Genomic DNA, 82,400 nt, shown 5'->3' on the forward strand with positions numbered 1-82,400 from the left:
GTTGGCCGAAGCCTTGTGTCGCGCGCTCGGCAGAGCGGGGTGGTCGATGGACGAGATGGGGGACGACTACGTCCGCGTGACCTACGAACGCACGGGCGACGTGGTGGGCGTGCACGAGGTGGCGTTCGATACGGGTTGCGAACGAATAGTCTTGATGCACGAGGCGAAAGACAGGCGCGTATTCGCCAAAGGCGCGTTGTTGGCGGCGCGTTTCGTCCTGCGGCAGTCGAACGGCTTGTACGGCGTAGAGGCGTTGGGGGAGGCGTATGCGATTCGTCAAGATTGAGGCCGCCGGCAACGATTATATATATGTCGATTTGACCGAAAGTTCTGCGTGTGCGTTCGTGCCGCCCGCCTGCGCTTGGGTGCGCGGCATTTGCGACAGGCACTTCGGCGTGGGCGCGGACGGCGTGGTGTACGTTCTACGCGAAAATAACGCGTATCGTATGATCATTTATAACGCCGACGGATCGCGCGCGCGGATTTGCGGCAACGCGTTGCGCAGTATAGCGTACTATCTGGACGTGCGGTACCGTGTGGGTTTTCCGCTATCCGTGAATACGGATAGCGGCGTTTCGCGATTGGAGAAGACGAACGATGGGTACGCCGTGGATTTGGGCGTCGCCGCGTTGGTCGGTATGGGCAGCGTGGACGAACTTGCGTACAGCATTATTGACGTCGGCAATCTGCACGCCGTGTGTATGACGGACGAAGAGCGTTTGACCGTATGCGCGGAAAAAATACGCACCGCGTTGCCCGACAAAGCGCTCAACGTGGAGACCTACCGAGTGGGCGCGGACGGCGAGATTTCAATGGCGGTCGATGAGTACGGCACGGGTAGGACGTTGGCTTGCGGGAGCGGCGCTTGCGCCGTGTGCTACGACGCGTGTCTGCGCGGATTGCGCACCTACGGATTGGAGACTGTCGTGCGCATGGCGGGCGGCACGGTGCGCGTGTCGTGCGGCAAAGAAGGCGGGGTGCGCTTGATGGGGAGTGCGCGTATCGTGTTTTTGGGGGATTACGATGATTGACAATGAGTATCTATTGGACGACCGAAGGTATCTGTTTCGGCAAATGGCGGACACTTTGCGTGCGTTCGTGCGCGAAAACCCCGATGCGGATTTGCTCAATATGGGCGTGGGCGACGTCGTGATGCCCGTCGCGCCCGTCGTAGCGTACGCTATCCGGCAGGCGAGTTACGATTTGCAGTCGCAACTGTCCTTTCGCGGCTATCCGCCCACGGAAGGTTACGACTTCGCACGAGAGGCCGTGCGCCGGTATTATGCCGATATGGGTGCGGCCGTACGGACGGAAGATATTTGCATCGGCGCGGGCGCAAAGGACGAATTGAGCGTATGGAATAGGGTGATCGACGCGGATATACCCGCCCTGATCGTTGCGCCCGCCTATCCCGTGTACGTGGATAACGCGCGGTTGGTCGGCAGACGGGTGCGCTTCGTGCAGGCGGCGGCGGACGACTATCCCGTGCCCGATGGGGTGGATCGTAGACCTTATCTCATCTATTTGTGCTCGCCCAACAACCCGATGGGGCAGACCTATCCCGCGGACGTTTTGCGACGGTGGGTGCAATATGCGCGCGAGAGCAATTCGATAATCCTATTCGACGCCGCTTATGCGGCGTTTGCTTACCCGTATACGATAACGTCGATAGAGGGTGCGGCCGAAACCTGCGTGGAAATAGGTACCTTGTCCAAGTGCGCTTCGTTCAGCGGTTTGCGCTTCGGGTGGAGTATTATCGGGGAAAAACTGCTCGGCGGAACGGCCCGCAAAGCGTATTTGAAATATAAATCGACCGCCACCAACGGCGTGTCCTACGTGGTGCAACGCGCCGCGGAAAGCGCCTTGTCGGGGGAGGGCGTGCGATATGCGAAGGGGTTGATAGGCGGGTATAAGTATTCGGCGAAAATCATCGCGCAAGCCTTGCAACGCGAGGGGTACGACTGCCGAACGGGGGCGTATCTGTGGTTGAAGTTGCCCGAAAAAACAGAAAATCCGTTCGAGTATTTTCTGCAAAAATCGCGTGTCGTCGTGACGGACGGCGCGGGATTCGGCAAAGGGGGCGACGGGTACGTCAGATTGAGCGTGTTTTCGGTGGGCGGGCGCGAAGAGGAAGCCGCCGCCAGGCTGCTGACGGCACTACGCGGGATTCAGCCGAGATAGGCGAAGTAGAGGATGAGAACGGCGGCGGCGGTCGTCAACAAATTGGTGAGCAAGTTGACGTTGCCGTTGGTAAAAATCTTCGCGCCGCTATGGCGTACGGTGGGGCGCGAACAATGCGCCGTGCATTCGCAGACGGCGCCGCATACCGTGCATCGTTGCTTGTACTGAACGGTCGCGCCGAAGACGCTGTCGAGTAGCATACCCAAGAAGGGCAGTAGCGCGACGGGAATGAGGTAGTAGTGCCAACCGAACACGAAGCCGCAGGGGAGGGCGCCGAGCATACTGACGGCGAGCGCGCCGAGGGTGCCCACAAGGCTGACGCCGCCCGACAATCCTTTTTCGATGGGTGTGTGGCGGACGATATCGTACACCTTGACGGCGTAGGCGTTGCCCAATACGCCCGCGAAACTATCGGTCAGCCCCTGCGTGATCGACACCGCGTAGGCGATCAAAAGGAAGTCGCGTCGGGTGAAGTAGTAGGCGAGGATAAGACCGAACGCCCACAAACCGTTCTGGACGATTTGCACGACCTTGCGCGTTTCTTTGAAACGCGAGCATTTGATCAGGTGTTCGGCGAGGTAGATAACGCCGTAGGCCGCGATGACGAAAACAAAGGCGAACCAGCCGCCGAGAATGCCGCATAAGGCGAGCATACAGCCCGCCGCGATGGACGCGGGCAGGGAAAAAGAGCGGGTGTTGACCGTGACGCCGCCCAAGACGAACCCGACGTAGCACATCAGTATGATTTGTATAGTTTCGGGCGCGAGGTATAAAGCGAAACTCCATAGGAAACACCACAGACACACGAAGAGATTGTCCGTGCCTTTGTTGGAGACGACTTCGGTGAGGGCGGTGACGACCGAGAGCGCCACGATATATTCCAAGTGATAGGGCAAGCCGAGCAGGGGGAAAAGCGCAAGTTGCGCCAAAAGGGAGAACAAAAAGCAACCCGTCACGCCCCAAAGCGTCTTGCGGAAAACGGCGATTTTCGGCTTGAGATATTGCCCCATCAAAGCGGCTGCCGCGTCGCCGAAGGAAAGACAAAATACCGCAATGCCGAAGGGGAGCATAAATCGACTGTCGCAAGCGACCGCTACGCTCATGGCGGTCATGGCGATAGCGTAGAATATCGTGCCCAAGTGGTTGCCGCTGTCGCGCTCGATGCTCTTGAAAATCTTGAACCGATAGGATAGGGCGTTGACGAGGACGAAACTCGCGGGAATGACGACGATTTGCCAAGTGTCCGCGAAGCAGTAATACAAAACGAGCCATTCCAGCCCGATAAGACAATGCAAAACTTTGCGCAACACTTCGCGCGAAATGCGGGTGAGCCTTGATAATAATTCGGCGATGCCGATGAGCATCGCCAAATATCCGTAACCTATCAAATAGCCCCAATAATTCATAGGTCAAATATTGCCCGCGAAGAAATCATTCATGAAGGATATGATTTTGGCGTTAGCCTCTTGGGCGGCCTGACTCTTCCAGGTGAGGGAGAAGGTGTGATTGTCATTGAATTCGGTAGAGCCGTACATATCGTGGTAGACGCCGTATTCGGTCAGTTTTTCGCTGAGACGGTCGTGCTGTCCGCCGCAGAAGAAATCCTGCCCCGCGTACACGATGAGACACTTGGGGAAGCGCTCGTCCACGTAATCCACGGGCGCAACCTTGTCCAAATAGGGATATTCGTTGATTTTCTTGACAGGAACGCCCGTAAAGTCGATGCACACGCCGTTGGTGAGGTTGAAGAGCACTTTTTGTTGCAAGGCGCTCATCACGTCGTAGATGCCGCAGTTGAATACGGCGGCCGAAATGCGGCCTTTCATTTGACCGACCACTTCTTGCAAAGCGTCGCTGTTTTGGACGACGGAGAGATAGGCCGAGTAGTAGCCGCCCGCCGAGTCGCCCGTGACGAGGATGCGGTCGGTGTCGAGATTGTATTTGTCGGCGTTGTCGATAATCCAATTGAACGCCGACACCAAGTGCTTGGCAGGCTCGGGGAAGACGTACTTTTGACCGAGGCCGTAGTTGGTGTTGACGACGAACGCGCCCGTTTCTTTGGCGAACCATTCGCTGAGAACGCGACGATATTTTTTGTCGCCCGCCGAAAAACCGCCGCCGTGAATCTCCATAATGACGGGGTATTTGGCGCCGTCTTCTTTGGGAACGACGTACGTGTCCAATTTCATGTCGGGATAGCGCTCGTCAAAGACGATATCCTTGGTGGCTACCACGGTATCGCCGTATAACTTGTGTAATTTGCCGGGATTTTGCTGGGGATTGAAGACGTAGTCGATGATTTTGAAGACGAATTTGGCGAAAGTCATGGTTGTTCTCCTCGCGTAATGAATTTTGCGTATTAATTATATACCAACGCAAAAGTCGTAGTCAATACAAAATCGCAGATACGCGATAACATTTTGTTAAGGAAAAAAATTGGGCTTGGGCGACGAAAATCTTTCGCTTTTTATAGACATTGTTCGGCGTTATTTGATATAATAAAAAAGCGGTGTATTTTCGTTGCGCTTTGCGCGCAAGGCGCACCGCGGAGTCCAATCGAGTATTGCGCCGTATTCGATTGAAAACGAGGCGTTTCGACAAGGTAATTCCCGAGGTGGACCATGCTGCAACTCAAAAATATCGTCAAAGATTATAGCGTATCGGGTGGCACCGTGCACGCGCTGCGCGACCTGTCCGTGACGTTTCGCCCCAACGAATTCGTCTCTATTCTCGGCCCGTCCGGTTGCGGCAAAACCACTTTGTTGAATATCATCGGCGGACTCGACAAGGCTACGGGCGGCGACCTCGTCATCAATGGTATCCACACCGCGCATTTCGATGACAAAGATTGGGACAGTTATCGCAACCATACCATCGGTTTCGTCTTCCAAAGTTACAATCTCATATCCCACCTCAACGTGGTAGGCAACGTCGAATTGGCGCTCACCTTGTCGGGATACGGCAAAAAAGAGCGCAAAGAAAAGGCGTTGGCGGCTTTGGCCAAAGTGGGACTTTCGGGCGAGGCGTACAAGCGCCCCAACCAACTGTCGGGCGGTCAGCAACAGCGCGTCGCCATCGCGCGCGCCATCGTCAACGATCCTTCCATCATTCTCGCGGACGAGCCGACGGGCGCGTTGGACAGCGAGACGAGCGTATCGGTGATGGAATTGTTGAAGGAAATCGCTCAAGATCGGTTGGTCGTGATGGTCACGCACAACCCCGACCTCGCCGAAAAATACAGCACGCGTATCATCAATTTGTTCGACGGGCAAAAGGTGGGCGATACCAATCCGTACGAGCCAACGGCGGAGGAACTCGACGCCGAACGCGAAGCGGCGGGCGAGCGCGCGTTGATGCGCCAAACGGGCAAGCGTAAACGCAAAAACCGCCGCGTGATGGGGCGTACCAATATGTCCATCTGGACGGCAATGACTTTGTCATTGCGCAACTTGTTTTCCAAACGCGGGCGCACGACTATGGTGTCGGTGGCCGGCAGTATCGGCATCATCGGCATCGCGCTTATTTTGAGTTTGTCGCAGGGATTGACCGATTTTATCAAAATCTTCGAGGAGAATACGCTGTCGAGTTATCCCATATCCCTCACCATGCAGACGGCCAATATGACCGATATCATGTCGACGTATATGGGCACGGGCACCGAGGGCGCGGAACGCTATCCCGAAGTGGACTTGGAGAACGACGTCAACACCAACGTGGGCGTGACGCCTATGATGTTCCAAATGATCGACAGCATTTCGAAGGGCGTATATTACAACGACCTCGCCGCGTTCAAAAAGCACCTCGACGCCAATCGGGACGTCGACCCGAAAGAGGGGGGCATCAAGGGACTGTATCAGGCTATACAATATACGTTCGGCGTCAACGTCAATATCTACGGCAGCGACGAAACGAGTCAAGGCTATACGCAACTCAACCCCATAAGCGGATTGAGCCTGGATTGGGACTTTTGGAGCGTGATGAATAGCCTGCAAAACGACGAGAACGGCACGTTCAACTCGGATGGTATCCGCGAGGCTACGCCCCAACTGTTGCAGATGATGAGCGCCGTCGATTCGCTGCAAGGCTACGGCTCGGTGCTGAGCGGTATGCTGTCCTTCAATATGTGGCAGGAGATGATAGACAATCCCGAGTATATCCTTTCGCAATACGACGTGATCTGCGGCGAATTGAACGAGGATCCTTACGGCGTGGTGTTGGTGACCGACCGTTACGACAATATCCCCGACGTAACGCTGTTTAGCCTGAACTATCTCGACCAATCTCACCTTATCAAGTATTTCCTTTCGACGATGAAGGACTCCAACGGCAATCCGCTGTACGAGGCCACCAAACCCATCGTGCCCGAAAAGGTGGATTTTAACGAGTTGATGACCAAGGAATACAAGTTGACCATCGACCCCGATTATTACGGCAAGACCTACGAGGAAGGGACGGTGTACGCCAACCATCACGACGACAAAGACTATATGCTGGAGTTGCTGTCCACCGCACAAACGCTGCATATACAAGCCATATTGCGCCCCAAAAAAGGCGCGACGGGCGGTATGCTCACGGCGGGCGGCGTGTACTATAAGCACGCGTTGGTGCAAACGGTCTGCAACCAAGTGGACGCGCACCCGTTGGTGACGGCCCAAAAGGCCAACCCCACCGTCAACGTGCTCAACGGCGGCGCCGAGTTCGACGCGTCGCAGGGCGAGTCGTATCAAGATAACCTGAGCAAGTTGGGCGTGGCGAACGAAGAACAACCTTCGGCCATCTTTATCTATCCCGCTGGATTCAAGGAGAAAGAGAAGTTGACGGCCTTTATCGAGGCTTACAACCAAGATAAGGCGGACAAGGTGAAGGCGTTGCGCACCTTGGCGGACGAGGCCGAGGCAGAGGGCGACCTCGTGGCGGCCGCGGATTATCGCCAAAAAGCGGACAAACAGGAAGCGATGATCGTGCGCTACACCGACGTGATCGGCAGCATCATCTCCACCATGTCCACCATCATCGACAGTATCACCTACGTGTTGATCGCCTTCGTGTCCATTTCGTTGCTCGTTTCGTCCATTATGATCGGTATCATCACGACCATCAGCGTGCTCGAACGCACCAAGGAAATCGGCGTTTTGCGCGCCATCGGCGCGTCCAAGACGGACGTAATGAGCATCTTTATCGCCGAAACCGTGCTTATCGGTCTGTTCGCGGGCTTATTGGGCGTCATATTTACGGCCATCATCAACTTCCCCATATCGGCCATCGTTGGCGTGTTGACCGGCCCGATGGTCAAGATCGTGGCGCGCTTGCCCTTGTGGGGCGGCTTGGCGTTGGTGGGCGTGAGCGTGGTGCTGACCTTGATCGCCGGTCTTATCCCCGCGGGAAGCGCCGCGAAGAAAGACCCCGTGGTCGCATTGCGAAGCGAGTAGCGGCGAATCATTGCGGAAAAGCGTCGAGTGTTGTCGTAAAACGCGCCCGACGCTTTTTTGGTTGCATTGCGGAGAGATATGTGGTACACTATCGTCGTACGCCTCGGCTTAGTCGACGGTATCTTTCGGAGTAACGTATGTTTGGATATGATAGAGTTTGGTATTACGGATTGACCGTATTTTTGATTTTCATAGCGCTCAACTTGCTGACATGGGCGTTGCGCAACAAGCCTCGGACGAGTTATGCCGCCGCGTGGCTCATCGCCGCCTATCTGTTTGTGGACAAAGTGATGGTGTACGTGCAGGCGCAAGCCCTCGGAGAGCACATGAACTTTCCCGTCGAGTTTTCCACGCTCAGTTATTTCGTCTATGCCGTGTCCGTCTTGTTTTTCGGCAAAAAAGGCTCGCAATACGGCGTGTTTACCGCCATTTTGGCGGGGCTCGTGTATTCGGCGGCGTCTTGGTTTTCTCCCTCGAACTTCGCGGGAGAGGAAGGTATGCGCTATATTTTCAACTCCGCCGTTATCAATCATCATTTGATGTATTTGGGCGGTATGCTCATGGCGGCGAATTGTCGCTATTATCCCGTGCGCAAGTGCTGGTGGCAGTTGCCGTTGGGGGTAGGTATTTTCGTCGCGTATTCTTGGACGATACACACCTGCACCCCGTATTCCGGCGTGATGGGCAAGCCCTTGATTATTCGCATAACGGACGGGGATATATTGCTCAAAGTCTTCCCTGCCGAAAAGATCAACGTGGGTTATACCATCGTGTATTATATCTTCGCGGTTGGGGTGTTGCTCGCCATCATGGCGGGGTTTTATTGGCTGAATTATCTCTCGATGAAGCGCCGTGCCAAAAAGGGGCTGCCGCTCGATTATTACGCGTCCGATTGGCATATCCTGACCGACGTGCCGTCCGAATGGCGCAGAAAATCCGCGCAATAAAAAATACCGCCTTAGGCGGTATTTATTTTTATATAATCCGTATTATTTATTCATCGCGTCGTCGAACATTTGGACGAGGGCTGTGATGGAGAGGTTGATGTCGTAGTCCTTGCCAAGGCCGACGTATTTGGCCGCTTCCCGTTGGCGTTCTTCGTCGTGCGTGAGCCAATAGTCCAAGCACTTGGCCAAGGCGCGGGCGTCGTGCGCGGGATAGGTGCAACTGTTGCTCAAGGCGAATTGGGACGTGGCGGTCAGTTTGCCTCGGGCGATGATGGGCATGAGCCCCGTTTGGATGGCTTCCATACAACTAAGCCCCTCCACCTCGATAGACGCGCAATGTACGTACACATCCGAGCCGACCGACAAGGCCTGCAATTCGGGCAGGTTGAAGAAGCCGAATCGCGGCATATAGGTAAGCCTACGGCTGTGAATGAGCTTGCACGCTTTCTCGAACAACTGCGACTCCTTGGGGCCGCGCCCCGCGAAGACGAGTTGGATATCCTTGGCCGTCTTGGCGTATTTCATGGCGCGGAGCAGGGTGATATAGTCCTTTTCCGCCGAAAGGCGACCGATGGCGAGCACTTGGTATTTGGCGTCCGATATGCGCTTGCCCTTGTCGGTTGTGCGGTCGGGGTGATAGAGTTCCTCGAGCACGAGGCCGTTGGATATGACGCGTAGTTCGGATTTGAAACGCCATCTGGTGAGGCGGTCTTTGACGTTTTGGGTGGGGCACTGTACGATGGCGCATTTGTCGTATATCATCTCTTTCCATATACGCAGGGTGCTGTCGTTGAAAGAGTGGCTCTTCTCCAGCCCGCCCGAGGCAAAGAGGTTTTCGGGGTGCAGGTGGTAGGTCGCGGTCAGCGCAACGCCCTGTTTAAGGGCCTCGCACGCCGCGAGATATTGGATCTCGAACGGCTCTTCGAGGTGCACCACGTCCGCCCATTGCACGGCTTCGCGAATGACCTTGCGGTCGGCCTCGGCGAATTGGTAGCCTTGTTTTTTGCAAAACCAGTCGATGATGAGAATGTTTTGGTTGCGCAAGGCAAATTTGGGCTGTTCGCCGTTGGGGTCGGGATTCTCGCCCGACAGCGCTTCCACTTCCAACCCCGCTTCGCGCAGTTTTTTGATGGTGCGGCGTGCGCTGGCGCAAAGTCCGTTGCCTTGGGTGTAGAGGTTGTTGATAACGAATAAAACTTTCATAGTATCTCCAATGTTAGTATTATTAGCCGCAGATATTGTATCACATTTTTACCGCGCAGTAAATCATTTTGACAAAGATAGGGGATTTTTGCCGCGTTTGCCCGTTCGGTTCGGTCGATTTGTGCAAATTGTTGCAATATTATACAAATATGCACTGTATATGCAATACATAGCGAAAAATATTCGATATTTTGTATAAATCGTTTGACGGAAAGAGGGTAGGGCGCGTATAATGAAAACACCATCTAAAGGGAGAAGACAATAATGAAGAAAGAAAACGTCAAAAAAGTAGTGCTCGCCTATTCGGGCGGATTGGATACCTCGATCATCATTCCTTGGCTCAAGGAAAACTATAACGGCTGTGAAGTGATTGCCGTCGCCGCCAACGTCGGGCAGGCCGACGAGTTGGACGGGTTGGAGGCAAAGGCCATCAAAACGGGTGCTTCCAAATTGTATATACTCGATCTGACGGACGACTACGTCGACAATTATATTATGCCTTGTTTGAAAGCGGGCGCCGAGTACGAAGGCTATCTGTTGGGCACGTCGCACGCGAGACCGTGCATCGCTAAGGCTTTGGTGGAGATTGCCCAAAAAGAGGGCGCGGACGCCATTTGCCACGGGTGCACGGGCAAGGGCAACGACCAAGTGCGCTTTGAGTTGTCTATCAAGCACTTCGCGCCTATGATGCCCATTATTGCGCCCTGGCGCGAGTGGAGTATCAAGTCGAGAGAGGAAGAAATCGAGTACGCCGAAGCGCACGATATTCCCCTCAAAATCAGCAGGGAGACCAATTACAGCAAGGATAAGAACTTGTGGCACTTGTCGCACGAGGGGTTGGATCTGGAATATCCATCGCTCGAGCCGCAATACGAGAAGAAGGGCTTTTTGGAAATGAGCGTTTCGCCGATCGACGCGCCCGACGCGCCTACCTATATCGAATTATCCTTTGAGAAGGGCGTTCCCGTGGCGTTGAACGGGCAGAAATCGAGCGCGAAAGAGATCATTCTCCAACTCAACGAGTTGGGCGGCAAGAACGGCATCGGTCTGTTGGATTTGGTGGAGAACCGCTTGGTCGGCATGAAGTCGCGCGGTGTGTACGAGACGCCCGCAGGCACCATACTGTACAAGGCGCACCAAGCGTTGGAGACCATTTGTTTGGACAAAATGACTATGCACGAAAAGCAGAAAATCGCCATCACCTACGGTGAATTGGTGTACAACGGGCAATGGTTTACTCCGTTGCGCGAGGCGTTGGCCGCGTTCGTGGATAAGACGCAGGAGACAGTGACGGGCACGGTGAAACTCAAATTGTACAAAGGCAACGTGATTTTGGCGGGGTTGACGAGCCCCTATTCGCTGTATAGCGAAGATATCGCCACCTTTGGCGAAAGCGACTACAATCAAAAGGATTCGGAAGGCTTCATCAATTTGTTCGGTTTGCCTATCAAGGTGGCCGCGATGGTGAAGAAAGCCGCGGAGTAGGTCATGGCAAAGTTGTGGGAAGGCCGCACGGACGGTCATATAGACCAAGCGGCAGAGCGTTTCAACGCGTCTATTTCGTTCGATTGCCGTCTGTATCGGGAAGATATCACGGGTAGCATCGCGCACGCGGAGATGCTCGCGAAGGTCGGCATTTTGGAGAAGGGCGAGGCCGAGACCATTTGCGAAGCCTTGCGGCAAATTCTTCGCGAGTTGGACGGCGGCATTTTGGTCGTCGACGCGTCGGCGGAAGATGTCCATACGTTCGTCGAGGAGACCTTGACCGCCCGCATAGGCGATCTCGGCAAAAAACTGCACACGGCGAGAAGCCGCAACGATCAAGTGGCTCTCGATATGCGCTTGTACGCGCGTAAAGCGTGCGGTGACCTACAAAACGGGCTGAAAAAATTGATAGAAGCCGTGGTCGATCAAGCGGAGCGATGCAAGGGGGCTATCGTCAGCGGCTATACGCATTTGCAACGCGCTCAACCCATTACGTTCGGGCACCAACTGATGGCCTACGCGATGATGTTTTTGCGCGACGTAGACCGCATAGGCGATTGCGCCGAGCGGCTGGATTGTTCGCCCATCGGCGCTTGTGCCTTGGCGGGTACCACCTATCCCATCGATCGCGGGTACGAGGCGGGGCTGTTGGGTTTCGGCGCTGTGGCCGCCAATAGCATTGACGCGGTCTCGGACAGGGATTATTTGGTGGAATTGTTGGCCGATTTGTCCCTCGTGATGACGCATTTGTCGCGCTTTGCCGAGGAAATCATACTTTGGTCGAGTTGGGAATTCGGCTATATCAAATTGTCCGACGCATACACGACCGGCTCGTCGATCATGCCCCAAAAGAAAAACGCGGATATAGCCGAATTGACACGCGGCAAGACGGGCAGAGTGTACGGGGATCTGGTGAGTATGCTCACCGTGCTCAAAGGCTTGCCCTTGGCGTACAACAAGGATATGCAAGAGGACAAAGAATGCGTCTTCGACGCCGTGGATACCGTAGAGGCGTGCCTCGAGGTATTCGCGCCCATGGTCGCCACGTTCGAGGCCGATACGGACGCTATGCTCAAGGCCGCCAAGCGCGGCTTTATCAACGCGACGGACGTGGCCGATTATCTGACAAAGAAGGGCGTTCCTTTCCGCGCGGCGTACCACGTCGTCGGACAAATCGTCAATTTGTGCGTCAAGGAAAACAAGACGCTGGAAGATTTGCCACTCGAGATTTATAAATCTTTCGACAAATTGTTCGAGGCAGATATTTACGAGGAGATTGCGTTGGAGAATTGCGTCAACAGGCGCATATCCGAGGGCGGCACGAGTGTGGCCTCTGTCGAAAAACAAATCGCTTACGTCAAAGAAAGACTGAATACACTTTGATAGTGATAAACACGCTGTTTGCGAATTATGTACAAAATATACAGTACATAACGTATGGCGTGTTATTTCGTTAGTTTTTCCAGATGAAATTGGATTTGAGCATTTCGCCGTTGTCGACGACGACGTCTTGGCCCGTCATGCTTTTGTTGATGACGGCGATGAAGTACACCCATTCGGCGATTTCGCGTTCGGACGCCCACTTGCCGAGCAAACTCTCGGCCAAGGCCGCCTCGAAGAGGGCGGGATCGTCTATGACGGGGGCGTTGCTTTGCGTCAGTACGCCGCCCGGCGAGAGGCTGTTGGCGGTGGCGCCGTATTTTGCCAACCGAAGCGCCGCGTTTTTGGTGTAGGTGACCACGCCTCCTTTGGAGGCGGAGTATTGCGGAAACTCGGATCCGTTGGTGGCGGAGGCCGAGGCTATGGTGACGAGCGCTTTGATATGGGGCTGTACGGCGTAGGTCTCGATGGCGTTGATGGTGCCCTTGAGGTTGACGTCGATCGCGTCCTCGTCGGGGAGTTGCACGCCGGCGGCCGTGACGAGAATCTCCACGCCGTCTACGGCGGGTAGGGGATCGCGTACGTCGGCGAGAATATGCGAATAATCGGCGTCGCGAATGGCGGCGGGCAGTATATCCAACCCGACGACTTCGTGCCCTTTTTCGAGGAATAGAATTGCGGTCGCTTTGCCGATGCCGCTACTTGCACCCGTGATTAAGACTTTCATTTGTAGTTCTCCTTGCACCAATCGATATATGCCTGCCCGACGCTTTCGTCTTCCATCTTCTTGACGATGCGGTAGCCGATGGGAGAGAAAACGACCTCAAACAGCAATTCGGCCACGGCGCCCGTGACGGCGCACGTCAGACATTGCACGATGCTCCAGCCGAAGAAATGCAGGCTGACGATGAGCGCGAAGAGCAGATTGTCGACGAATTGCGCGATGAACGTAGATACGTAACTGCTCACCGAAAACGCCACGAAATTGTGGTTTTTGAAGGCGCGATTGATGACGAAATGCAGAATATTGTTGAGGATCGCCGAGGAAATGAACGCAACCGAACTGCCCAATATGACGAACCAAGAGGAAGCGATGGTGGCGTCTATTGAAGCGTTGATGACGCCTTCCGACCCTTCGACGTAACTTTGCGACCAAGTGCCGGGGATATAGGAGATGGCAAACAGAAGCAACGCGACGGTCAAATTGATGATCAACGCCCCGACGGACAGCATATTGCCCGCGCGTACGCCGAAGCGGCGCGTGACGATGTCCATCACCAAGAAGCAGATCCAAGAGAAGAGAATGCCGCAGTCCAAGGCAAGCCAGTCGACGCCCAAATCGATGCTCTTGTTGGCGAGCAAATTCATGCAGACGACGGATACGGCAAGCAGGGCAAACAAATAGGCGGGTACGTTGCGTAGTAAAAGGGAAAAATCCGTAAATAAGCGCTTGATTTTAGTCAAAATATTGACCTCCTTGTTTTTTATTAAAGATGGTTAGGCAAGGAACATCTTTATTGTATTGTAACACGGCGAGGACGTAAAGGCAATTGATTTTTAGCATATAAAAATGTAAAAGTGGCAAGTATACGTTATGTACTGTACATTTTGTATCGTGATAACGAGTAAAACAGTAGAAGATATACGTAACGTATAGTATTGACAAAATATATACGTTTTGTATAGGAGTTCCTATGTATATACGTTTTGTGAAGAAAACCGCGTTTGTTGTATATACGTTTTGTATAGAAACGATGCTTATAGTATGGTTTTAGACTTTTGGAAAATGGAAAAGAGTATAAATTGTATAGTTTGCTATGAAATTATACAAAACGTATAGTCGTAGACTGCTGTACGTTTTGCATGTAATCCCCGCGGACGATTAACTGTCCTCGTACGCGCACGCGCTAAAAGCGTCTTGACTTTTTTGCAAAATATACTATAATAATATCAGGTATACCGTTATGAGCAAGATTATCGTAGTTGGATTGGGGCACGGCGGGTTGATTGCCGCCGCGAAATTGGCCGAATCGGGCCACGAAGTCGTTATCTTCGAGAAGCGTTTGCCGCACGAGATTGGGCACGAATGGGAAGATAGATTCGACTTCGACCTCTTGGCGCGGATAATCGGCAAGGATATCGCGGACTTCCCCGAGGGGAGTTGGCGGTATAGGGGAGATTGCACCTTCGTCAGCCCCGACAAGCGTACCGTGATAGACGTGCATTTTGCGAAAGACAAGCGGCAAAAAATCATGTGGCGCAAGCCGCTGATCGGGATGCTCGTCGACTACGCCCGCAGCAAAGGCGTGGAGATACGCTACCAAACGGAAGTCTCCGCGCCCGTTGTCAAGGACGGCAAGGTGGTCGGCGTCATCGTCGAGGGCGAAAAGGCGTATGCCGACCTCGTCGTTGACGCGTCGGGCGTATTCTCCGTCCTGCGCAAACAACTCCCCGACGATTGGGGAATAGAGAAAGAGCCGACGCGCGGCGACGTGTTCTACGCCAACCGCGCCTATTACGCTCGAGTCGACGGATACCCCACCCCCGTCGTTCCTTTCGAGATCTACTTGATACACGAGGGCGAGCAGGGGCTGTCGTGGCTATGCACCAACGAGGACTCGGTGGACGTGTTGATCGGTCGCGTTTATCCCATAGACGAGGCCAAAGTAGAGGAACAACTGCGCATTTTCCGCGCGTCGCACCCGTGGCTCGGCGAGAAAGTACGGTGCGGCGGCAACTTTGCCGTCATTCCCGTGCGCAGGCCCTTGACGCGCATGGTGGGCGAGGGGTATGCCGCCGTGGGTGATTCGGCTTTTATGACCACGCCGATGAACGGTATGGGCATCGACTTGTCCCTACGAGCGGGGGAGATATTGGCCGAGAGCATAGGCGAAAAGGGCGTGACGATAGACGCCTTGTGGGCGTATAACCGCAAGTACCTCGCCACGGTGGGTGCCGCGGCCGCCAAGAACGAGGGGCTCAAAAACGCCTTGCTCAATCTACCGCCCGAGGGCGTGGATTTCTTGTACGAAAGCGGCGTCGTCGAGGCGGAAGACCTATCGGGCGGCGGCAAAAATATGACCTTTCGGCGGCTTATGCGCAAGTTGATACACGGTATGAAACGCCCCAAATACTTCTTCGCCATCGTCAAAGGGCTGATGAAAGGCGGCAAAATGACCAAATTGTATGCAAATCCGCCGCAAAACTTCGACTGCGAGGCCATCGCCGAATGGTCGCGTAAGATCGAGCAAAACGTCGTGAAAGTGGAGGAAAGATGAATCAAATAGATATTTTGGAGCGGTTGTGGGAAGGCAACCGCGAATACGTCAAGAGCGGTAGGTACAAAGGGAACGTGGGCGAAAGTTTGCGCTCGTCGCTGGCCGCCAAACAAAGCCCGTTGGCCGTGGTCGTGACTTGCTCGGACTCTCGCGTGGTGCCCGAGGTGATTTTCGGCGCGGATTTGGGCGAGTTGTTCGTCGTTCGCGTGGCGGGCAACGTGCTGGGCGACGTTGAGTTGGCTAGTATCGAATACGCCACGGCGCATTTGGGCGTCAAAGTCGTCGTCGTGCTTGGGCATACCGCGTGCGGGGCAATCGCCGCCGCCATAGCGGGGGAGGAAGAAGGCCTCGTGGGGACGATAACCGCGCCCATTCGCAAAATCATCGCAGGCGAGCAAAACGCCTACAAAGCCGCCGTTAAAAACGTCGTCTATCAGGTAGGCGTTGTCGAAGAGACCTTTGGCGAAGCGAACGTGGAAGCGGTCGGCGCCATATACGACGTGTCCAAGGGCACGATTGAGTTTTTGTAAATTATAACCTTGTTAAAAGGAGGATTTATCTATGAAAAAAATAGGCATAGTTACGCTAATTGCCATCACGCTGTGCCTCGTGCTGGCGTTCACGGCTTGTACGCCTACGCCTGCGTCCAAAGTGTTCGATGCAAAGAAGTTCGACACTTCGGTGAATACGAAAGTGTTGACGCAGGCCGTCAAAGTGACCGAATTGGACGGGTATTCGTTGAATAATCGCGCCAACGGATTGATGTTGTTCAGCAAAATCAACGGCACCAAAAACGAGTATATTGTGTACGACGCCGTAGCCGAACGCGTCGTAAAGGCCTATTCGGAGGATACCAACGTTAAATACGCAATTACGCTGCAGTCGGTCAATTTCGTCGACGGTGTGTTCTATGTATTGCGCACGCGTACCGGTGCGACGGAAGCCGAATATTCGTATAAATACGAGTTGATCGAGGCAAACGGCGAGACCGTCGCCGAGCAAACGACAGACTATGTGATTGACAACGTAATAAACGTTCGTGCGGACGTCATCCTGTTTGATAATACGCTGTATCGCATCGGCGGCGATAATAAAATCGACAAAATCAAAGAGTTGAACGATTTGACCGGCGTTATTCCCAATTTCGACAGCAAGCGGAACGGCTGTTACTACGACTTCGATGGCGATAAATTTACCGTTTACGACGAGGATTTCGACGTGATCTACTATTATGAGGCACCCAACTACGCCACGAATCCCAACTTCAACGTGTTGGATAACGGCAATGTGCTGACTACCTATTCGATACCGAAAATGGATACGGACAACAAGTACGTTTATATCCAAGTGCAAAACAACGCCGCCAAGAAATACGACCTGCGTCAGTTGGTCATCAACCCCAAAAAGGGCAAAATATCTCAGTTGGAGAATAAATATTATATCGCGTTTGCCTCGTCGCGCTACGAGGACGACGGCGAAGACGTTTTCAATGGGCTCAACAAAAAATACGTCAACGTGGCCTGCATCTATCCCATCGAAGACGGGTATCTCAAAAACAACAATTCGGACTCTATAATCGTGAGCATAGGCAACGACGGCTTGCCGGGGGATATCCTCAACGCGACCATCGAGGGCGAGCAAGGCTTTGAGTGCATCTCCAAGGATAGAGTCATCATCAACGACTGGTTCGGCAATAGTTATTTGTGCAACTACAAGGGAAAGGTCATCGGCAAAGTGACGAACAAAATCGGCTATAACGAAACCTTCGTCATCGGTGCCGAAAACGTGTACGATATGGACCTCAAAGTGGTGTGCGCCTATGCGAAAGCGGGGTACGACTACGAGTTCTGCTTGGGCAACAGCGTTGTGCTGAGTAAGGAAGTAGACGGCAAGGTGCAGTATAAACGCTTGACTGCCGATAGCGTTTTGCACGATCTTTGCGACGATAGCGCGAACTTTACCAGACAAAGCGCGTATTATTCGGTGCGTAAGAACATCGGCAAATACGAACTGTATAACTGCGACAGCGATTTGATCTGGACGGCGGAAAGCCCGATTTCCGTGTATGCGGATACGTGGGGCGCAAGACAATACGGTCTTGTCAAGGTAAACGAGAGTGGCAGCAACGTATATTATATCTTGCATTAAGCCGTAGCAACCGATACCCCCTAGCGGTATGCACAAAAAAAACGCTTCTTCTCTTGGCGGAAGAAGCGTTTTTTATGCGCTGCAAAATCAGTTGAGTTTGGCTGAGAAGTCCGCGATGCCCGCGTTGACGGCCTGCATCACCTTGGCCACCGTGCCCTCGCGGAAGGGGTTGTCGAGGTGCGCCAAATCGAGAAGGGCAAAGTAGCCGCGACTGCCGCCCGCGCGGCACAGGGCGAGATAGTCCGTCCACGCCGTTTGGTGGTCGGCGCGGTCTTTGGCGAAGAATTGGAACGCGCACACTTGCGCCAAGGCGTAGTCCACGTAGTAGAATGGGTAGAGGAAGATATGCTGTTTTTGCATCCAGAAGCCGCCCTCTGCGAGGAACTCGTTGCCGTCGTAGTCACGCCAAGGCAGGTATTTTTGCTCTATCTCGTGCCATACGGCGCGGCGCTCTTTGGCGGTCATTGCGGGCTTCTCGAATACGCGGTGCTGGAACTCGTCCACCGACACCAGGTAGGGAATGCAGGTGAGGGCGCCGACGAGGTGCGCGTAGCGGTATTTGTCCGCCGCTTCTTTTCCGAAGAACTTGTCCGCATAGGGGTAGGCGAAGTGCTCCATCGACATGGAGTGTATCTCGTCCACTTCGCTGGTTGACCACACCATTTCGCTGAGGGGTTGCGTTTTGGCGGCCGTATAGGCCTCGAACGCGTGCCCCGCTTCGTGCGTCAAAACGTCCACGTCGGCCGAGGTGCCGTTGAAGTTGGAGAAGATGAAGGGCGCGCCCAACGAGCCGAGGAAGGTGCAGTAGCCGCCCATATGTTTGTTGGGGCGAGTCTCCAGATCGAACAATTCGTAGTCGCACATAAACTTGAAAAACTCCGCCGTTTCGGGGGAGAGCGCTTGATAGAACTCGAGCGCTTTGCCTACCAAAACGTCCTTGCCGCCGATGGGATTTGCGTTGCCGTCGGGGAAGAGGAGTTCTTCGTCGTAGTAGCGCAATTTGTCTACGCCCAGCCGTTTGGCTTGTTCGGCGTGCAGACGGGCGCACACGGGCACGATCTCGTCGCGCACTTGGTCGCGGAAGGCGGCCACGTCTTTGGCGGTGTAGTCGTAGCGCTCGCGTTGCAGATAGATATAGTCGATATAACTGTCAAAGCCCAACGCTTGCGCTTTTTTGACGCGCAGCGCCACCAACTTGTCGTAGATGGCGTCCAACTTGTCCGAAATGCTCTCGTACAAGGCCGCCCATTTCTCAAAGGCCTCTTTGCGCTCGGCGCGGTCGGTCGAATTCATGTGTTTGAGTAGACCGTAGAAGTTGCACGTTTCGCCGCGGAAATCGCACGACGCCATGGCCGCCGTCTTGGAATACTCTCGCCCGAGTTTTTCCTCGCGGATCATCATGGGGACGATTTTGGCGTTCATCAGTTTGAGTGAGGTCTCGAGGTTTTTGACCACCAAGTCGCTGTAACGCTCGGCAAGCGCGCCGACGTAGGGGGAGGCCACGACGGCTTTGTTGAACTTCTTCATTTTGAGTTGCAGTTTGGCGGCGAAGCCGTCCAAAAACTCCATCTCGCCCTCGTAGAACTTGTCGCTCATATCCATCGTGTTGCGGATAGAGGCCACGGTGAACATGGTTTCGATTTCTTTACCTTGGCGATCCACGTCGGCGTAGATGCGGCACAATTCGTTGCCCGATTTGACTTTTTTGACTTGCTTGATGGCTTCGTCGAGTTGGGCGTAGAGAGCCGCTTCGTCGGGGCGCACGTATTTGATTTCGCTGAATTTTTGCATAGTTATCTCCTTATAGTTGTATATGAAAACCATATCATATTTTGACGAATTAGTCAACAATGGCGGCGCATCTTTTTGCTCGTATAGCGCGAACTGCCGCTTACGCTTCGGCTTGACCTGACGATCACGGACGAATGCGCGGTTTACAGACGAATTGAAAGAGTAAAGCACAAAAAAACGCGTCTCCCGTGTGGCGAGAGACGCGTTGTTTTTGATCGTCAACTGAACAAATTGGCAAACCACCGCGTGAGGGCTTCTATGCCGCCCGTGGCGACTTTGACGATAATAAGGACGCCGAAGACGATGAGGGTAAGTATCAACCCGCAGAAGAAAGAGCGCGAGAAGTTGCGTACGTTGACGTTGTTGGACCTGCTCAACGAGTTGATCAGCAGTACGATGAAGCCGACGATGGGCACGGCGTACAATATGCTCAACCCGAAATAATGCCAAGGGCTGATGGGTGATTTGTCACCGGGTGCGTTGGAATAGTCTTTGCTCATAGATATCTCCTTTTTGATGCGGCTATGCCGCGTATGGATTTATTATTGCACGATAGTGCGGCGAAGTCAAGCGCGCGGAGCATCTCACGGAAATGCTATTTTTGCAAGGACTTGAGATAATTCTTGCATTCGTACATTCGGTTGTCGGCGCGGTTGTCGTAATCTTCGCCTTCCGGCAAGACGACGAATTCGTCGCCGCCGTTGCGATAGACGGGACTATGCTTGAATTGATTGCAGATGAGCGTGCACGCGTTGCGGAGCAGTTTTTCGACTTCGAGAAGACCTCGTTGTTGACGATAAACAGCAAGGCAATGGCAAGTATCGGCACGATCGAATACATTTATTTCTCCCAATATCTCTTTGTTGTAAGTAAAATATTGTAGCACAGATAGACTGTGTATTCAATTAAAACTGAATAATAATCCGCATTTAGTCGACGAATACCGACAAATAAGTTCCGACACGAGGCATATTGTAATGTTTTTCAAAATAATTTGCAAAAAGTAATTGCTTTTTGGGACGATGTGGTTTATAATCTATAATGCAAACGCGTGGGGGCATGGCTCAGTTGGTAGAGCGATACGTTCGCAACGTATAGGCCAGGGGTTCGAATCCCCTTGTCTCCACCACTTCAAAGCGACCGAGATTCGGTCGCTTTTTTCGTGGTGGAGAGAAGGGGCTCCTCACCCCGACCTACGGCCAGGCTGCACCCCTCGCTACGCTCGTGTGGAAGGCTCCTCATGAGCGGTCGCTTTTTTCAATCGTTTGACAGCGGCTGGTTTGGATGGTAAAATCAAAAATAAGGCGGTGAGTATATGGTAAGGCATCTATTATATTCGCAGGATAACATTACACTGATATTTAGTCTTGCATTTATTATTTGGTTTGTCATTCTTTTGATCGTGCGTAAACCGGTCGGAGATAACGCCGTAAAAGCAAAGGTATGGATAGGTCTGTGCTTCGTTCCGCTTGCGGCGGCAATAATTCATTTCTTCTTGTATTCGTTCGGCGACGCGGTGCTGCCCTTGTTGGCGAAATATGCGTTTATTTATGCGTCGGCCATTCTTACGGCGTTTTTCCCGCTGGTTTTTATGAAAAAGAGCAATAAACCCGTAAAAATAGTCGGTGCTACGGTTATCGGCGCAGTATGTCTCGTTTCGCTTTTTTTCTATATCGATTCGCCGGCGTCGGTCAATTACTCGAACGGAGATTTGAAGAGCGCATACGTTTCGTTGTGCGATTATTTTGAAGAAAACTACATATTGAACGAATGGAAAAAGCCCGATTACGAAAAAATCAAAGCGGACGGCTTGCTGTTGATCGACGAAGCCGAAAAGACGGGCGATATAACGAAATACTACGAAGCGATCGACACATTCACGTACGGCTTTTATGACGGACATATGGGTATGTCCTTCTATGACGAAAACGATTATTTGATGACGAAGTTAAAGCAATTCAACGACTACGGACTGTCTCTCGTTACGCTGGACGACGGAACCACGATAGCCGTTGACGTGGAAGACGGGCTTGCCATAAAAAACGGCGACACGGTTACGAAATGGAACGGCGTTCCCATAGACCAAGCCGTTGAAAGCGTGCAGGTGCCGACGCCCGAGGCGGTAGCCGAAAACGAGAGGATAGAGAAGGCGTTCTGGCTGGCCGGTACGGGCGGCGAGCGCGTTGAGGTGTGCTATATCAACTCGGATAGCGAAGAAAAAACGATTACGCTCGATAGGCTTGATTCCGCGTTGCCGAGAGCCTTGCGGGCGAGACGGCTGTTTTGGCACAATACGGATGGGGCATATTCGTATAAAATGCTCAACGACGATACGGGATATATGAAAATCAAGACGGAAGAAACCGACCGTTTTCACGATTATTTCGCCTACGTCAGCGGCAACCATATATACGCGAGAGAGACGTTCAGACGCGACCTGCGAACGCTGAAAAAGCAGGGAATGATGAAGTTGATCGTTGACCTGAGAAACAACGGCGGCGGTTATGACGAGGTCGCAACCGCTTTTGCAAGTCTGTTTGCAAAAGAAAAAACGTACGCCTTTTCGCTCGGCATCAGAAAGAACGGCGAGTACGTCAAAACCGCCGACAGATATATTATGGCCGACGGCGAATTCGGCGACGTTGAGATACTCGTGCTTACCAATATGCGCTGTGCGTCCGCGGGTGACGGAATGGTGCTGTATATGTCAAAGCTCGACAACGTGACGATTGCGGGCTTGTCCTGCCCCTCGGGCTGCAATCAGGAATCGGGCGGCTCGATATATATGCCGAAAGGAGTGGTCGTTAATTTTCCCGTTGGCCTTGTGCTGGACGAAGAAGGAAATCCGAATATCGACGTTGATGATTCAAGGCAAAGCCGAACGCCGCTCGACGTAAAGATCCCTTTGACGAAAGAGGCGGCTCTTGCGATCTTTAACGAGGAAAACTTTGACAACGGGGAGGATTACGAACTCGAATGGGCGATCAATTATCTCAATTAACGCACTCGGTGACTTCCTTGACCGATAATTAAAATTGCCGCCGCAAGCGTTCTTTCGAACCGCGGCGACAGGGGGAAATGCATACCGTGCATTGAGCGCAAGGTTTGGGGTGCTAATATCCTTTGGTGCAGTCTACGACGTTCTGCGGGGCGCGCCCCTGGATATAGTCGATGACGTTTTGGGTGACGTCCTGCACGTAGCGGTCGTGACCGTCCATGACGAACATGGCGCGATGGGGAGAAAGGACTACGTTGTCGAACTCTTGCAAATTGTATTTGCTGGGCATGAGTAGGTCGGATTTGTTTTTGGGTTTTTCCTTCCATACGTCGTTGGCGATGCCGGCGATAACGTTGTTTTTGAGCGCGTCGTAGAGATCTTTTTCGTTGAGTACGTTGCTACGGCCCACGTTGACGATGAATTTATCGCGCAACCACTCGAAACTCTCCTTGTTGAAAATATCGTCCGTGTCGGGCGTTTTCGGCAGGGAAGAGATGATGAGATCGCAAGTTTGGCACAGCTCTTTGAAATCCTTGACGAGACGAACGTTGTGGTAGGGTTTGCCTCTGTCTATGGTGTATGTCTCAATATCGTTGGCCATGAGTATTTTGTGTATCTGCTTGCCGATGTCGCCATAGCCCAATAGACCTATCTTCATATCGAAAATGCTTTTCCAATACCGATAGTTTTCGTCGTTCCATTCGCCTTTTCGGAGTTTTTTGTCGAAAATGCAGATTTGATTGACCAGCGTGATAGCCAACCCGAACGCATACTCGGCAATGTAGTCCGAATTGACGTGCGAATTGCACAATAATACGTCCTTTTGGGCCAGCTCTTTGAGGGGGAAATCGTCTACGCCCGTCTTGTAGGCGAAGATCGCTTTGAGACGATTGGCCGTAGCGAGCGTGGCCGCGGAGAGTTTCTTGCCGATGAAGACGTCAACGTCGGATAGGTCTACGTCGTTCAATCCGCATACGCGGACGGTGGCGAAATTGGACAGCACGCTACGCATTCTTTCGAAGGAAGCGTCCATTTCACCCACGCTCAGCAATATGGTGGGATCTTTCAATATCCGATTGAAATCGTAGTAGGAAGCCACCGTTTCGTAGGGTGCGTTGAGAATGTCGCCCGCCACTTGGTGTTTGAGTATATAAGACGATATGCCCAATTCGAGCGCTTCCGAGAGGTCGTCGTGCGTGAATAGTCCGTATATAACGCCTGCGTCGAAAGCGTCGCCCCCGCCGATGCGTTCTTTGACGCGCAATTTGATGCCGTCCAACGCGATGGTTTCCTTGTGAGAGGCCGCCACCACGCGCATCAAGCCGACTTCGCCTTTTTTGTCGTCGAGTCTATCCCGCAAAAACAGGTATTTGGCGTCGGGATAGAGCGAAAAAAAGCCGTTGACGAAATCGTCTTGCAGATCTAAAAAGACCTGCATATCCTTGGTGGACGCCGAGATCACGTCGACGTAGCGAAGCAGTTTGCGAAACGTCGCGCCCGCTTGGTCGGTAGTCCACAAAGCGGGGCGGTAATTGAAATCGAAACTTGTGGGAATGCCCCGTTCCCGTGCGCTTCGGAGAAGGCGAAACGCCACTCGCTCGGCGGAAGGGGACACGGCGAACGAAATGCCCGACACGTGGAACCATCCTACGTCGTCGAAAATATGCTCGAAATCAACGTCGCTCTCGTCGATATGCGCGAATGCGGAATTGCGCCTGTTGTAAACGGTCGCTTTGGCGCGGTCTTTCTCTTGGGCGAAGAGATAGTATTCGCCCATATTGCCGTCTTTGACAATGACCGAAGACGTGTCGACGCGGTATTCGTTGAGTTTGGCGAGGGCGAACGCGCCGATCTTGTCTTTGGGCAGTACGCTGAGATACTTCGCGTCGAGCCCCATTCCCGAAAGACAGCATAATACGTTCGCTTCCGTGCCGCCGCAGCAATAGTCGAAAGACGAATTGGTATCTATATCGTCTGCGGATAATCTGAGTAATATTTCACCGAATGCAAGTACTTTCATCGCGTTACCTCATCAAATCTTCGGCTGACCGTTGGAGTCGAAAATACGCTCGTGCGCGAGTTCCATATACGCTATGCAGGCAAGTAGAGCGTCGCCGCTTTCACGATAGTAGCGGATAGGGCAGTATTTATGGGACTTTTGCAGGCAATTCTGTGCGCCGAAGCGGACGCGCGGGGATAGTTTGCGATAGACGCGTAGCGTTTCGTCGCGCTTGCGTAAGGTAAATCCGTATTTGAAATCCACGGCGAGCTTGTCGTGTCTGACCAGGAAATATTTGCTGTCGAGTTTTTCTTTTTTGAGAGGATTGCCGCTTACGTCGGCGGAGAAATCCTCGATTTGCCGTTTGAGCGCTTCCGCCCCGATGTTGAGTACGACGTAGAAATACAGATTGGGTTTGCCTCCTTCCACCAGGTCGCGCGCCAGCCCCAGGAAGTTGGTGCGTAGATCGAAGGCATACTGATCTTTGGTGATGCCGAAGTTTTCTTTGAGCGTTTTGGCGATCACCGTGGCGAACAATTCGTTCTCGACGCCCTCGATGATCACTTTCGCCTGTCGGTCGTAGTAACTATCGAACTTGTCCGGTTTGAAGGCAAGCGATATTGGTTGGGCGAACTTGTTTTTCCAAGTCGTCTTTTTGCGACTGCGTTTTTCGATCAAAAGATATCCGTCCGACGTGATGACCAACCCGTTGATGCCGATTTGGTTGCACAGAAGACTGTCTTTGAGATCGTTCAGGCGGGGATTATACTCGTACAGATCGCGCACGGTCACGCCTTGCTCGATGCAGTAGTCCATACATCTGTTGGTCAGCAGCATCTGATAATAGGTGGATTTTTGCGTTTCGAGCGTCAACTCGTCGGTCTCATCGGTTTGGCGGAAGGATACATCCCTAAGGCGAATGGACGTCGCGTTGCGCACGATAGAGTGTTTGTGCGCGCTGATGAGATTGGTGGCGCAGTTGATGAGAAAGTCGGGCAGTTGGTATTGCTCTGGCGAATCGTGTATCGTGATGGTTGCGTTGCCTTCAACGTTGGCATACACGTTGACGTTCGGCAAGGTAAGCACGTGCTTTTGCGTGAATTGCCCGACGTCCATACAATAGTTTATGCGCTCGTCCGAATATTTGTCGTAAATGTAGGGATAGAGGTATCGACGGGGGCGACGGTCGGCAATATGCGCGGTGATCTGCAGATCGTGGCCAACGCTATCGTAGCGGTTTTGGATGATTTCGGCCGTGCAGTCGTCTTCGCTGAAATGGCTCTTGTATCGGTGAATGATGGCGCGTTTTTCGTCGTTCAATTTGGTGTATTCTTCGCTTCTGTTGCGGAAAACGTCAACGAAAAAGACCACCGTCGCGCTGGCAAGCGCCGTCAGACAAACGGATATGAAACTCATATCCGTGATCAACTTGCGCAGGGCCTCTTGGGGGGATAAGCCATGTAATTCGTGGAAGGGCAACTTCGGCAGGACGAGTATGGAGATCAAAATGACAGCCACGCACAGAATGACGAAGATGATCGCTCTGAAAAGGCCCCGTTCCCAACTTTTGTGTATTTCTTTGAAAGTTGCGTGTTTTCGCATGTGTAACTCCTTTGTGACAGACGATCGATCATTCGTTCGAGCCGTCGGGATGGTCGGGCGTGTTGTCGATCGACTCAGCCGTTTCTTCGCCGCCCGAAGGCGTCAATTCCGCAGGTACGAGCGCGTCGTCTACGGGCAGAGGCCTGTTGTTGTTGAGACCTACTGTGTTGTCTACGGGCAGGGCAAAGGCGATGCCGTGGCAGTTGGTATTGATGCCCACCTTGCTGTACAAAGCGTGCAGTATGGTGTCGCGTATGGGCGTGGGCACCAATATCATCACCATCTCTTTGTTGGGCTGTATGGCGATGTTGAAGTAGCGCTCGGCCTCTTTGTTGGCCGTGCCTCTCGCGTGGACGACCGTACCGCCGCGTGCGCCGCATTCCTTGGCCGCGTCCATGACGTTGTCGATATATCCTTCGTCTACGATACAAATGATCAGTTGATGCCTATATTCCATACGATGCTCCTATAACTTGCGCGTGTCGCTCAAAAAACTGTACGCCGAAACGCCGATGAGGGCGGACATGGGCACGGTGTAGGCGATGCCCTTGCCACCTTTGATGGTGTTGAATTTCTCTTCCAATTCTTCCAAAACGCCCTGTACGCAGTCCTCGCGAATGACGCTGACGATGACCGTGCGCTCGGTGTTGGCAAAGCCCATATACGCCAAAGCCGCTTTGGGCGCGGTGCCGTTGGCAAGAAGTTGCAACTGCATATTGACGTGGTAGGACTGTATCAAATCCATATAAAAATCCGCCTTGTTACGGTTGACCACCGTAAACAGGACGCTCAACTTGTCGCTTTTGAGTTTTTGATTGGTATTGGTGTTGACGATGCGTTTCTTTTTCATAGGCTACATAAATTCGATGATCTGCTCGTCGTCCGCGTCGTAGATATGACGCAACGCGATGCGCTTGCGTATAAGGTGCGCCGCTACGGCTCTGAAGCCCAATACCTGTATGGTGATGAGGGGCGTCATAGCCACCAAAGCGACCACGCCGAAGCCGTACTCGAGGACGGATTGCTCCCCGCGCAGGGCGAAGGACGCGCCGATGACCATGGGTAGGATAAAGCCCGAAGTCAAGGGACCGGACGCCACGCCGCCCGCGTCGAACGCGATGGCCGTGTAGATTTTGGGTACGAAGAAACTCAAACCGAGGCTGACGATGTAGCCGGGAATGAGATAGTAGAGAATGGAGAAGCCGTAGATAAGGCGAATGATGCTCAACCCGATGGAGATGCCCACGCCCAAGGAGAGGGCAATCATCATACTGCGTTTGGACACCGTGCCGCCCGTGGTGGTCTCGACCTCTTTGTTGAGCACGTGGACGGCAGGCTCGGCCAAAACGACCACCATGCCGATAACGACGCCGAATATGGTCAAGAGCAATTTGTTGTCGGACAGGCTGACGCCGATCTTGTACCCGACGGGCATAAAGCCGATTTCGACCGCGCCCAAGAAGAGCACCATACCGATAAAGGTATAGATGAGGCCGAATACGATTTGTTTGACCTTGCTTTTGGGCAGGTGCATCAACGTCAGTTGCAGTAATACGAAGAAGACGACGATGAGGGACAGCGCGCGGACGACGTTGAGCACGACGTTGAGCACGGTGCCGCCGAAGAACGCGCCGAGGTGGGCGCTCACCGAATAGTCGGAAAGGGTATAGGCCATGTCGCCCTTGGCGACAAGCGCCAAGATGAGTACGGCGGCCACGGGGCCGATGGAGCAGAGCGAGATGAGGCCGAAACTGTTTTCGCCGCTGTTTTTACCGCCTACGGTGGCGGCAACGCCTATGCCCAAGGCCATGATGAAGGGCACGGTGATGGGGCCTGTCGTCACGCCGCCCGAATCGAACGAGAGGGGCAGAAAGGCCTTTTTTTGCGTTTCGATAAGCACCGCCGCGACGGCAAACAGCAGGAAATAGAAGAAAATAAGTATCGACGACAAGTCCTTTTTGAATAGGATCTTCACCATGCCGATGAGCAGGAAAATGCCGACGCCCGCGCCCACGCCGAAGAGGAGCGCGTATGGATTGATGACCGATTTGACTTGGTTGGCCAGGACGGATAGGTCGGGTTCGGCGACCGTGACCAATACGCCCATGATCAAGGTGACCGTCAACAAAAGGGGTATGTTCTTGCGCTTTGTCAGGCTGGTGCCCATGGATTCGCCGATGGTCATCATGGCGAGTTCCGCGCCCATATTGAAGAGCGCGATGCCCGCTATCAGCACGACAACGCATATGGAAAACGTGACGATCTCCAAGGTCGACAGGTGAACGAACGGCGTAAAATAGACGGCTATAACGACGATTGCCACGGGCAATACGGCGCACAACGCTTCTATGAACTTTTTGTTGAGGTTTTTGAACATTGACTTTGATTCTCTATTCTACAGTAAGATCGACGGCGACGACGTATGTATGAAACTTGGGCAGTTTGTACGGTTTTTTCGTGCAAGCCATGGCGGGCAGGTCGCCGCCCACGCCCCGTTGCGCTCCGTCCACGTTGACGGTGAGGTAGGGTAGTCTGCCCAACTCGTGCAAGTGCTTGGCTTCGTCCAGCATATCCACCGTGTAGGGGTGCACCCCGAGTTGGAAGTTGTGGCTGACCGCGCTCAGTTTCACCTTGCGCTTGTCGCCGATCTCGGCCCATCTGACGTCCATACGGTTGCCGTTTTCCTGCGGGCTGAGGTAGTCGTGCGTCATTTCTTCGCCCGATTTGCGGTAGACGCCCAAGACGCAGTTGCGCGCGCGATCCGAATAGGCCTCGTGCTCGCCGTTGCCGTAGTAGGTGACGCCGTCTATCCCCTCGGAAAGCCCGAATTCGAAGCCGTAGCGCACCATATTGGCCATCGGCGTCAAATTCATCGCCAGCCGCACCGTGCCGTCGGGATAGAAGGTGTAATCGATATCGAAACCCACGATATAACGAGCGTGCATATCGAAGTGTAGCAAGATTCCGTCCTCAGACTCGGTCATGGACGAGGCCACGCATTTGGCGCGTTTGGCCACGTTGCGGAATTTGCTGAGGCCCAACAGTTTGTTGAGGTCAACGACCGAGTTGGACTCGTATTTGTCGTTGTTGGTGATGGCGCGCCAGAATTGCGGTTTGACGGGCGTTTGGAGATACTCCAGCCCGCCGCGCCGTATGCTCTCCAGGGCGCCCGTGGCGAGATTGACGCGATAGGTGGTCGCGCCCGCAAATACCGTGAATGCGTCCCCGTCGCGTTGATAGTTGACCTTGCCTTTGCTGTGGGCGGTATTGCGCACGACGCGATTGAGCAAGAAGTCGTCGTAGGCGACGACGTGCCCCGCCGCCGCGTAGGGCAGGTCGGCTTTTTGACGGAACTCCACCAAAAGGCTGTACTCGGCGTCGTCCTTTGCGCGTAATTCGCGCGGCAAATCGAAATACGCCGTGGAGTTGGGCTTACAGTCGGGGAACAACTGCGCGCAGTCGTAACTCTTGCGTAGAGCGTCTACGCCGTCGCGGCGCAGCGTAAGGTCCATCGTATAGCCGTCGAGGGTGCTAAAAGATTGTTTGTTGTGAACGCAAAGGGTGTGCTTGTCGAGCGTGCATTGAATGCGCTCGTACACCTTGAAAACCTCGTAGAAAGCGGGGTTGGGCGAGCGGTCGGCACGCAGTATGCCGTTGAAAGCAAACACGCCGTCGTTGGGCTTGTCGCCCCAATCTCCGCCCATCGTCCATTGTGTTACGCCGTCTACGATGCGTTTGATGGATTGGTCGGCGAAGTCCCATATATAACCGCCTGTAAGGCGCGGGTTTTTCTCGAATACGTCCCAATAGTCGCCGAAGTTGCCGAGGCTGTTGCCCATACAATGCGCGTACTCGCATTGTATAAAGGGCTTATGCTTGTATTGCGCGGGCGTCAAAAGGTTGCCCATACCCAAATTCCACAAGGCTCTGCTGTGGATATACGGCTTGTTGTCGGCTATCTTCTGCATGGATGTCTGTTTGGCGTACATCGAGCTGACCATATCGCTGACTTGATGATATGGCTCGTAGTGGATGAGGCGGGTGCCGTCCAATTCCAAGGCGACGCGTTTGAGGGCGGGGAAGACCTTTCCTTTGCCCGATTCGTTGCCCAAAGACCAGAAGAGAATGCACGGATGGTTGCGGAAAGCGCGTACCATATTGCGCATACGATACTCGGTGTGGCGTAGCCACAGGGGATTGCCACGCGGTATGAGATGGGCCAATCCGTGCGTTTCGAGATTGTTCTCACACATGACCAAGATGCCCAATTCGTCGCACATTTCGTAGAAAAAGGCGGGGTTGGGGTAGTGGCAGGTGCGGATAGAGGTCACGTTGTTGGCGCGTAATAGGCACAAATCCCGATAGGTCAACTCTCGCGGTACGGCGTGGCCGTATTCGGGATGAAAATCGTGACGGTTGACGCCGCATATTTTGACGAGCCGACCGTTGAGGGCAATATAGGGTTGTCCCGACGGATCGTCCTCGCGCACGTCTACTTTGCGGAAGCCGTAGCGGAAGAGCCGCTTGTCCGTGACGACGCCGTTCTTTTCCAATCGTAATTCGAGGTTGTAGAGGTGCGGCGTTTCGTGGCTCCACAGCAAGAAGTCGCGCAGTTGCTTGGTCTGGAATTGCATGGTAGCCTTGGCTTCGAGTTTCATTTTGACCTTCAAAGCGGGGATCTCCAGGTGGCAAACGGTGCCTTCGGGATGGTCGACCGACACGTCGGCGATGATGGTCGCTTGGGACAATCCGTCCGTGAATTCCGTATGGAAGTACGCGTCCGTAAAATGGCTATCCGACACATATTGCAGGGTGACGTCGCGGAAAATGCCCGCCAAACGCCACATATCTTGATCCTCGAGATAGGAGCCGGTGCAGAACTGCACCACCAAAACGGACAGGCGGTTTTCGCCCGTCGTCACGAAATCGGTCACGTCGTACGCCGCGTAGTCGAAGGTATCCTCGGAGTAGCCGACGAAACGTCCGTTGACGTAAACGACCCCGCAACTGTTGATGCCGTCGAAGCGCAAGATCACCTTTTCTCTGTCCGCCTTGACTTCGAACGTGCGCGTATAGAAGCCGCACGGATTGATGGCGTCGTCGATATAAGGCAGTTTGCCCGCCCGCATACTGATGGGGTAGGGGTACCGGACGTTGGTGTAGATGGGGGTGCCGTAGCCTTTGATTTGCCATTCGGAAGGGACGGAAATGACGTCCAAGCCGTCGCAGTCCACGTCCGCGGCGAACAACTTTTCGTCGAAATCGTTGACCGAGTCGTAAAAGCGAAAATACCACTCTCCGTTGAGATCGAGTACGGCGGGATGGCCGCCTTCGTCCAAGGGGGCGGTCAACGCGTTGCGCTCGAGCGTGTTGACGCTGAATATATCTTTGTTTTGCCAATATTTTTCCATGTGTGCGCTCACTTTTCGGTATGATGGTTATATTATATAATATAAAATCGAATATTTCAAGCCCTAAAGCGGTTAATTTAATCGAAGCGCAAACAATCTATTTACTTTTTGCGGTTGGTGTCGTATAATAAAAGCATGGCATACACGTCTTTATATCGCAAATACAGACCGTCCACCTTTGACGAGGTGATCGGACAGGATACGGTCGTGCGCATTTTGCGCAATATGGTGAGCGCGGGCTCTATCGCGCACGCCTATTTGTTTACGGGTACACGCGGTACGGGCAAGACTTCCGTCGCGCGTATTTTCGCCAAGGCCGTGAATTGCCTTAGCCCCGTCGACGGCTCGCCGTGCGGACAATGTGCCGCGTGCAAGAGCATCGAGTCGGGCACGATGGATTTCATTGAGTTGGACGCCGCCAGCAACAACGGCGTGGACGATATCCGCGCCCTTAGGGAGAGCGTCAAATATCCGCCGTCGGACGAGCGTTTGCGCTACAAGGTCTATATCATCGACGAAGTGCATCAGTTGTCGCCACAGGCGTTCAACGCCTTTCTCAAGACCTTGGAAGAGCCGCCCGCCTATTGCATTTTCATCTTGGCTACGACCGAAGTGCAAAAGTTGCCGCAGACCATTTTGTCCCGCTGTTTGCGCTTCGATTTTCGCACCGTTTCGCAAGAGGACTTGGCCGCGCATATCGAACGCATATTCGACAAAGAGGGCGTAAAGTACGAAAAAGAGGCGGTTTGGTGCATTGCGCAAGCGGGGGCGGGCAGCGTACGCGATACCATGTCGGTGGCCGATACCTGTATGTCCGCTTCGGACGGCTTCGTCACCTACCAAAAGGTGTTGGGCGTGCTGGGCGCCAGCGATCCCACGTTGATCGCCGACGTGGCGGAGTGCATTCTCAAAGGGGATTTGGCACGGTCGCTTTCGCTGGTGGAACGCAACGTTTCGATGGGCAAAAACGTCAACGTGCTTACCAAGGATATCACCAAATACATTCGCGATTTGCTCATCGTCAAAGCGGACCCCAAGGCCAACGATTATCTCAAAATGCCCGAGGACAGCTATCGCCGAGCGAAAGGGATAGCCGACGACCTGGACGCCGTGACTTTGGTGCGTGCCTTGGATATTTTTTCGGGACTGGACGGCAATATGCGTATCGCGGCGTCGCCGCGCACGGTGTTGGAGAACGCCATCGCGCGTACCGCGACTATCAGCGGCGTCAACCTGACCGATTTGTCCGCCCGCGTGAGCGGCGTGGAACGCAAAATCGACGAGGTCGACAAGAAGATCGAGGAGGGCGTCAAAGTGGTCGCCGTGGCCGCCTCTGCGCCCGTGACGGAGAGTAAAACCGTCGAAACCAACGAGAACACCGCCGCTGTCGCGACGGACAATCTGACGGCGGTCGACAATCCCTTCGACGAAGATGCAGGTGCGGCCGCGCCCATTAGCACGACGCCGGACGACTATATGTCCGTCAAAGCTGTGTCGCTCAAATATCGCGGCAATCTTATCACCTTGCTACGCGAGAAAAAGATGCTTATGATGGGCACGATTATCGACAACGCCTTCATCACAGTGAAGGATAACGTCGTGACTTTTAGCGTCGGGGACGAAAACGACGTGGACTATCTCGAAAAGAAACGCGAACTGTTGGAAAAGTTGACCGCGGAAATAATGAAAGGAAACTACAAATTAGCTTTCAAGTTCTCGCCGCCCAAGAAAAAGGACGAAGACTTCGTTTCGGCTTTGGCACAGATCGTCGGCGAGGACAAAATAACCAAAAAATAGGAGGTAATTATGGGTAGAGGAGGATACGGCGGCTTTGGCGGCGGCAATATGCAAAACATGATTCGCCAAGCGCAGAAGATTCAGGAAGAAATGCAACAGGCGCAGGAGAATTTGCGCAATACCGAGTTCGAAGGCAACGGCGGCGGCGAGTTGGTCAAAGTGGTCATGACGGGGGATAAAGACGTCGTGTCCGTTTCCATCAAGCCCGAAGCGGTGGATTCCGACGATATCGAAATGCTCGAAGATTTGATCACGGCCGCTTTGCAGGACGCCACCGAAAAAGTGGACGCCGAGACGCAACGCGTGATGGGTCCCTATACTTCCATGTTGGGCGGCGGTATGTTTTGATGAATCAATCCGAAACGATTGACGCGTTGGTCGCGCAGTTTACCAAGTTGCCGGGCGTGGGCAAAAAGAGCGCCATACGCTATGCGTATGCCGTTATCGATATGCCCGAAGCGGACGTCGAGCGATTTGCCGACGCGATGGTGGCCGTCAAAAAAACCGTGCATTTTTGCAAGATTTGCGGCAACTATACGGACGGCGAAACCTGTGAAATTTGCGCCAACAGGCAGAGCAAAGTCATTTGCGTGGTCGCCGAGCCGAAGGATATCGTTGCGTTCGAAAAACTCAACGAGTTTCACGGGCTCTACCACGTCCTGCACGGGCTGTTGCAACCCATGAAAGGCGTGGGGGCGGACGACCTCAATATATCTTCGCTGTTGACTCGTTTGGACGGGGTGGAAGAGGTGATTGTCGCCACCAATCCCAGCGTGGAAGGCAACGCCACGGCGCTCTATCTCAGCCGCCTTATCAAGCCGCTCGGCGTAAAAGTGACGCGCATTGCCATGGGGATTCCGGCGGGTAGCGAGATCGAATATATCGACGAAACCACGCTGTCGCACGCGCTGTGGAATAGAAAGGAAATATAAATATCGATTGAGAATATAAAAGAAACGGGCGCCTATCGGCGTCCGTTTTCGCTTAGATGACATAGAACTTTCTCGTTCGATAGAGTAGGGCGTACACGATTACCCATACTGGCAGCAACAGTAGCATGGCCGCGGGGTAGAACACGGGGGCGATAAGGGTGTTGATCTCGCTGATATTGGCGCCCGATTTCGGATTGAAGAAGGCGATCAGTAAGAAGATCATCATCAATATCAACGCCACCATGAACGAGGTTGCGAACGATAGTTTGAAGGAGAAGGTCGCCGGCGCGTGTCGGTCTTTGTACGCCAGATAGCGTACGCCGCAGTAGCAGGGGATAAGGAACAGCACGATGCCCGTGCATAGGTAGGGCATAAAGCCGAGCCCCGCGTATTTGTCACACACGAAGTAGCCGATGAGAATGAGCGCGACCGCCACCAGATAGACTAAGCACGAGGTGGCAAAGCGAATGCTGTTGACGTTGATATATTTCTGCGAATAGTACTGCACGGTATGCTGGACGACGTATTGGCGCACATCGTAGCCTTTTTTGCGCATCTCTTCGCGGAATTCGGACAGACTGCCGCATTCCTTCATCGTGATTTTGCTGTCCACGTCTTCTTGCTGTTTGGGCGCGTTGGACGAATTGAACAAGTTGTGCAAAATCGTCTTGTACGACAGGTGTTTTTCCGTTTCTTCCTGTTGCAGGTAGATTTCCAATTCGGTTTGGGGCGTGAAGATGGCGGAGTAGGACTCTCTCTTTGGCGAGATTTCTTCCTCTTTGACCTCGGGCACTTCCTCTTCTGGCTCTTGCGGCTCCTCGGTTTTATCGTCCTCGATCAAGCCCAAAAGGCGCATAGAAGCAAGCCTTTTCTCGTGCATTTCGGGGTTTTCTTCCAATTCTTGCCGAATGTCGGCACGACTGAACGCCGTCCTGCGTTTGATTGGTTCAGGCTCGGCTTGGGCGGCCTCTTGCGATTGCTCGTACAAGGCAAAGGTGTCGGCTTCTTCCTCTTCGGCAATGACGCGTTCCTCGTTTTTGCGGCCTTTACGCCCTTTCTGCCGCGCCTTTTTGTCTTCTTTGACGGGCGCAACGGGCTCGTTCGATTCTTCCTCGGGCAAGGAACTATTCGCCTCTACGACGGCTTCGTCATAGGTGGATTCGGGCTGTGCTTCCGCTTGTTCCGAGGGGAGAGTAGCCTCGACGTCGGACGGAGTTTCGTCGGTTTGCGCTTCTTCTTGCGTTTCGCTATCGGCGTCGTCGGCACGAGATTCTTGTTCGGCGGGTTCTTCCGTTCGTTCGCTTGCGACCACAGGCTCTTTATAGGTTCGTTCTGCTTCGGGCACTACGGGATATTCCTCGTCGGTCGTCTCTTGTGCGGGTTCTTCCGTTGTGTCTTGGGATGGCTCGCCGAAGAGGACGTATTCGTCCATCACGGTCGAAGTCGGTTCGTAGGCGGATTCGGTCTCGACCGCGGTGGGCGTTTCGTCGTCCTCGACAACTGCTTCGAGCTCGTCGGTTTCGTTATATTCTTCGGTTATGTCTTCTTCTGCCGCTTCGTCTCGTTCGTCGACGGGTTGCTCGGCGCTTTCGGTTTCGATCGATTCGTCTTCAACGTCGGCGTTTTCGTCAACTATTTCCGCGCATATCTCGTCTTCGTCCGTATCGTCGGTATTTTCGACGACAAAGGGCGGTTCATCGCCGTCTTCTTCGTGTTCTTCGCTATTCTCTGCGGCGATAACTTGTTCGTCTTCCGATTCTTCTTCGACTGCTTCCGTTTGGTCGCTTTCGACAGCATACGCGGCCTCGTCCGCCGTATCGTCGAATTGCTCGTCGAGCACTTCCTCGGCAACTTCGGCAGGTTCTTCCTCGTCGTTATCGTCCGATTCTCGTTCGTCTTCGCAGACGGTTTCAGCTTGTTTGAACGGCTCGTAAGAGTAGGGCGGCTCGTATTCGCTTGCCGCTTCATCGTCTGCGCTTTCGTCTTCGTCCGTCACCTGCGCCTCTTCCGCCGTATCGTCTTCGGCGGCGTAAAGCGCTTCGTGCGCAGGCTCGTATTCTTCGTCCGATATTGCTTCCTCGTCCGTTTCTTCTTGCACGACCTCTTCTTGCTCGTCGTCGGAGGGTAGGGCGGGTTGTTCTTCGTCTTGGGCGGCTTCTTTTATTTCAGTCTCGTCTTCGTTTATATCGTCGGCAGCTTCTTCGAAGGGCTCTTCCTTGATTTCTTCCTCGTCCGACTCGGCGAAAACTTCCTCGACTTGTTCGGCTTCTGCGGGGAGTTCGTCGGAAATTTCTTCGCATTCGACGTTGGAATCTTCCTCAGACTCGGACGAATCGTCTTCGTCAACGTCCTCGGCAGCGTCTTTCGCCGCTATTGAATCTTCTTCCGTTTCGGCGGGCTCTTCGACTTCTACGGGGCATTCTTCTTCGATTTGCGCGGAATCATCCTCGTTTTCTTGGTCATCAGCTGCGTTTTCGGTCGAATATTGCGCATCGGTATCCGTTTCCTGTTCGGTTAGAGATTCGTCAATGGCGATATCCGTTTCACTTTCGACTTCACTTTCGTCGGTATCGGCGGCGTCCGCTTCCGCTGCAAGTTCGGTGAACTCCTCGGCATCTTCGATTTCGAAAATCTCGAGGTTGTCTTCAAAAATGTGCAGGGTAGGCTTGCCGTCACCGAAATCATCGGTGAGATATATCTTCTCGTTCGAAGCGCTCACCGGAGAGAGCGCCAGCGCGTCGCACAATTTGTCGATCATTTGGTCGTCCAGATTGAACATAGGCAGGTCATCGACCGAAATGCGCAGGGCAAAAAACGAGCGGTTGGGATCGGATTCTTGACAAATGCAGGCAATCAGGCAATCCAACTGCAATTCGTTGACTCTATTGGCGACGCTCAAAGGGGAAATATGATAACGGTCCAAAAAACCGTCCAAAGACGACGTAATCTCGTAAACTGTCAACGAGGAATGCGCCAATGCGTTGAGTATGTAGGAATCCATTTGTTCCAGCAATTCATCGTATATATTATTTCCCATATAATAGTATTTTAGTACAAACGACCATAAAAGTCAATAAGAACGCAAATATTATAGGTGAGCGACCGCTAAAATGAAACGGCGGCGAAGCACAATACATTATGTACGGTATGAAACGTATAGTATAATCGGCATACAAAACGTATAGTTTTATAACCATACAAAATGTATAGCAATACATACAAAATGTACAATAGCGGCAGTAATGGCGTATATGTACATTTTGTATAGTATACTGTACATTATGTATAGTTGCAAATAAAACATCAGCCATGGAAGACGGGGAGTTGGTGCGCGTGTACGTTTTGTATAGTGCGCTATACGTTATGTATAGATACACAAGTTGCTCGGTAATGACTATATGTTTTGTATATCTACGACAAATATTCATGTACAAGGATACTGTCGATCGGCTTGCCGTGTTCGCTCCGGATTGTCTGTATGTCTTCGATGAATGCCTTGTTTTTGTTTGGCGGCTATTTATTCTGTACAAAACGTACGATTTTGGCCAAATTTTGCCTATATCTTTTCGCAAAAGGCGTCTTTTGCGAAAAGATATAGGCAAAGCGCAAATTTCCCTCGTCAGAGCCCGTATATACAAAAGATAATTGCCGCCCGACACCACCGAACGGAATGGGTTGGCGTGCGTGCGCTTTCGTTCGGCCAAACTGACGGATCGCCCCTGCCCTATCGACGCAAATTTGCAAAAATCGTCAAAATTCTCCTCGGGGGAAAATACTTGCATTCGCCAAAAAACGCGCGATATGTACATAATGTATAGTCAAATAAACGCCTGGTGATGGCCTATATATAATGTATACAAAATGTACAGTCAACTGTATAAAACGTATAGATAAGAATTATTGGGACCAACATTGCATTCTGTAGATTTTATACAGCAAACTATACTAAACGTATAGATGGCAATTAAGAATGAATAGCGCGACCTCACTCCCCCGCCCTGACCGTCCTTCAATAATCGAACTATACAAAATATATATATAACTATACATATTGTATACTATACATTTCATACAGCGTACTATACATTATGTATATGTATATTTCGTATAGTAAATATGTCCTTACGGCTGCTTCCCGTTTTGAGCCGTCAATATTGTCCATTGTGTATGTACAAATTGTATAGATACAAAACGTATAGGCCTATACAAAGCGTACAGTCATTCGTTTCATCGGCACGCTGTACAAAACGTATATGGTGTGTTTGAGACTATGCTATACGTTATGTATATATACAAATTGTATAGTTTGAAACGTCGCTATACATATCGTATACATACATTTTGTATACTTGGCGTTCGTCTTGCTGAGATACGATTCTTCCGCCCGCATATTGTTACTGTATAAAACGTATATTATCGGTATTTTTTGTATATTCAATCATTTTAGAAAAATATGTTTTTTTATCGAAAAAGTCTTGCAAAAATAACCTGTTTATGGTAGAATGAAACTACCATTTATGAGGTGCAGTAATGAACAATTTTAAGTACAATCTCATAATCACCCGCAAGCGTTGCAAGTATACCCAAAAGGAGATGGCGGATATGCTTGGCGTGACCGAGGGTTGCTACGCGCACTGGGAACAAGGGCGGAATGAGCCGAGCATCGCTTATATCATTCAGCTTTGCAAACTGTTACACGTTACGTCGGACGAGCTGCTGGGTGTCAACAATGACGAGAACTAAGTCGCAAACAGCGACTTTTTTCTTTGCTTAAAATCTTTTCGCAAAAATTATTGCATTTCCGCTCAATCCGTCTTATCATAATAGTATGGACAATTACTTTCAAAACCGCGATATCGAAAACACGAAGAAGCTGAGCGCGCTACGCAAGCAACTGCCGCCCTACTGCGGCAAGTATTTCGTCGCCATTTCTTCGGTCACGACGGCTTTGACGAGATTGGGCTACGCACGCGATTTGCTCATATTCTTCAACTACCTCTGCTCTACCGGTCAATTCGGCATGTGCACACCCCCCGAGTTCGATATCGACCGTCTCAACGCCGTAACGCAATCGGACATCGAGGCCTATCTCGATTATCTGTCCAATTACGAGGTGGACGGCAAAATATACGTCAATAAATTGAGCGCCATGTCGCGCAAACTGTCCGCCGTGCGCTCTCTCTTCAAATATCTGTATAACAAGGACTTGTTGCACGAAAACGTTTCCGCCAAGGTGCTGACGCCCAAACTGCACGAAAAGGAAATCATTAGGCTGGAGTCGGACGAAATGCAGCGCTTTATGGACGTGGTGGAACGCGGCGACAATCTGGGCGAGGGGCATCAATCGGCCTACCACAAAAACGTCGCCCTGCGCGATATGGCCATCACTACCCTACTGCTCGGCACGGGCATTCGTATCAGCGAATGCGTCGGCCTCAACGTGGACGACCTGGACTTCGACAACCGCAAATTCGTCGTGACGAGGAAAGGCGGCAGTCGCTCCATATTGTATATGCCCCAAGAGGTGATCGACGCGTTGCAGGCCTACCTCAGCGTACGTTTGGCCATTCCCACAGATACCGACGCCTTGTTTTTGTCCCTGCAAAACAGGCGTATCAACGTGCGTACCGTGCAGATTATGGTGCGAAAATACGCCGCGGCCGCCGTGCCGACGAAGCATATCACGCCGCACAAATTGCGCTCTACGTTCGGTACCAATCTATATAGAGAAACCAAAGATATTTATGTCGTGGCCACCGTACTCGGCCATAGCGACGTGAATACGACCAAAAAACACTACGCCGCCATCAGCGAAGATATCAAAAAGCAGGCGGCAGAGGTCGTGCGCTTGCGCCCCTCGGACGGCGACGATACGCACGAATAACGCAGTCTATTTTTTCGATTTATTGTTGGGAACAACGACGCTGTCGATCAAAACGCCGTTGTAGTCCGCCATATCCAAGCATTTCATGCAGTTATCACAGCGCTTCGTGGGATCCAGATCGCACATATCGCAAGCGCCGCAATCGTCGCAAATAACGCCTTTGACCAAAATACATTCCTTGCCGACGTTGGGATTAGTCATGCTTTGCCTCCAATACCGCTCGTAAACATTGTTTGACGGCCAAATACGCGTGTTCGTAAGTCAATGCGCCCTGTAAATAGGCGATATAGGGCTTTTTGATGGGCGCGTCCGCGCTCAATTCGATGCTGGCGCCGCCTACGAACGTGCCCGCCGCCATGATGACTTGATCTTGGTAGCCGGGCATATCCCACGGATACGGCACCACGTTGCTGTCGATGGGCGAAACCTTTTGGATCTCGCGGATAAAGGCTATCAATTCGCTCTCGCTGTCGAATACGATACTGCGGATAATATCGTAGCAATCGGCGTTGGCCTTTGGGATAGTGGTGTAGCCCGCTATCGTGAACGCGTGCCCGAAGAGAATGCTGCCTTTCAACGCCCCCGCGACCACGTGCGGCGCCATAAACAGGCCTTGATAGTAGTATTGATAGCCGTAGGCGTAGGAACCAACTTCCATGCCGATACCCGGTGCGGTCAGGCGATAGGCGGCGGCGTCTACGTAGCGTTTTTTGCCCGCCAAATAGCCGCCCGTGGGTGCCAATCCGCCCCCGATATTTTTGATAAGACTGCCTGCGATGAGGTCTGCGCCGACGTCCGTCGGCTCGGAATCCTGGACGAATTCGCCGTAGCAATTATCCACGAATATGACGGCCTCACTATCTATGGACTTGACGAAGGAAATGCACTCGCCGATGGCTTGGACGGACAAGGCGTTGCGATCGGAATAGCCGCGTGAGCGCGTGATGAAGACCACTTTCGGGCGTTCGGCGAGGGCGCGGCGTATGGCGTCGAAATCGAACGCGTCGCCTATCAAATCCACTTGTCGATAGGCAATGCCGTATTCGCGCATACCGCCCGCCTCTTCCCCGTTGATGATGCTGTCGAGGGTATCGTAGGGCTTGCCCGTCACCGAAAGAAGGGTGTCGCCCGGACGCAACAAGCCGAATAAGCCGATGGCCAAGGCGTGCGTGCCGCCCGTAATAAGCGGGGAAACGATAGCCGCCTCCGCGTGGAAGACGTCGGCGTAAACCGCGCACAGTGTGTCGCGGCCTATATCGCCGTAGCCGTACCCCGTGGAGCCTTTGAGGTGGCGTTCGGAGACGTTGTTGCGGCGAAAAGCGTCCAGCACTTTGGCTTGATTGGCGAGCGCGACGCGGTCTATTGTGGCAAATTGCGCACCGGCCGCTATCACTGCGTCCGTTAGTATTCGTTGAATTTTGTCGTCGATATCAGTCATTTTCGATTACCTTATTTAGGTTGGAATTGAATTCTTTGTAGTCCAGCCATACCGCGTTTTCGTATTGGCGGAACCAGGTCAACTGCCGCTTGGCGTAGTTGCGCGAGCGTTTTTTGATGAGTTCTATCGTGCCCGAATAGGAATTTTCACCCCGCAGATATTCGGCCATTTCTTTGTAGGCGATGGCTTGGAAGGACTGCGCCGAATACGGCACGCCGCTTGCCAGTAACGCGATTACTTCGTCCACTAAGCCCTTGGCTTCCATCACGTCCACGCGAAGATTGATGCGCTCGTATAAGTCCGCTCTGTCGCCCGACAGCACGAACATACGGTAGTCGTAGCGTGGCTCTTTGTGCATATCGCCCAGGCTGTGCTCCTCTCCGTTGAGGGCTAATTCCAGCGCACGCCCTACCCTTTTTACGTCGTTGGGAAAGAGTTTTGCGGCGCGTTCGGGCGCTTTTTGGCGAAGCAGTTCGTACATATATTCGTTGCCTTTTTCGGCGTACATCGCTTCGATTTGCGCTCGAATTTGGGGATTATACTCGCGAAAAGTCATGGGATACAATAGCGAATTGATGTATAACCCCGTGCCGCCCACGAGTATGGGCGTCTTGCCGCGGGATAGTATATCGTCCACGCAAGCGGAAGCCATGCGTTGATACTCCGCCACCGAAAAAGGCGCGTCCGGCTCTACCACGTCAATCATATAATGCGGCACGCCCTGCATCTCCTCGGGGGTGACTTTGGCCGTGCCGATATTCATGCGACGGTAGATTTGCATACTGTCCGCGCTGACGACTTCGCCGTCCAAAGCCTTGGCGGCGGCTACGCTCAGCGCCGTTTTGCCGGTGGCCGTGGGGCCACCTATCACGATAATTCTACCCTTCATACGATACGTTTGAACATCTTGTCGAGTTGATATTTGCTGAGTTTGATATAGGCGGGTCTACCGTGCGGACAATGCGCGGGCAAGGCCTCGCCGAATAGGTTTTGACACAGCAATTTGATGGCGTCCACGTCCATATAGGTATTGCCTTTGACGGCGGCTCTACACGCGGTGTACGCCAATTTTTCGTGCAAAATGCGCGCGTTGGTGCCGTCGAATCCTTCGCTCAACAACAGATGGACGAACGCTTGTACGTCCATATCGACGAGCAAAGCGGGCATGGCTTCGAGGGAAAACGAGGTCTCGCCCGTCCGTTTGATGTCGATACCCAAAGCGCAAATATCCGCAAGGCGGTCGGAAAGCAACGCGCTCTCCTCTTCCGCAAGGTCGAAGTCGTACGGCACGAGCAAGGGTTGCACGACTAAGTTTTTGTCGGCGTATTGGCGTATAATGCGGTTGTACAGCACGCGTTCGGCCGCGGCGTGCTGGTCGACGAGCAATAGTTCGCCCTTGTACTCCGCCACGATATAGGTGCCGAGCACCTGCCCCACTACGCGTAGCGCGGACGAGTCAAAAGGCTCCTCGGCGGGCGGTGTATCGGTAGATTTCGGCTCCTCTTGGGCGTAACCGCCAAGCAAGTCGACGCCTACGTCTTCGGTCGGAAAGTCCTTTCGCTCGGTCGAACGGGGCGCGACGGCGGGACTGTCGAAATCGAAGGGAAGATCCGATTTGGCGTTGACCGCGTCGAACAAGTTGTCCCGATAGGCCGTATAGGCTTGCGCATAAGCGTCATTTTCGGCGAAACGAGACGTGTTTTGGGGCGCGTCGACATCGAGTTCGACGTGCGACGGGACTTCGTCTCCCACTGGTTTTTGCGGCGAAACGGCTTCGATGGGTTGGTTGAACAGGATATCGCGCGAGCGCAAGTATTCTTCGAGTGCCTGCCGCACCACGCGATAGGCAAAGCCGAACAATTTGTTGGCGTAGACGAAACGCACGTCCGCTTTGGTGGGGTGCACGTTGACGTCTATCTCGTCGTTGGGCATACGGATATGCAAGGCGAACAACGCGTAGTTGCGTTTCATCAGGTAGTCGCGATATGCGTTGTTGACCGAGGCGGACAAAGTGGCGTTGGAGACGACTCTGCCGTTGACCACGGTGATTTGATTGGCGCGTGTGCCCGCCGTGTAGTCCACGTCCGAGACGTACCCCTCGACGGTATAGCCGTATTCGCTTTTGGCGACGTGCAGCATGTGCCCGAACGCCTCTTCGCCGAAGACCGCGCACACGGCGGACTCGAGCCCGTCGCCCGTCGTCTGCAAGAGGGTTTTGCCCTCGCCCGTCAAGGTGAAACGGATATGCGGATTGGCGATGATCAACCGTTCGCACAACGCGACGATATCCCGCCCTTCCTGCTTGGCTGACCGCAAAAACTTGAGACGCGCGGGGGTATGATAGAACAAATTGCGCACCTCGACGGTCGTGCCCACGGCACCAGAAGATAGCATAGCCTTGCCGATTTCGTTGCCGCTCGCTGTGATTGCGTATGCCTCGCCGCCCGCTTGGCGCGAGGTCAATTTGACCATAGCCACCGCGGCAATAGAAGCCATCGCTTCGCCGCGGAATCCAAGCGTGCCGACGTGGAAAAGGTCTTCGGCCGTGGTGATTTTGCTGGTGGCGTGGGGCAAAAACACTTTGTCGAGGTCGTCTGCTGAAATACCTTTGCCGTTGTCCGAAACACATATTTCGTCCAAGCCGCCCCCCGTAAAGCGCACGAAAACCTCGGTAGCGCCCGCATCCAATGCGTTTTCTACCAATTCTTTGACGACGGACGAAGGTTTTTCGACCACTTCACCCGCCGATATTTTGTTGTAGACGGACGCGTCAAGTACGTGGATATCAGCCATGGTTTGCCCTCTCGATAAGGTCGGCCAACACCAGCATAGCCTGCACGGGCGTCAGCCGTTCGACGTTGGTCTCCTTGAGTATTTTGCGTATTTCTTCGGCGGTTTCGTCGTGCTCTGCAAACATACTCATTTGCGATTGATTTACACCGCCTAACGTGTCCAACATAATGGAATTGGTGTCGCTCGCTTCGCGGCGTTCGAGCTTCTTGGCAATCTCTTTGGCGCGTACCAAGACGGGTTTTGGTACGCCCGCCATGCCCGCGACCTCGATGCCGAAACTCTTGTTGGTGCCACCGCGTGCGATGCGGTGCAAAAACACCACGTTGTCGCCCTTCTCGTCCACCAATACGCGGTAGTTCTTGACCGCAGCCAACTTGCCCTCCAACTCGGTCAATTCGTGGTAGTGCGTGGCGAACAAGGTCTTGGCGCCTACGACGTTGGTGACGTATTCCATCACGCTCCAGGCGATGGACAGGCCGTCCACCGACGAGGTGCCGCGCCCGATTTCGTCCATAATAAGCAGGGAATCCTTGGTAGCGTTGTGCAGAATGTTGGCCACCTCGATCATCTCCACCATGAATGTACTCTGCGCGTTGGCGAGGTCATCCGAAGCGCCCACCCGCGTGAAAATGCGGTCGACGAGGCATATCTCCGCCTTTTCGGCGGGGACGAAACAGCCCACGTGCGCCATCAAAACGATGATGGCCACCTGCCGCATATAGGTACTTTTGCCCGCCATATTGGGGCCGGTGATGACCATGGTGCGGCAATCCTTGTCCAAGGTGGTGTCGTTGGGCGTGAACTTGTTTTTGCCGAGCAATTTCTCGATGACGGGATGGCGCCCGCCCACGATATTGATGGCCTTGATCTTGGCGCCGATGGTGGGCTTGACGTAGTTGTTTTCGATGCTCACCAAAGCGAAGGACAGCAAGGTGTCCGCCTCGGCGATGGCGCCCGCCGTGACGATGAGGTCCTTGACGATGGCGTTGAGCATACTGCGCAACTGCGCGAAAATGGCCTGCTCCAAAGCGACCGCTTTGTCGTGTGCGCCCAGCACCTTGCTTTCCAACTCGATGAGTTCGTCCGTCTTGTAGCGTTCGCCGTTGGTCAAGGTCTGCTTGCGTTGGTAGCGCTCGGGCACCAAGTCAATATTAAGCTTAGTCACCTCGATATAGTAGCCGAATACGTGGTTGAAACCTATTTTGAGGTTTTTGATGCCCGTCTCGGCCTTTTCTTTGTTTTCCAAATCCTTGATCCATTGCTTGCCGTTGGCCTCGGCCGAGCGGTATTCGTCCAAATCGCGGTTGAAACCGTCGGCAATGTAGCCGCCGTCGCTGACGAGCATGGGCGGATTGTCGCAAATGGCCTTGCTGACCACCTCGGTCTCGCGCTCGAAGAGGGAGATATCGGCGGCGAGGGATTGCAACAACTCGCACTTGGCCTTGTCGAGTATGCCTTTGACGACGGGCAGCACGACCAGCGAATTGCCGATGGCGAGAACGTCGCGGGGGTTGACCGAATTGTACGACACCTTGCCGGCCAAACGCTCCAAATCGCGCACACAGCCCAAAACACGCGTCAAATCCGTGCGTAGGCGCACGTTTTTGATGAGTTCGGCTACGGCTGCAAGCCGCTCGTTGATGGCCTTCTCGTTGCGCAAAGGCGCGTCTATCCATCGGCGCAAATTCCTTGCGCCCATCGCCGTCTGCGTCTTATCCATCAGCCAAAGCAAAGTGCCCTCTTTGCGGCGGTCGCGAATGGTCTCGGTGAGTTCGAGATTGCGCCTGGTGGCCGCGTCGAAGAACATAATGGACGATTGATTGACCTTTTGCACCTTGTTGAAATGGGACAAAGCGCGCTTTTGCGTCTCCAACAAATAGGACATAAGAGCGCCTGCCGCCGATATGCCCAAGGGACAATCCTCGCACTCGTAGGCCTCCAAGGTGCGCACGCCGAATTGTTGGCACAATACGCCGTACGCGTCCGTATATTTGAAGGCGTAGTCGTAGTATATGGTGGGATTGACGCGGTACACGGCGTCGGGATTGAGCCTATTCTTGCCGTCCGCGTTGAGGATTATCTCGCTGGCGTGTACGCCGTTGAGAATGTTCTCGGCCATCTTTAGAGCGTCCTCTCCCTCGGTCTGCGTCAACTTAAATTCGCCCGTCGAAAGGTCGGCGTAGGCGACGCCGCAGCCCTTGGCGGTGTAATAAAACGCGGCGAGATAGTTGTTTTGCTTCTCGTCGAGAATGGTGTCCTCGACCACCGTGCCCGCCGTGATGACACGAACGACGTCACGTTCGAGCATACCCTTGCTCTCGCCCGGCGAGGTAAGTTGCTCGCAAATAGCCACCTTGTAGCCCTTGTTGATGAGACGGCTGACGTAGGTGTCGACCGCGTGGTAGGGAACGCCGCACATGGGCGCACGCTCGGGAAGACCGCAATCGCGGCCCGTGAGCGTCAACTCCAACTCGCGCGAGACCGTAACGGCGTCGTCGAAAAACATTTCGTAGAAGTCGCCCAGACGGTACATCAATATGACGTCGGGATATTGCTCCTTGACGTCCATATAGTGTTGCATCATAGGGGATAATTTGGATTTGTCCGGCAAGCTCATAGTATCTCTCCAAACAATGAAGCGGACTGTGACCGCGTGATTTTGACCGTAACGAATTGCCCGATAAGGTCGGCGCCGCCCTCGAAAGTGACCAATCGACCGCTCTCCGTCCTGCCGCACACGCACCCTGCCCGCTTGGGCGCGACGTCCTCGACCAGCACTTCATACGAATGCCCCGTGTAGGTGTCGCTGATCTCTTTGGTGATGCGGTTTTGTTCGGCAACCAAAGCGGTGATACGCGCTTTTTTGACGCCGGGCGGTATCTGCTCCATCGTGGCGGCGGGCGTGCCTTTGCGCGGCGAATAGACGAAGGTGAACGCGTTGGAGAAGCGCACCTTGCGTACCAGATCCAAGGTGTCCTCGAAGTCCTCATCCGTCTCGCCGGGGAAGCCGATCATTATGTCCGACGTAATGCCGACGTCGGGCAATTTGGCCTTGAGTTCCTCGATGATGGCGAGGTAGCGGGCGCGATCGTAGTGGCGATTCATCGCTTTGAGAATCCTGTCCGAACCCGATTGCACGGGCAAGTGCACGTTGTTGCATATATTGGGATAGCGCGCTATGACGTCGATGACTTTGCTCGAAAAGTCCTTGGGGTGCGAGGTCATAAAGCGTATGCGGTATTTGCCTTCGATTTGGGCGATGCGCTCTAGGAGGTCTGCGAAGTTTTCGCCGTCCGCAAGGTCGCTGCCGTAACTGTCTACGTTCTGCCCGAGCAAGGTGATCTCCTTGTACCCTTCGGCGATAAGCGCGCGCACCTCGGCGACCACGTCCTCGATTTTGCGCGAACGCTCACGCCCGCGCACGTAGGGCACGATGCAGTAGGTGCAAAAATTGTTGCAACCGTACATAATATTGACCCAAGCGTTGGGATAGGAGGTACGGGTAACGGGCAATTTGGCGTCCGCGTCGACGGTGCTGTCGGCGAGCGAAACGCTCTTTTTTCCGCGCCGTCTGGCTACGACTGCGGCGGGTAATTCGGCCAAATTGGACGTGCCCAAAACGATATCCACGTAGGGGAATTTCTTTTTGAGCAACTCGGCGGCGCCTTTTTGCTGGGTCATACAGCCCACGACGGCGATAATCATGTCTTTCTTTTGGCGTTTGAGCCCTTTCAAAACCCCGATATTGCCCTGAATCTTCTTCTCGGCGGTGTCGCGGATACAGCAAGTATTGAAGACCACGATATCCGCGTCTTCTTCGCTATTGCACGCCGAATAGCCGATGGCTTCGAGCATACCGGCGATCTTTTCGGACTCATGCACGTTCATTTGGCAACCGTACGTCTTGATAAGGTAATTCATAACCCCCTCCGCTTTGACAAATTATACAACCATACGAACGCCCATTCTAACGAATGGTATCTAACTGCGTATAGATTGGTCGCTGCGCTCCCTGCGTTCGGCTGCAAGGCGGCGCGAACGACGTGCAAATACTACGTGCTTGCGCGTTCGCTTCTATTATAGCATATTGCGCTCTATTTCGCAAGGATTTGGGCGACAAATATGCGCGTATATAGTATTCTCAATAAAAAATGGACGAGGCAAGCCTCGTCCAAGATTGGTTTCTATGTGCGTTTAGCCGATGATATACTTCTCGCTCTTGGCCTTGGCAGACTGCAACTCTTTCTTCTTTTCTTCGAATCCCTTGCGGTCGAACAAAGCGAAGGTGGCTTTCTTGCCCTCTTCCACGCCGGGTTGGTTGAAGGTGTTGATATTGAGCAAAGCGCCGCAGTAGGCGGTCTCGAGCATGAAGAGCATCAACAGTTGCCCCAAAGTAAACTCGTTGACTTGGGGAACGTAGATGGTGTGATTGAGACGGTTGGCCTTGGTGAGCGCGTACTCGGTGGCGATGCGCTCGTTGTTGAGCAAAGTGCCCATATCGTTGCCGCACAGGAAGTTGACGTCGGGGAAATCGGGCAAGCCCTGCGGTATGAGATATTCCTTGCGGAAATTGTCCACGGCGATGAACGTGACCACCTTGTCGAAGGGGCCTTCGGTGTACAGTTGGATTTGGCTGTGCTGGTCGGTGACGCCCAACGCTTTGACGGGCGTTTGCCCCGCGTATACGGTCTTGCCGTCGTAGTCGACGGCCTTGCCCAAACTCTCGCCCCACAGTTGGCAATACCAATCCGCGATATATTTGAGGCTGTCGGCATAGGGCATCATAACCGAAATGTTCTTGCCCTTGCGCATGGCGATATATTGCAAGACGGCGCACATCAAGGGCGCGTTCTCGGCGGGGTCGGCGGATTTGGAGCGCTCCTGCATATCTTTGGCACCCGCGAGGAATGCCTTGATATCAATGTCCAATACGGCCGCGGGCAACAAGCCCACGGGGCACAACTCGGAGAAGCGACCGCCCACCGAATCGGGAATGTAGAAGGTCTTGAAGCCCTCTTTTTGGGCCAATTTGATGAGGTTGCCTTTGCAGGTGTCCGTGGTGGCGATGACGTTCTTCGCCCAATCCGCACCGATCTGCTTTTGGAGAATATCGCTGATGATGAGGTATTGGCTCATGGTCTCGCTGGTGGCGCCCGATTTGGTGATGACGTTGAAGCAGGTCTCCTTGGGGTCGATGATATCCATCAAAGCGTTCATACGCTCGGGGTCCACGTTGTCTTCCACGTAGAACTTGGGGCCGCCGCGCTTGTCGTCGGGCAACTCGTTGTAGTGCAGGTGTTTGAGCGCCTGAAATACGGCGATGGGGCCCAAAGCCGAGCCGCCGATGCCCAGCACGACGAAGGCCTTGAACTGCTTGCGCACCGCCTTGGCGGTGGCGATGATATCCTCGACGATGGCGTCTTGGTTGTAGGCCAATTCCGCCCAGCCGAGCATCCCTTTGCCGCTGTTGTCGCGCACGTACTCGAAAGCCTTGGCCGCTTGGGGCTTGATGGCCTCGATCTCTTGGTCGGTGAAGCCCTCTTTGCCGATATAATCGGCCATCATATTGTTGTAATCCAATCTGATACGTTCCATATTCTTCTCCTTACTTGACGTTTTGTCTTAGTGATTTCAGATATTGCAAACTGTCTTGCAACTCATATACTTCCTTGAAATTGTTCTGGTAGGCTTCGATGAGCACCGCGCCCTCGAACCCCATATCGGCAAGGCGTTGGAAAAACGCCTTGAAGTCGAAACTGCCCCTGCCCGGCAAGCACAAAGTCTTGTCGTCGTCGTAGTCAACGACGTGCACGGTGGCCAAGCGGCTGCCCATGGCGTCCAGATAGGCGTAGACGTCCACCTCGGACTGCATGGCCTGCTTGATATCCAAAGTGGTGCGCAAATCCGCGTCGTAGGGCGACAAAGAGGTGATGAATTCGGGATAGTTGTAGTAGGCCCAATGCACGTTTTCGTAACACAAAGTGACGCCGTATTCGTGGCATATCTCGTCCACGTGCTTGACCTTGGGGCCGAAAGTGGCGAAGTCGATATGGTAGGGCTTGCGTTTGAGCCGCGCCGGCCCGTGAAAGGTGTAGAACTTCGCGCCCATCATCCGTCCGTTGCCCAACGCCAACCGAAGCCACTCTTCCGCGTCCTCTACCGTCCTGGGGCTGATATTGAACAACTCGGGCTCGAAATGCTGGTTGAGCGTGTGAATGCTGTGAATGGGCAAATCGCCCTTGTTGCGCACGTACAGCCTGCCGAACTCGGGCTTGTACTCGCGGAAGGTGCTCATAAAAACCTCAGCCGTCTCCGCGCCCAAATCGCGCACGACGGGTAAGGCGTCTTCGGTGTGGTACCGCGTAAACAAGGACGCGGTGGATATTCCCAACTTGAACTGTGCACTCATAGTCGTATTATACAATACAAAAGCATATTTTGCAATCCTCACCGCAAAAAACTTTTATTTATTTGTTATTTATCGCGGTCTGACGGCTCCCCCCCCAAAAAAAAGAAAAGCGGCTAGCGAAGTAGCCGCCGATTGGTGATCGAGCGTTAATTCGCCTCGTCCGGCATTTTGAGATATACGTCGTACAATTCCCGTACCAATTCCATATCGTCTTCGACAAAGAGGCTATTGCCGCCATCGTCGTCGACGTCGACCTTAAATAGGATGGTTTCGTCTGTCTCTACGCCGCAATAGGGCCGCATGGGACGCAGGAATACGTATAAGTCTTCTTCGTGCGGAATAATGGCAATTTGCTCGAACTCACAGGTAGTGCCGTTCTCTTCGCATAGGGTGATGGGGTCGGTGTTGTCTTGGTCCAAGAGGACGTCCAGAATGTCAAAGTTCTCTTCTTTATTCATAATTGCCTCCTTCCGAGGGTATGACCTCGTGGTATATTGTCCGTAAGGACGTATTCGGTATAGTACGCCCCGCGGGCGTTCGTCAACGGTCGGGGACGAAATTTTATAAAAAAAAAAGGCTCGATCGCTCGAGCCTTTTGGATGATAGATACGCTTAGAATTCGCCTTCGATCATACCGACGTTGCCGTCCTGGCGCTTGTACACCAAACTGACCAAGCCCGTCTCGGCGTTGAGGAAGAGATAGAAATTGTTGTCCAACATTTCCATTTGGAACAAGGCCTCCTCGACCGACATACTTTGCAGTTTGTAGTGTTTGGTACGCACCAAGGTGGGCATCACTTCGGGCTCGGCCTCGGCGGGTACTTCGATCTTCTCGCGCAGATTCTTGTTGAGTTTGGTGCGATATTTGCGCATTTGGCGCTCGACTTTGGGTACGACGACGTCCACGTTGTTGTACATATTGTCCGAAGTTTCTTCGGCGCGCAAGGTGGTGGAGCCCAACGAAATGGTCAACTCCATTTTGCACTTGCCGTGTTCCTCTTTGCAGACGACACGCGCAACGTCCTCATCCGAGAAGTAATGCCCGAGTTGTTTGTCGATCTTGTGACGAATAACGTCTTCGAGATGAGCGCTGACGTCGTATTTCCTTCCGACTATTTCGATACGCATAGTTGTTGCCTCCTTATGTTGATTTGAAACGCGAGGTTTCTTGTCTACATTATACCGTATCTTTCCCCCCGTTTCAAGGGGGTATTTTCAAATTTTACGCATTTTCGGGCTTTTTTGTGGAAAAAGTGAGTTGCCCGTTCGCCATATCCACCCATACCGTATTGCCGCGCTTGACCTCGCCCGCCAATATCTTCTCGCTCAAAACGTCCTCGACGAGATTGCGAATGGTGCGGCGCAACGGTCTGGCGCCGTACTCCACGTCCGTGCCCTTGGACACGATGTAGGCCTTGGCCGATCTGGACACTTTGAGGGCGATATCGCGCTCGCCGAGTTTTTTGGCCAAGTTGGCAAGCATAATGTCGCAAATGCGGTCGATATCCTCTGCGCCCAGCCTTGCGAACATGACCACTTCGTCCAAACGGTTGATAAATTCGGGCTTCATCGTGCGCTTCAACGCCTCGATCTGCCTCTCCTTCAACTCCTCGAGTTTGGCCTCGTTGTTGGCGAATCCCACGGCCGAGCGACCGATTTCGCCGGCGCCTATGTTGCTGGTCATAATGATGATGCAGTTCTTGAAACTGACCGTCCTGCCGTGGCTGTCGGTCAAGCGACCGTCGTCCATGATTTGCAGTAGGATATTGAAGATATCGGGGTGCGCCTTTTCGATCTCGTCGAACAGTACGACGCTATAGGGTTTGCGGCGCACTTTTTCGGTGAGTTGACCGCCCTCTTCGTAGCCCACGTAGCCGGGCGCGCTACCCGTCAGACGACTGACGTTGATCTTCTCCATATATTCGCTCATATCGAAGCGAATCATCATATTTTCGTCGCCGAACATGGCCTCGGCCAACGCCTTGCACAGTTCGGTCTTGCCCACGCCCGTGGGGCCGAGGAACATAAAACTGCCGATAGGACGATTGGTGTCTTTGAGCCCCGCTCTGGCGCGGCGCACGGCCTGCGCCACGGTCTTGACGGCCTGTTCCTGCCCGATAACGCGTTTGTGCAACAACTCTTCCAGATGCAAGAGTTTTTCCGACTCGGCCTCGTTCAACTTGGTGATGGGTATCTTGGTCCAATCGCTGACGATCTCGGCAATGTCCTCTTCGGTGACCTCGCTCGTATCGCCGTGCATTTGGTTGTTCCAATTCAATTTGCGCTCGGCGAGTTGGGCGTTAAGGGCGTCGCGCTGTTTTTTGAGTTCGTAACAGCGTTCGTAATCCTCTTGATCGGTGGCGCGTTCGATTTGCTTCTGCATATCCGCTATTTGCTCCTCGAGGCGGGTTACCTCGTCGGGTTGGGTGTAGCAGCGCATACGTTTGCGCGAGCAAGCCTCGTCGATAAGGTCGATGGCTTTGTCGGGCAAATAACGGTCGGTGATATAACGGTCGGACAAGATGGCGGCGGCCGATACGGCGGCGTCGGATATGCGCACTTTGTGGTGCGTTTCGTATTTGTCGCGCAACCCGTACAATATCAATATGGTATTCTCGACCGAAGGGGGGTCCACCATGACGGGTTGGAATCTGCGCTCCAGAGCCGAATCTTTCTCGATATACTTGCGGTATTCGTCAATGGTGGTGGCGCCGATGGTGTGCAGTTCGCCGCGGGCAAGCATGGGCTTGAGAATGTTGGCCGCGTCCATGCCGCTCGATTCGGTGCTACCCGCCGAGATAATGTTGTGGATCTCGTCGATGAACAAGATGATATTGCCCGAATTTTTGATTTCGTCGATGGCGTTTTTGAGCCTTTCCTCGAAGTCGCCGCGGTATTTGGTGCCGGCAAGCAAACTGCCCATATCCAAGGAGAAAATACGCATATCCTTGAGGTTTTCGGGCACTTTACCCTCCACGATGGCTTGCGCCAACCCCTCGACGACGGCGGTTTTGCCTACGCCCGGCTCACCGATAAGCACGGGATTGTTCTTGGTGCGGCGGGATAGTATCTGTATGACGCGCTCGATTTCCTGCGCGCGGCCGATAACGGGATCGAGTTGACCTCTGCGCGCTTTTTCGGTGAGGTCGTAGCCGATTTTGCCCAACTTGGGGTTCTTGTCCAAATCGCCCGAGCCGCCATGGTATTCCTTGCGGTCTGCTTCGTAGCCCTCGTCTTCGTCCTCATCCTCGTCTTCGGTCTCTTGGTAATCGGATTGGTTCTGCATGACGCCGGGGATATTGAAGCGGAAAGTGAAGCCGCCGCCCATTCTGCCGAGCGTATCGAGCAAATCGTTCTTTTGGCGCGTTTGCTGTACGTTGTTGAGGTTGTCCAACAGCATCTTGTAGGTTTCGTCCACGTTCATACCGCACTCTTCGATGATGCGCGTAGCGCGGCTGGGAACGTGCAGGAGTCCCAAGAAAAGATAGAGTTCGTTGACGGAGCCGCCGTTGAACTTGGCGGCCAACTTGTCCGCGTGCTCGAACACCTGCTTGGCGGCGTCCGAAACCTTGACCGAGGATGATGCGGCGGCGGGCGTGAAGTTCTGCTCCACTCTGACGCGCGTCACGCCGTACTCCGCCAATATATTCTGCACTTTGTTTTGATAGTGCACCAAACCCGCCAAAATATGTTCGGGGCGCAATTCGCCGCCCGTGCGCATAGCCTTGCTGATGGCGTAATTGATGCCGAATTTTGTCGTATAATCGTAATTGTCGAAATTCATAATGTCCTCCTTATTCCAAACCCTCCACGTACTTGCGGAAGGCGTCTTTGTTGCCCTCGTCCACCGCGAGGTGGTTGAAGGCGTGTATGTAGCCGAATTTATTGCCCACGTCGTAGCGCTCGCCCGAGAACTTGCAGTATTGCACGTGTGCTTTTCCGGCCTCGATATTGAGAGCGTCCGTGAGCCACAATTCGCCCGCACGGACGTCCGTGTTGCGCAGTATTTCAAATCCCTTTTTGTCCAATACGAAGCGCCCGAGGCTGGTCAAATTGCCCGACAGTTCGCCCTGCGGCTTCTCTACGATGCGGCTGACTCTGCCGTTGCGGTCGGTCTCGGCCTTGCCCTCTACGAGGGCACAGGTGCGGATGATCTCCTCTTTTTGCGCCTGTACGCCGATGACCGAGCAATAGTCGTGCGTGGTAGATACGTCGATGAGTTGCTTGGTGGCGGCGGGATCGCCCACGATGATATCGTCGCCGAACAAGACGGCTACCGTCTGTCCGTCGGCGAATTCCATGCCGCGAAGAACGGCGGCGCCCGAGCCGTACAGATTGCCTTGATAGTTGAAGGCTACGCTGACCATCTTGCCCAAACAGTTGTATTCGTAGGTGCCGCCTTTGTCGAAGGTGCGCGGATCCTCGGTGCCCGCGAAATATTTGGCAACCATCCCTTTTTCGTGATTGATGACGAACAAAATCTCGGTGACGCCGCTCGCCACGGCCTCTTCCACGATGTATTGCAACGTGGGTTTGACGCCGATGGGCAGCATCTCCTTGGCGATGATGTTGGTGATGGGTTGCATCCGTGTACCGCGACCTGCTACGGGGATAATGGCTTTTTTGATCATATTGCTCTCCTTTATGATTTGCCTATTGGCAATTTGCGTTTTTCGGTGTATAATAATGGTATGCTTACACCCGATTTTTCTCGTATCATCCTGCATATCGACGCCAACAACTTCTACGCGTCCTGCGAATGCGCCCGCAACCCCGAACTCAGGGGACACCCCTTGGTGGTGTGCGGCAATCCGCAAAAACGCAAAGGTATCGTGTTGGCCAAGTCCTACGAAGCCAAACGCTACGGCATTCAAACGGGGGATACGGTGTTTACCGCCCAAAAGAAGTGCCCTAACGTTATTTTGATTCAACCGGACTTTTCTATTTATTCCTATTACAGCAAGCGGCTGTTTGCGCTCTACACGCAGTACACCGACCGCGTGGAAAGTTTCGGTATGGACGAGTGCTGGCTGGACGTCACGGGCTCCAAGCGCCTCTTCGGCGACGGCAAGCAAATCGCGGACGCCATACGCGAGAAGGTCAAGGAAGACCTACGACTCACCGTATCCGTCGGCGTGTCCTTTACCAAGGTCTTCGCCAAACTCGGCTCGGACTACAAGAAGCCCGACGCTACCACGGTCATCGACCGCGACAACTACCGCACCCTCGCCTGGGGCCTGCCCGTCGGCGATATGATCATGGTCGGGCACCAGACCGAGAAAGCCTTGCGCAACATCGGCATACTCACCATAGGTGAGTTGGCCAACGCGCCCGAGAATATCCTGCGGGACAAGTTCGGCGTCAACGGCGTCAAACTAATGCACGCGGCGCAGGGTATCGAGGACGGCGAAGTGATGCACTACTACGACCACGTGATACCCGAAAGCATTTCCAACGGCACCACCACCTCGGTGGATATCGAACGCGTCGAAGAAGCGCTCGCTCTCGTTACCACATTATCCGATATGGTGACCACGCGCCTGAGGGGGTACGGCCTACGCGCCATGGGTTGCTTCATCTACTGCAAATCGCACGATTTCGCGGGATTCGGCGGCACCATGCGGCTGGACTACCCCATCGGCTCGGCGAGCGAACTCATTGACAACTGTATGGAGATGCTGCGCTCTTTGTGGAGCGAACGCTCGTTCGTACCCTTGCGCTCCATCACCTTGGGCGTGTCGCGCCTCATCGGCGGCGACGTCTATTGGCAGACCTCTATATTTGACACGGTGGACCACCAACGCAACACGCAGGCCGACCAAGCCGTGGACGGCATACGCGCCAAGTTCGGCAAAGGCGTCATTTCCAGAGCCGCCACCCTCACCTACACCTATACGACGGACGAAATACTCGACGACAGCACCTACAAACCCTTCAAAAAGAACTGATTTTCGCAAAAAAACGTTTGACTTTTCGAGGATTCTATAATATAGTATTACCATCAATCGGTTAGCGAAAGGTAGGTGAAAAGGAATGTCAGTCGTCAAAGTACGTGATGGTGAGTCGTTGGACAGCGCTATCAAACGCTTCAAGCGTCAATGTACCAAGGAAGGTATCATCGGCGATATCAAGCGCAAAGAGGCTTATGAAAAACCCTCCGTTAAGCGTAAGAAGAAGCAAGAAGCCGCCAGAAAGCGCAAGAACAACCGTGACTAATCCTTAGTCCCTACCGCACCTTCGGGTGCGGTTTTTCTTTTCAGCACATTTTGTCGCCCAACTGCTCGCCGCCCAAAATATGGACGTGCAGATGCTCCACGCTTTGACAACCGAATTGTCCCTTGTTGCTGACCAAACGGAAGCCGTCGGTCAAGCCCAACTCGTCCACCATCGTCGAAACCTTTTTGACGCACTTGGCGAGAGTGCCCGCCTGTCTGTCCGTCATCTCAACTATGTTGGCGTAGTGCTCCTTGGGCAAAAGAAGCAAATGCACCTTGGCCTGCGGATTGAGATCTTTGATGATCATCATATCCTCGTCCTGGTAGACGCAATTCGTGGGGATTTTACCCGAGATAATGTCGCAAAATACACACATATTTTCTCCTTATACGATTTCTGCCAACACGCCGTCCATATAGGGCGACAGGCAACGTACCGTATACACGCTGTTGGGTTTGCACGCATGGTGCAACGGAATGTAGACTTTAATATAATTGGAAGTATGCCCCTGCATATACATATCGTCCGCACGCTCGGTAGCCGCTTCCAACGTATATCCTATAAAACTATGTACGAACGCCGTGGCAAGTTCGTTCTTGAGCGCGCTCATCTGCCCCACGCGGCGCTGCATTTCTTCGGGCGCGACGGGCGGCAAGACGTAGGCTTTGGTGCCCTTTCTGCGACTGTACGGGAAGACGTGCAGATTGGCGAATTCCATCTCCCGAACGAACGCGAGGCTTCGGTCGAACTGCTCCGCCGTCTCGGTGGGGAAGCCCACGATGACGTCCGTCGTAACGGCCGCCAAGGGGAAATACGCGCGTATGAGCGCCACTTTGCGGGCGAATTCGGCCGTGGTGTAGTGGCGATTCATCGCCCTGAGCGTCTCGTCGTCCCCCGATTGAAGGGAGAGATGGAAGTGATCGCAGAAGTTGCCCGCCTCTTTCATGGCGGCGAGCAATTCGTCTGTGATGACGTTCGCTTCGAGCGAGCCGAAGCGGAACCTGGCGGGAATGACGCTTAGCGCTTTGACCAGATCCACCAAAGACAAGCCCAAATCCAACCCGTAGGCGGCCGTATTGATGCCGGTCAGCACCAATTCGGCGTGCGTATTCGCTTTGACGGCGCACTCGGCGACCACGTCTTCCAACGCCCTCGAACGCGCCCTACCGCGCAGATAGGGCACCAGACAATAACTGCAAAAATTGTTGCACCCGTCCTGCACTTTGACGTTGCCGCGGGCACGCTCGCCCTCGCCTATTATCAACGGCTCGAACGAGGCGGGAATCTCTTTGACGTTTTGCCCCGTAGGCAAGCCGCACACGTCCATTTTGTCGGCGGTGCCGCCCACGAAATCCACGTTTTTGTCCGCAAATTGCGCGGGATTGTTTTGGGACGCGCAGCCTACGACGTATATCTTGGCGTCGGGATTGTATTTGCGCACCCGCGCCACGCATTGACGACTCTTTTTCTCCGCTTCTGCGGTGACGGCGCAGGTGTTGATGACGTAGATATCCGCCACGCTCAACTCCTCGGACACCTCGTAGCCGAGCCGTTGAAAAGCGGCGGCGATGCTGTCGCATTCACATTGATTGACCTTGCAGCCCAGATTGACGACCGCGACTTTCATCACAATACCTCCAACGTCGAACATACCACGCCCAGCGCCACGATGGCCGCCGTTTCGGCACGCATAATCCGCTTGCCGAGACTGAACGTCACCGCGCCTTTTTGACGGGCAAAATCGGCCTCTTCGTCGGTAAAACCGCCTTCGCTACCGATAATAACCGCCATATCTTCGGGCGTTTTGCCCGCCAACGCGTCGCGCAGCAGGCGTTTATCTTCCTTTTCGTAGGCCATATAGACGGGTTTGTCCGTATCGAACAATGCCTCGAACGGCACCGCGTCTCGTACCGTGGGCAATTTGGCGCGGCCGCATTGCTTGCAGGCTTCCAACACGATGCGCTCCAACCGCTCTTTGCGTACAGAGCGCTCGGCCGTGTTGCGACTGACGAAAGGCCGAATGACGTTGGCGCCGATCTCCACGGCTTTTTGCACCTCGATCTCCAACTTCTCGGGTTTGATAAGCCCGCAACACAGGGTAAGGTCGAATGGAAGTTCCGCGTCGTTGGGGACTCTGTCGTCTATCCGCAAGGTGGCTTTGACCTTGTCAATGGCCGTCACGGTGCAGTAGTAGTCGTAGCCCGAATTGTCGCACACGATGGCCTTGTAACCCACCTTGAAACGCAAAACGCCCGTCATGTGACGGTACTCGTCGCCGACCACCGTTACGGCGTCGCCGTCGATATATTCGGGGGTTACGTAAAACCTGCGCAATTCCATATTACACCCGCATAAGGTAGGCGCGCCAATCTTTGAGCGCGACCTCTTCCTCTACCGCGAAGCCTTTTTGCCGATAGACGGCCAGCACTTCGTCTTTGCGTTCGGCGATGATGCCGGACACGATTAGATAGCCGTTCTTGCGGATATGCCGTCCGACCGTGTCGGCGAGCGTGATGAGGATATCCGCCGTTATGTTGGCAAGCACCACGTCGGCGGTATGGGAACACCCGTCCAATAGACTTGCCGTCCGCGCCTCGTAGTTCGTCACGCCGTTCAAAGCGGCGTTTTCGCGCATATTCTTCATCGCGTTGTCGTCTATGTCGGCGAAGTAGCAATGCGCGGCGCCCATCTTCATGGCGGCGATGCCCAATATGCCCGAGCCGCAGCCAACGTCGATGATTTGCTTGCCCTTGACGTCAAGTTGTTGGAGCAATTTCAAGCACATCTGCGTGCTCTCGTGCTCGCCCGTGCCGAACGCCATGCACGGATTGATTTTGACGGTGATTTTGCCTTCCGTCTCGGTCTCCCAAGCGGGCAACACGGTGACGTCGCCCACCCGTATGGGCTTGTAAAAAGCCTTCCAATTGTCGTACCAACTGTCGTCGTCGGTCGTTTCGCCCAACGCGATATCCAATAACCCCATATCCACGGGCATTGCTTCTCGGGCGAAGTCCAACTGCTCGCGCAACGCTTTGAGGGAAAGGTCGGAGGGCTTGTCCCCGTAGAAAGCCGTCACTTTGACGACGTCGTCCTGCGCGAAAAGGCTGTCGTCTATGTAGTCCCAAAAGAGTTCGGACTTCCCTTTGACAAGGTCGGCGAGGTCGTTTTTATCCTGAATACTCACGCCCTCGGCGCCCATCTCGAAGAGATAGCACGACACGATGTCCGAGCCTAAGGTCGTGGTCGATACGGTAACGGTATAACTCATATTACTTGTTTTGGTCGTTGAACTTCTTGAGGCTCTCCTCTTGCGAGGCGGAGAGGCTGTTGCCGAACGCGGTCAGCGCGTCGCGCTGTGCCTTGGACAGTTTGGTGGGTGTGACCACCTTGACGGTGAAGTACAAATCGCCGTATACGTCGCGCATGGCGGACTTCATACCCTTGCCCTTCAATTTGAACACCGCGCCCGTTTGGGTGCCCTCGGGTATCTTGTACTTGACGTTGCCGTAGGGCGTGGGCACGTTGATCTCGCCGCCCAACGCGGCGACGATATAACTAAGGGGCATCTCGTACTGCAAATCGTTGTTGCGACGCGTGTACAAGGGGTGGGGTTTGACGCTGACGGCGATGATGAGGTTGCCGTTGGGGCCGCCGTTCATGCCGCACTCGCCGTCGCCCTGATAGACGATGGTCTGCCCGTCGGCGATGCCGGCGGGTATGTTGGCGTGCACCGTGCGCATATTGACCACGAAGCCCTTGCCCGAGCAATCGGGACACGGATCGGTGATGATCTTGCCTTTGCCCTTACAATCGGGGCACACCGACTCCTGCACCACCTGTCCGAACAGGCTGTTGGTGCGAATGCGCACCACGCCCGTGCCCCCGCAACGGGTACACGAACGCGTGGCGTTGGCGGATTTGGCACCCGAACCCTTGCAGGTGGGGCACACCTCGCGGCGTCTGAACTTCAAATCCTTTTTGACGCCCTTGACGCTCTCCATAAACTCGATGCTGACGTGAATCTGCACGTCGTCGCCACGACGGGGGGCGTTGGGGTTTTGGCGACGGGCGCCGCCCCCGAACGAGCTGAAGATATTGCTGAAGAAATCGCCGAAAGGATCGCCGCCTTCGCCGCCGCCGAATCCGCTACCCGAAAATTGCGGGCCGTCCTCGCTACCGTATTGGTCGTAGGCCGCTTTCTTTTGGGGATCGGACAGCACCTGATAGGCGTGATTGATCTTCTTGAACATCTCCTCGGCTTCCTTGCGCTCGGCCTCGGGTTTGGTCGAATAGAGGTCGGGGTGATATTTCTTGGCCAAGCGCCTATAGGCGCTCTTGATTTCTTCGTCGGACGCGTCCTTGGATACGCCCAATATTTCGTAATAATTGTAGTCTGCCACGATGAACTCCTTTTGTTAAAGGGTTGGGAGTGCAAAGATTTTGCACTCCCCTATAGCCGTTGTTCGCTTATTCGACGGTGCCGTCGCCGCCGATATCGCCGTTGTCATCGGTCGAGGTCTGTTGACCTTGCGCCTGCTGCGCTTGCTGGTACAACTTGGTGAAGATGGGCTGTACGGTGTTGTTGAACTCGTCCATGGCCTTCTTAATCTCTTCGATATCGCTGCTGTCCAGCTTCTCACGCGCTTTCTTGGCGGCCTCTTCGACGGTCTTTTTGTCTTCCTCGCTGATGGCTTCGCCACCCTCTCGCACCGTCTTTTCGGCGGCGTACAAGGTGTTTTCGGAAGTGTTCTTGAGGTCTACCAATTCGCGGCGCTTCTTGTCCTCTTCGGCGTATTGCTCGGCCTCTTTGACGGCCTTGTCGATATCGCTTTCGGAGAGATTGGTGCTGGCGGTGATGGTGACCGACTGCTCTTTGTTGGTGCCCTTATCGCGCGCTTTGACGTTGACGATGCCGTTGGCGTCGATATCGAAGGTCACCTCGATCTGAGGTACGCCGCGGGGAGCGGGGGGAATGCCGTCCAAGGTGAAGCGGCCCAAGGTCTTGTTGTCTTTGGCGAACTCACGCTCGCCCTGCAAGACGTGAATGTCCACGGCGGGTTGATTGTCCGCGGCGGTGGAGAACACCTGCGTTTTGCTGGTGGGAATGGTGGTGTTGCGGTCGATAAGCCGCGTGAACACACCGCCCATGGTCTCGATGCCGAGGCTCAACGGCGTGACGTCCAGCAAGAGGACGTCTTTGACGTCGCCCGCCAACACGCCCGCTTGAATGGCCGCGCCGATGGCGACGCACTCGTCGGGGTTGATGCCTTTGTAGGGCTCTTTGCCGCTGACTTTGCGCACCGCGTCCACCACGGCGGGGATACGGGTGCTGCCGCCGACCAAGATAACTTTGCTGATGTCGTTGAAGGTGAGACCCGCGTCGCTCATCGCCTTCTTGGTGGGCACGATGGTCGCTTCGACCAAGTGCGCGGTCAGGCTGTCGAATTTGGCCTTGGTGATATCCATATCAATGTGCAGAGGACCGTCGGCGTTGGCGCTGATATAGGGCAGGTTGATGCTGGTCTTGGTGACGCCGGACAACTCGATCTTGGCCTTTTCGGCGGCCTCTTTGATACGTTGCAGGGCCACTTTGTCGCCCGAAAGGTCTACGCCCGACTCCTTTTTGAATTCGCCGACCACGTAGTCGATAAGGCATTGGTCGAAGTCGTCGCCGCCCAAGTGCGTGTTGCCGTTGGTGGCCAACACTTCGAAGACGCCGTCGCCGATTTCCAGAATGGACACATCGAACGTACCGCCGCCCAAGTCGTAGATCAATACCTTTTGATTCTTGTTTTCGCCTTTATCCAAGCCGTAGGCCAATGCGGCGGCCGTGGGCTCGTTGATGATACGCAGCACTTCGAGTCCCGCGATACGGCCCGCGTCCTTGGTGGCTTGACGTTGGCTGTCCGAGAAGTAGGCGGGCACGGTGATGACGGCTTGCGTCACTTTCTGCCCGAGGTAGGCCTCTGCGTCCGCTTTGAGTTTGCTGAGGATCATGGCGCTGATCTCTTGGGGGCTGTACTTCTTGTCGTCGATGGTGACGGTCTCGGCAGTGCCCATCTTGCGCTTGATGCTGGTGACCGTGCGCAGGGGGTTGGCTACCGCCTGACGTTTGGCCACTTGGCCTACTCTTCTCTCGCCCTCTTTGGTGAAGCCGACCACGCTGGGGGTGGTGCGGTTGCCTTCGGGATTGGGAATAACGGTGGGTTCGCCGCCTTCCATAACGGCGACGCAACTATTGGTTGTACCTAAATCTATACCGATAATTTTGCTCATAGTTCTATCTCCTTTTCAGTTTATTTATTAGACCGCCACTTTGACCATCGCGGGTCTGATGACGTAATCTTTGTATTTGTAGCCCTCTTGGAACACGGCGACCACTTTGCCCGCTTCGTCCGCGTTCTCCTCTTGCATCACGGCGTTGTGCACTTCGGGATCGAAGGCTTCGCCGAGGGCGGGTATCTGCTCCACGCCTATCTTCTGCATGGCCAAATCGAATTGCTTTTTGATCTGTACGATGCCGGCCATGGCCTTGTCGTCTTCTTTGAGCACTTCCAAGGCGCGGTTGATGCTGTCGATGACGGGGAAGACGGCGGTCAAGGTTTGGGTGATGCCCACCAATTTCTGCCGCTCGTTGTCGGCGGCCGAACGCTTGCGGTAATTGTCGTACTCGGCGAGCATACGCAGATACTTTTCGTTCTGCTCCTTATTCTCCTTTTCGAGCCGTTTTACCTCGTCCGCGAGTTTCTGCTTCTCCGTCGGGCCGTTCTTCTTGGGGGCTTTGGGCTTTTCGACGGTTTCTTTGCCCGCGTCGCTCGCTTGCTCTACCGTTTGCTCGGCCTTTTCTTCTTGATTGATGTCCTGTTGCTTGTCGTTCATTTCGTCTCCTTATCGTCCAATATGGACTTGATGGTCATTTCCAAGTATTGCAGTACGCCGATGACTTTTTTGTAATCCATGCGCTCGGGGCCTATGACGCCGGCGTGCACCTCGCGGTTGCCGCTCACTTTGTAGGTGGCGGACACCAACGAGCCGTGTTCGATGCCGTCCTCTTTGCCGATGCGGAAGCTGAATTCGACGTCCGAATCGCCTACCATATCCGTCAGTTCCTCTTTGTGCTCCAGTAGGGACAGCACGCCGCGCATATTGTCCACTTCGTCCGTGTACTCGGGATAGTCCAGCAGTTTGCTGGTGCCCTCGACGAACACCGAGGCGTCGCCCCCGCCGAAACGCTCCAAGGAAGAGATGATTTGGTCCAAAATGTCCTTGTAGGCCTGTATCTCGCCCTCAACCGAATTCATCTTGTCGCGTATCTCGTCCACGGTCATGCCGCCGAACATACGATTGAGCAGATCCGAACTGGTCTTGAGATAACTATCGCCCATATCGGCGGGAATGTCGATGATGCAATCCTTGAGGACGCCCGAGTCCGTGATAATGACCACCAACGCCTTATCGCCGCCCAAGTCCACCAATTTGATGTCCTTGACGCGCACGGTGCCCACGTTTTTGACCACGATGACCGAGGTGTAGTTGGTGGTATCCGACAGCACCTGCGCCGTGGAACGAATGACGTCGGCCACGTCGTCCATCTTGTCGTCGAGGTAGGTCTTGAGGTCGGTAATCTGCGGCACCATCGGCCCTTCGGTGGGAATGGTCTCCACGAACAATTTGTACGCCTTGGCGGTGGGGATGCGGCCGGCGGATACGTGCGGTTGCACCAGATAGCCCATCTTCTCCAAAGCGGCCAACTCCGCACGAATGGTGGCCGAACTGATCTCTTCGCCATAATCCTCTTTGATGTCCGCGCTCGACACGGGCTCGGCCGTCTCGATATAACGCGCCACCAATAGGCACAGTATCTTTTGTTTGCGAATGGTCAGCGTACTCATTTGGCTCTCCTCGGTTAGTATGCCCGACTTTGGCACTCGTAACCCTTGACTGCTAACATTATATGCCCAATTTTTAGCAATGTCAAGCGATGACTGCTAAATTATTTGCGAATTATTGCACTATTTTTGTAAAATACTATACAAATTGTATATTTTTGACCAATTTCTATACGCTTCGTATAGTTAATTATCCGTATTGCCTACGTTATGATAGTCGCACGGTCTTTCCGTTTGCGCCGCTTCGTCGTATATCGGCGCGCACGCCTTATATCTCGCGCGACCTTATAAATCTCGTTGCGCACGCACTCATACGAAAAAGGGCGCCCGACGGACGCCCTCGTTGGCTATCAAAAGCCGTTAGTATAATTTGCTGTACACCACGCGGGACGAAGTGAATTCGCCTTGGAAGACGAAAGGCTCGGTGCAATCCGCGTCCAAATAGACGTTGTTGCCTTCCTCGTATTCGATCCACGTGCCAGCAGCAATATAATTCTTGGTCTTGCCGACCACCGCGCCTTCGTACACGAAACGCGTTTCGAGCACCGGCAATCTCGTATATTTGGTCACTTCCACGCCATTGACGTCGGCTTTGGTGACGTCTGCGAAGTCGATGCTGTAACCGTAGTCCTCTGCCGAATAGATGAGCGTTTCGGTAGAGTCGTTGCGATAGAATAACTCATTGAACAAAAACTCACCGTTCATGGTGAAAGGAACGACCGCGTACATCTTGTCAATAAGGTACGCATACACGTGCGTGCGGGTATTGTCCTCTTCGTCGAAATAGACGTAGGTCTCGCCGTCGAAGATGCGCTCGGTAAAGGCGCCGTCGTAATAGTAGGTACCGCAGATGAAGGGATTGACGCCAAATTGCGTATCGCTCCAGAAGAGTTTGCCGCGGCGCACTTCGATAAAGTCGTAGGAGGCCTTGGTAGCCACGTTGGTCACGTCAACGTCGTTGATATAGAAAGTGGTGGGCAGGAAGATGCGCTTGGGCTGCTTGGCGTCACGACGATAGACCGTGATATTGTCGGTGATGGTGGTGGTGTAGTTGGGGTCGATGAGTTGGGTGCACGCCGCGTCTTCGAACAGCACGTAGTCCATATTGCAGAAGTCTACGGTGGTGCCGTAGCCCTTTTGCATGGTCATATAGGTCTCGGTGGTGCCATCCGCGTACACGTCGATGACCGTGTAGTCGAAATATTCGGGATGCGCCTCGCCTTGGGGTTTGACGAAGAAATCCGTCGCGTCCGCGCCAACCTGTACGGTAGCGGGCGCAAGGGTGTTGAACGCGGGGTCCAAATAGACCTCTTTATCCGGGAACATAGATTGCAGATCTATGCCGTCGCCCACCGTATATTCCACGGGATATTCGCTGACGGGCACGAGTTCTTTGCCCTCGTAGTCGTAAATATGGAAATGCACCCACACGCGTTGAGGTTGCTCCTCGCCGCCTTGTCCTTGACCTTGACCGCCCGAGGGGTCTTTGTCACCGCCCTGCGGATCTTTGTCACCACCGGTGGGATCTTTATCGCCGCCCTCTTGGCCGCCTTGGCCCTCTTCACCCGTGCCGCTGCCCGCCGTGGACTTGGCGAACATCAACGCGTTGGGCGATTCGCTATAGGCGATGATATAGGTCGTATCTTCCTTGACGGACACGCAAACGTCCGTGAATTGAGGCGAAACCGCGTCGGCCGAAACGACGAAGTTGTACTCGGTCAGCGTTTCCTCATACCAACGGGCGAATTCTTGGGCGGTAAAGTCCGCGAGGGTGAATATAAAAGCGTTATTTTGTTGCTCGTAGCCGTTGACGACGCCGCGTTCGCTCTTGGGGGCGGGTATGCCGTAGCCGAATAAGCGTACGATCTTATCTTCATCCCAATCGTTCAACTGCCTGCCGCCGCTCTCCCCGCCGCTCACGGGTTGCCCGTCGTAATCGTCGTCCACGCCCGAAATGGCAAAGGCGGCGATGACGTCGGTCTTGGCGATCTTGTTGAAGTCGTCGAAGGTCGATTTGATATTGGCGTTGGCGGTGCCTTCTTTGGCCAAATACTCGTCCGACTTGATCTCGGTGGCATTGAGTCCGAAGTCGTCGTACAACGTGGCGCAAAGGGTGCGGCGCAACGAAACGTTGACCATACCGTCGTGCGCGTCGGTGTGATTGGTGAAATAGACCTTGCCGTTCTTGAAAGCCTGCGCTTTACCGCCGTATTTGGCGGCGTCCGCATAGGCGTCAAAGGTGCGGTGCGCGTCGTCTTTGACCATCTTGGTGGGCGAGATATAATAGGCCTTGGCCCACTCTTTGATCTTGCCTTCCACGACGTTGACGTAATCGTATTCGTAGGTATTGGTGCGCTCTCGCTCGTCCGCAAAGCGACTGCAATCGTCCACGTAGCGCATCGTGAGGGAGTAGTTTGGCTCGGACTTGTTCATATCGTAGTCCAAGGTGAGTTCGGCGTAGAAGCGCTGCTCGTGCGTTTCCGTACCCGCCGTGTAGACGATGACAAGGCCGAGGTGCACGCGGATAATATCCGAAGAGTCGATGTCTATGTCGATGGACACGTCGGCCACATAGTCCTGCGTCTTGCCCGCCTTGCCGGTGGCGAAGTCGAAATCGGCCTTGCCGGTCACTCTGTCCTTGTACACCTTGCCGAGTTCGTACGAAGCACCCACTTTTTCGTAGAGCGCTTTGATGTATTGGAATTGGATCATGGGCGGTTCGTCATACTTGAATTCGGGCTCGGCGACCGTCTTGTTTTCGTCGCATAGGTCGATAAGCAAATCCACATTGGTCTTGTTGGCGGTGCCCGTCGTCTCTTCGGCATCGGCGACAAGGGTGGGAGCAAACAGCGAGAAGAAGCCGTCCCGCTGCGTGGTGCCCGTATAGGCTTTTTGGTTGGTCAGGCTTCTCGCCACACCCTTGAAAGCCTTTTCTATTTTTTGCTGTTGCGCATTGAGTTTGGTTTCGTTATTACAAGCAGTCATCACGCCTGCCGTACAGGCGACCAAAATGACGACAAGCACCAAAATCAATGCAAACGAAACGCGCTTTTTCATACTTTTTCTCCTTGTTAGTTTTTATAATTATATATCATATCCACACTATTGTCAATAGTTTTCTCACGTTGCACGGCGCTAACATATTTTTGGTAAAATCACGCCGTTAGGGGCAAAATAGCGCAAATTATAAGCGAAATCAAGTGTGATTGCAATTAACATAAAAACGAAAATCAATTTGAAATAAATGCTATTTATTAATAAATAGCAAACTGATTTGATTGGAAACGTACAGTAGTTCGGGATCGATACGGAAATAGCCGTCGCATATACTGCAGGTCTTGCGCACGAGGGGGTTGGCCAAAACCGCGGCGTACTCCTCGCAAAAATCCACGCCGAAGCGTTCGTAATAGGCGGCCAAATCTACGCCCAACGTAGTGCGAAGGCCGAGCATGATCGTCTCTTCCTTGCGGTCGGACAATGTATTATCGCCCTCATCTCGATACCGCGTGCAGTCGGCCATATACGCCGCGAGATCGGGCGAGTGATAGAAGCGACGGCCGCCTGCGAAACTATGCGCGGCGGGGCCGAACCCCATATATTCTTTGCTCTGCCAACAATGCAGGTTGTGTCGGCATTGGTAGCCCGAGGCGGCGAAATTGCTCACCTCGTAGCGCGTCAATCCGTGTGCCTGCAAATAGGCGGCGGCCGCTTGATACAACGCGGCGGCTTCGTCCTCGTCGGGCAAGGCGATGCGCCCCGCCCTTACGCTGCGTTCGATGGGCGTACCCTCTTCCAACTGCAAAGCGTACACCGAAACGTGACGGACGAAGGGCAACATGGCGGCGAGATCCGCCGTGACGGACGCGGCGGTTTGATGGGGTAAGCCCACGATATAGTCCGCGTTGACGTTGGCGAAAATCGTATGCGCCATGCGCAAAGCGGCGAGCGCCTCGTCCGCGGTGTGCACGCGCCCCATCACGGCAAGCACCTCGTCCTGTAAGGATTGCACGCCGATACTCAGGCGATTGACGCCCAACGAGCGCAAGGCGTCGAACAGTTCCGCCGAGCAACTCTCGGGATTGCACTCCACCGTAAATTCTTCGAGATAATCGAGTATAAACGCGTCGGTAAGCGCGTCGAAAATCCTGCGCCATTGCGCGGAGCGAAGCAAAGACGGGGTGCCGCCCCCCACGAAAATCGTATCTACGAGGCGGTCGTCCCCCGCGGCGCGTATTTCGCGGCACAACGCGTCCACGTAGTCGTCCATAGGGGACAAGTCGCAAACGCTGTAGAAGTCGCAATAGGCGCACTTCCTGCGGCAAAACGGTACGTGAATATAGACGCCCGTTTTGGTCATTATTCGTCGTCTCCGACCTTGAGAATGGTCATAAAAGCGTCCGAGGGTATCTCAACCGAGCCGACCTGGCGCATACGCTTTTTGCCCTCTTTCTGCTTCTCCAAAAGTTTCTTTTTGCGCGTGATATCGCCGCCGTAGCACTTGGCCAAAACGTCCTTGCGCAAGGCCTTGACCGTCTCGCGGGCGATGACCTTGTTGCCGATGCACGCCTGAATGGGTATCTCGAACATTTGGCGGGGGATAACGTCTTTTAGACGTTCCGCCACCTTTCTGCCCCGCTCGTAGGCGCTGTCTTTGAAGACGATCATACTCAACGCGTCGCACATTTCGCCGTTGAGCAGAATGTCCAAACGCACCATATCGTTCTTGACGTAGCCGTCCATCTCGTAGTCGAGGCTGGCGTACCCGCGCGAGCGCGACTTCATGCTGTCGAAAAAGTCGTACAGAATCTCGCTCAAGGGAATTTGGTACGACAGCACTACCCTCTGCGGATCGAGATAGGTCATATCCTTGAATATGCCGCGCTTTTGCTGGCACAACTCCATAATTGCGCCCACGTAGGCGGGCGGCGTGAACACGGACAACTTGACGATGGGCTCCTCGATATAATCTATCTCGGCGGGGTTGGGCAACTTGGTGGGGTTGTCGATCATCAATATTTCGCCGCTCGTCTTGTGTACGCGGTAACTCACCGAGGGCGCGGTGGTCACGAGGTCGAGGTCGAACTCGCGCTCCAATCGCTGGGTGATGACGTCCATGTGCAATAGCCCCAAAAACCCGGTGCGGAAACCGAAACCCAACGCCGTGGAAACGTCGGGCTCGAAATAGAGGCTGGCGTCGTTGAGCTTGAGTTTCTCCAACCCCTCGCGCAATTCGTTGTACTTACTGCCGTCGGCGGGATAGATACCCGCGAACACCACGGGTTTGACCTCTTTGTAGCCGGGATAAGGCGCGGCGCACGGATTTTCGGCCTTGGTGATGGTGTCCCCCACGGCCGTATCCACCACGTTTTTGATAGAAGCCGCGAGGTAGCCGACTTCGCCCGAATGCAATACGGACACGGGACGCATCTTGGGCGTAAACACGCCTACTTCGGTGACGTCAAACTCTTTGCCCGTGCTGCACATACGGATGCGGTCGCCCACTTTGACCGTGCCTTCGCCCACGCGAATGAGGGAAATAGCGCCCTTGTAATTGTCGTAGACCGAATCGAAAATGAGGGCTTTGAGGGGGCTTTCGTCGTCCACTTTGGCGGGGGGCAGTTGCTCGATGATCTGCTCGATGAGATGGTCGATGCCGATGCCCTCTTTGGCGCTCACCAAGGGCGCTTCGTCCGCGGGAATGCCGATGACGTCCTCGATTTGCTTTTTTGCTTCCTCTACGTCCGCCGAAGCGAGGTCTATCTTGTTGATAACGGGCAGTATTTCCAGATTGTTGTCCACCGCGAGATAGGCGTTGGTCAAGGTCTGCGCCTCTACGCCCTGCGTGGCGTCCACGATGAGAATGGCCCCCTCGCACGCAGCCAAAGAACGCGACACTTCGTAGGTGAAGTCCACGTGCCCCGGGGTGTCTATGAGGTTGAGAACGTACTCGTGATCCTTGTACTTGTAGTACATACGCACGGGTTGCAATTTGATGGTGATGCCGCGCTCGCGTTCCAAGTCCATGCTGTCCAGCAGTTGGTCCTTGCTTTCGCGTTCGCTCACGGTCCCCGTGAACTCCATCAAGCGGTCGGCCAAGGTGCTTTTGCCGTGGTCGATATGGGCTACGATACAAAAATTGCGAATGTAACTTTCGGTCATACTTGCCTCCACACGAAATAGTATACTTTTTTGCATTAATTTTGGCAAGTGGTATTTACAACTCAACGCAAATTTGATATACTGTAAAGGAACTTTTACTTCGGGAGGCAATACTATGATAGATTTCAGTTGGTTATTGGACAAACCCATCGCGCACCGCGGTTTTTGGGGACAAGGCGAAGGGGATCAACCCTTTTGCGCCGAGAACTCTTTGACGGCCTATCAGCGCGCCATAGATAAGGGCTACAATATCGAAATCGACGTGCACCTTATGGCGGACGACGACTTCGCGGTGTTCCACGACGGCACCACCACCAGAGTGTGCGGCGTCAATGCCAAAGTCGCCTCGCTCACCAAGGCCGATCTGCCCAACTATCATCTGTCCAATACCGCCGACACCATTCCCACTTTGCGCGAAGTGCTCGACTTGGTGGACGGGAAGGTGGGTCTTCTCATCGAAATGAAAGACTTCACCAACAAGAACGATTGCTGCAAAAAGTTGTACGACTATCTCAAAGATTACAAGGGCAACTACGCCATTCAGTCCTTCAATATCACGGTAGGCGGCGGCGCTTTGGGTTGGTGGCGCGCCAATACCACGGGCGTGCCCATCGGCATATTGTCCTGCCGTCCTTTGGACGTGCTGCTCCCCTCTTGGAAGAAAGCCATTCAGCCCGACTTCTTCGCTTTCGACATCAAGGGCTTGCCCGTTAAGTATATCGAGAAACAGCGCAAGGAATGCGGCGTCAAATTGCTCACCTGGACCATTCGCACGCAAGAAGCCTACGACAAAGCCGTCAACGAAGTCAAAGTCGATAATATCATCTTCGATACCTATCGCTTAATAAATTGATTGAGGAGAAAATACAAATGATTATTACGTGCGGTGAATGCGGAAGAAACGTTTCGGATCAAAGTTACGTCTGCCCCGGTTGCGGCAGAGACGTGCGCGTACTCAAAGCCAACGGCTACGGTTGTCGTAATTGTACCAATCGCTATGACGACGATTGCAAGAGTTGGGGCCCCAGTGGCTACCCCTGTTTGGCGTATTACGAAGAAGATTACGACTGATGCATAATCGATAATCAAAAAAGGCAGGACATTGTCCTGCTTTTTCTTATACGGCGTTTTCGTCAAATAGTATTTTAGGCGGAACGTAGCGCAATGCAAGCCACGCGCCCACGCCCAAGACGAGGTAGTCTACGAGATAGAAAGTCATGGTCTCGGCAATCAAAGCAAAGGGCGCGCCCCTGTGCACGTTGATGGCGATGAGGCAAGTATAGACGAAGGCGTACGCTACGCCCAACGCCGCCCCTATCGGCAACGCCGAAAAACGGCGGGTTTTGAGAAGCCCCCACGCGGCGACCGAGGCCGCGGTGAACGCCGCCAACTCGAAGACGATGGCGAGGCCGTCGTCCAACACCAAGCCGTAGACGATGGAGCGCACGCCGAAGGCTATCGCCGCCTCGGCGGGCGAATAGCAAACGAGCAAGAACGCGGCGAACAATACGCCCAACTGCACGCGCAAATAGGGAACGGTGGGGAATAGGGGCGGAATAAGCGTCTCGACGTAGCCCAGCAACCCCGCAAGCACCGCGCACACCAATGTGACGATCAATTTCTTCTTGGAAGTCAACGTCCACTTTTTCATACTACGTCAACTCCACCACCACGCCCAACGTGGGATATATTATCTTGTCCCCTTTGCGGGATAGCGTCGCCACCCTGCCCCGATAGACGGTCTCCAACTTGTCCCCGTTGACGCGCACCTGCACGCCGCTATAGGTAGCCACGGGGTTGTAGGGTTGCCCGAGCGCAAGGGTGGACACGGCCTTGCCGTCCACGTACACGGTAGCGGTGGCGGCCGATTCGCGCGGCAAGAGAACGGTGAGCAAGCACGCCGTGACGACGACCACTACGAGGGCGGCCACGAGCAAGTCCCACTTGCCCAAAACGCGTATTTTGTTGTGTTCGGCATAGGCATTCATATCGAAATTATACCGCATTTCGCGCCGTTTGTCACCCAAAAGGCACGATTTACTCTCGCTTTTGCACATAATTTCGCTACTTTTGGGGCAATGTTGCGCCAATCAGTTGAAATTGTTGCCCATTTACTATATAATTTTGATAGGAGTGAGGTATGAAGTACAGCAAACTTGCTTTTCAATATATGGCCAACAAACACTTTTGGAAACTGCTTTTGTTGCTAATAGCGCCGGCGGTGGCCATTTCTATGTTTACCGGTTTCGACACCACGGCCAAACTCATCACGCGCTTCCCCGAGCGCACCGAATACAGCTTCGCCGAGATGTTCCACCTGACCAGCGAGGTCAATTGGAAAGTGCTCATCGGCTTGGTGGTTATGTTCTTTGCTTACGTGGTGCTGTTCGCCGTGATGATCGGCGCGATGCAACGCCATATGCGCACGGGACGCTTCGCCATGACCAACATAGGCAAGCGCATCAACGAGAACTTCCTGCCCGTGTTTCTCACCTTGTTGATGGTGTTCTTGTTCATCTTCCTGTACGGCTTGTTCCTCAATATCACCATCATCGCTTGGTGGGCCATGACCAAGAACCTCGTGGCGACCTACATACTGACCATCTTCTTTATGGTGGCGTTCTTCCTCTTGTTGATGTGGCTGTTCACCATCTTCTTCCTCACCTGCCCCAATATGGTGGTGACCGGGCAAAGTCTTTCGGACAGCGTGAGTTACAGCATCCGCATTTCGCGCTCCAAGCGCCGCCAACTGTACCTCGCCATCGCCCTGCCTTTGTCCATCATGATGGTACTGCAATTCGGCTTGGTGTGGATACCCGAAAAGGTGTATAAGATACTGCACGTCATCACCAACGCGATTATGGTGCTGTTCATCACTTGCTATTATCCCGTGCTGATGTTCGTCAGCTACTACGATATCAACGACAAGGACCGCGAGGATCTCTTGCCCGTCAATCGTCTATAGGAGTTGTTATGCCACTCAAACATTCCCTCAATATTCTTATATACAAATACGGCGTGGTCTTCAAAATGATCGCGTACTACGCCATTTTGCTGTTGATTTTCGTGTCCATCGCCGCGGGCATTTTGTCCCCCATCTTCTCCGAAATGTACGCGGAGATACAAGAGACGGGCGTCACCGTCCAACTGCACCAATTCTTCGACGAGTTCTTGCAGGGCGACAGTTCTCTCATCGAGACTTTCCAGGCCATCGGCGTGGCGGTCAACAGCATCATCGACATCGTCGTCAACAACAATATGGCCGTCACCAAGGGGCTCGTGGTCATCGGCGTCTTCGCCATCTTGTATATCTACCTCGTCAGCTTCGCCAACCTCGTGTGTAGCGACGTGGTCAACAACTTTATGAACAGCGCCTCGCGCTTCGGCTTTTTGAGCAACCTCATCTACAACCTCGGTAAGAGCGCGTTGTACGGGTTGTTGTATTTGGTGACCTACCTGCCCGCCACCGCATGCTCGGTGGCCGTGACCTATTTCGTCGGCTACGGGCTCGTCAAAGGAGGCGCGTTCCTCTTGGCGTTCCCCGCGTGCTGTATGACCTTCCTCGTGTTGCAATCCTTGGTGCTGACGGTATTCGCAGGCTGGTTGCCCGCCATCGTCGTGGACAAGAAAAGCGTGGCCAAAGCGTTGGTCGAGGGGCCGAAGTCCATTCTCAAAGACCACTTCGGCTACTGCTGGATGACCATGTTCGTCACCATGTTCTTGTGCTTCATCTTCGTGATGATCTCCACGTTCTTCACCTTCGGGTTCGGCTTTATCATCGCCTTCCCCACCGCCGTGGTCGCCGTCAAGATATTGGAATTGGTCTTCTACTTCAACGCGCACGGCTACAAGTTCTACGAAACCGACAAAAAGGTCGCCGAGGAAACCCTCCCCAAAATGGAATAGCCGTTCAAAACTCTGCATTACAAATTACAAACGCATCGTACGCATACGAAGCGACAACGAAAAGTCTCCGTCGGAAGGTCGGCGGAGACTTTTCGTAACCTTTTCGCGCAAATGCGCCTTGCGAATAGCGTTATTTCTTGCCGCCCGCACGCATCGCGTTGAGAATGGCCAACACCGCCACGCCCACGTCCGCGCCCACGGCCAGCCACATCATCACGGCCGACTGCGCCACGGGGGTGAAACTCAACGCCATCACGCCCAATTTGACGCCCAACGCAAAGACGATATTTTCCACGACGATGCGTTTGGTTTTGAAAGATATGCGGCGTAGTTTGGGTATTTGTGTCAGGCTGTCGTACATCAACACCACGTCCGCGCTCTCGATGGCCGCGTCCGAGCCTACGCCGCCCATCGCCACGCCTACGGCGGCCGTGGCGATGACGGGTGCGTCGTTGATGCCGTCCCCGACGAAGGCAACGGTCTTGCCCTCTTTTTGCCATTCGACCACCTTGTTGACCTTGTCTTCGGGCAAGGTCTCGGCGTAATAGGCGTCCACGCCCACCTCTTGGGCCACTTCGGCCACGATGGACGCGCTGTCGCCCGACAGCATAATGGTTTCGATTTGTTGCTCCTTGACGGTCTCGATGGCTTGGCGGCTATCCGCTTTGACGGTGTCTTTGATGGATATACAGCCGACCAAAGCCCCGTTTTGGGCGACGTAGACCACCGTTCCGACCGACGTCGGGCACGCAGCCACATCCACGTCGTAGGCCGCCATCAACGAGGCGTTACCGGCCAAAACGACGGCTTCTCCGTTGCGCGCCACCATACCTTTGCCCCGTATCTCCTCTATCGCGTACGCTTCGGCGTCAGACGCGTTTTCGGTCGCATACGCGTCGCATATCGACTTGGCGATGGGGTGATTGCTATGCCGCTCGCAAAGGTAGGCGAGCGACAGCACCTCTCGACGCTTGTCCTCGGGCCATACGGACGACACGGCGAACCGCCCTTCGGTCACGGTGCCCGTCTTGTCCATCACCAACATATCGACCTTGGTGACGGCGGCGAACACGTGGCCGCCCTTGATGAGAATGCCCATCCTGCCCGCTAAGCCGATGGCGCCGAAGTAGGTCAAAGGCACGCTGATGACCAAGGCGCACGGGCAACTGACCACCAAAAAGACCATCGCCTTTTTGAGCCAAAACGCCCAAGTGGGCCAATCGTTGTAGTGAATGCATAGCGGCACGACCACGCCGATGATCAACGCGATGCCGACCACGATGGGGGTATAGAACTTGGCGAACGTGGTGATGAAGTTTTCAACGGGCGCTTTTTGCTCGCGCGCTTTCTCCACCAACGCTATCATTTTGGAAGCCGTCGATTCGCCGTAGGGCTTGGTGACTTCCACGCGCAGTACGCAGCCGATATTGACCGCGCCCGACATGACTTGGTCGCCCACCGCGACCGTGCGCGGCACGCTCTCGCCGTTCAACGAGGACATATCAAGGTCGGACGCGCCGTCCACGACCACGCCGTCAAAGGGTACGCGCTCGCCCGGCTTGACCAGCACGATTTGCCCTACCGCCACCTCTTCGCAAGGCACTACGCGCTCTCCCTCGTCGTCCACGAGGTTGGCGGTGTCGGGATTGATGGCAAGAAGGGCCGCGATGGACTTACGCGAGCGTTTGACCGCCCGCTTCTCGAAGTATTCGCCGACTTGGAAAAACAGCATTACGGCCACGGCCTCGGGATATTCGCCTATGGCGAATGCGCCGATGGACGCGATGGTCATCAAAAAACTTTCGTCCAAAAACTGTGCGTGCAACAAGCGGCGGACGGCTTTGATAATGACGTCGTAGCCCACCAAGACGAACGCGGCCGCCGACAGGCATATCACGGTTATCTCGGCCCAACGCGCCTCTTGCGTGTATTCGAGCACGAGAATGGGCACCAAAATAGCCGCCGCAACGAGAATGCGGCAAAGATTCCAAGTCTCTTTTTTCATATTACATACCGAGAATGGTGCAGTCCGGCTCCACCTTTTTGCACGTCTTTTTGACGGCTTTGAAGATTTCCTTTTCGCGCGCTTCGTCGTACTCCAAGGTCATCTTCTGCGCGATAAAACTCACCGTAACTTCCTTTACGCCCTCGATTTTGCCGACGGCATCCTGCATTTTGGCGGCGCAGACCGCACAATCCAAATCTTCCAACTCAAATACTTTTCTCATAATTATTCATCTATTCATATTCTTTTGCATACACATTCGGCGTGTATAGCAATTTTCGCTACTTTGCGGCGGCGGTCGACCAATTCGGCGCGTTTCGTCGCCATCGTTCGACCTATTTTGCGTTCCTATTCCTCGAGGTGGGCTTTGGCCATATCGAACAGCATTTTGACGTGATCGTCGTCCAAACTGTAATACACCTCTTTGCCGACCTTCCAATACTTCACCAACTTGTTGGTGCGCAAAATGCGCAGTTGGTGGGACACCGCGGATACCGTCATATCCAGTAGTTCCGCTATGTCGTTGACGCACAACTCTTTGAGCCCCAAGGCCGAGATGATCTTGATGCGCGAACTGTCGCCGAACACTTTGAACAACTCGGCGATATCCAGCAACAGATCTTCGTCGGGCAAGGCTTTGCGCAACGCGTCCAGATCTTTGGCTTGCTCTGCTCTCTCTTCGCTCATATACCCCTCCACGTTTGAATGATTGTTCAATCGTATTATACGACAATATATGCGCGCTGTCAACAGATAATTGAATATTTGTTCAATCGTTTTGCAAAATGTGACAAAAAAATGCGCCCATAACGGGCGAAAATTTCATTACTATGGGTATTCAATTTGTCGATGAAAGGAAGGCTATCGCAAAAGACTGACGGATCGCCCTCGGCGCCGTCGTAAACGTAATCGTATCGGCCACCCTCGAATCGACCGTGGTTGCGTATGAGCATCTGCTCAACGGGCGGGGGCAACACGCCCCGCATTCGCGCTTTGAAGCGTGCTTTGATGGTGTCGAGGTCGGCACGAACGTAGACGCGCACCGCTCCATCGGGCAAAAGCCCCGCCTGCGCCTCGTCGCTCACGACGTAAATGACGTTGTCACCCGTGACCGCTTCTAATAACTTCTTGCGAAAAATTGCTTCGGCCTCCGTCGGCGATTTGGCGAGCCGTAGATAGTCCTTGCCCGACACGATCTCTGCGCCTATCCGCGCAGCCAACGCCTCGGCCAACGTGCTTTTTCCGCTGCAATTTTCTCCTATCAACCCGATGACCATGCTACTATACCTATGAACTCTAAAACTCTTTGACGAACAAATGGTCCGTGCCGCCGGCGTATATGTATATGAGCGCTATAATGATACGTAACCATAACTAAAAGCGCCAAAATGATACACGCTTTATTCTATGGAAATCTCTATTGCCACATTCTCATTTCCGAGCAGATCCTTCATCTGCGTTGCCGTTTTATCGATGATATGGCCGAGCCGTGTGTAAGACCACGAGTTGGAGCCGTAGAACACGACGATCTGATTGCCCGAATAGAGGACGATATCGCCCGCCTGAGTCTTAATCTGCGCGTCGTTTCTCGGCAGGCTTGTTCCGAGCGAACCGACCTGCTCGAAGCCGCCGTACATGGACAGATTGATTCTGATCGGCTGATCTTTGACGAGCTCCGCAAGTGCCGCGACCGATTCGTTTTCTTCCCAGTCGACGGTAACGGTCGCGCCGTCGATCTTCATTTTCAGCGTCTTCATAATCGGGTTTTCCTCTGTTTTTTCGGATTTGCTTTCCGTAGGGACGGCGGTCGTCTCGGACGCCGTTTGCTCATCGGCTTTTTGAGAAGGTACTTCCGTTTGAGAAGCCGTATCCGTTGCCGGGGCAGTGTTGCCGCCGCCGCAGGCGGAAAAGCAGAACAGCAACATACAAACGGCAAGCACGGCAATGATCTTACCTGATCTGTTTTCCGAATTCATACGCTTCCTCCAGTTCGGCAGTGCGGCCGTTTGCTTCGCCGGCATCGTTGATGCCACCGCAGAATAATGATCCTGCGAATTCTGCTTTTTCAAAGCAATCAATCCATCCTCGCAAACCGCTGATGGCTTTTTCGGGAACGTAAGTTTCATCTTCCGCGGCGACCGACAGCATATAGATACTGCGGAACTTGTAATCGGACGGATAAAGCGGATTCATACGGTCAAGTAGCGTCTTCATCTGACCGCTCATCTCATAATAATAGATCGGCGTGACGAACACCAGCGCGTCGGCGTTCCTGACCTTCTCGGCAATCTCCGCGGCGTCGTCCTTCAGCACACACTTCTGCGTCTTCTGACAGGCAAGACAGCCAATGCAGAATCTGATCTCTTTGCCTTTGAGGCTGATATTTTCGACTTCGTTTCCAGCTTCTTTTGCGCCGCGGATCAGTTCTTCAGCCAGTCTGTCGGAATTGCTCTTTGCCCGCAGACTTGTTGTAATTACAAGTACTTTGCTCATTTCAGATTCTCCTTCATAAACGCTTCGATCTTGTCAAATGGGATCGCGTCCTTGCCGCCGCCGTCATAAAGATCGGTATGGGAAGCACCCGGAATGATGAGCAGTTCCTTGTTTTCGGTGTACTTGCTGTCCTTCACCATGTCAGCATAGGCGTCCCTGCCAAAGTAGCAGGAATGCGCTGCATCGCCGTGCATCACCAAAACCGCAGAGCGAATCTCATTGGAGTACTGCAGGATCGGCTGATTGATAAAGCTCTCGCAGCCGATCACATTCCAGCCGCCGTTGGAGTTGAGGGAACGGGGATGATAGCCGCGACCTGTCTTGTAATAGTCGTAGTAATCCTTCACAAAATACGGCGCGTCCTCCGGAAGCGGATCGACGACACCCCCGCCGAGCTTGTATTCGCCGCTTTTCAGGTCTTCCAGACGCTGTGAGCACATAGCGGCTCTCTTCTGATAGCGGGCTTCCTCGCTGTCCTCAGAATCGAAGTACCCCTTCGCGTTGACACGTGTCATGTCATACATGGTCGAGGCGACCGTCGCCTTGATGCGGGTGTCCAGCGCCGCGGTATTCAGCGCCAGACCGCCCCAGCCGCAAATGCCGATGATACCGATCCGATTCGGATCGACCTTGTCGCACAGGGAGAGGAAATCCACCGCCGCCATGAAATCCTCAGTGTTGATATCCGGGGAAGCCATGTAGCGCACGTTCCCGCCGCTCTCACCGGTGAAGGAGGGGTCAAAGGCAAGCGTCAGAAAGCCGCGCTCCGCCATCGTCTGCGCATACAGCCCGGAGCACTGCTCCTTGACGGCTCCGAAGGGGCCGCAGACCGCGATGGCCGGGAGCTTTCCCTCTACGCCCTTCGGAACGTACAGATCCGCTGCCAGCGTGATGCCGTAGCGATTGATAAAAGTGACCTTGCTGTGATCCACCTTGTCGCTTTTGGGAAAGGTCTTGTCCCATTCTTTTGTCAATGTAAGTTCTGCCGGTTTCATCATGATTCAATCTTCCTTTCGGTGATTATTTTTGCTTGTCTGATCAGATAGTCGATCCGATCAATTTTCCTCTGGCACTCGTGCATATCCTCCACCATATTGCAGCGCCGCAGCTTCAGGAATCTGACAAGCTCTGCCTCCTGTCCTGATTGATATAACTGCATCGCCCGCTCTATGAGCTCTTGCCGTACACCGGTATCGGCAAGAAAGGATTTCATTGTTTCCGAATAATCTGACACAGTAATCCGCACTCCTTGGCTCCTTGTTCCTTGGTTCGTTTTTATTATAACGCATTGACTTTATGCTCGCTAATGGTTATAATGAATATCATGATATTCGTATTAGGAATATCATGAAGGAGGAATACCATGGAGATAAGAACACTTCGGTACTTTCTTGCCGTTGCGCGGGAGGAAAATATGACGAGGGCCGCCGAGCAGCTTCACGTGACGCAGCCGACACTGTCAAAGGCGCTGAAGTCTCTTGAGGACGAACTCGATAAAAAGCTGTTCACCCGGCACAGCTTCAGCATTCGTCTGACGGATGAAGGCGTCCTGCTCCGCGACAGAGCGGAAGACCTTGTCAGCATGGCGGATAAGATTGAGAAGGAGTTTGTCTCGCTTGATGATGTCTCCGGCGGAGAACTGTTCCTCGGTTTAGCTGAATCCTATCAGATCAAGTATATTGCAGATGCGATTAAAGCCTTGAAGGAGCAATATCCGAAGCTGCAATACCACATCACCAGCGGCGACACGGAGCAGGTTGCGGAAAAGCTGCAGAAAGGGCTTTTGGACTTTGTTGTCCTCGCTGAAGAACCGGACAGGAACAAGTACGAATTTATAGCTCTTCCAGAAGCGGATTGCTGGGGGGTGATATTCCCCGCAGATGATCCTCTTGCGGAGCGGGAGAGCTTCCGCCCTTCCGACCTCCGCGGGCTTCCGATGTTCTGTTCCGAGCAGGCGTGGCATCAGGAAATAAGGAACTGGGCCGAAAGTGATTTTGATGCTTTTCATCTCGAAGGCTCGTTCCGGTTATCATACAACGGATCAATCTTCGCAAAGGCAGGGCTCGGATACCTGCTGACCTTTGATAAACTGATCGATGTTTCATCCGATAGCGGGTTGGTATTCAGACCGCTTACCCCGCACCTCGAAACGAAGTTATATCTTGTCTGGAAGAAGTATCAACCGTTTACACCGATTGCCGAACGGTTTTTGGAGCAGGTCAAAGCTTCATTTTAGACAATTTTTCAGTGAAAACGAAAAAATGGCGGCTTTCGGGAGAATACATCTCTCAAAAGCCGCCTGAAATAGTGGGGGTCGGTAGTTCAAGTCCTCCGGGCAAAGAAAAATATCTTTTTGTTTGCACCCCGCAATTGGGGCACGAAAAAACCCCGAAACCGCTCGGGTATCGGGGTTTTCCGGTGCAATATTTTTTTGTTGCACAACATGTCTTGAGTGCCCAAAAAAGATATTTTCAATTTCTGCATTTTCCCGCCTGCTTTTTTATAAAAAGTAGCGGGTTTTCGCTTATTTCTGACATTTTTAAAGATAGAACAAAAAAGATATTTGCTAATACTTCAAAAGCTGTTTTTGCCGGCTGGATGTACTCTCAGAGCAAGCGTTCGCCCAA

The 82,400-nt window shown here is 53.8% G+C and carries 72 protein-coding genes and 1 tRNA gene (1 of these 73 cut by a window edge); 25 read left to right on the forward strand and 48 right to left on the reverse strand.

The genetic code is table 11. The features are described from left to right. The 3 genes in view from II896_05295 to II896_05305 are tightly spaced (each overlapping or abutting the next) and all read left to right on the forward strand, a layout consistent with a single transcriptional unit that may run on beyond the window. Positions 1 to 286: the final stretch of a 4-hydroxy-tetrahydrodipicolinate reductase gene (locus II896_05295; protein ID MBQ4444045.1), read on the forward strand. The gene continues 443 nt to the left of window position 1, outside the view; the window shows 286 of its 729 coding nt (coding positions 444-729); its start codon lies off the left edge, out of view; it ends in the stop codon at positions 284 to 286. Continuing rightward, positions 267 to 1,031, forward strand: a complete 765-nt coding sequence (dapF, locus tag II896_05300; protein MBQ4444046.1) for a diaminopimelate epimerase — start codon at positions 267 to 269, stop codon at positions 1,029 to 1,031. Before II896_05295 ends, dapF begins: the two co-directional genes overlap by 20 nt. Further along, a complete protein-coding gene (locus II896_05305) occupies positions 1,024 to 2,181 on the forward strand; it encodes an aminotransferase class I/II-fold pyridoxal phosphate-dependent enzyme (GenBank protein MBQ4444047.1) in 1,158 nt (385 codons plus the stop codon). The genes dapF and II896_05305 overlap by 8 nt, the downstream gene beginning before the upstream one ends. Here the strand turns inward: II896_05305 and II896_05310 are convergent. Both II896_05310 and II896_05315 read right to left on the reverse strand, forming a co-directional pair. Beyond that, complete coding sequence (locus II896_05310; GenBank protein MBQ4444048.1) at positions 2,169 to 3,587, reverse strand: DUF92 domain-containing protein; 1,419 nt, start codon at positions 3,585 to 3,587, stop codon at positions 2,169 to 2,171. The two genes, II896_05305 and II896_05310, sit on opposite strands and share 13 nt — an antisense overlap. A gap of 3 nt (positions 3,588 to 3,590) precedes the next feature. Next, entirely contained in the window at positions 3,591 to 4,508 is a 918-nt protein-coding gene (locus tag II896_05315) for an alpha/beta hydrolase (GenBank protein ID MBQ4444049.1), read from the reverse strand. 294 nt (positions 4,509 to 4,802) lie between these two features. On the opposite strand from II896_05315, the gene II896_05320 reads away from it, so the two are divergent. Next, the gene (locus tag II896_05320) at positions 4,803 to 7,610 is read left to right on the forward strand and encodes an ABC transporter ATP-binding protein/permease (protein MBQ4444050.1); all 2,808 of its coding nucleotides are present in this window, start codon (positions 4,803 to 4,805) and stop codon (positions 7,608 to 7,610) included. Positions 7,611 to 7,747: 137 nt separating this feature from the next. Beyond that, on the forward strand, positions 7,748 to 8,557 hold the full coding sequence (locus II896_05325) for a hypothetical protein (GenBank protein ID MBQ4444051.1): 810 nt from the start codon (positions 7,748 to 7,750) through the stop codon (positions 8,555 to 8,557). Positions 8,558 to 8,599: 42 nt separating this feature from the next. Here II896_05325 and II896_05330 read toward each other — a convergent pair whose 3' ends face one another. Further along, positions 8,600 to 9,760, reverse strand: coding sequence for a glycosyltransferase (locus II896_05330; GenBank protein MBQ4444052.1), 1,161 nt, complete (start codon positions 9,758 to 9,760; stop codon positions 8,600 to 8,602). A 264-nt stretch (positions 9,761 to 10,024) separates the two neighbouring features. Here II896_05330 and II896_05335 point away from each other — a divergent pair, with 264 nt between their 5' ends. Next, positions 10,025 to 11,245, forward strand: a complete 1,221-nt coding sequence (locus tag II896_05335; protein ID MBQ4444053.1) for an argininosuccinate synthase — start codon at positions 10,025 to 10,027, stop codon at positions 11,243 to 11,245. A 3-nt stretch (positions 11,246 to 11,248) separates the two neighbouring features. Beyond that, positions 11,249 to 12,628, forward strand: a complete 1,380-nt coding sequence (gene argH, locus II896_05340) for an argininosuccinate lyase (protein ID MBQ4444054.1) — start codon at positions 11,249 to 11,251, stop codon at positions 12,626 to 12,628. 70 nt (positions 12,629 to 12,698) lie between these two features. On the opposite strand, the gene II896_05345 is transcribed toward argH, so the two are convergent. Further along, complete coding sequence (locus tag II896_05345; GenBank protein MBQ4444055.1) at positions 12,699 to 13,352, reverse strand: SDR family oxidoreductase; 654 nt, start codon at positions 13,350 to 13,352, stop codon at positions 12,699 to 12,701. Next, positions 13,349 to 14,089, reverse strand: coding sequence for a VUT family protein (locus II896_05350; protein ID MBQ4444056.1), 741 nt, complete (start codon positions 14,087 to 14,089; stop codon positions 13,349 to 13,351). Before II896_05350 ends, II896_05345 begins: the two co-directional genes overlap by 4 nt. A 500-nt stretch (positions 14,090 to 14,589) precedes the next feature. Between II896_05350 and II896_05355 the strand changes: the two genes are divergently transcribed. The 3 genes from II896_05355 to II896_05365 are packed head-to-tail and all read left to right on the forward strand — an operon-like array spanning position 14,590 to position 18,051. Then, a complete protein-coding gene (locus tag II896_05355; GenBank protein ID MBQ4444057.1) occupies positions 14,590 to 15,903 on the forward strand; it encodes an NAD(P)/FAD-dependent oxidoreductase in 1,314 nt (437 codons plus the stop codon). Continuing rightward, the gene (locus II896_05360; protein MBQ4444058.1) at positions 15,900 to 16,433 is read left to right on the forward strand and encodes a carbonic anhydrase; all 534 of its coding nucleotides are present in this window, start codon (positions 15,900 to 15,902) and stop codon (positions 16,431 to 16,433) included. Before II896_05355 ends, II896_05360 begins: the two co-directional genes overlap by 4 nt. Positions 16,434 to 16,464: 31 nt before the next feature. Continuing rightward, a complete protein-coding gene (locus tag II896_05365; GenBank protein ID MBQ4444059.1) occupies positions 16,465 to 18,051 on the forward strand; it encodes a hypothetical protein in 1,587 nt (528 codons plus the stop codon). Between the two features lie 87 nt (positions 18,052 to 18,138). On the opposite strand, the gene II896_05370 is transcribed toward II896_05365, so the two are convergent. From II896_05370 to II896_05380, 3 genes are all read right to left on the reverse strand, one after another. Continuing rightward, positions 18,139 to 19,842 carry a M3 family oligoendopeptidase gene (locus II896_05370; protein ID MBQ4444060.1) on the reverse strand — a complete coding sequence of 568 codons (1,704 nt, stop codon included), beginning with the start codon at positions 19,840 to 19,842 and terminating at the stop codon, positions 18,139 to 18,141. Positions 19,843 to 20,060: 218 nt separating this feature from the next. Next, complete coding sequence (locus tag II896_05375; GenBank protein MBQ4444061.1) at positions 20,061 to 20,342, reverse strand: hypothetical protein; 282 nt, start codon at positions 20,340 to 20,342, stop codon at positions 20,061 to 20,063. A gap of 95 nt (positions 20,343 to 20,437) precedes the next feature. After that, positions 20,438 to 20,728: a hypothetical protein gene (locus II896_05380; protein MBQ4444062.1), complete on the reverse strand. Its 291-nt coding sequence runs from the start codon at positions 20,726 to 20,728 to the stop codon at positions 20,438 to 20,440. Between the two features lie 167 nt (positions 20,729 to 20,895). Here II896_05380 and II896_05385 point away from each other — a divergent pair. After that, positions 20,896 to 20,971, forward strand: a tRNA-Ala gene (locus II896_05385). Positions 20,972 to 21,604: 633 nt separating this feature from the next. Then, on the forward strand, positions 21,605 to 22,843 hold the full coding sequence (locus tag II896_05390) for a hypothetical protein (GenBank protein ID MBQ4444063.1): 1,239 nt from the start codon (positions 21,605 to 21,607) through the stop codon (positions 22,841 to 22,843). 112 nt (positions 22,844 to 22,955) lie between these two features. Here II896_05390 and II896_05395 read toward each other — a convergent pair whose 3' ends face one another. The 6 genes from II896_05395 to II896_05420 are packed head-to-tail and all read right to left on the reverse strand — an operon-like array spanning position 22,956 to position 31,852. Further along, positions 22,956 to 24,860, reverse strand: coding sequence for a hypothetical protein (locus II896_05395; GenBank protein MBQ4444064.1), 1,905 nt, complete (start codon positions 24,858 to 24,860; stop codon positions 22,956 to 22,958). 12 nt (positions 24,861 to 24,872) lie between these two features. Then, on the reverse strand, positions 24,873 to 26,441 hold the full coding sequence (locus tag II896_05400; protein ID MBQ4444065.1) for a hypothetical protein: 1,569 nt from the start codon (positions 26,439 to 26,441) through the stop codon (positions 24,873 to 24,875). 28 nt (positions 26,442 to 26,469) lie between these two features. Next, entirely contained in the window at positions 26,470 to 26,898 is a 429-nt protein-coding gene (locus II896_05405; protein ID MBQ4444066.1) for a P-II family nitrogen regulator, read from the reverse strand. 9 nt (positions 26,899 to 26,907) lie between these two features. Then, positions 26,908 to 27,291 carry a hypothetical protein gene (locus tag II896_05410; protein MBQ4444067.1) on the reverse strand — a complete coding sequence of 128 codons (384 nt, stop codon included), beginning with the start codon at positions 27,289 to 27,291 and terminating at the stop codon, positions 26,908 to 26,910. 3 nt (positions 27,292 to 27,294) lie between these two features. Next, positions 27,295 to 28,818: a DUF1538 domain-containing protein gene (locus II896_05415; protein ID MBQ4444068.1), complete on the reverse strand. Its 1,524-nt coding sequence runs from the start codon at positions 28,816 to 28,818 to the stop codon at positions 27,295 to 27,297. A 13-nt stretch (positions 28,819 to 28,831) separates the two neighbouring features. Next, on the reverse strand, positions 28,832 to 31,852 hold the full coding sequence (locus II896_05420; GenBank protein ID MBQ4444069.1) for a DUF4981 domain-containing protein: 3,021 nt from the start codon (positions 31,850 to 31,852) through the stop codon (positions 28,832 to 28,834). Positions 31,853 to 31,987: 135 nt separating this feature from the next. Between II896_05420 and dnaX the strand changes: the two genes are divergently transcribed. From dnaX to recR, 3 genes are read left to right on the forward strand one after another with little or no spacing between them, the layout of a single operon-like run. Continuing rightward, positions 31,988 to 33,649, forward strand: coding sequence for a DNA polymerase III subunit gamma/tau (gene dnaX, locus II896_05425; GenBank protein ID MBQ4444070.1), 1,662 nt, complete (start codon positions 31,988 to 31,990; stop codon positions 33,647 to 33,649). 9 nt (positions 33,650 to 33,658) lie between these two features. After that, positions 33,659 to 33,997 carry a YbaB/EbfC family nucleoid-associated protein gene (locus II896_05430; GenBank protein ID MBQ4444071.1) on the forward strand — a complete coding sequence of 113 codons (339 nt, stop codon included), beginning with the start codon at positions 33,659 to 33,661 and terminating at the stop codon, positions 33,995 to 33,997. Next, positions 33,997 to 34,581: a recombination protein RecR gene (gene recR / locus II896_05435; GenBank protein MBQ4444072.1), complete on the forward strand. Its 585-nt coding sequence runs from the start codon at positions 33,997 to 33,999 to the stop codon at positions 34,579 to 34,581. The genes II896_05430 and recR overlap by 1 nt, the downstream gene beginning before the upstream one ends. A gap of 52 nt (positions 34,582 to 34,633) precedes the next feature. Here recR and II896_05440 read toward each other — a convergent pair whose 3' ends face one another. Next, on the reverse strand, positions 34,634 to 37,618 hold the full coding sequence (locus II896_05440) for a hypothetical protein (GenBank protein ID MBQ4444073.1): 2,985 nt from the start codon (positions 37,616 to 37,618) through the stop codon (positions 34,634 to 34,636). A 1,493-nt stretch (positions 37,619 to 39,111) separates the two neighbouring features. On the opposite strand from II896_05440, the gene II896_05445 reads away from it, so the two are divergent. Continuing rightward, on the forward strand, positions 39,112 to 39,324 hold the full coding sequence (locus II896_05445) for a helix-turn-helix transcriptional regulator (GenBank protein MBQ4444074.1): 213 nt from the start codon (positions 39,112 to 39,114) through the stop codon (positions 39,322 to 39,324). An 85-nt stretch (positions 39,325 to 39,409) separates the two neighbouring features. Beyond that, positions 39,410 to 40,465, forward strand: coding sequence for a tyrosine-type recombinase/integrase (locus tag II896_05450; GenBank protein ID MBQ4444075.1), 1,056 nt, complete (start codon positions 39,410 to 39,412; stop codon positions 40,463 to 40,465). A gap of 6 nt (positions 40,466 to 40,471) precedes the next feature. Here the strand turns inward: II896_05450 and II896_05455 are convergent, their stop codons facing one another. The 12 genes from II896_05455 to II896_05510 form a co-directional block, all read right to left on the reverse strand. After that, entirely contained in the window at positions 40,472 to 40,666 is a 195-nt protein-coding gene (locus II896_05455) for a hypothetical protein (protein ID MBQ4444076.1), read from the reverse strand. Further along, a complete protein-coding gene (locus II896_05460; protein ID MBQ4444077.1) occupies positions 40,659 to 41,903 on the reverse strand; it encodes a methionine gamma-lyase family protein in 1,245 nt (414 codons plus the stop codon). The genes II896_05455 and II896_05460 overlap by 8 nt, the downstream gene beginning before the upstream one ends. Further along, on the reverse strand, positions 41,896 to 42,792 hold the full coding sequence (gene miaA / locus II896_05465) for a tRNA (adenosine(37)-N6)-dimethylallyltransferase MiaA (protein ID MBQ4444078.1): 897 nt from the start codon (positions 42,790 to 42,792) through the stop codon (positions 41,896 to 41,898). Before miaA ends, II896_05460 begins: the two co-directional genes overlap by 8 nt. Further along, positions 42,789 to 44,696: a DNA mismatch repair endonuclease MutL gene (gene mutL, locus II896_05470; GenBank protein MBQ4444079.1), complete on the reverse strand. Its 1,908-nt coding sequence runs from the start codon at positions 44,694 to 44,696 to the stop codon at positions 42,789 to 42,791. Before mutL ends, miaA begins: the two co-directional genes overlap by 4 nt. After that, complete coding sequence (gene mutS, locus II896_05475) at positions 44,689 to 47,313, reverse strand: DNA mismatch repair protein MutS (protein ID MBQ4444080.1); 2,625 nt, start codon at positions 47,311 to 47,313, stop codon at positions 44,689 to 44,691. The genes mutL and mutS overlap by 8 nt, the downstream gene beginning before the upstream one ends. Then, positions 47,310 to 48,617, reverse strand: a complete 1,308-nt coding sequence (gene miaB, locus II896_05480) for a tRNA (N6-isopentenyl adenosine(37)-C2)-methylthiotransferase MiaB (protein MBQ4444081.1) — start codon at positions 48,615 to 48,617, stop codon at positions 47,310 to 47,312. Before miaB ends, mutS begins: the two co-directional genes overlap by 4 nt. Positions 48,618 to 48,890: 273 nt before the next feature. Then, positions 48,891 to 50,291 carry a glucose-6-phosphate isomerase gene (locus II896_05485; GenBank protein MBQ4444082.1) on the reverse strand — a complete coding sequence of 467 codons (1,401 nt, stop codon included), beginning with the start codon at positions 50,289 to 50,291 and terminating at the stop codon, positions 48,891 to 48,893. Between the two features lie 10 nt (positions 50,292 to 50,301). After that, positions 50,302 to 51,105: a sugar phosphate isomerase/epimerase gene (locus II896_05490; GenBank protein MBQ4444083.1), complete on the reverse strand. Its 804-nt coding sequence runs from the start codon at positions 51,103 to 51,105 to the stop codon at positions 50,302 to 50,304. Positions 51,106 to 51,251: 146 nt separating this feature from the next. After that, positions 51,252 to 51,563: a DUF1292 domain-containing protein gene (locus tag II896_05495; protein ID MBQ4444084.1), complete on the reverse strand. Its 312-nt coding sequence runs from the start codon at positions 51,561 to 51,563 to the stop codon at positions 51,252 to 51,254. A 154-nt stretch (positions 51,564 to 51,717) separates the two neighbouring features. After that, on the reverse strand, positions 51,718 to 52,233 hold the full coding sequence (gene raiA, locus II896_05500; GenBank protein MBQ4444085.1) for a ribosome-associated translation inhibitor RaiA: 516 nt from the start codon (positions 52,231 to 52,233) through the stop codon (positions 51,718 to 51,720). Between the two features lie 94 nt (positions 52,234 to 52,327). Beyond that, the gene (locus tag II896_05505) at positions 52,328 to 54,529 is read right to left on the reverse strand and encodes an ATP-dependent Clp protease ATP-binding subunit (GenBank protein MBQ4444086.1); all 2,202 of its coding nucleotides are present in this window, start codon (positions 54,527 to 54,529) and stop codon (positions 52,328 to 52,330) included. Positions 54,530 to 54,899: 370 nt separating this feature from the next. Next, positions 54,900 to 55,736 carry an NTP transferase domain-containing protein gene (locus tag II896_05510; GenBank protein ID MBQ4444087.1) on the reverse strand — a complete coding sequence of 279 codons (837 nt, stop codon included), beginning with the start codon at positions 55,734 to 55,736 and terminating at the stop codon, positions 54,900 to 54,902. 60 nt (positions 55,737 to 55,796) lie between these two features. Between II896_05510 and II896_05515 the strand changes: the two genes are divergently transcribed. Both II896_05515 and II896_05520 read left to right on the forward strand, forming a co-directional pair. Continuing rightward, on the forward strand, positions 55,797 to 57,053 hold the full coding sequence (locus II896_05515) for a DNA polymerase IV (GenBank protein ID MBQ4444088.1): 1,257 nt from the start codon (positions 55,797 to 55,799) through the stop codon (positions 57,051 to 57,053). Positions 57,054 to 57,138: 85 nt separating this feature from the next. Further along, positions 57,139 to 57,321, forward strand: a complete 183-nt coding sequence (locus tag II896_05520; protein ID MBQ4444089.1) for a 30S ribosomal protein S21 — start codon at positions 57,139 to 57,141, stop codon at positions 57,319 to 57,321. 40 nt (positions 57,322 to 57,361) lie between these two features. Here the strand turns inward: II896_05520 and II896_05525 are convergent, their stop codons facing one another. The 11 genes from II896_05525 to lepA all read right to left on the reverse strand — a co-directional run bounded on the left by II896_05525 (position 57,362) and on the right by lepA (position 71,369). After that, positions 57,362 to 57,697 (reverse strand): HIT domain-containing protein, encoded by a 336-nt coding sequence (locus II896_05525; protein ID MBQ4444090.1) that lies wholly within the window; start codon positions 57,695 to 57,697, stop codon positions 57,362 to 57,364. A gap of 9 nt (positions 57,698 to 57,706) precedes the next feature. Next, complete coding sequence (mtaB, locus tag II896_05530; protein ID MBQ4444091.1) at positions 57,707 to 58,948, reverse strand: tRNA (N(6)-L-threonylcarbamoyladenosine(37)-C(2))-methylthiotransferase MtaB; 1,242 nt, start codon at positions 58,946 to 58,948, stop codon at positions 57,707 to 57,709. Beyond that, on the reverse strand, positions 58,948 to 59,661 hold the full coding sequence (locus II896_05535) for a 16S rRNA (uracil(1498)-N(3))-methyltransferase (GenBank protein MBQ4444092.1): 714 nt from the start codon (positions 59,659 to 59,661) through the stop codon (positions 58,948 to 58,950). Before II896_05535 ends, mtaB begins: the two co-directional genes overlap by 1 nt. Position 59,662: 1 nt before the next feature. Then, positions 59,663 to 60,589: a 50S ribosomal protein L11 methyltransferase gene (gene prmA, locus II896_05540; protein MBQ4444093.1), complete on the reverse strand. Its 927-nt coding sequence runs from the start codon at positions 60,587 to 60,589 to the stop codon at positions 59,663 to 59,665. Position 60,590: 1 nt separating this feature from the next. Next, positions 60,591 to 61,721: a molecular chaperone DnaJ gene (gene dnaJ, locus II896_05545; GenBank protein MBQ4444094.1), complete on the reverse strand. Its 1,131-nt coding sequence runs from the start codon at positions 61,719 to 61,721 to the stop codon at positions 60,591 to 60,593. A gap of 67 nt (positions 61,722 to 61,788) precedes the next feature. Continuing rightward, the gene (gene dnaK, locus II896_05550) at positions 61,789 to 63,597 is read right to left on the reverse strand and encodes a molecular chaperone DnaK (protein ID MBQ4444095.1); all 1,809 of its coding nucleotides are present in this window, start codon (positions 63,595 to 63,597) and stop codon (positions 61,789 to 61,791) included. Positions 63,598 to 63,624: 27 nt separating this feature from the next. Beyond that, positions 63,625 to 64,200 (reverse strand): nucleotide exchange factor GrpE, encoded by a 576-nt coding sequence (grpE, locus tag II896_05555; GenBank protein ID MBQ4444096.1) that lies wholly within the window; start codon positions 64,198 to 64,200, stop codon positions 63,625 to 63,627. After that, positions 64,197 to 65,213, reverse strand: coding sequence for a heat-inducible transcription repressor HrcA (hrcA, locus tag II896_05560; protein ID MBQ4444097.1), 1,017 nt, complete (start codon positions 65,211 to 65,213; stop codon positions 64,197 to 64,199). The genes grpE and hrcA overlap by 4 nt, the downstream gene beginning before the upstream one ends. A gap of 357 nt (positions 65,214 to 65,570) precedes the next feature. After that, positions 65,571 to 68,267: a hypothetical protein gene (locus II896_05565; GenBank protein MBQ4444098.1), complete on the reverse strand. Its 2,697-nt coding sequence runs from the start codon at positions 68,265 to 68,267 to the stop codon at positions 65,571 to 65,573. A 190-nt stretch (positions 68,268 to 68,457) separates the two neighbouring features. Beyond that, on the reverse strand, positions 68,458 to 69,567 hold the full coding sequence (gene hemW, locus II896_05570) for a radical SAM family heme chaperone HemW (protein ID MBQ4444099.1): 1,110 nt from the start codon (positions 69,565 to 69,567) through the stop codon (positions 68,458 to 68,460). Next, a complete protein-coding gene (gene lepA, locus II896_05575; protein ID MBQ4444100.1) occupies positions 69,567 to 71,369 on the reverse strand; it encodes a translation elongation factor 4 in 1,803 nt (600 codons plus the stop codon). Before lepA ends, hemW begins: the two co-directional genes overlap by 1 nt. Positions 71,370 to 71,484: 115 nt before the next feature. Between lepA and II896_05580 the strand changes: the two genes are divergently transcribed. Further along, the gene (locus II896_05580; GenBank protein MBQ4444101.1) at positions 71,485 to 72,222 is read left to right on the forward strand and encodes a hypothetical protein; all 738 of its coding nucleotides are present in this window, start codon (positions 71,485 to 71,487) and stop codon (positions 72,220 to 72,222) included. Positions 72,223 to 72,239: 17 nt separating this feature from the next. Next, entirely contained in the window at positions 72,240 to 72,440 is a 201-nt protein-coding gene (locus tag II896_05585; protein MBQ4444102.1) for a hypothetical protein, read from the forward strand. 46 nt (positions 72,441 to 72,486) lie between these two features. On the opposite strand, the gene II896_05590 is transcribed toward II896_05585, so the two are convergent. Together II896_05590 and II896_05595 are read right to left on the reverse strand one after the other, a co-directional pair. Continuing rightward, a complete protein-coding gene (locus II896_05590; protein MBQ4444103.1) occupies positions 72,487 to 73,020 on the reverse strand; it encodes a hypothetical protein in 534 nt (177 codons plus the stop codon). Between the two features lies 1 nt (position 73,021). Next, positions 73,022 to 73,357 (reverse strand): hypothetical protein, encoded by a 336-nt coding sequence (locus II896_05595; GenBank protein ID MBQ4444104.1) that lies wholly within the window; start codon positions 73,355 to 73,357, stop codon positions 73,022 to 73,024. Between the two features lie 152 nt (positions 73,358 to 73,509). Between II896_05595 and II896_05600 the strand changes: the two genes are divergently transcribed. Beyond that, entirely contained in the window at positions 73,510 to 74,334 is an 825-nt protein-coding gene (locus tag II896_05600; GenBank protein MBQ4444105.1) for a hypothetical protein, read from the forward strand. 8 nt (positions 74,335 to 74,342) lie between these two features. Next, positions 74,343 to 75,275: a hypothetical protein gene (locus tag II896_05605; protein ID MBQ4444106.1), complete on the forward strand. Its 933-nt coding sequence runs from the start codon at positions 74,343 to 74,345 to the stop codon at positions 75,273 to 75,275. A 130-nt stretch (positions 75,276 to 75,405) separates the two neighbouring features. On the opposite strand, the gene cadA is transcribed toward II896_05605, so the two are convergent. The 8 genes from cadA to II896_05645 form a co-directional block, all read right to left on the reverse strand. After that, on the reverse strand, positions 75,406 to 77,280 hold the full coding sequence (gene cadA / locus II896_05610) for a cadmium-translocating P-type ATPase (protein ID MBQ4444107.1): 1,875 nt from the start codon (positions 77,278 to 77,280) through the stop codon (positions 75,406 to 75,408). 1 nt (position 77,281) lies between these two features. Continuing rightward, positions 77,282 to 77,503: a heavy-metal-associated domain-containing protein gene (locus II896_05615; GenBank protein ID MBQ4444108.1), complete on the reverse strand. Its 222-nt coding sequence runs from the start codon at positions 77,501 to 77,503 to the stop codon at positions 77,282 to 77,284. Between the two features lie 125 nt (positions 77,504 to 77,628). Beyond that, on the reverse strand, positions 77,629 to 77,967 hold the full coding sequence (locus II896_05620; GenBank protein MBQ4444109.1) for a helix-turn-helix transcriptional regulator: 339 nt from the start codon (positions 77,965 to 77,967) through the stop codon (positions 77,629 to 77,631). Between the two features lie 59 nt (positions 77,968 to 78,026). Continuing rightward, positions 78,027 to 78,557, reverse strand: a complete 531-nt coding sequence (locus II896_05625; protein MBQ4444110.1) for a hypothetical protein — start codon at positions 78,555 to 78,557, stop codon at positions 78,027 to 78,029. Between the two features lie 123 nt (positions 78,558 to 78,680). Continuing rightward, positions 78,681 to 79,037 (reverse strand): hypothetical protein, encoded by a 357-nt coding sequence (locus II896_05630; GenBank protein MBQ4444111.1) that lies wholly within the window; start codon positions 79,035 to 79,037, stop codon positions 78,681 to 78,683. 193 nt (positions 79,038 to 79,230) lie between these two features. Beyond that, entirely contained in the window at positions 79,231 to 79,773 is a 543-nt protein-coding gene (locus II896_05635) for a flavodoxin family protein (protein ID MBQ4444112.1), read from the reverse strand. Continuing rightward, positions 79,770 to 80,768 (reverse strand): alpha/beta hydrolase, encoded by a 999-nt coding sequence (locus II896_05640; protein ID MBQ4444113.1) that lies wholly within the window; start codon positions 80,766 to 80,768, stop codon positions 79,770 to 79,772. Before II896_05640 ends, II896_05635 begins: the two co-directional genes overlap by 4 nt. Then, positions 80,768 to 81,007, reverse strand: a complete 240-nt coding sequence (locus II896_05645; GenBank protein ID MBQ4444114.1) for a hypothetical protein — start codon at positions 81,005 to 81,007, stop codon at positions 80,768 to 80,770. The genes II896_05640 and II896_05645 overlap by 1 nt, the downstream gene beginning before the upstream one ends. A 129-nt stretch (positions 81,008 to 81,136) precedes the next feature. Between II896_05645 and II896_05650 the strand changes: the two genes are divergently transcribed. Then, positions 81,137 to 82,009, forward strand: a complete 873-nt coding sequence (locus tag II896_05650; protein ID MBQ4444115.1) for a LysR family transcriptional regulator — start codon at positions 81,137 to 81,139, stop codon at positions 82,007 to 82,009. Positions 82,010 to 82,020: 11 nt separating this feature from the next. Beyond that, positions 82,021 to 82,400: hypothetical protein (locus II896_05655; protein MBQ4444116.1), on the forward strand; the 380-nt coding region annotated here is incomplete at its 3' end.

This window comes from Clostridia bacterium, from assembly GCA_017394805.1.
Taxonomy (GTDB): domain Bacteria; phylum Bacillota; class Clostridia; order Christensenellales; family CAG-1252; genus RUG14300.

Coding starts and splice junctions, on each gene's coding strand:
- dapF (MBQ4444046.1), top strand. CDS start 267: ATGCGATTCGTCAAGATTGAGGCCGCCGGCAACGATTATATATATGTC.
- II896_05305 (MBQ4444047.1), top strand. CDS start 1,024: ATGATTGACAATGAGTATCTATTGGACGACCGAAGGTATCTGTTTCGG.
- II896_05310 (MBQ4444048.1), bottom strand. CDS start 3,587: ATGAATTATTGGGGCTATTTGATAGGTTACGGATATTTGGCGATGCTC.
- II896_05315 (MBQ4444049.1), bottom strand. CDS start 4,508: ATGACTTTCGCCAAATTCGTCTTCAAAATCATCGACTACGTCTTCAAT.
- II896_05320 (MBQ4444050.1), top strand. CDS start 4,803: ATGCTGCAACTCAAAAATATCGTCAAAGATTATAGCGTATCGGGTGGC.
- II896_05325 (MBQ4444051.1), top strand. CDS start 7,748: ATGTTTGGATATGATAGAGTTTGGTATTACGGATTGACCGTATTTTTG.
- II896_05330 (MBQ4444052.1), bottom strand. CDS start 9,760: ATGAAAGTTTTATTCGTTATCAACAACCTCTACACCCAAGGCAACGGA.
- II896_05335 (MBQ4444053.1), top strand. CDS start 10,025: ATGAAGAAAGAAAACGTCAAAAAAGTAGTGCTCGCCTATTCGGGCGGA.
- argH (MBQ4444054.1), top strand. CDS start 11,249: ATGGCAAAGTTGTGGGAAGGCCGCACGGACGGTCATATAGACCAAGCG.
- II896_05345 (MBQ4444055.1), bottom strand. CDS start 13,352: ATGAAAGTCTTAATCACGGGTGCAAGTAGCGGCATCGGCAAAGCGACC.
- II896_05355 (MBQ4444057.1), top strand. CDS start 14,590: ATGAGCAAGATTATCGTAGTTGGATTGGGGCACGGCGGGTTGATTGCC.
- II896_05360 (MBQ4444058.1), top strand. CDS start 15,900: ATGAATCAAATAGATATTTTGGAGCGGTTGTGGGAAGGCAACCGCGAA.
- II896_05365 (MBQ4444059.1), top strand. CDS start 16,465: ATGAAAAAAATAGGCATAGTTACGCTAATTGCCATCACGCTGTGCCTC.
- II896_05370 (MBQ4444060.1), bottom strand. CDS start 19,842: ATGCAAAAATTCAGCGAAATCAAATACGTGCGCCCCGACGAAGCGGCT.
- II896_05375 (MBQ4444061.1), bottom strand. CDS start 20,342: ATGAGCAAAGACTATTCCAACGCACCCGGTGACAAATCACCCATCAGC.
- II896_05395 (MBQ4444064.1), bottom strand. CDS start 24,860: ATGAAAGTACTTGCATTCGGTGAAATATTACTCAGATTATCCGCAGAC.
- II896_05400 (MBQ4444065.1), bottom strand. CDS start 26,441: ATGCGAAAACACGCAACTTTCAAAGAAATACACAAAAGTTGGGAACGG.
- II896_05405 (MBQ4444066.1), bottom strand. CDS start 26,898: ATGGAATATAGGCATCAACTGATCATTTGTATCGTAGACGAAGGATAT.
- II896_05410 (MBQ4444067.1), bottom strand. CDS start 27,291: ATGAAAAAGAAACGCATCGTCAACACCAATACCAATCAAAAACTCAAA.
- II896_05415 (MBQ4444068.1), bottom strand. CDS start 28,818: ATGTTCAAAAACCTCAACAAAAAGTTCATAGAAGCGTTGTGCGCCGTA.
- II896_05420 (MBQ4444069.1), bottom strand. CDS start 31,852: ATGGAAAAATATTGGCAAAACAAAGATATATTCAGCGTCAACACGCTC.
- dnaX (MBQ4444070.1), top strand. CDS start 31,988: ATGGCATACACGTCTTTATATCGCAAATACAGACCGTCCACCTTTGAC.
- II896_05430 (MBQ4444071.1), top strand. CDS start 33,659: ATGGGTAGAGGAGGATACGGCGGCTTTGGCGGCGGCAATATGCAAAAC.
- recR (MBQ4444072.1), top strand. CDS start 33,997: ATGAATCAATCCGAAACGATTGACGCGTTGGTCGCGCAGTTTACCAAG.
- II896_05440 (MBQ4444073.1), bottom strand. CDS start 37,618: ATGGGAAATAATATATACGATGAATTGCTGGAACAAATGGATTCCTAC.
- II896_05445 (MBQ4444074.1), top strand. CDS start 39,112: ATGAACAATTTTAAGTACAATCTCATAATCACCCGCAAGCGTTGCAAG.
- II896_05450 (MBQ4444075.1), top strand. CDS start 39,410: ATGGACAATTACTTTCAAAACCGCGATATCGAAAACACGAAGAAGCTG.
- II896_05455 (MBQ4444076.1), bottom strand. CDS start 40,666: ATGACTAATCCCAACGTCGGCAAGGAATGTATTTTGGTCAAAGGCGTT.
- II896_05460 (MBQ4444077.1), bottom strand. CDS start 41,903: ATGACTGATATCGACGACAAAATTCAACGAATACTAACGGACGCAGTG.
- miaA (MBQ4444078.1), bottom strand. CDS start 42,792: ATGAAGGGTAGAATTATCGTGATAGGTGGCCCCACGGCCACCGGCAAA.
- mutL (MBQ4444079.1), bottom strand. CDS start 44,696: ATGGCTGATATCCACGTACTTGACGCGTCCGTCTACAACAAAATATCG.
- mutS (MBQ4444080.1), bottom strand. CDS start 47,313: ATGAGCTTGCCGGACAAATCCAAATTATCCCCTATGATGCAACACTAT.
- miaB (MBQ4444081.1), bottom strand. CDS start 48,617: ATGAATTACCTTATCAAGACGTACGGTTGCCAAATGAACGTGCATGAG.
- II896_05485 (MBQ4444082.1), bottom strand. CDS start 50,291: ATGGAACGTATCAGATTGGATTACAACAATATGATGGCCGATTATATC.
- II896_05490 (MBQ4444083.1), bottom strand. CDS start 51,105: ATGAGTGCACAGTTCAAGTTGGGAATATCCACCGCGTCCTTGTTTACG.
- II896_05495 (MBQ4444084.1), bottom strand. CDS start 51,563: ATGAATAAAGAAGAGAACTTTGACATTCTGGACGTCCTCTTGGACCAA.
- raiA (MBQ4444085.1), bottom strand. CDS start 52,233: ATGCGTATCGAAATAGTCGGAAGGAAATACGACGTCAGCGCTCATCTC.
- II896_05505 (MBQ4444086.1), bottom strand. CDS start 54,529: ATGAACGTGGACGAAACCTACAAGATGCTGTTGGACAACCTCAACAAC.
- II896_05510 (MBQ4444087.1), bottom strand. CDS start 55,736: ATGATCAAAAAAGCCATTATCCCCGTAGCAGGTCGCGGTACACGGATG.
- II896_05515 (MBQ4444088.1), top strand. CDS start 55,797: ATGCTTACACCCGATTTTTCTCGTATCATCCTGCATATCGACGCCAAC.
- II896_05520 (MBQ4444089.1), top strand. CDS start 57,139: ATGTCAGTCGTCAAAGTACGTGATGGTGAGTCGTTGGACAGCGCTATC.
- II896_05525 (MBQ4444090.1), bottom strand. CDS start 57,697: ATGTGTGTATTTTGCGACATTATCTCGGGTAAAATCCCCACGAATTGC.
- mtaB (MBQ4444091.1), bottom strand. CDS start 58,948: ATGAAAGTCGCGGTCGTCAATCTGGGCTGCAAGGTCAATCAATGTGAA.
- II896_05535 (MBQ4444092.1), bottom strand. CDS start 59,661: ATGGAATTGCGCAGGTTTTACGTAACCCCCGAATATATCGACGGCGAC.
- prmA (MBQ4444093.1), bottom strand. CDS start 60,589: ATGAGTTATACCGTTACCGTATCGACCACGACCTTAGGCTCGGACATC.
- dnaK (MBQ4444095.1), bottom strand. CDS start 63,597: ATGAGCAAAATTATCGGTATAGATTTAGGTACAACCAATAGTTGCGTC.
- grpE (MBQ4444096.1), bottom strand. CDS start 64,200: ATGAACGACAAGCAACAGGACATCAATCAAGAAGAAAAGGCCGAGCAA.
- hrcA (MBQ4444097.1), bottom strand. CDS start 65,213: ATGAGTACGCTGACCATTCGCAAACAAAAGATACTGTGCCTATTGGTG.
- II896_05565 (MBQ4444098.1), bottom strand. CDS start 68,267: ATGAAAAAGCGCGTTTCGTTTGCATTGATTTTGGTGCTTGTCGTCATT.
- hemW (MBQ4444099.1), bottom strand. CDS start 69,567: ATGACCAAAACGGGCGTCTATATTCACGTACCGTTTTGCCGCAGGAAG.
- lepA (MBQ4444100.1), bottom strand. CDS start 71,369: ATGACCGAAAGTTACATTCGCAATTTTTGTATCGTAGCCCATATCGAC.
- II896_05580 (MBQ4444101.1), top strand. CDS start 71,485: ATGATAGATTTCAGTTGGTTATTGGACAAACCCATCGCGCACCGCGGT.
- II896_05585 (MBQ4444102.1), top strand. CDS start 72,240: ATGATTATTACGTGCGGTGAATGCGGAAGAAACGTTTCGGATCAAAGT.
- II896_05590 (MBQ4444103.1), bottom strand. CDS start 73,020: ATGAAAAAGTGGACGTTGACTTCCAAGAAGAAATTGATCGTCACATTG.
- II896_05595 (MBQ4444104.1), bottom strand. CDS start 73,357: ATGAATGCCTATGCCGAACACAACAAAATACGCGTTTTGGGCAAGTGG.
- II896_05600 (MBQ4444105.1), top strand. CDS start 73,510: ATGAAGTACAGCAAACTTGCTTTTCAATATATGGCCAACAAACACTTT.
- II896_05605 (MBQ4444106.1), top strand. CDS start 74,343: ATGCCACTCAAACATTCCCTCAATATTCTTATATACAAATACGGCGTG.
- cadA (MBQ4444107.1), bottom strand. CDS start 77,280: ATGAAAAAAGAGACTTGGAATCTTTGCCGCATTCTCGTTGCGGCGGCT.
- II896_05615 (MBQ4444108.1), bottom strand. CDS start 77,503: ATGAGAAAAGTATTTGAGTTGGAAGATTTGGATTGTGCGGTCTGCGCC.
- II896_05620 (MBQ4444109.1), bottom strand. CDS start 77,967: ATGAGCGAAGAGAGAGCAGAGCAAGCCAAAGATCTGGACGCGTTGCGC.
- II896_05625 (MBQ4444110.1), bottom strand. CDS start 78,557: ATGGTCATCGGGTTGATAGGAGAAAATTGCAGCGGAAAAAGCACGTTG.
- II896_05630 (MBQ4444111.1), bottom strand. CDS start 79,037: ATGAAGACGCTGAAAATGAAGATCGACGGCGCGACCGTTACCGTCGAC.
- II896_05635 (MBQ4444112.1), bottom strand. CDS start 79,773: ATGAGCAAAGTACTTGTAATTACAACAAGTCTGCGGGCAAAGAGCAAT.
- II896_05640 (MBQ4444113.1), bottom strand. CDS start 80,768: ATGAAACCGGCAGAACTTACATTGACAAAAGAATGGGACAAGACCTTT.
- II896_05650 (MBQ4444115.1), top strand. CDS start 81,137: ATGGAGATAAGAACACTTCGGTACTTTCTTGCCGTTGCGCGGGAGGAA.